Origin of the sequence: Bacillus sp. UNC69MF, from assembly GCF_000746035.1 — a bacterium.
Classification (GTDB): Bacteria; Bacillota; Bacilli; order Bacillales; family Bacillaceae; genus Bacillus; species Bacillus velezensis.
Genome location: NZ_JQKM01000003.1, coordinates 346030 through 461372 on the forward strand (window position 1 = coordinate 346030; position 115343 = coordinate 461372).

At 47.1% G+C, this 115343-nt stretch carries 127 protein-coding genes and 1 pseudogene (2 of these 128 only partly in view); 85 read left to right on the top strand and 43 right to left on the bottom strand.

Translation table 11 applies throughout. The features are described from left to right. On the top strand, nt 1-951 hold the 3' portion of the coding sequence (malS, locus tag BR62_RS0101695; protein ID WP_007407609.1) for an oxaloacetate-decarboxylating malate dehydrogenase. Its footprint begins 747 nt before the window's first position; the window shows 951 of its 1698 coding nt (coding positions 748-1698); its start codon lies beyond the left edge, outside the window; it ends in the stop codon at nt 949-951. A gap of 86 nt (nt 952-1037) precedes the next feature. Further along, complete coding sequence (locus BR62_RS0101700) at nt 1038-1994, top strand: AEC family transporter (RefSeq protein WP_007407608.1); 957 nt, start codon at nt 1038-1040, stop codon at nt 1992-1994. A 33-nt stretch (nt 1995-2027) separates the two neighbouring features. On the opposite strand, the gene racA is transcribed toward BR62_RS0101700, so the two are convergent. After that, on the bottom strand, nt 2028-2591 hold the full coding sequence (gene racA / locus BR62_RS0101705) for a chromosome-anchoring protein RacA (protein ID WP_015418422.1): 564 nt from the start codon (nt 2589-2591) through the stop codon (nt 2028-2030). A 109-nt stretch (nt 2592-2700) separates the two neighbouring features. Further along, nucleotides 2701-3084 carry an SMU1112c/YaeR family gloxylase I-like metalloprotein gene (gloA2, locus tag BR62_RS0101710; RefSeq protein WP_003151138.1) on the bottom strand — a complete coding sequence of 128 codons (384 nt, stop codon included), beginning with the start codon at nt 3082-3084 and terminating at the stop codon, nt 2701-2703. Between the two features lie 111 nt (nt 3085-3195). Here gloA2 and prfA point away from each other — a divergent pair, with 111 nt between their 5' ends. From prfA to BR62_RS0101725, 3 genes are all read left to right on the top strand, one after another. Continuing rightward, entirely contained in the window at nt 3196-4266 is a 1071-nt protein-coding gene (gene prfA / locus BR62_RS0101715) for a peptide chain release factor 1 (protein ID WP_003151139.1), read from the top strand. 1 nt (nt 4267) lies between these two features. After that, nucleotides 4268-5128: a peptide chain release factor N(5)-glutamine methyltransferase gene (gene prmC / locus BR62_RS0101720; protein ID WP_020956471.1), complete on the top strand. Its 861-nt coding sequence runs from the start codon at nt 4268-4270 to the stop codon at nt 5126-5128. Nucleotides 5129-5198: 70 nt separating this feature from the next. After that, entirely contained in the window at nt 5199-5477 is a 279-nt protein-coding gene (locus BR62_RS0101725) for a DUF5316 family protein (RefSeq protein WP_007407605.1), read from the top strand. Here BR62_RS0101725 and BR62_RS0101730 read toward each other — a convergent pair. Beyond that, nucleotides 5464-5838 (bottom strand): UPF0715 family protein, encoded by a 375-nt coding sequence (locus BR62_RS0101730; RefSeq protein ID WP_032869468.1) that lies wholly within the window; start codon nt 5836-5838, stop codon nt 5464-5466. The genes BR62_RS0101725 and BR62_RS0101730 overlap by 14 nt on opposite strands. Before the next feature lie 160 nt (nt 5839-5998). Here BR62_RS0101730 and spoIIR point away from each other — a divergent pair, with 160 nt between their 5' ends. The 18 genes from spoIIR to BR62_RS0101820 all read left to right on the top strand — a co-directional run bounded on the left by spoIIR (nt 5999) and on the right by BR62_RS0101820 (nt 20178). Then, on the top strand, nt 5999-6679 hold the full coding sequence (gene spoIIR / locus BR62_RS0101735) for a stage II sporulation protein R (RefSeq protein WP_007407604.1): 681 nt from the start codon (nt 5999-6001) through the stop codon (nt 6677-6679). Between the two features lie 70 nt (nt 6680-6749). After that, nucleotides 6750-7193: a GNAT family N-acetyltransferase gene (locus BR62_RS0101740; protein ID WP_032869470.1), complete on the top strand. Its 444-nt coding sequence runs from the start codon at nt 6750-6752 to the stop codon at nt 7191-7193. Nucleotides 7194-7349: 156 nt separating this feature from the next. Continuing rightward, a complete protein-coding gene (locus BR62_RS0101745; protein ID WP_032869472.1) occupies nt 7350-8390 on the top strand; it encodes an L-threonylcarbamoyladenylate synthase in 1041 nt (346 codons plus the stop codon). Between the two features lie 68 nt (nt 8391-8458). Next, complete coding sequence (locus BR62_RS0101750) at nt 8459-9016, top strand: manganese efflux pump MntP (protein WP_021494810.1); 558 nt, start codon at nt 8459-8461, stop codon at nt 9014-9016. A gap of 73 nt (nt 9017-9089) precedes the next feature. Then, complete coding sequence (locus BR62_RS0101755; RefSeq protein WP_032869474.1) at nt 9090-9545, top strand: low molecular weight protein arginine phosphatase; 456 nt, start codon at nt 9090-9092, stop codon at nt 9543-9545. 133 nt (nt 9546-9678) lie between these two features. Next, nucleotides 9679-10128, top strand: a complete 450-nt coding sequence (rpiB, locus tag BR62_RS0101760) for a ribose 5-phosphate isomerase B (protein WP_003151149.1) — start codon at nt 9679-9681, stop codon at nt 10126-10128. Nucleotides 10129-10141: 13 nt separating this feature from the next. Then, on the top strand, nt 10142-10684 hold the full coding sequence (locus BR62_RS0101765) for a TIGR01440 family protein (RefSeq protein ID WP_007407598.1): 543 nt from the start codon (nt 10142-10144) through the stop codon (nt 10682-10684). A gap of 147 nt (nt 10685-10831) precedes the next feature. Then, nucleotides 10832-12079, top strand: coding sequence for a serine hydroxymethyltransferase (gene glyA / locus BR62_RS0101770; protein ID WP_032869475.1), 1248 nt, complete (start codon nt 10832-10834; stop codon nt 12077-12079). 134 nt (nt 12080-12213) lie between these two features. Beyond that, nucleotides 12214-12843 carry a uracil phosphoribosyltransferase gene (gene upp / locus BR62_RS0101775; RefSeq protein WP_003151154.1) on the top strand — a complete coding sequence of 210 codons (630 nt, stop codon included), beginning with the start codon at nt 12214-12216 and terminating at the stop codon, nt 12841-12843. 421 nt (nt 12844-13264) lie between these two features. Beyond that, nucleotides 13265-13648 carry an ATP synthase subunit I gene (gene atpI, locus BR62_RS0101780; RefSeq protein WP_003151155.1) on the top strand — a complete coding sequence of 128 codons (384 nt, stop codon included), beginning with the start codon at nt 13265-13267 and terminating at the stop codon, nt 13646-13648. 7 nt (nt 13649-13655) lie between these two features. Then, entirely contained in the window at nt 13656-14390 is a 735-nt protein-coding gene (gene atpB, locus BR62_RS0101785) for a F0F1 ATP synthase subunit A (RefSeq protein ID WP_029325729.1), read from the top strand. A 45-nt stretch (nt 14391-14435) separates the two neighbouring features. Continuing rightward, nucleotides 14436-14648, top strand: a complete 213-nt coding sequence (gene atpE / locus BR62_RS0101790) for a F0F1 ATP synthase subunit C (protein WP_003151167.1) — start codon at nt 14436-14438, stop codon at nt 14646-14648. 142 nt (nt 14649-14790) lie between these two features. After that, a complete protein-coding gene (gene atpF, locus BR62_RS0101795) occupies nt 14791-15303 on the top strand; it encodes a F0F1 ATP synthase subunit B (RefSeq protein WP_003151168.1) in 513 nt (170 codons plus the stop codon). Next, nucleotides 15300-15845 carry a F0F1 ATP synthase subunit delta gene (locus BR62_RS0101800; RefSeq protein ID WP_003151169.1) on the top strand — a complete coding sequence of 182 codons (546 nt, stop codon included), beginning with the start codon at nt 15300-15302 and terminating at the stop codon, nt 15843-15845. Before atpF ends, BR62_RS0101800 begins: the two co-directional genes overlap by 4 nt. A 16-nt stretch (nt 15846-15861) precedes the next feature. Beyond that, on the top strand, nt 15862-17370 hold the full coding sequence (gene atpA, locus BR62_RS0101805) for a F0F1 ATP synthase subunit alpha (protein ID WP_003151170.1): 1509 nt from the start codon (nt 15862-15864) through the stop codon (nt 17368-17370). Nucleotides 17371-17445: 75 nt separating this feature from the next. Beyond that, nucleotides 17446-18309, top strand: coding sequence for an ATP synthase F1 subunit gamma (atpG, locus tag BR62_RS0101810; RefSeq protein WP_003151172.1), 864 nt, complete (start codon nt 17446-17448; stop codon nt 18307-18309). Nucleotides 18310-18334: 25 nt separating this feature from the next. Then, on the top strand, nt 18335-19756 hold the full coding sequence (gene atpD / locus BR62_RS0101815; RefSeq protein WP_003151173.1) for a F0F1 ATP synthase subunit beta: 1422 nt from the start codon (nt 18335-18337) through the stop codon (nt 19754-19756). Between the two features lie 23 nt (nt 19757-19779). After that, on the top strand, nt 19780-20178 hold the full coding sequence (locus BR62_RS0101820) for a F0F1 ATP synthase subunit epsilon (RefSeq protein ID WP_003151176.1): 399 nt from the start codon (nt 19780-19782) through the stop codon (nt 20176-20178). A gap of 44 nt (nt 20179-20222) precedes the next feature. Here the strand turns inward: BR62_RS0101820 and BR62_RS0101825 are convergent, their stop codons facing one another. Beyond that, nucleotides 20223-20693, bottom strand: coding sequence for a hypothetical protein (locus BR62_RS0101825; RefSeq protein WP_007407595.1), 471 nt, complete (start codon nt 20691-20693; stop codon nt 20223-20225). A 172-nt stretch (nt 20694-20865) separates the two neighbouring features. On the opposite strand from BR62_RS0101825, the gene BR62_RS0101830 reads away from it, so the two are divergent. From BR62_RS0101830 to BR62_RS0101900, 16 genes are all read left to right on the top strand, one after another. After that, the gene (locus tag BR62_RS0101830) at nt 20866-21096 is read left to right on the top strand and encodes a DUF1146 family protein (protein ID WP_007614366.1); all 231 of its coding nucleotides are present in this window, start codon (nt 20866-20868) and stop codon (nt 21094-21096) included. Nucleotides 21097-21237: 141 nt separating this feature from the next. Then, nucleotides 21238-21978 (top strand): YwmB family TATA-box binding protein, encoded by a 741-nt coding sequence (locus BR62_RS0101835; RefSeq protein WP_007614364.1) that lies wholly within the window; start codon nt 21238-21240, stop codon nt 21976-21978. A 33-nt stretch (nt 21979-22011) separates the two neighbouring features. Then, entirely contained in the window at nt 22012-23322 is a 1311-nt protein-coding gene (gene murA / locus BR62_RS0101840; RefSeq protein WP_007407592.1) for a UDP-N-acetylglucosamine 1-carboxyvinyltransferase, read from the top strand. 199 nt (nt 23323-23521) lie between these two features. Then, on the top strand, nt 23522-24553 hold the full coding sequence (gene spoIID, locus BR62_RS0101845; RefSeq protein WP_007407591.1) for a stage II sporulation protein D: 1032 nt from the start codon (nt 23522-23524) through the stop codon (nt 24551-24553). A 265-nt stretch (nt 24554-24818) separates the two neighbouring features. After that, nucleotides 24819-25505, top strand: coding sequence for a VWA domain-containing protein (locus tag BR62_RS0101850; RefSeq protein ID WP_007407590.1), 687 nt, complete (start codon nt 24819-24821; stop codon nt 25503-25505). Between the two features lie 309 nt (nt 25506-25814). Next, nucleotides 25815-26495 carry a VWA domain-containing protein gene (locus tag BR62_RS0101855; protein ID WP_032869477.1) on the top strand — a complete coding sequence of 227 codons (681 nt, stop codon included), beginning with the start codon at nt 25815-25817 and terminating at the stop codon, nt 26493-26495. A gap of 85 nt (nt 26496-26580) precedes the next feature. After that, entirely contained in the window at nt 26581-26745 is a 165-nt protein-coding gene (locus BR62_RS19660) for a hypothetical protein (protein WP_007407587.1), read from the top strand. Nucleotides 26746-26839: 94 nt separating this feature from the next. Continuing rightward, nucleotides 26840-27628 (top strand): formate dehydrogenase accessory sulfurtransferase FdhD, encoded by a 789-nt coding sequence (gene fdhD / locus BR62_RS0101860; protein ID WP_007407586.1) that lies wholly within the window; start codon nt 26840-26842, stop codon nt 27626-27628. Nucleotides 27629-27645: 17 nt separating this feature from the next. Further along, complete coding sequence (gene moaA / locus BR62_RS0101865; RefSeq protein ID WP_012118655.1) at nt 27646-28671, top strand: GTP 3',8-cyclase MoaA; 1026 nt, start codon at nt 27646-27648, stop codon at nt 28669-28671. A gap of 190 nt (nt 28672-28861) precedes the next feature. Continuing rightward, the gene (locus BR62_RS0101870) at nt 28862-29992 is read left to right on the top strand and encodes a response regulator aspartate phosphatase (RefSeq protein WP_007407584.1); all 1131 of its coding nucleotides are present in this window, start codon (nt 28862-28864) and stop codon (nt 29990-29992) included. Between the two features lie 122 nt (nt 29993-30114). Continuing rightward, on the top strand, nt 30115-30594 hold the full coding sequence (locus tag BR62_RS0101875; protein WP_007407583.1) for a hypothetical protein: 480 nt from the start codon (nt 30115-30117) through the stop codon (nt 30592-30594). 74 nt (nt 30595-30668) lie between these two features. Continuing rightward, nucleotides 30669-30857 (top strand): CsbD family protein, encoded by a 189-nt coding sequence (locus tag BR62_RS0101880; RefSeq protein ID WP_012118653.1) that lies wholly within the window; start codon nt 30669-30671, stop codon nt 30855-30857. Between the two features lie 353 nt (nt 30858-31210). After that, nucleotides 31211-31528, top strand: a complete 318-nt coding sequence (gene ureA, locus BR62_RS0101885; protein WP_032869479.1) for an urease subunit gamma — start codon at nt 31211-31213, stop codon at nt 31526-31528. Further along, nucleotides 31525-31899: an urease subunit beta gene (ureB, locus tag BR62_RS0101890; protein ID WP_012118652.1), complete on the top strand. Its 375-nt coding sequence runs from the start codon at nt 31525-31527 to the stop codon at nt 31897-31899. The genes ureA and ureB overlap by 4 nt, the downstream gene beginning before the upstream one ends. Continuing rightward, on the top strand, nt 31896-33605 hold the full coding sequence (gene ureC, locus BR62_RS0101895) for an urease subunit alpha (RefSeq protein ID WP_032869481.1): 1710 nt from the start codon (nt 31896-31898) through the stop codon (nt 33603-33605). The genes ureB and ureC overlap by 4 nt, the downstream gene beginning before the upstream one ends. A 141-nt stretch (nt 33606-33746) precedes the next feature. Further along, complete coding sequence (locus tag BR62_RS0101900) at nt 33747-34151, top strand: Rrf2 family transcriptional regulator (RefSeq protein WP_003151203.1); 405 nt, start codon at nt 33747-33749, stop codon at nt 34149-34151. A 331-nt stretch (nt 34152-34482) separates the two neighbouring features. Here BR62_RS0101900 and xynA read toward each other — a convergent pair whose 3' ends face one another. The 3 genes from xynA to cls all read right to left on the bottom strand — a co-directional run bounded on the left by xynA (nt 34483) and on the right by cls (nt 37576). Continuing rightward, entirely contained in the window at nt 34483-35124 is a 642-nt protein-coding gene (xynA, locus tag BR62_RS0101905) for an endo-1,4-beta-xylanase XynA (RefSeq protein ID WP_020956463.1), read from the bottom strand. 481 nt (nt 35125-35605) lie between these two features. Further along, nucleotides 35606-35992, bottom strand: coding sequence for a DUF5362 family protein (locus BR62_RS0101915; protein WP_007407576.1), 387 nt, complete (start codon nt 35990-35992; stop codon nt 35606-35608). 135 nt (nt 35993-36127) lie between these two features. After that, nucleotides 36128-37576: a cardiolipin synthase gene (cls, locus tag BR62_RS0101920; RefSeq protein WP_003151210.1), complete on the bottom strand. Its 1449-nt coding sequence runs from the start codon at nt 37574-37576 to the stop codon at nt 36128-36130. Nucleotides 37577-37796: 220 nt separating this feature from the next. Between cls and BR62_RS0101925 the strand changes: the two genes are divergently transcribed. Beyond that, complete coding sequence (locus BR62_RS0101925; RefSeq protein WP_007407574.1) at nt 37797-38234, top strand: DUF5392 family protein; 438 nt, start codon at nt 37797-37799, stop codon at nt 38232-38234. Nucleotides 38235-38265: 31 nt separating this feature from the next. Here the strand turns inward: BR62_RS0101925 and BR62_RS0101930 are convergent, their stop codons facing one another. After that, complete coding sequence (locus BR62_RS0101930; protein ID WP_007407573.1) at nt 38266-38715, bottom strand: DUF5362 family protein; 450 nt, start codon at nt 38713-38715, stop codon at nt 38266-38268. Beyond that, a complete protein-coding gene (locus tag BR62_RS0101935) occupies nt 38712-39203 on the bottom strand; it encodes a GNAT family N-acetyltransferase (protein WP_089072492.1) in 492 nt (163 codons plus the stop codon). The genes BR62_RS0101930 and BR62_RS0101935 overlap by 4 nt, the downstream gene beginning before the upstream one ends. Nucleotides 39204-39341: 138 nt before the next feature. Between BR62_RS0101935 and BR62_RS0101940 the strand changes: the two genes are divergently transcribed. Continuing rightward, the gene (locus BR62_RS0101940) at nt 39342-40211 is read left to right on the top strand and encodes a stage II sporulation protein SpoIIQ (protein WP_007407571.1); all 870 of its coding nucleotides are present in this window, start codon (nt 39342-39344) and stop codon (nt 40209-40211) included. Between the two features lie 91 nt (nt 40212-40302). Further along, entirely contained in the window at nt 40303-40725 is a 423-nt protein-coding gene (locus BR62_RS0101945; protein WP_007407570.1) for a VanZ family protein, read from the top strand. Between the two features lie 16 nt (nt 40726-40741). Here BR62_RS0101945 and BR62_RS0101950 read toward each other — a convergent pair whose 3' ends face one another. Then, nucleotides 40742-41317 carry an undecaprenyl-diphosphatase gene (locus BR62_RS0101950; protein ID WP_007407569.1) on the bottom strand — a complete coding sequence of 192 codons (576 nt, stop codon included), beginning with the start codon at nt 41315-41317 and terminating at the stop codon, nt 40742-40744. Nucleotides 41318-41481: 164 nt separating this feature from the next. Between BR62_RS0101950 and ftsW the strand changes: the two genes are divergently transcribed. Then, on the top strand, nt 41482-42636 hold the full coding sequence (gene ftsW / locus BR62_RS0101955) for a putative lipid II flippase FtsW (protein WP_032869483.1): 1155 nt from the start codon (nt 41482-41484) through the stop codon (nt 42634-42636). Nucleotides 42637-42688: 52 nt separating this feature from the next. Here ftsW and BR62_RS0101960 read toward each other — a convergent pair whose 3' ends face one another. Both BR62_RS0101960 and BR62_RS0101965 read right to left on the bottom strand, forming a co-directional pair. Beyond that, on the bottom strand, nt 42689-43039 hold the full coding sequence (locus tag BR62_RS0101960) for a P-II family nitrogen regulator (protein WP_003151222.1): 351 nt from the start codon (nt 43037-43039) through the stop codon (nt 42689-42691). A 17-nt stretch (nt 43040-43056) separates the two neighbouring features. After that, nucleotides 43057-44268: an ammonium transporter gene (locus tag BR62_RS0101965; RefSeq protein ID WP_003151223.1), complete on the bottom strand. Its 1212-nt coding sequence runs from the start codon at nt 44266-44268 to the stop codon at nt 43057-43059. A 252-nt stretch (nt 44269-44520) separates the two neighbouring features. Here BR62_RS0101965 and BR62_RS0101970 point away from each other — a divergent pair, with 252 nt between their 5' ends. The 3 genes from BR62_RS0101970 (at nt 44521) to BR62_RS0101980 (ending at nt 48065) form a co-directional block, all read left to right on the top strand. Beyond that, nucleotides 44521-45087: an isochorismatase family protein gene (locus tag BR62_RS0101970; RefSeq protein ID WP_020956462.1), complete on the top strand. Its 567-nt coding sequence runs from the start codon at nt 44521-44523 to the stop codon at nt 45085-45087. Beyond that, nucleotides 45084-46448, top strand: a complete 1365-nt coding sequence (locus BR62_RS0101975) for an MFS transporter (protein WP_032869485.1) — start codon at nt 45084-45086, stop codon at nt 46446-46448. The genes BR62_RS0101970 and BR62_RS0101975 overlap by 4 nt, the downstream gene beginning before the upstream one ends. A 162-nt stretch (nt 46449-46610) precedes the next feature. Next, entirely contained in the window at nt 46611-48065 is a 1455-nt protein-coding gene (locus tag BR62_RS0101980) for an NCS1 family nucleobase:cation symporter-1 (protein ID WP_007407564.1), read from the top strand. 34 nt (nt 48066-48099) lie between these two features. Here BR62_RS0101980 and BR62_RS0101985 read toward each other — a convergent pair whose 3' ends face one another. Further along, nucleotides 48100-49296, bottom strand: coding sequence for an MFS transporter (locus tag BR62_RS0101985; RefSeq protein WP_007407563.1), 1197 nt, complete (start codon nt 49294-49296; stop codon nt 48100-48102). A 24-nt stretch (nt 49297-49320) separates the two neighbouring features. Then, on the bottom strand, nt 49321-49734 hold the full coding sequence (locus BR62_RS0101990; RefSeq protein ID WP_007407562.1) for a MarR family winged helix-turn-helix transcriptional regulator: 414 nt from the start codon (nt 49732-49734) through the stop codon (nt 49321-49323). Nucleotides 49735-50065: 331 nt separating this feature from the next. On the opposite strand from BR62_RS0101990, the gene spoIIID reads away from it, so the two are divergent. From spoIIID to BR62_RS0102010, 4 genes are all read left to right on the top strand, one after another. Further along, entirely contained in the window at nt 50066-50347 is a 282-nt protein-coding gene (gene spoIIID, locus BR62_RS0101995; protein WP_003151236.1) for a sporulation transcriptional regulator SpoIIID, read from the top strand. A gap of 180 nt (nt 50348-50527) precedes the next feature. Next, the gene (gene mbl / locus BR62_RS0102000; RefSeq protein WP_003151237.1) at nt 50528-51529 is read left to right on the top strand and encodes a cell shape-determining protein Mbl; all 1002 of its coding nucleotides are present in this window, start codon (nt 50528-50530) and stop codon (nt 51527-51529) included. A 158-nt stretch (nt 51530-51687) separates the two neighbouring features. Then, nucleotides 51688-52485: a flagellar hook-basal body protein gene (locus BR62_RS0102005; RefSeq protein ID WP_007614310.1), complete on the top strand. Its 798-nt coding sequence runs from the start codon at nt 51688-51690 to the stop codon at nt 52483-52485. Between the two features lie 24 nt (nt 52486-52509). After that, on the top strand, nt 52510-53331 hold the full coding sequence (locus BR62_RS0102010; RefSeq protein ID WP_032869859.1) for a flagellar hook-basal body protein: 822 nt from the start codon (nt 52510-52512) through the stop codon (nt 53329-53331). Nucleotides 53332-53348: 17 nt separating this feature from the next. Here BR62_RS0102010 and BR62_RS0102015 read toward each other — a convergent pair whose 3' ends face one another. After that, complete coding sequence (locus BR62_RS0102015) at nt 53349-54413, bottom strand: tetratricopeptide repeat protein (protein ID WP_007407559.1); 1065 nt, start codon at nt 54411-54413, stop codon at nt 53349-53351. 195 nt (nt 54414-54608) lie between these two features. Here BR62_RS0102015 and fabZ point away from each other — a divergent pair, with 195 nt between their 5' ends. Both fabZ and mscL read left to right on the top strand, forming a co-directional pair. Beyond that, a complete protein-coding gene (fabZ, locus tag BR62_RS0102020; protein ID WP_003151242.1) occupies nt 54609-55034 on the top strand; it encodes a 3-hydroxyacyl-ACP dehydratase FabZ in 426 nt (141 codons plus the stop codon). A 56-nt stretch (nt 55035-55090) separates the two neighbouring features. Continuing rightward, entirely contained in the window at nt 55091-55486 is a 396-nt protein-coding gene (mscL, locus tag BR62_RS0102025; RefSeq protein WP_003151243.1) for a large conductance mechanosensitive channel protein MscL, read from the top strand. A gap of 47 nt (nt 55487-55533) precedes the next feature. Here the strand turns inward: mscL and BR62_RS0102030 are convergent, their stop codons facing one another. Then, on the bottom strand, nt 55534-55944 hold the full coding sequence (locus tag BR62_RS0102030) for a YwpF-like family protein (RefSeq protein WP_012118638.1): 411 nt from the start codon (nt 55942-55944) through the stop codon (nt 55534-55536). 172 nt (nt 55945-56116) lie between these two features. Here BR62_RS0102030 and BR62_RS0102035 point away from each other — a divergent pair, with 172 nt between their 5' ends. The 4 genes from BR62_RS0102035 to BR62_RS0102050 all read left to right on the top strand — a co-directional run bounded on the left by BR62_RS0102035 (nt 56117) and on the right by BR62_RS0102050 (nt 58754). Then, the gene (locus BR62_RS0102035) at nt 56117-56470 is read left to right on the top strand and encodes a hypothetical protein (protein ID WP_003151247.1); all 354 of its coding nucleotides are present in this window, start codon (nt 56117-56119) and stop codon (nt 56468-56470) included. Between the two features lie 97 nt (nt 56471-56567). Further along, entirely contained in the window at nt 56568-56909 is a 342-nt protein-coding gene (locus BR62_RS0102040) for a single-stranded DNA-binding protein (RefSeq protein ID WP_007407557.1), read from the top strand. 208 nt (nt 56910-57117) lie between these two features. Beyond that, nucleotides 57118-57900, top strand: coding sequence for a DeoR/GlpR family DNA-binding transcription regulator (locus BR62_RS0102045; protein ID WP_015418394.1), 783 nt, complete (start codon nt 57118-57120; stop codon nt 57898-57900). Then, nucleotides 57897-58754 carry a Cof-type HAD-IIB family hydrolase gene (locus BR62_RS0102050; RefSeq protein ID WP_032867429.1) on the top strand — a complete coding sequence of 286 codons (858 nt, stop codon included), beginning with the start codon at nt 57897-57899 and terminating at the stop codon, nt 58752-58754. The genes BR62_RS0102045 and BR62_RS0102050 overlap by 4 nt, the downstream gene beginning before the upstream one ends. A gap of 112 nt (nt 58755-58866) precedes the next feature. Here BR62_RS0102050 and BR62_RS0102055 read toward each other — a convergent pair whose 3' ends face one another. Further along, nucleotides 58867-61641 carry a DEAD/DEAH box helicase gene (locus BR62_RS0102055; protein WP_032869487.1) on the bottom strand — a complete coding sequence of 925 codons (2775 nt, stop codon included), beginning with the start codon at nt 61639-61641 and terminating at the stop codon, nt 58867-58869. Further along, on the bottom strand, nt 61628-63238 hold the full coding sequence (locus BR62_RS0102060; protein ID WP_020956456.1) for an SWIM zinc finger family protein: 1611 nt from the start codon (nt 63236-63238) through the stop codon (nt 61628-61630). Before BR62_RS0102060 ends, BR62_RS0102055 begins: the two co-directional genes overlap by 14 nt. Before the next feature lie 203 nt (nt 63239-63441). Between BR62_RS0102060 and BR62_RS19445 the strand changes: the two genes are divergently transcribed. From BR62_RS19445 to BR62_RS0102110, 11 genes are all read left to right on the top strand, one after another. Then, the gene (locus tag BR62_RS19445; RefSeq protein WP_003151259.1) at nt 63442-63585 is read left to right on the top strand and encodes a YwzD family small protein; all 144 of its coding nucleotides are present in this window, start codon (nt 63442-63444) and stop codon (nt 63583-63585) included. Between the two features lie 215 nt (nt 63586-63800). Continuing rightward, a complete protein-coding gene (locus tag BR62_RS0102065) occupies nt 63801-64547 on the top strand; it encodes a protein-tyrosine kinase activator TkmA (protein WP_015418390.1) in 747 nt (248 codons plus the stop codon). After that, nucleotides 64534-65223, top strand: a complete 690-nt coding sequence (locus tag BR62_RS0102070; RefSeq protein WP_007407551.1) for a CpsD/CapB family tyrosine-protein kinase — start codon at nt 64534-64536, stop codon at nt 65221-65223. Before BR62_RS0102065 ends, BR62_RS0102070 begins: the two co-directional genes overlap by 14 nt. A gap of 45 nt (nt 65224-65268) precedes the next feature. Beyond that, nucleotides 65269-66033, top strand: a complete 765-nt coding sequence (locus tag BR62_RS0102075; protein ID WP_032869489.1) for a tyrosine-protein phosphatase — start codon at nt 65269-65271, stop codon at nt 66031-66033. 199 nt (nt 66034-66232) lie between these two features. Beyond that, entirely contained in the window at nt 66233-67558 is a 1326-nt protein-coding gene (locus tag BR62_RS0102080; RefSeq protein WP_032869491.1) for a UDP-glucose dehydrogenase family protein, read from the top strand. A 63-nt stretch (nt 67559-67621) separates the two neighbouring features. After that, nucleotides 67622-68410: a YwqG family protein gene (locus BR62_RS0102085; RefSeq protein WP_032869493.1), complete on the top strand. Its 789-nt coding sequence runs from the start codon at nt 67622-67624 to the stop codon at nt 68408-68410. Between the two features lie 280 nt (nt 68411-68690). Then, complete coding sequence (locus BR62_RS0102090; RefSeq protein WP_007407544.1) at nt 68691-69125, top strand: coiled-coil domain-containing protein; 435 nt, start codon at nt 68691-68693, stop codon at nt 69123-69125. Further along, nucleotides 69125-69385 (top strand): YwqI/YxiC family protein, encoded by a 261-nt coding sequence (locus BR62_RS0102095; protein WP_007407543.1) that lies wholly within the window; start codon nt 69125-69127, stop codon nt 69383-69385. The genes BR62_RS0102090 and BR62_RS0102095 overlap by 1 nt, the downstream gene beginning before the upstream one ends. Before the next feature lie 19 nt (nt 69386-69404). Continuing rightward, complete coding sequence (locus BR62_RS0102100) at nt 69405-71273, top strand: ribonuclease YeeF family protein (RefSeq protein WP_032869495.1); 1869 nt, start codon at nt 69405-69407, stop codon at nt 71271-71273. A 12-nt stretch (nt 71274-71285) separates the two neighbouring features. Next, complete coding sequence (locus BR62_RS0102105) at nt 71286-71639, top strand: hypothetical protein (RefSeq protein ID WP_017418767.1); 354 nt, start codon at nt 71286-71288, stop codon at nt 71637-71639. 131 nt (nt 71640-71770) lie between these two features. After that, on the top strand, nt 71771-72484 hold the full coding sequence (locus BR62_RS0102110) for an endonuclease V (protein ID WP_032869497.1): 714 nt from the start codon (nt 71771-71773) through the stop codon (nt 72482-72484). Nucleotides 72485-72572: 88 nt separating this feature from the next. On the opposite strand, the gene BR62_RS0102115 is transcribed toward BR62_RS0102110, so the two are convergent. Beyond that, entirely contained in the window at nt 72573-73454 is an 882-nt protein-coding gene (locus tag BR62_RS0102115) for a LysR family transcriptional regulator (RefSeq protein ID WP_032869499.1), read from the bottom strand. A 122-nt stretch (nt 73455-73576) separates the two neighbouring features. Between BR62_RS0102115 and BR62_RS0102120 the strand changes: the two genes are divergently transcribed. Together BR62_RS0102120 and BR62_RS0102125 are read left to right on the top strand one after the other, a co-directional pair. Next, nucleotides 73577-74122, top strand: a complete 546-nt coding sequence (locus tag BR62_RS0102120; protein WP_032869501.1) for a flavodoxin family protein — start codon at nt 73577-73579, stop codon at nt 74120-74122. Next, nucleotides 74119-74337, top strand: a complete 219-nt coding sequence (locus tag BR62_RS0102125) for a hypothetical protein (protein ID WP_032869503.1) — start codon at nt 74119-74121, stop codon at nt 74335-74337. The genes BR62_RS0102120 and BR62_RS0102125 overlap by 4 nt, the downstream gene beginning before the upstream one ends. Before the next feature lie 26 nt (nt 74338-74363). Here the strand turns inward: BR62_RS0102125 and chrA are convergent, their stop codons facing one another. From chrA to BR62_RS0102140, 3 genes are read right to left on the bottom strand one after another with little or no spacing between them, the layout of a single operon-like run. Next, entirely contained in the window at nt 74364-74900 is a 537-nt protein-coding gene (gene chrA / locus BR62_RS0102130) for a chromate resistance efflux protein ChrA (protein WP_015240730.1), read from the bottom strand. Continuing rightward, nucleotides 74897-75487, bottom strand: coding sequence for a chromate efflux transporter subunit ChrB (chrB, locus tag BR62_RS0102135; RefSeq protein ID WP_032869505.1), 591 nt, complete (start codon nt 75485-75487; stop codon nt 74897-74899). Before chrB ends, chrA begins: the two co-directional genes overlap by 4 nt. Before the next feature lie 13 nt (nt 75488-75500). Further along, entirely contained in the window at nt 75501-75977 is a 477-nt protein-coding gene (locus tag BR62_RS0102140; RefSeq protein ID WP_032869507.1) for a chromate efflux transcriptional regulator ChrS, read from the bottom strand. Between the two features lie 207 nt (nt 75978-76184). Between BR62_RS0102140 and ggt the strand changes: the two genes are divergently transcribed. Beyond that, nucleotides 76185-77762 carry a gamma-glutamyltransferase gene (gene ggt, locus BR62_RS0102145; RefSeq protein WP_032869509.1) on the top strand — a complete coding sequence of 526 codons (1578 nt, stop codon included), beginning with the start codon at nt 76185-76187 and terminating at the stop codon, nt 77760-77762. A 10-nt stretch (nt 77763-77772) separates the two neighbouring features. Here the strand turns inward: ggt and BR62_RS19990 are convergent. The 3 genes and pseudogenes from BR62_RS19990 to cotG form a co-directional block, all read right to left on the bottom strand. Next, nucleotides 77773-78066, bottom strand: a pseudogene (locus BR62_RS19990) (hypothetical protein); the annotation flags it as partial. Between the two features lie 165 nt (nt 78067-78231). Then, on the bottom strand, nt 78232-78852 hold the full coding sequence (locus BR62_RS0102155; RefSeq protein ID WP_007407534.1) for a flavin reductase family protein: 621 nt from the start codon (nt 78850-78852) through the stop codon (nt 78232-78234). 156 nt (nt 78853-79008) lie between these two features. After that, nucleotides 79009-79539 (bottom strand): CotG/ExsB N-terminal domain-containing protein, encoded by a 531-nt coding sequence (cotG, locus tag BR62_RS0102160; protein ID WP_032869511.1) that lies wholly within the window; start codon nt 79537-79539, stop codon nt 79009-79011. A 140-nt stretch (nt 79540-79679) separates the two neighbouring features. Between cotG and BR62_RS0102165 the strand changes: the two genes are divergently transcribed. The 3 genes from BR62_RS0102165 to BR62_RS0102175 all read left to right on the top strand — a co-directional run bounded on the left by BR62_RS0102165 (nt 79680) and on the right by BR62_RS0102175 (nt 82506). Beyond that, on the top strand, nt 79680-80774 hold the full coding sequence (locus tag BR62_RS0102165; protein WP_015240725.1) for a CotH kinase family protein: 1095 nt from the start codon (nt 79680-79682) through the stop codon (nt 80772-80774). A 122-nt stretch (nt 80775-80896) separates the two neighbouring features. Then, complete coding sequence (locus tag BR62_RS0102170; protein ID WP_007407531.1) at nt 80897-81790, top strand: hypothetical protein; 894 nt, start codon at nt 80897-80899, stop codon at nt 81788-81790. Nucleotides 81791-81831: 41 nt separating this feature from the next. Then, nucleotides 81832-82506, top strand: coding sequence for a hypothetical protein (locus BR62_RS0102175; protein ID WP_007407530.1), 675 nt, complete (start codon nt 81832-81834; stop codon nt 82504-82506). 48 nt (nt 82507-82554) lie between these two features. Here BR62_RS0102175 and BR62_RS0102180 read toward each other — a convergent pair whose 3' ends face one another. Together BR62_RS0102180 and alsR are read right to left on the bottom strand one after the other, a co-directional pair. After that, nucleotides 82555-83886: an arsenic transporter gene (locus tag BR62_RS0102180; protein ID WP_012118610.1), complete on the bottom strand. Its 1332-nt coding sequence runs from the start codon at nt 83884-83886 to the stop codon at nt 82555-82557. Between the two features lie 195 nt (nt 83887-84081). Beyond that, nucleotides 84082-84990: an acetoin biosynthesis transcriptional regulator AlsR gene (gene alsR, locus BR62_RS0102185; RefSeq protein ID WP_007407528.1), complete on the bottom strand. Its 909-nt coding sequence runs from the start codon at nt 84988-84990 to the stop codon at nt 84082-84084. Between the two features lie 156 nt (nt 84991-85146). On the opposite strand from alsR, the gene alsS reads away from it, so the two are divergent. The 3 genes from alsS to BR62_RS0102200 all read left to right on the top strand — a co-directional run bounded on the left by alsS (nt 85147) and on the right by BR62_RS0102200 (nt 88314). Then, on the top strand, nt 85147-86859 hold the full coding sequence (alsS, locus tag BR62_RS0102190) for an acetolactate synthase AlsS (protein ID WP_007407527.1): 1713 nt from the start codon (nt 85147-85149) through the stop codon (nt 86857-86859). Nucleotides 86860-86919: 60 nt separating this feature from the next. After that, a complete protein-coding gene (budA, locus tag BR62_RS0102195) occupies nt 86920-87687 on the top strand; it encodes an acetolactate decarboxylase (protein ID WP_003151318.1) in 768 nt (255 codons plus the stop codon). Nucleotides 87688-87789: 102 nt separating this feature from the next. Then, nucleotides 87790-88314: an NAD(P)H-dependent oxidoreductase gene (locus BR62_RS0102200; protein WP_007407526.1), complete on the top strand. Its 525-nt coding sequence runs from the start codon at nt 87790-87792 to the stop codon at nt 88312-88314. Nucleotides 88315-88438: 124 nt separating this feature from the next. Here BR62_RS0102200 and BR62_RS0102205 read toward each other — a convergent pair whose 3' ends face one another. The 10 genes from BR62_RS0102205 to BR62_RS0102250 form a co-directional block, all read right to left on the bottom strand. Further along, entirely contained in the window at nt 88439-88972 is a 534-nt protein-coding gene (locus BR62_RS0102205; RefSeq protein WP_007407525.1) for an SH3 domain-containing protein, read from the bottom strand. Nucleotides 88973-89032: 60 nt separating this feature from the next. Continuing rightward, nucleotides 89033-89950, bottom strand: a complete 918-nt coding sequence (gene rbsB / locus BR62_RS0102210; protein ID WP_032869513.1) for a ribose ABC transporter substrate-binding protein RbsB — start codon at nt 89948-89950, stop codon at nt 89033-89035. Nucleotides 89951-89963: 13 nt separating this feature from the next. Beyond that, nucleotides 89964-90935: a ribose ABC transporter permease RbsC gene (gene rbsC / locus BR62_RS0102215; RefSeq protein WP_015240722.1), complete on the bottom strand. Its 972-nt coding sequence runs from the start codon at nt 90933-90935 to the stop codon at nt 89964-89966. Then, nucleotides 90925-92418, bottom strand: a complete 1494-nt coding sequence (locus BR62_RS0102220; RefSeq protein ID WP_032869515.1) for a sugar ABC transporter ATP-binding protein — start codon at nt 92416-92418, stop codon at nt 90925-90927. The genes rbsC and BR62_RS0102220 overlap by 11 nt, the downstream gene beginning before the upstream one ends. Before the next feature lie 16 nt (nt 92419-92434). Then, nucleotides 92435-92830: a D-ribose pyranase gene (rbsD, locus tag BR62_RS0102225; protein ID WP_032869517.1), complete on the bottom strand. Its 396-nt coding sequence runs from the start codon at nt 92828-92830 to the stop codon at nt 92435-92437. Beyond that, the gene (gene rbsK / locus BR62_RS0102230; RefSeq protein WP_032869519.1) at nt 92827-93708 is read right to left on the bottom strand and encodes a ribokinase; all 882 of its coding nucleotides are present in this window, start codon (nt 93706-93708) and stop codon (nt 92827-92829) included. Before rbsK ends, rbsD begins: the two co-directional genes overlap by 4 nt. Next, nucleotides 93701-94690: a LacI family DNA-binding transcriptional regulator gene (locus BR62_RS0102235; RefSeq protein ID WP_032869522.1), complete on the bottom strand. Its 990-nt coding sequence runs from the start codon at nt 94688-94690 to the stop codon at nt 93701-93703. Before BR62_RS0102235 ends, rbsK begins: the two co-directional genes overlap by 8 nt. Before the next feature lie 93 nt (nt 94691-94783). Then, nucleotides 94784-95917, bottom strand: coding sequence for a Ger(x)C family spore germination protein (locus BR62_RS0102240; protein WP_032869524.1), 1134 nt, complete (start codon nt 95915-95917; stop codon nt 94784-94786). Next, nucleotides 95907-96998, bottom strand: a complete 1092-nt coding sequence (locus tag BR62_RS0102245; RefSeq protein WP_032869526.1) for a GerAB/ArcD/ProY family transporter — start codon at nt 96996-96998, stop codon at nt 95907-95909. The genes BR62_RS0102240 and BR62_RS0102245 overlap by 11 nt, the downstream gene beginning before the upstream one ends. Next, nucleotides 96988-98457, bottom strand: a complete 1470-nt coding sequence (locus BR62_RS0102250; protein WP_015240716.1) for a spore germination protein — start codon at nt 98455-98457, stop codon at nt 96988-96990. The genes BR62_RS0102245 and BR62_RS0102250 overlap by 11 nt, the downstream gene beginning before the upstream one ends. A 731-nt stretch (nt 98458-99188) precedes the next feature. On the opposite strand from BR62_RS0102250, the gene pgsB reads away from it, so the two are divergent. The 5 genes from pgsB to BR62_RS0102275 all read left to right on the top strand — a co-directional run bounded on the left by pgsB (nt 99189) and on the right by BR62_RS0102275 (nt 103556). Next, nucleotides 99189-100370, top strand: a complete 1182-nt coding sequence (gene pgsB, locus BR62_RS0102260) for a poly-gamma-glutamate synthase PgsB (RefSeq protein WP_003151337.1) — start codon at nt 99189-99191, stop codon at nt 100368-100370. 14 nt (nt 100371-100384) lie between these two features. Continuing rightward, the gene (gene pgsC, locus BR62_RS0102265; protein ID WP_003151340.1) at nt 100385-100834 is read left to right on the top strand and encodes a poly-gamma-glutamate biosynthesis protein PgsC; all 450 of its coding nucleotides are present in this window, start codon (nt 100385-100387) and stop codon (nt 100832-100834) included. A gap of 18 nt (nt 100835-100852) precedes the next feature. Next, nucleotides 100853-102001 (top strand): CapA family protein, encoded by a 1149-nt coding sequence (locus tag BR62_RS0102270; RefSeq protein WP_017418784.1) that lies wholly within the window; start codon nt 100853-100855, stop codon nt 101999-102001. A gap of 7 nt (nt 102002-102008) precedes the next feature. Further along, nucleotides 102009-102170, top strand: a complete 162-nt coding sequence (locus BR62_RS19450; protein WP_003151344.1) for an extrachromosomal elements maintenance protein EdmS — start codon at nt 102009-102011, stop codon at nt 102168-102170. A 150-nt stretch (nt 102171-102320) separates the two neighbouring features. Continuing rightward, nucleotides 102321-103556, top strand: coding sequence for a C40 family peptidase (locus BR62_RS0102275; protein ID WP_032867475.1), 1236 nt, complete (start codon nt 102321-102323; stop codon nt 103554-103556). Between the two features lie 38 nt (nt 103557-103594). On the opposite strand, the gene BR62_RS0102280 is transcribed toward BR62_RS0102275, so the two are convergent. The 3 genes from BR62_RS0102280 to BR62_RS0102290 form a co-directional block, all read right to left on the bottom strand. Next, nucleotides 103595-104320 (bottom strand): sunset domain-containing protein, encoded by a 726-nt coding sequence (locus BR62_RS0102280; RefSeq protein ID WP_032867477.1) that lies wholly within the window; start codon nt 104318-104320, stop codon nt 103595-103597. Between the two features lie 105 nt (nt 104321-104425). After that, nucleotides 104426-105283, bottom strand: coding sequence for a Cof-type HAD-IIB family hydrolase (locus tag BR62_RS0102285; protein ID WP_032867479.1), 858 nt, complete (start codon nt 105281-105283; stop codon nt 104426-104428). A gap of 155 nt (nt 105284-105438) precedes the next feature. Beyond that, nucleotides 105439-106425 carry an LCP family protein gene (locus tag BR62_RS0102290; protein ID WP_032867481.1) on the bottom strand — a complete coding sequence of 329 codons (987 nt, stop codon included), beginning with the start codon at nt 106423-106425 and terminating at the stop codon, nt 105439-105441. A gap of 304 nt (nt 106426-106729) precedes the next feature. Between BR62_RS0102290 and BR62_RS0102295 the strand changes: the two genes are divergently transcribed. Further along, on the top strand, nt 106730-108106 hold the full coding sequence (locus BR62_RS0102295) for a sugar porter family MFS transporter (RefSeq protein WP_007407509.1): 1377 nt from the start codon (nt 106730-106732) through the stop codon (nt 108104-108106). Between the two features lie 92 nt (nt 108107-108198). Beyond that, nucleotides 108199-109611, top strand: coding sequence for a bifunctional glycosyltransferase family 2 protein/class I SAM-dependent methyltransferase (locus BR62_RS0102300; protein ID WP_080760386.1), 1413 nt, complete (start codon nt 108199-108201; stop codon nt 109609-109611). 3 nt (nt 109612-109614) lie between these two features. On the opposite strand, the gene BR62_RS0102305 is transcribed toward BR62_RS0102300, so the two are convergent. From BR62_RS0102305 to BR62_RS0102315, 3 genes are read right to left on the bottom strand one after another with little or no spacing between them, the layout of a single operon-like run. Beyond that, nucleotides 109615-110745, bottom strand: coding sequence for a Ger(x)C family spore germination protein (locus tag BR62_RS0102305; RefSeq protein ID WP_032867485.1), 1131 nt, complete (start codon nt 110743-110745; stop codon nt 109615-109617). Next, nucleotides 110742-111848: a GerAB/ArcD/ProY family transporter gene (locus tag BR62_RS0102310; protein WP_015240707.1), complete on the bottom strand. Its 1107-nt coding sequence runs from the start codon at nt 111846-111848 to the stop codon at nt 110742-110744. The genes BR62_RS0102305 and BR62_RS0102310 overlap by 4 nt, the downstream gene beginning before the upstream one ends. Nucleotides 111849-111853: 5 nt before the next feature. Continuing rightward, nucleotides 111854-113305, bottom strand: a complete 1452-nt coding sequence (locus tag BR62_RS0102315; RefSeq protein ID WP_032869530.1) for a spore germination protein GerBA — start codon at nt 113303-113305, stop codon at nt 111854-111856. A 217-nt stretch (nt 113306-113522) separates the two neighbouring features. Between BR62_RS0102315 and manA the strand changes: the two genes are divergently transcribed. Next, entirely contained in the window at nt 113523-114473 is a 951-nt protein-coding gene (gene manA, locus BR62_RS0102320) for a mannose-6-phosphate isomerase, class I (RefSeq protein WP_007407504.1), read from the top strand. A gap of 140 nt (nt 114474-114613) precedes the next feature. After that, a protein-coding gene (locus tag BR62_RS0102325) for an N-acetylglucosaminidase (protein WP_007407503.1) crosses the window boundary here: on the top strand, nt 114614-115343 show its 5' end (the start). 1916 nt of this gene lie beyond the right edge of the window; only the first 730 of its 2646 coding nucleotides appear in the window; the start codon lies at nt 114614-114616; its stop codon lies beyond the right edge, outside the window.

A 115343-nucleotide genomic window follows, 5' to 3' on the forward strand; every position in this document is an offset into this window, starting at 1 on the left:
GACCTTGGAAACAAAAACGCGCGCAATATCATGAAGAAATACAACCATGAAATTCTTACATTCAACGATGACATTCAAGGAACAGGCGCGATTACGCTTGCAGGTGTGCTTGCGGCTATGAAGAAAACAGGCGCGTCTATTAAAGACCAGCGTGTGGTTGTCTTCGGTGCGGGATCTGCCGGAATCGGAATCGCTGACCAAATCCGCGACACTATGGTGCTTGCCGGTCTTTCTGAAGAAGAAGCCAACAAAGCGTTCTACACAATGGACTACAGAGGCTTGTTAATTGAAGGTATGGAAAACATTCTTGATTTCCAAGAGCCGTACCTGCGCACAGCTGAAGAAATTAAAGATTGGAAACGCGATGAAAACGGACAAATTCCTTTCATTGAAGTGATCCGTCAAGCGAAACCGACAATCTTAATCGGTACATCAGGCCAAAGCGGCGCGTTCAGTGAAGAAATCGTCAAAGAAATGGCAAAACACGTTGAGCGTCCGGTCATCATGCCGATGTCTAACCCGACACCGCTTGCTGAAGCCGTTCCTAGCGATCTTTTCAAATGGACTGACGGCAAAGTGCTTGTGGCGACAGGAAGCCCGTTTGACAATGTAGAGTACAATGGCGTTTCTCATGAAATCGGACAATCTAACAACGCATTCGCGTTCCCTGGACTTGGTCTCGGTTCAATCGTTGTAGAAGCGAAAGTGATTACTCCTGCAATGTTTGCGGCAACTGCTGACGCAATCGCAGAAAGCGTTGATTTTGAAACACCGGGTGCAGGCCTTCTGCCGAGCATGAGCGACTTACAAGAAGTTTCAATTAAAGTTGCGATCGCCGTAGCGGAAACTGCCATTAAAGAAGGCGTGGCAAACCGCATTCCTGAAAATGTAGAACAAGCCGTTCTTGATGCAATGTGGAAACCGCAATATAAACAAGTTGTCGCTAAATAATTTTTACGATTAATTTTACAGTCCGAGGGAAAGCTTTTATGTAAAGGCTAAAGTATACGGACATTAAGGATTTGGAGGAGAACATTTTGAGCTTCTTAGATATTTTAATCCTCCTGGCGCCGATCTTTTTCGTGATCGTGCTGGGATGGTTCGCAGGTCGCTTCGGAAGTTATGACGCGAAGTCAGCAAAAGGGGTAAGCACCTTAGTTACGAAGTACGCGCTTCCGGCGCATTTTATCGCAAGTATTTTAACCACTTCAAGAAGTGCGTTTTTATCACAGGTTCCTTTGATGGTCGCTTTGATCATTGGGATTGTCGGATTCTTTATCGTCATTCTGTTGGTTTGCAAATTTATCTTCAAGTATGATTTAACGAATTCATCTGTATTTTCTTTAAACTCTGCACAACCGACATTTGCTTTTATGGGTATTCCCGTACTAGGAAGCTTATTCGGAGCAAGCGAAGTAGCGATTCCTATCGCCGTTACGGGTATCGTGGTTAACGCCATCCTTGACCCGCTTGCGATCATTATCGCTACTGTCGGTGAGTCATCTAAGAAAAAAGACACTGAAAACGAGAACTTCTGGAAAATGACTGGTAAGTCTATTCTTCACGGTCTTTCCGAACCGCTTGCGGCTGCACCGCTTATCAGTATCATTCTGGTACTCTGCGGTGTAACACTCCCTGGCTTGGGAGAAAAAATGCTTGATCAGCTCGGAAGCACAACATCAGGTGTTGCGCTCTTCGCCGTCGGTGTAACTGTCGGTATCCGCAACATTAAGCTCAGTCTGCCGGCTTTCGGTATCGCTTTGTTAAAAGTTGCCGTTCAGCCTGCGCTGATGTACTTGATCGCTCTTGCAGTCGGACTTCCGGCTGACCAGATCACTAAAGCGGTATTGCTCGTTGCATTCCCTGGATCTGCGGTAGCGGCGATGATTGCCACACGTTTCGAAAAACAAGAGGAAGAAACTGCGTCCGCGTTCGTGATCAGTGCGATTTTATCTCTCATCTCACTGCCGATCATCATTGCGCTGACTGCATAATGAAAAGCTCCCTGTTTCAGGGAGCTTTTTTGATTAGAATTGAAATTTAAAAGGCGAAAATCTCGTTTTTTTTCTGGGTTTCTTATGTTCTGAAGAAGCGGCTGTTTCTGAGAGGGGAGCTGTCTGGGCAAGTTCCTGGATGCGGGAGGCCAATGTCTGCAATTCGGTATTGAGGTCGTCAATTTCCCGTCTGTGCTGAAGAAGCTGATAAGACACCCCTTCATCCGCCTTTTGTTTCAGCTGGCGTTCAAGCTCCTCTATCCTTGAAAGCAGATGGTTCTCACCTTGTTTCTCTTTCGTGAGAATGTCCAGTTTGCGCTCCAGCTCTGCCAATCTTTGTTCAGCGCCGCCATTGATTTTCGGACGCTGCAAAATGAAGCCCGTCCGTTTTTTCGGCTGCCGGGGCACTTGAACGTCCAGAAGGGCAGTGCCTTCAGAAATTTGCCGTTTGACCGATTTCAGCACATCAAGATCCTCAGGTGTAAAGGAATAATGTCCGAGCTCATTCCGTTCAGCCGGAAGATTCAGCTGTTTGACCCACCTTTGCACCGTTTTTGCGGAGACGCCGAGCTCTTTCGCGGCCATGTTTGTATTCATGATCACATACCTCCTTTTTGCTAGGTATTCGACCATGAGGCGGCGTTCCCTTCATGTTAGACAAAACAAGAAGGAATTCGCCAAAGAAAGCGGCATTTCTTCAAAAAACTTACGCTTCATACAATTCAAGCGGAAGCTTGTCGGGATCAAAGAAAAAGGTAAACCGTTTCCCCGTCAGCGGATCGGTTCTGATTGGTTCTGTGCCGACGCCCTTTTCCTTTAACTCTCTGACGGCTGCTTCAAGATCGTTTACGGTGAAAGCGAGATGCCGGAGACCCGCGGCTTCCGGTCTGGTCGGCCGTTCGGGCGGATCGGGAAAGGAAAACAATTCAATCGCGTACGCGCCGTCCAGCGCAAGATCAAGTTTATAAGATTCCCGTTCCTTTCGGTATGTTTCTTTTATAATGCCGAAGCCGAGAATCTCGGTGTAAAAAGCTTTCGACTTTTCATAATCAGAGCATATGATTGCTATATGGTGGATGGATTTCAGCATATCCGCTCCTCCTTTTTTGCTTCAGTATAACAGAGGCGAATTGCTTTTGACTGGCGATAAGCCCTATACTATAATGAGAATGTTACGCACAGGAAAACAGAGGTGAAGACCGTGTTAGACCGTTTACAGTCAATTGAACAACGATACGAAAAATTAAATGAGCTTTTAAGTGATCCGGAAGTGGTCAACGATCCGAAAAAGCTTAGAGAATATTCGAAAGAGCAATCTGATATACAAGAAACCGTTGAAGTCTATAGACAATACAGAGACGCATCAGAACAGCTTGCCGATGCGAAAGCGATGCTTGAGGAAAAGCTTGATGCCGATATGAGAGAAATGGTGAAGGAAGAAATCTCCGAACTGCAGGGAGAGACGGAAACCTTATCAGAGCGTTTGAAAGTGCTCCTCATCCCGAAAGACCCGAACGATGATAAAAACGTAATCATGGAGATCCGCGGAGCAGCGGGAGGAGAAGAAGCCGCGCTGTTTGCGGGAAATCTCTACAGAATGTACTCCCGTTACGCCGAAATCCAAGGCTGGAAGACTGAAGTCATGGAAGCAAACGTGACCGGAACGGGCGGTTATAAAGAAATCATCTTTATGATTACGGGAAAAGGCGCATACTCCAAGCTGAAGTATGAAAATGGCGCGCACCGCGTACAGCGTGTTCCGGAAACGGAATCAGGCGGCCGTATTCATACATCCACGGCGACGGTGGCGTGTCTTCCTGAAGCGGAAGAAGTAGAAGTGGACATTCACGAAAAAGACATCCGCGTCGATACATTCGCATCAAGCGGACCGGGCGGACAAAGCGTAAACACGACGATGTCGGCCGTACGCCTGACGCATTTACCGACCGGTGTCGTCGTTTCCTGTCAGGATGAAAAATCTCAGATTAAAAACAAAGAAAAAGCGATGAAGGTGCTCCGCGCCAGAATCTATGACAAATTCCAGCAGGAAGCTCAGGCTGAATATGATCAGACCCGTAAATCAGCCGTCGGTTCAGGCGACCGTTCCGAGCGTATCCGCACATACAATTTCCCGCAAAACCGTGTGACGGATCACCGCATCGGCCTGACGATTCAAAAGCTGGATCAAATCCTGGAAGGCAAGCTTGACGAAGTGGTTGAAGCGTTAATCGTAGAAGACCAGTCAAGCAAGCTCCAGCAGGCGGAAAATTAAGATGAAGACCGTTTTTGAAGCCCTAAGCTGGGCTTCTTCTTATTTAACCGAAGCGGGAAGAGAAAAAAACGCGGCCGAGCTGCTGTTGTTAAATGATACCGGAATGGACCGGAGCAAGCTTCTCGCAAGTCTGCAGGAGGCCGTCGGCGAGGACGAGCTTTATCGATTCAGGCGGCACGTGGAGATGCATAAAGAAGGTATTCCGATTCAATATATTATCGGGAAAGAACAGTTTTACGGCAGGGAATTTTTTGTGAATGACGATGTTCTCATTCCGCGTCCGGAAACGGAAGAAGTCGTCTTTCATTTGCTGGACAGACAAAAGCGGGTATTTTCCGAGGCAGAACGACTGAACGTCATTGATATCGGTACGGGGAGCGGTGCCATTGCGGTGACGCTCGCCCTTGAATGCGGACATTTTTCAGTATCGGCTTCGGATATTTCAAAAGAAGCGCTGCAGGTGGCGGAAAGAAATGCGCAAAACCTCGGAGCGGACGTCTGTTTTTTGCAGGGAGATCTGTTAACTCCTTTTATTTCATCAGGGAAAAAAGCGGATATTATTGTTTCCAATCCGCCGTATATTTCTGAAGAAGAAATGGCGGATTTGTCGGATATCGTCCGTTTCCATGAGCCGCTTCATGCTCTTACGGACGGCGGTGACGGTTTGAAATTCTACAAGCGGTTTATGGAGGAGCTGCCTCTTGTCATGAAAGATAAAGCGCTTGTCGTCTTTGAAATCGGATATAATCAGGGGAAAGCCGTGAAAGACCTGTTCCGTCATTCCTTTCCGAATGCGGAAGTGGAAGTCGTACAGGACATCAACGGAAAAGACAGAACCGTATCCGCGGTCATCACATCATGAAAAAAGCCCGCCGGTGACGCACACGGCGGGCTTTTGTTACAATGGAAAGAAAATGAAAGGGGCATCCGCCTTGAAAAAAGCGTTCGCCTTCGGATGTATACTCGCTGCCGCAGCTTATGCGGCGGGGGTTGTTCTGCCGTTTGGCGTTGACATCATTTTCGGCGCCGTTACGGCTGTTCTTATCGTCACAGCGATTATCGTTTCCGGGTTGGCCGTAAGCGGAGCGGAGCAGCGGGCCAATTATCATTCTGAAACAGAAGAAGGACGGCACGCCCGTTTAAAGATGGCCGCCGTTTTCTTTTGCGCCGCTCTCCCTTCAGCCGGCTGTCTGCTGATTACGCTTCTGTAGCCGGATTTTGTCTTTGCAGCAATACGGAATCCCATACCCAATAGACGACGGCTGTTAAAACCGCAAAGATATAAAAGGCTGAATTAGAAAACAGAGATTGGCCTGACGGCTGCAAAAGACCGAAGATGATCCCGTTTGCAATGAATGACACCCCTAAATAATAAAGAAGATACAGCGGATGAAATCTCTTCGGCTTTTTATTCAGAAAGTATTGAAGCGGCAGCGCAAAAATCAAATAAGGAAACAAAAAATAAAACGCCATCGAAATGAAAGCCGCGATAATGAATTGATGAACATACAAAATAGAATAAATGACAGACATACATGCCGCCGACAGCAGCACGGTGTAATTATATTTCATCTGAAAACCTCCTATCAAAATAATATCGTACCATATTTTGAATCTGTCAATGCAGATTATCAGCTTGCTAGATTTTTTTCTTCCCGCTGGTTTAAACCTTTTCCGTCATGTCCATAATGGGACTAGATAAAAAAAGCACGGAGAGGAACGGTGGGGACCGATGAAACAGACAATGATGATCTGCATATATATTTTTCTTTTATTATCAGGAGCGCTTGCGGGTTTGACAAAAGAAGAAACGGCGCGGGCATCAGCCGATGAGCCCGTCGTCATACCGGATGAAGCGATCCGGCTCAGAATTTTGGCCAACAGTGATAACGATGAGGATCAAAAGCTCAAGCGCCAGATCAGAGATGCTGTAAACAAGCAAATTACGGACTGGGTGAAAGATATCACTTCCATTGAAGAAGCGCGGCGGCTCATTCGTTCGAAGCTTCCTGAAATTAAAGAAATCGCCAAACAGACGATGAAAGAAAAGGGTGCGCATCAATCCGTTTCAGTTCAATTCAATAAAATCTCGTTTCCGACAAAGCTCTACGGCAATATGGTCTATCCGGCCGGAAAATATGAAGCGATTTTAATTACACTCGGCAATGGCGAGGGCGCCAACTGGTGGTGCGTCTTGTTTCCGCCGCTGTGCTTCCTTGATTTCTCAAACGGCGAAGCGGTGAAAGATCAGGAAGACGGCGGACAGAAGCAGGAAGAAACGCAGAAACAGACTAAAAAAGTGCTGGATGACGTAAAAGCAAAGGCTGATAAAGCGAAGAAAGAAAATAAAGATGACGATGATACCGAAGTGAAGTTTTTCCTCGTCGATTGGATTTCAGATCTATTTTCCTGAAGTAAAAGGCATAAATCCGGATTCGATTCATAGATTGGAAGAAAGAGTTGATCGAAACGGAGGGAAATATATGTTTTATCAGCTGAGAGTGGCAAGAGATCAAGATGCGGAGGCGCTGGAGGCCTTTTTGAAAAAGGCTGATACGGCACATGCGGAAATCGATCAGCAGATCAGCCGGTTTATCGTACTGGAAGACAGCGAAAAAATGATTGCCGCCTGTCTCGGGATCGAAAAATTCAGCGGCGGAAAAGGGCTTCTCCGTTCACTCGTCATGTCGGACAGGCTGAATCAAAGCCATATCGTTACACTGTTTCAAAGTATGGATGTGCTGTGCAAAAAACATGAGATTCAAGATGTCTACTTAGTCGCCAATCAGCCCTCATCTGCTGAGTTTCTGAATGTGATGGGATTTGAAGCGTGCGCCGATGCGCCTGATGAACTGTATACGTCCGAACATTTCCGCAACTCGTTATGCACAGAAGGTTCGTTTTTAATGGTGAAAACCTCTGCCTGATCTAACTTATACACAAGGTTATCCACTTATTAAAAAGTGTTGTCCACAGTTTGTGGATAACACTTGTTTTATTAAAGGACATCTTTTATACTTTCAAAAGGAATACACGAGAGAAAATAAAGTTTTACCGCTTTAAAATAAGGAGTTTGGTTCTACATGAAAACAAGAAGATGGTTTGTGGATTGTTCCGCAGAATTATCCACAACCGATCCCCAGATTACACAAGCCGCGGAATTGCTGCGGCAGAATGAGGTTGTGGCTTTTCCGACAGAAACCGTTTACGGACTGGGCGCTAACGCTGAAAATACGGAAGCCGTAACGAAAATATATGAGGCGAAAGGAAGGCCGAGCGATAACCCGCTGATTGTGCATATATCCCATATCAGCCAGCTTGATCGTTTTATCAGCCATATTCCTGAGACGGCGAAAAAGCTTATGGAGCTATTCTGGCCGGGGGCGCTGACCCTTGTCCTGCCGTGTAAGCCCGGCGTGCTGTCACCCCGTGTCACCGCGGGACTTGAGACGGTAGCGGTCAGAATGCCTGATCATCCGGTGGCATTAGCCCTCATCAGCTCGGCCGGACTGCCGATCGCCGCGCCGAGCGCCAATTTATCAGGAAAACCGAGCCCGACGAAGGCCGAGCATGTAGCTCATGATTTAAACGGCCGCATTGCCGGTATTGTGGACGGCGGCGCGACGGGAATCGGAGTGGAATCAACCGTTTTGTCCTGTACGGGGAAACAGCCCGTGCTGCTTCGTCCGGGCGGCGTGACAAAAGAGCAGATTGAATCTGCCGCCGGTCCGGTTCTTGTGGATAAAGGGCTGACCGAAGAAGATGAGGTTCCTATTTCTCCGGGTATGAAATATACACATTACGCGCCTTCTGCGCCGATGGCTATTGCCGACGGCGGCGCCCGGAGAATTCAAGAACTGGCAGACGTATATAAAAGCCGGGGAAAACGAATCGGCATTTTGACAACAGAAGAGAACGCCGATAGTTACCAGGCTGATTATATCAAGGTCTGCGGCAGACGCTCCGACCTTGAAACAGTGGCATCCGCCTTATACGATGCGCTCCGCAGCTTTGATGAAGCGGAAGTGGACATGATTATTTCTGAGTCCTTTCCGGATACCGGAGTGGGGCTCGCCGTGATGAACAGGCTGATGAAAGCCGCAGGCGGCACCGTTATCCATTAACTTGTTCTACCCCTTATCGGACATGCATAAGCTAAACATGCGGGCACGTCCAAGGGGGTTTTTATTTCATGTCGAATCTATTCATCGGGGAACTTGTCTCCTTAAGCATCATGGCATTTGCTTTGGGGACGGATGCCTTTTCCGTCGGACTCGGAATGGGAATGATTCAGCTGAAGAAAAAACAGATTTTTCATATAGGGGTTGTCATCGGGCTGTTTCATGTCATGATGCCGCTTGTGGGAATGGCGGCCGGGCATCTGCTGTCCGGTTTTTTGGGGATGCTCGCCGTTTACATCGGCGGATCTCTTCTTTTCATTTTAGGGGTGCAGATGATCATCGCCGCGTTTAAACAATCAGACGGGCCGCTCATATCTCCGGCAGGCTCGGGACTGTTGCTGTTTGCGGTCGGTGTCAGTCTGGACAGCTTTTCTGTCGGGCTCAGTCTCGGGATGAACGGCTCCAATCCGTTTTTGGCCGTTACGCTGTTCGGGGTCTTCAGCACCGTTTTAACATGGGCGGGCCTTTTGGCGGGAAGAAAGGTGCAGTCGTGGCTCGGCTCCTACAGCGAAGCGCTTGGCGGAGCCATTTTGATCGGATTCGGGCTGAAACTGCTTTTACCGATATAAGATACGTAAAAAAAGAAACGAAGATGCCGTTTCTTTTTTCTTCATTTATAATAGGCAGTAAGAGGTGACGGACATGAAAATAATCTTTGTATGTACAGGCAATACGTGCCGCAGTCCCATGGCTGAGGCTCTTTTTAAATCCATTGCAGAAACGAAAGGGCTGGATGTCAGCGTAAGCTCGGCCGGCGTATTCGCGACTCCGCACGGAAAAGCGTCGGTCCATGCCGTAGAAGCGCTGTTTGAAAAACGGATCGCTCTCAATCACAGTTCATCTCCCTTATCGGAAGAACATATCGAGACGGCTGATCTGGTGCTGGCGATGACGGAACAGCACAAACAGCTGATTGAAGGCCGATATCAAAACAGTCAGGGCAAAGTCTTTACCATTAAAGAATACGTAACGGGGGAAAATGGCGATATCTCTGACCCGTTCGGCGGTCCGCTTGATGTTTATAAACAGACGCGGGACGAACTGGAGGAGCTGCTGACCCTTTTGGCTGATCAATTGCTTGACGGAAAAAGCAAGTAATCTGTCAGAAAATCTGCAAACAGGTCATTTGCAAAACGAATGTGAAAGAGTAGAATGAAATCAACGGATTTCGTAATAAAAAGGACAAGCACACTGGGCTGTCTTCGCCCAGCCACACCTAGGAGGTAAATGAATGAAAGTAGCTATTGCGTCAGATCACGGCGGCGTCCATATCCGCGAAGAAATAAAAAGTCTTTTGGATGAATTGCAGATTGAATACATTGATATGGGCTGTGAATGCGGCGCCGGCTCTGTCGATTATTCAGACTACGCTTTTCCGGTAGCGGAAAAAGTGGTGAACGGCGAAGCTGACAGGGGAATTTTAATTTGCGGCACAGGCATCGGCATGAGCATCTCCGCAAATAAGGTAAAGGGCATACGCTGTGCGCTTGCCCATGACACCTTCAGCGCAAAAGCGACGCGTGAACACAATGACACGAATGTTCTTGCGATGGGCGAACGCGTCATCGGCCCGGGGCTGGCGCGCGAAATCGCAAAAGTCTGGCTGACGACTGAATTTACGGGCGGCCGCCACGAACGGCGGATCGGCAAAATCGCAGATTACGAAGAAAAAAATCTGTAAGAGGTGCTGGACAATGGAAGAGATGAAGCAAAAATGGACGGACATGCTGACTGAGTTTCAAGAACAGGCAGGACTGACGGACGGCAGTCTGCTGGTGATCGGGTGCAGTACAAGTGAAGCCGCCGGAAGCCGGATCGGCACCGCCGGAAGCGGGGATTGGGCTGAATTGATATACGGCGGACTTAACCGGTTTAAGGAAAAAACGGGTGTGCATCTTGCTTTTCAATGCTGCGAGCATTTAAACAGGGCGCTTGTCATTGAAGCGGAAACGGCCGAGCGGTTCAGGCTCCCCATTGTTTCAGCCGTCCCCGTCCCGAAAGCGGGCGGAGCGATGGCCTCTTATGCATACCGGCAGATGCGTTCTCCCGTGCTCGCCGAATCGATTCAGGCTGACGCCGGGATTGACATCGGTGATACGTTCATCGGCATGCATCTGAAACCCGTTGCCGTCCCTGTCCGGATATCAAGCCGTGAGCTTGGAGAAGCACATGTGACGATGGCCCGGACAAGACCGAAGCTGATAGGCGGAATTCGCGCTGTTTATGAATGCGAATGATGAAAATACTTTTCCTGTATAATGTTCGTGTTTTCTAATTAAATTTTGTGATTTTTTTAAATAAGCTGTTACATTCACCTGAAAAACCATGTACAATAAGGGTGGTAAAAATAAAGAACAGGAAACGGATAGGAGAGGATCTCGCTGATGAAACATTTACCTGTACAAGACAAACAAGTGTTTAACGCCATCAAAGATGAGCGTAAGCGTCAACAGACTAAGATCGAATTAATTGCTTCTGAAAACTTCGTGACGGAAGCGGTAATGGAAGCACAAGGCTCTGTTTTAACAAACAAATATGCTGAAGGCTACCCCGGCAAACGCTACTACGGCGGCTGTGAGCATGTTGATGTCGTCGAGGACATCGCCCGCGACCGCGCGAAAGAGATTTTCGGAGCTGAGCATGTAAACGTTCAGCCGCACTCAGGCGCTCAAGCGAACATGGCTGTTTACTTCACGATTTTAGAGCACGGCGACACGGTGCTCGGGATGAACCTCTCCCACGGCGGCCACTTAACACACGGAAGCCCGGTTAATTTCAGCGGCGTTCAATACAACTTTGTAGAATACGGTGTCGATAAAGACACGCAATATATAGATTATGAAGATGTGCGTGAAAAAGCGCTGGCGCATAAGCCGAAACTCATCGTTGCCGGAGCGAGCGCGTACCCCCGCACGATCGACTTTAAAAAATTCCGCGAAATCGCTGATGAAGTCGGCGCTTACTTCATGGTAGACATGGCGCATATCGCGGGTCTTGTCGCAGCCGGTCTTCATCCGAATCCGGTTCCTTACGCTGACTTTGTAACGACAACGACTCACAAAACACTTCGCGGACCCCGCGGAGGAATGATCCTTTGCCGTGAAGAGTTCGGCAAAAAGATTGATAAATCCATTTTCCCGGGAATCCAAGGCGGACCGCTTATGCATGTCATCGCGGCCAAAGCCGTTTCTTTCGGAGAAGTGCTTGAAGATGATTTCAAAACATATGCGCAAAACGTCATCTCGAACGCGAAGCGCCTGGCTGAGTCTCTGAACAAAGAGGGCATTCAGCTCGTATCAGGCGGAACGGATAACCACCTTGTGCTTGTTGACCTCCGTTCTCTCGGTCTGACCGGAAAAGTCGCTGAACACGTTCTTGATGAAATCGGCATTACATCTAATAAAAACGCGATCCCTTACGATCCGGAAAAACCGTTCGTCACAAGCGGAATCCGTCTTGGTACGGCAGCTGTGACAAGCCGCGGCTTTGACGGTGACGCGCTTGAAGAAGTCGGCGCCATCATCGGCCTCGCACTGAAAAATCATGAAGACGAAGCAAAACTTGAAGAAGCGAGACAGCGCGTATCTGCCTTGACTGAAAAGTTTCCTTTATATAAAGAACTAGGCTATTAATAAGGAAGAAACCCGCCGGAACCTTAATCCGGCGGGTTTTTTTATGATTTTCTTGAAACTGTTTGTCTTTTTCTGTAGAATCAATAGAAGTGTGAAAAAGTCACTCGGACAACAAAAAAGGAGCTGAACACAGTATGGGAAAGGTTTACGTATTTGATCATCCTTTAATCCAGCATAAGCTGACATATATTCGGAATGAAAATACAGGCACAAAGGATTTCAGAGACCTTGTGGACGAAGTCGCGTCACTGATGGCGTTTGAAATTACACGTGATCTTCCTCTTAAAGAAGTGGAAGTGAAAACACCTGTTCAAACAGCGACATCCAAAGTGATTTCAGGGAAGAAACTCGGTATCGTGCCGATCCTGAGAGCGGGTCTCGGAATGGTTGACGGCATGCTGAAATTAATCCCGGCCGCTAAAGTGGGACATGTCGGATTATACCGTGATCCGGAAACCTTAAAACCGGTGGAATACTATGTCAAGCTTCCTTCTGATGTAGAAGAACGCGAATTTATTGTCGTGGATCCGATGCTTGCTACGGGGGGGTCTGCGGTGGAAGCGATAAACAGCCTGAAAAAGCGCGGCGCGAGAAACATTCGTTTTATGTGTCTTGTAGCGGCTCCGGAAGGCGTGGAAGAGCTGCAGAAACATCACTCTGACGTTGATATTTATATCGCCGCCCTTGATGAAAAACTGAATGAAAAAGGCTATATCGTTCCGGGCCTCGGTGACGCGGGTGACAGACTGTACGGAACCAAATAAATCGGAAAACCTCATTCAGGGGGTTTTCTTTTTTTATCCAGATATTTGCTGAATGGGCAGACTTCATACATTTATAGGTGAATTTGTGAACATTCTGTGTATGCTTTCGGTATAAAAAGTTTTTTAACTTTAAACAGATTGACACATGTTAGGGGCTATTGTATGCTAAACGAGGGTATTATGAGAAGGTTTTCATTCCTTTCATTTCTAGTATCCATCCTCATTTTAAATCCTCCAAAAAACCCGTTATATGAGGATTTATCTAAGCGAATGAAACAGCATCCCGTGGCATCAGGAGGATGAGTGGTTTTTTCGAACAGGCCGTTTTGCGGGACAAAAAAAGGCCTTCTGCAAAGGGTTAACCGCATGTTTTGCCGTATCCAGGAATTATATTACATTTTCATCAGGAGACAGATAGTTGATGGACGATCCCAATCTTACATTCAGCAGACAACGGAGATATGTATTTGTGATCTTAGCAATCTATTTGCTGGGATATGGTCTTACGGCGTATAAAACTGTTTTTCTAGGCCTCTTTTTGGGAACTGTTTTCAGTTTGTTTAATTTGTGGCTCTTGACCAGAAGAATGAATGCTTTTGACAAGGCCGTGGCGAAAGGAAAGTCCATACGATCACTCGGGAGCGCAGCGCGTTGGTGCAATGCGATACTTGCGATGGCTGTCGCCTTTAAATATCCCGATAAAGTCAGTGTGGCAAGTGTGATTATTGGATTAATGACAATTTATCCCGTCATTATGATAGATTCCATTATTCAGCTCAAACGTTCATCAATGGAAGAGAGGTGAAAACCCATTGAATCACGATTACAGAACTATGGATTTGTTTGGTCTTACTTTTAATCTGACAAACATTCTGATGATTACTGTGGCAAGTGTGATTGTGCTGCTGATTGCGATTCTCACTACGAGAACGCTGTCCATCCGTCCAGGAAAAGCCCAGAACTTCATGGAATGGATTGTTGATTTTGTCCGCAATATTATAGGCAGTACAATGGATTTAAAAACAGGGGCTAACTTCTTGGCGCTTGGTGTAACCTTGCTGATGTACATATTTGTATCAAATATGCTGGGGCTGCCGTTTTCTGTAACGGTCGGACACGAGCTTTGGTGGAAATCACCGACGGCCGATCCGGCTATTACTCTGACTCTAGCCGTTATGGTTGTGTCGTTAACGCACTATTACGGCGTGAAGATGAAAGGTTTGAAGGAATACTCTAAGGATTACCTCAGACCGGTTCCGCTTATGTTCCCGATGAAGATCATTGAGGAGTTTGCGAATACGCTGACACTCGGACTTCGTCTTTACGGTAACATTTTCGCCGGGGAAATTCTCCTTGGCCTGCTTGCGAATCTGGCGACGAATTTCTACTCAAACAGCTTCTTTCTCGGTTTGGTCGGCACAGTCGGAGCCATTCTTCCGATGCTTGCATGGCAGGCGTTCAGCTTGTTCATCGGTACCATCCAGGCATTTATCTTTACGATGCTGACGATGGTGTACATGTCACACAAAATCAGTCATGATCATTAAAATCATATATCCATTCGGATAACATTTTAAAGGAGGAACTTTTTCATGAATTTAATAGCAGCTGCAATTGCAATCGGTTTAGGTGCACTTGGTGCAGGTATTGGTAACGGTCTGATCGTTTCACGTACGGTAGAGGGAATCGCCCGTCAGCCGGAAGCAGGAAAAGAACTTAGAACTCTTATGTTCATGGGTATCGCATTGGTTGAGGCCCTTCCGATTATCGCTGTCGTTATCGCGTTCTTAGCGTTCTTTGGCTAAGCAAAAAAGCCTTATATGAACTAAAAATGGCGAAGATCACTCTAAGAGAACCTTCGCCATTGCTTTATGTCTGATAAGCAGGCCGTCCCAAAACGGCTTTTTATCAGCAGAGAAAACCTGCAGAAGGGAGTTGCCGTAGTAGATGTCTCAATTACCTCTTGAATTAGGACTGTCGTTTAACGGCGGAGATATCCTATTCCAATTGTTAGCTATGCTAGTTTTATTAGCGCTTCTCAAGAAATTCGCTCTTGGACCGCTATTAAATATAATGAAACAGCGTGAAGATCATATCGCCGGCGAAATTACGTCCGCTGAAGAAAGAAATAAAGAAGCGCAGAAGCTGATTGAAGAGCAGCGCGTTCTTTTAAAAGAAGCGAAACAGGAATCACAATCACTCATTGAAAATGCGAAAAAACTGGGTGAAAAGCAGAAGGAAGACATTATCCAGGCTGCACGCGCCGAGTCTGAAAGATTGAAAGAAGCGGCGAGAACCGAAATTGTCAAAGAAAAAGAACAAGCGGTTTCCGCACTTCGCGAGCAAGTCGCATCACTTTCTGTCTTAATCGCATCGAAAGTGATTGAAAAAGAGCTTGATGAACAAGCCCAGGAACAACTGATTCAGGACTATCTTAAAGAGGTAGGAGAAAGCCGATGAGTGGATCTGCTGTCTCTAAACGATACGCGTCAGCGCTTTTCGACATTGCCGTTGAGACTTCTCAAATCAATGAAATCGAAGAAGAGCTTACCGTACTAAAAGAAGTGTTCCGGAACGAAGCCGGATTACAGGAAGTGTTAAGCCATCCGAAGGTATCGGCCGCTAAGAAAAAAGAGCTGATTCAGCAATCGTTCGGCGCACTGTCTGAGTCTGTGCTGCATACGATTTTTCTTCTGATTGACCGCCGCCGGTCTTCGATTGTGCCTGATCTCACAGACGAGTTTATCAAACTTGCCAATCAGGCCCGTCAGACAGAGGACGCGGTTGTTTATTCAGTAAAACCGCTGTCAGAAGCGGAAATGTTATCATTGTCTCAAGTGTTTGCAAAAAAAGCCGGAATCGCTTCGCTCAGAATCAGAAATGAAGTGCAGACGGATTTAATAGGCGGCATTAAAGTCCGCATTGGAAACCGGATTTATGACGGAAGCGTAAGCGGAAAGCTTGAGCGCATGGAACGTCAACTTGCCGGAGGAAATCGATAGAAGGGGTGAAACCTAAGTGAGCATCAAAGCTGAAGAGATTAGCACGCTGATAAAGCAGCAAATTCAAAATTACCAATCTGAAATTGAAGTTCATGACGTAGGTACAGTCATCCAAGTCGGAGACGGTATTGCGCGTGTGCACGGCCTTGACAATTGTATGGCCGGTGAACTTGTTGAGTTTTCAAACGGCGTTTTGGGTATGGCTCAAAACCTTGAAGAATCCAACGTAGGTATCGTTATCTTAGGACCTTACAGAGATATCCGTGAAGGTGATGAGGTCAAAAGAACGGGCCGCATCATGGAAGTTCCTGTAGGTGAAGAATTAATCGGACGTATCGTCAACCCGCTCGGACAGCCGGTAGACGGACTGGGTCCGATTCTGACAAGCAAAACACGTCCGATCGAAAGCCAGGCTCCAGGCGTAATGGACCGTAAATCGGTACATGAGCCGCTGCAAACGGGTATCAAAGCGATCGACGCGTTAATTCCGATCGGCCGCGGACAGCGTGAGCTGATTATCGGTGACCGTCAGACAGGTAAAACATCTGTTGCGATTGATACAATCTTAAACCAAAAAGATCAAGACATGATCTGTGTGTACGTAGCGATCGGTCAAAAAGAATCTACAGTGCGCGGCGTGGTGGAAACACTTCGTAAGCATGGCGCGCTTGATTACACGATTGTCGTGACAGCGTCCGCTTCACAGCCGGCTCCGCTTCTGTACCTTGCACCGTATGCAGGGGTGACAATGGGTGAAGAATTCATGTACAACGGCAAGCACGTTCTCGTCGTATATGATGATTTATCCAAACAAGCGGCCGCTTACCGTGAGCTGTCATTGCTTCTTCGCCGTCCGCCGGGCCGTGAAGCATTCCCCGGGGATGTATTCTATCTTCACTCCCGTCTGCTTGAGCGCGCAGCCAAGCTGAGTGACGCAAAAGGCGCAGGATCAATTACGGCGCTGCCGTTCGTCGAAACACAAGCAGGAGATATCTCCGCTTATATCCCGACAAACGTCATTTCCATTACTGACGGACAGATTTTCCTTCAATCCGACCTATTCTTCTCAGGCGTGCGTCCTGCGATCAATGCCGGATTATCCGTATCCCGTGTCGGCGGATCAGCCCAAATCAAAGCGATGAAAAAGGTAGCGGGAACATTGCGTCTTGACCTGGCTTCATACCGTGAACTTGAAGCGTTCGCCCAATTCGGATCTGATCTTGACCAGGCGACTCAGGCGAAACTGAACCGCGGTGCGCGTACAGTTGAAGTGCTGAAGCAAGACTTGAATAAACCGCTTCCGGTTGAAAAACAGGTAGCCATTCTTTATGCGCTGACAAAAGGATATCTTGATGATATTCCGGTTGCGGATATCAGACGTTTTGAAGAAGAGTACTACATGTACCTTGATCAAAACCATAAAGATCTGCTTGACGGCATTGCGAAAACAGGAAACCTTCCTGCTGATGAAGACTTCAAAGCTGCAATCGAAGGTTTCAAACGCACATTTGCACCAAGCAACTAACCCTTAGAAGATGAGAGAAAAAGGTTCTCTTTTTCTCTCTTTTTACGCAAATGAAGAATAAAGGTGGTGAAATCTTTGGCCTCATTACGCGATATTAAGTCAAGGATCACGTCAACGAAAAAAACAAGCCAGATTACAAAAGCCATGCAGATGGTATCCGCTGCGAAGCTGAACCGTGCGGAAACCAACGCGAAGTCATTTGCTCCGTATATGGATAAGATCCAGGAGGTTGTGTTTAACGTCGGAAAAGGCGCGAAAAACGCGAAACACCCGATGCTTGTCTCAAGAGAAGTGAAAAAGACGGCGTATCTCGTCATTACGTCTGACCGCGGGCTTGCGGGTGCGTTTAACAGTTCGGTTTTGCGAAACGCTTACCGCACCATTCAAGAACGCCATCAGTCTAAAGATGAATACACGGTGATTGCAATCGGCAGAGTCGGCCGCGATTTCTTCAAAAAACGGGAAATGCCGATTTTGTCTGAGTTAGTGGGGCTTGGCGACGAGGTCACTTTTGCTCAGATTAAAGATTTGACCCGTCAGACGGTACAAATGTTTATCGACGGCGCTTTTGATGAACTGCATTTGGTGTATAACCATTTCGTCAGTGCGATTTCACAGGAAGTGACGGAGAAAAAAGTGCTGCCTTTAACGGATTTCGGAACGAGCGGCGGGAAGCGCACGGCTTCATACGAGTTCGAACCGGATGAAGAAGAGGTGCTCGAAGTGCTGCTTCCTCAATATGCGGAAAGCTTAATTTACGGCGCGCTTCTTGACAGTAAAGCAAGTGAACACGCTGCGAGAATGACAGCAATGAAAAATGCGACTGATAATGCGAAAGAACTCATTGATTCACTTTCGCTTTCATATAACCGCGCGCGTCAAGCGGCGATTACACAAGAAATTACCGAAATTGTCGGCGGTGCAGCCGCTTTAGAATAGAAAGATTTTGTCAGGAGGGATAGCGATGAAGAAAGGACGCGTAAGTCAGGTGCTTGGACCGGTTGTCGACGTACGTTTCGAGGACGGCCACTTGCCTGCGATTTATAATGCGATTAAAGTTTCACAGCCAGCTACAGGCGAAAATGAAGTAGGCATCGACCTAACGCTAGAGGTTGCTCTTCATTTAGGCGATGATACAGTCCGTACAATTGCCATGGCATCTACGGACGGAATTCAGCGCGGAATGGAAGCTGTTGATACAGGTGCGCCAATTTCCGTTCCTGTCGGTGATGTGACTCTCGGACGCGTATTTAACGTACTGGGAGATAAAATTGATTTAAATGAACCGCTGCCTGCGGATGCTCAAAAGGACCCGATCCACAGATCAGCTCCTTCATTCGATGAGCTTTCAACTGAGGTTGAAATTCTTGAAACGGGAATTAAGGTTGTTGACCTGCTCGCTCCTTACATCAAGGGCGGTAAAATCGGATTGTTCGGCGGCGCCGGCGTAGGTAAAACCGTATTAATCCAGGAATTAATCAACAACATCGCGCAAGAGCACGGCGGTATTTCCGTATTCGCCGGTGTAGGAGAGCGTACTCGTGAAGGGAACGACCTTTTCTACGAAATGAGCGATTCAGGCGTTATCAAGAAAACAGCCATGGTTTTCGGACAAATGAACGAGCCGCCGGGCGCACGTATGCGTGTAGCATTGACGGGTCTTACAATGGCTGAGCATTTCCGTGATAAACAAGGACAGGACGTACTGTTCTTTATCGATAACATTTTCCGTTTCACACAAGCGGGTTCAGAGGTTTCCGCGCTTCTCGGCCGTATGCCTTCTGCGGTTGGTTATCAGCCGACGCTTGCGACAGAAATGGGTCAGCTTCAAGAGCGTATTACGTCTACAAACGTTGGTTCAGTTACATCTATCCAGGCGATCTACGTGCCTGCCGATGACTATACTGACCCGGCTCCGGCGACAACGTTCGCTCACTTGGATGCGACGACTAACCTTGAGCGTAAATTAACTGAAATGGGTATCTACCCTGCGGTTGATCCGCTGGCTTCCACTTCCCGCGCGCTTGCTCCGGAAATTGTCGGAGAAGAGCATTATGCGGTGGCGCGTGAAGTCCAGTCAACGCTTCAGCGTTACAAAGAACTTCAGGATATTATCGCGATTCTCGGTATGGACGAATTAGGTGAAGAAGACAAGCTTGTCGTTCACCGCGCACGCCGTATCCAGTTCTTCCTTTCTCAAAACTTCCACGTAGCTGAGCAGTTTACGGGACAAAAGGGTTCTTACGTGCCTGTTAAAGAAACGGTACGAGGCTTTAAAGAAATCCTTTCCGGTAAATATGACCATCTTCCGGAAGATGCATTCCGTCTTGTGGGACGCATTGAAGAAGTCATTGAGAATGCAAAAGAGATGGGTGTAGAAGTTTAATCTGGTCCTAGGAGGGTAAAAGCATGAAGACCGTTAAAGTCAATATCGTTACTCCCGACGGCCCAGTATATGATGCTGATATTGAAATGGTAAGTGTAAGAGCCGAGAGCGGTGATCTCGGTATCTTGCCTGGCCATATTCCGACCGTGGCTCCGCTTAAAATCGGCGCTGTCCGCCTTAAAAAAGACGGGCAGACCGAATTGGCGGCTGTCAGCGGCGGATTTTTAGAAGTCCGTCCTGATCAGGTCACTATCCTTGCACAAGCCGCTGAAACAGCGGAAAGCATTGATAAAGAGCGCGCCCTTGCTGCGAAAAAGCGGGCGGAAGACCGTTTGAACAAACGATCAGATGATACTGACATTCGTCGGGCTGAGCTTGCGCTACAGCGGGCTGTAAACAGATTGGATGTTGCAGGAAACTAAAAAAGAATCCTTCTCGGCTGTCTGAGAAGGATTCTTTTTCTATATTAACGCATAAGAGATTCATAGACGCCGATAAGCGGATGATCCTCTTCTTTTTGCAGATATAAATGTTCGCAGCAGTTGTCGGTGTGCCACGTTTTGTTTCCTCTCCGCACACCCGTCGTATAGGCGCCGTCCGTATACGGATAAGGTTTGACGACCCATTCGGCATCGTCATGGTGTCTGATGGCGCAATCGATGACATACACACTGAGCATTTTCTCAAATTCGTCAATCGGCAGGTTCCAATCCGCCAAAAGCAGCTCTTGTATGCTGCGGAAGTAAAGAGCTTCCACTTCCAGCAGGCTGCCGCGTGAATAATCAAGAGAAATGTTGAAAAACTGACATAATTCTTTCAGTTCCTCTGTTTGAGACTGTCTATAATCATAGTAGAATGCTATCGCTTCCCACTCGTGGTCAAATACGGGAAGTGTTTCTCCATACTGCTTTTCCGGATGAAAAAAGGAATGATTCATATTCCCATCTCCTTTCCAAAAAAGTATATCATGCCGGAGAACGGACATTTAAGCGGGGATTGCCCCTAATTTTGGATAAAAATTCTGATGTAAAAATGATCATCTTTCTCTCTTCTTCTTATATAATAAGAGAGGATATGAGGGGCGGAAAAAATGAAAGGAGATGGGATTTGTGAATGTATTGGGGCAGCAGGCCGCAATCAGCATCCTGGTTCACCTGGTATGCATTGCGGTGACATGGTGGGCGCTTCAGGCCGTCAACTTTGATCCGCTGATCCGAAAAGGAAAAATAGTGCAGGCGAGGCTGCTGATCATTCTTCTTACCATTGCGATCGGTACGGCAGTCGCTGACTTCTTTTTAGATTATCTTACCTATTCGAAACAGCTTCCATACTTATTTTAAGATGTTTCGTCTGTTGAAATGAAGGGAATCGCTGGGTGAGAAACCAATTTTTCTTCACCCGCTTGGCGAGTTTTGACGAAGTTTTCCATGTATTGCTTTCCCCGGCTCCGGCAAAAATGGGAGTAAGGGGGAGAGATCGATATGAAGAAAAAAAGAGCAGGCCGCATCATCTTATTTTTTGTTTTTTTAAGCGCCTTAATAGCGGTATTTCATTCCATTCATGCAAGTGAGCTGTCTCCGCTTGCCCAGATTGCCGAAGGAATGGAGCGGCAGCAGGTCACTGTAGATGAATGGACGCTTCATGCGAAAAAAAATCTGAACCTGTCACTGAGTGAATTTGATGACAAGGTAAAAGAACTGAAGACGCAGTATCCGCAATATCATTGGGAATCCGCGCGGGAAGATAAAATCGTAAAGGCCGTCGGCACGTATTCTGACAAAAAAAATCACACAACTTTTAAACTGCAGCTCGTCACTACCCTCAAAAACCAGAACCCAACTTCGTATTTATTATATGAGCAAATGAGCCCGGAGCAACCGGAAAACTGGAATGATACATATGAACAGTTTGAACGGCAGGCACATGACATATTTCAAAATAAAGTATTTATTTTTACTTGTCTTAAGGGTCATTTAAATGATAATATGAGTATTGTTTTGCAAAAAAAAGCAGAACAGCTCATGAAAGAATTTGAAGCAAGTCCAGTTGAACATGTAGTTGAGCCTCATTTCGTTTCTGTTTCTGCATTTACATATAAGTGGACAGATTACATCATGACATCGAAACATAAGATGAATGTGCAAGTTGCGCTTAGAAGTGCGGGAATGGGCGAAAAACATACCGTTACGGTTGGCACACCAATCGTGACGACTGAATATTAATATAGAGAATATAGGGACGCGGAGGGGAATACCTTGGAAAAAATCATCGTCCGCGGCGGTCAGAAGTTAAACGGCACAGTGAAAGTTGAAGGAGCAAAAAATGCCGTTTTACCAGTTATCGCTGCATCTTTATTAGCAAGTGAAGAAAAAAGCGTAATATGTGATGTACCTACGCTCTCCGATGTATATACAATTAATGAAGTGTTGCGTCATTTAGGAGCAGATGTGCATTTTGAGAATAATGAAGTTACCGTAAACGCTTCTTACGCTTTAGAAACAGAAGCACCTTTTGAATATGTGCGCAAAATGCGCGCGTCAGTGCTTGTTATGGGCCCTCTGTTAGCCCGTACGGGTCATTCAAGAGTAGCGCTTCCGGGCGGCTGCGCAATCGGCTCAAGACCGATTGATCAGCATTTAAAAGGCTTTGAAGCAATGGGTGCAAAAATCAAAGTAGGCAACGGCTTTATTGAAGCAGAAGTAGAAGGCCGTCTGCAGGGCGCAAAAATCTATTTAGATTTCCCAAGTGTGGGTGCGACAGAAAACTTGATTATGGCAGCTGCTTTAGCTGAAGGAACAACAACGCTTGAAAACGTGGCAAAAGAGCCTGAAATCGTTGACTTAGCGAACTATATCAATGCGATGGGCGGAAAAATCCGCGGAGCCGGCACAGGCACCATTAAAATTGAAGGTGTCGAGAAGCTTCACGGCGTAAGACACAACATCATTCCTGACCGTATTGAAGCGGGTACTTTCATGGTGGCTGCGGCTATCACGGAAGGAAATGTATTAGTCAAAGGTGCGGTTCCTGAGCATCTTACGTCTTTAATTGCGAAGATGGAAGAAATGGGAGTCAAAATTACGGATGAAGGAGAAGGCCTTCGTGTCATCGGTCCTGCCCAGCTGAAGCCGATCGACATTAAAACGATGCCTCACCCAGGATTCCCGACTGATATGCAGTCGCAAATGATGGCGCTGCTTCTCCGTGCGAGCGGAACAAGCATGATTACTGAAACTGTGTTTGAAAACCGTTTTATGCATGCTGAAGAATTCCGCCGGATGAATGGCGACATTAAAATTGAAGGACGTTCTGTGATCATTAACGGTCCTGTACAGCTGCAAGGCGCAGAAGTTGCCGCTACGGACCTGCGTGCGGGCGCGGCGCTGATTCTTGCGGGATTAGTGGCTGAAGGTCATACACGCGTCACGGAACTGAAGCACTTGGATCGCGGTTATGTGAATTTCCATAAAAAACTTGCGGCTCTCGGCGCTGACATCGAGCGTGTCGTTGATGAAACGGCCGCTGAACAAGAAAGCAAAGAAGTCGTAACTGACCTAAACGCATAATGGCTGTAAAAACAGTATGTCAATCTGGCATACTGTTTTTTTATGGTTTATCATCATTATTATGCTCTGATTTCCAAAAAAGAATACGTTTTTCGCGTGAAAAATGGAATAAAGATTCTGTCCAAAAGGAAGTCATATTAGCTTGTCCCTGCCCATAAGATGAAGTAGAGTCGAATCCCAAGCAGGAGGCAGCTGATATATGAAACCGATTGTATTTCTACTATCCGGGCTGTGTATACTTATTCTTCTAGTCCCCACCATTCTCGTCCTTCCGTTTCAGGCAGAAAAAGGAGCAGCCGTAAACAGAGAGCCCGGACACAAAACAGCACACACCACACGAGAAACAAAAGGAGCAGAAACATTGAAAGAATCACCTGTATCCATTCCGGTTTATCGGACATCCAATCATTCTGTAGAAAACATTCCGCTTGAAGAGTACGTGATCGGTGTCGTGGCTTCCGAAATGCCCGCAGATTTTAAACCGGAGGCCTTAAAAGCCCAGGCGCTCGCCGCCCGGACATTCATCGTCAGACTGATGGTCGCTGACTCAGCCGTCCAGGCGCCGAAAGGATCACTGGTGGATGATACGCAAATGTTCCAAGTCTATCAAAGCAAAAGCCAGCTGAAAAAAGAATGGGGTTCTAAGTACGCACACAACCTCAAGAAAATCACAAACGCGGTGGCCGGCACGCAAGGAAAGATTTTAACGTACGATAACAAGCCGATTGAGGCATCTTTCTTCTCTACGAGTAACGGGTATACGGAAAATGCGGAAGCCTATTGGACAAGCGCCATTCCTTATTTAAAAAGCGTGAAAAGTCCGTGGGATAAGCAATCGCCGAAATATCTTGCCACCCAGACCTTCAGTGTGCCGGAGTTTCAGCAAAAGCTCGGCGTACAGCTCTCAGGACAAAACACGGTGGGACAGATTACAGCCAGAACGCCGGGCCATCAAGTGGCAACGGCCGTCATCAACGGCAAAAAGCTGAAGGGAAGAGACATCCGGGAAAAACTCGGACTCCGTTCTGCCGACTTTGAATGGAAACGAAACGGCAGCAGCATCACCATTACGACAAAAGGATTCGGCCACGGCGTCGGCATGAGCCAGTACGGGGCCAATTACATGGCGGAGCAGGGAAAATCAGTGGCGGACATCGTCAAGCATTATTATCAGGGAGTGGACATTTCCGAAGCAGATTCATTTTTAAACAAATATATGGCGAAAAAATAGACGCTTTCATGAGCGTCTGTTTTTTTTGAAAACTATTCCATAAACGGTAAAGCAACCAACAGACTCATATAACGAAAGCCTAAAGGCTGACAAATGTCGATTGAAGGCTGAGCGCCGGGTGTAAATCACTGATAAAAATGCCGCTTCTATGTGAATATACGCAAAAATAATGAGGAACGCCGTCCTATTTATTTCCCTTTTCATCTCATTTACGATAAATATTGTTCGGCGTTGAACGTAAATCTATTGAAAAGGGGAAAAAGCAATGAAAAAAACATTTTCACTCATACTCATGCTCGGATTGATGCTGACTGCTGCATCTCCTGCTTTTGCTGCCGAGAATGCAAACGAGAAGACTCTTTCATTTAAAAACAATACCGCCATTTTACTTGATGCGAGCGGCAGTATGGCAAAACGGATTGACGGTGTTTCTAAATACAACATGGCAAAAGAAGAAATTGTCCGTTTTGCGGATCAAATTAAATCTAAATCACAGGTCAGAATGACAGTTTTCGGTTCGGAAGGCAATAATAAAAACTCCGGAAAGGTTCAATCTTGTGAATCCATTCGCGGTGTGTACGGATTCCAAAGGTTTGACAGACAGAGCTTCCTTAACTCTCTTAACGGAATCGGGCCTACGGGCTGGACACCGATTGCAAAAGCATTAGAGGATGCGAAGGCTTCCTTTACCGGTTTGCACAAACTTGGCAGTAAATCCGTTTTCCTGTTGACGGACGGCGAGGAGACATGCGGAGGAGATCCTGTTAAGACAGCGAAAGAACTTCGCAAACAGCATATTAAAGTCAACGTGATCGGCTTTGACTTTAAGGAAGGCTTCAACGGCCAGCTTCACGAGATTGCCAAAGCGGGCGGAGGAAAATATTACGAAGCTCACAGCCAAAAGGATATGAACCGCATCTTTACAATGGCAGCGAGTTCATTAGCGGAATAAGAAAAGGTGCCGTTTATCGGCCCTTTTTTTTATTTTTATTTAACAAAAATTTCAAGAAAAGATGAAGAGAAAACTGTAAAAAGAATCAGATTCCGGACTTATATTACAAAAAGGGCGAAAAAGGCATTAAATCTGTCATCATTTATCCAATCTTTTTAGGATGATGCGCATAATTCTGTTCATTTTTAACGGCGTACAGCCGCTTATACAAAAGGAATCCCGCCCTATATCTTTTTGCATACACGTCATCTAGCATAGAGAAGAGCCGGGGGCCCATCGGCCAAAAACAAACGGAGAGGAATGAAGGAAATGAAAAAAATGTTCACTGCGGGGATTGTCGGACTTTTGACGCTTTCACTCGGATCACCTGTTTTTGCAGCTGAGAAAAAGCACGAAGAAACAAACATTGCTGTGCTGTTTGATGCAAGCGGAAGCATGATACAAAAAACAGGGGGAGAGCGTAAAATAGATGTTGCGAAAGAGTCTGTCACTTCTTTTGCGGAAGTTCTTCCTGAAGACACGAATCTGATGCTTCGGGTATTCGGGCATAAGGGCAATAATAAAAACTCAGGCAAAGCCGTATCATGTAATGCGACAGAAACGTTATACGGCCTTCAGCCGTACGCCGTGACTCCATTTGAGCAATCACTCAGCAAGATTAAACCGACCGGCTGGACACCGATTGCGAAAGCGCTTTCTGATACGCGTGAAGAATTTGAGCGGGCCGGCGCCACAGGGAAAAACGTCGTATATCTGATCACAGACGGTGAAGAAACATGCGGCGGTAATCCTCAGGCCGAAATTCAAAAGCTCCGTAAAGCGAACGTCAACACGATCGTCAATATCATCGGCTTCAACTTCGGCATGAAAGGAAGCGAAAGCCTTGAAAAAGCGGCGGAAGCGGGAGGCGGCACATATGTCTCAGCTGACAATGCGGCCGAGTTCAAACAGGCTTGGGAAGACGCTGCAAAGGATTTAGCAAAAGAATAGGTTAAAAAAGGACGCCCGCGCGGCGTCTTTTTTGTTTAGAAAACGGAACCGCGGGAATGATACGGATAAAAGGAGATGAACGCTGTTGTTAAAAGGAGCAGGCATTATATTAGTGCTGGCGGCAGTCGTTTTTGTTCTGATGGGAATTTTTCTGAAGCTTGCCGCCTTCATATTCGTCAGTATATTGGCCATTATCGCCGCAGTTATTTTATTCACCATTCTGAGCAGACATCATCGCAATGAAACATAGAGTCCTAAGAGGGCTCTTTTTTTAAACCGCAAATTCGACAAAATACAGGGATTGTGGAAGAATAAAAGAGAAGGATACTGCGGAGGGGAAAACAGTGGATGAAAAAACAACAGCGGTTAGAGACATATACCGCTATGAAAAAGGGGTATTAACAAAGACGGCAGATCGGATGGTTTCAGAGTATCCGCTGACCGTCATGGTGAACGGACAGGAATTTGTTACGCTCGTCTGCACGCCTGACCATTTAGAGGAACTCGTCATCGGATTTCTCGCATCAGAAGGCGTCATTCGTTTTGAAAAAGAAATCAAAAGCTTTACTATAGATGAAAGTCTCGGGTTTGCATATGTTGAACTGACGAATCCCGGAGTGCTTGAGCAAAAAGACTATACGAAGAGGGTCATCGGTTCATGCTGCGGGAAAGGCCGCCATTTTTACTTTCAGCAGGATGTGAAAACGGCCAAAACCGCCGTCAGCCGTATCACTATAACTCCTGAGACGTGCCTTCGCCTGATGAAGGAGATGCAAAGAGGAAGCGGCACCTTCCAGGAAACGGGCGGCGTCCATAATGCGGCGCTGTGCGATACGGAAAAGCTGCTCTTTATGAGGACGGATATCGGGCGCCACAACGCGCTGGATAAGCTGTACGGCTGCTGTTTGAAAAACGGAATGCCGGTCCGTGACAAGCTGATCGTCTTCAGCGGCCGGATTTCCTCGGAGGTTTTATTAAAAGCCGCAAAAATCGGCGTGTCGATTGTCATTTCAAAATCGGCGCCGACGGAGCTCGCGCTGCAAATGGCGGAAGAGCTGAACATAACCGCGATAGGTTTTGTCAGAAACGGATCATTTAACGTATACACACATCCTGAACGGGTTGAACAATAGAAAGGGGTCTTGGGCTTATGAATACAGAAACGCGCCGGGTGACAGACAAAAGGGAAAGGCCGCTCAGGGATCTTCGTATCTCTGTAACCGACCGCTGCAACTTCAGATGCACGTACTGTATGCCAGCCGAATTATTCGGACCGGATTATCCATTTTTACAAAAGACGGAATTGCTCTCCTTCGAGGAGCTTGAGCGGCTTGCGAAGCTGTTTGTCGGCCGCTTCGGCGTTGAAAAAATCAGGCTGACGGGCGGAGAGCCGCTCATGAGAAAAGATATGCCTGAATTGATCAAAAAACTTGCGCGCATCCCCGGACTTAAAGATATCGCGATGACGACAAACGGCTCTCTGCTTCCCGTGTATGCGGAAAAACTGAAGCAGGCGGGGCTGCATCGCGTGACAGTCAGCCTCGATTCTTTAGAGGATGAGCGGTTTAAGGCCATTAACGGCCGCGGGGTTTCGGTGAACAAGGTGCTTGAGGGCATTGAGGCGGCAAAAGCGGCCGGACTCGGTGTGAAAATCAATATGGTTGTTCAAAAGGGTGTCAATGAAAAAGATATCCTGCCGATGGCCCGCTATTTTAAAGAAAAGGGTCATATTCTCCGGTTTATTGAATTTATGGATGTAGGCAATACGAATCAATGGAATAAAAAAGACGTGATCACGAAGGCAGAGATTATTGATCTGATCAACCAGCACATGCCGACGGAGCCGATAGAAGCGAATTATAAAGGAGAGGTCGCTTCCAGGTTCCGCTATCTTGACGGTTCCGGCGAAATCGGCGTGATTTCCTCCGTCTCGGATGCATTCTGCGCCTCCTGCAACAGAGCGCGCCTGTCGGCGAGAGGCGAGCTGTTTACGTGCCTGTTTGCGTCAAGCGGCTATGATGTTCGGAAACTCGTGCGCGGCGGTCTGACCGATGATGAATTGACGGAATCCATCGCTTCTGTCTGGAGAAATCGCACGGATCAGTATTCAATTGACCGCGCGCTTTCTAAAACGGATGGGAAAAAGAAAGTGGAAATGTCTTATATAGGCGGATGAAGAAAAGCTTGCCCGGACAAGGGCAGGCTTTTTTATTCACAATATGAGAGCGGTCTGTTCAAAAAATACCGATGACAGCCGAAATATATGATAGGAATTTTGATGCAGGACAATCAAGTTATGCAATTCCAAAGCCATACAATATGTTAAAATATAACCAATAGAAATTAGAAAAGGTTGTGAAAGGGGCATGACCGCATACGAGATTCCGTCATCTCAAGTTGGAGTCAAGATCAACAAATGGTACAAGCACATTTTAGCGTTTCAAGCGGCTGATGCCATAAAGCTGAAAGAGGAAATTGATGAGGATATACAACGTATGGAGGAAGACCAGCTGCTGCTGTTATATTATCAGCTGATCAGCTACCGCCATCATATTATGCTTGATTACGTCAAGCCGGAATGCACCGAACAATCACAGATTCAGTACAGCGAGCTGCAAAAGACGATCGAAAGCACGGACAGCATATCGGGACTGTCTGAGTATTATTTCCATTTGTTCAGAGGGATGTATGAATTCGATCACAATAACTATGTTGCGGCTATTTCTTTTTACCGGAAAGCGGAAAAACTCCTTTCATTTGTCGAGGATGATATAGAGAGGGCGGAATTCCATTTCAAGATGTCTGAAGTGTTTTATGTCATGAAGCAGACTCATTTTTCCATGAATCACGGGATTCAGGCGCTGGATACGTATATGAAACACGATTTCTACAGAGTGCGGAGAATTCAATGCCATTTCGTCATCTCAGGAAACTACATCGACTGCAAAAACTACGACAAAGCGCTTGAGCATTTAGACGAAGCCCTCCGCCTTTCTTTGCTTGAAGGACAGCCCCGCCTGATCGGGTCTTCGCTTTACAATCTGGGGAATTGTTATTCTGAAAAGCGAGATCTGGATGAAGCGGCCCGGTACTTTAGAAAAGCGGTTCCCGTTTTTGAAGAGCATCAGCTTGAACAGCTTCCGAAGGCGCTGTTCAGCTTAACGCACACCCTTTTCAGGCTGCATGATGACCAAGCGGCCCTTACCTATTATGAAAGAGGGGTCATGATTGCGAAAGAACGGGGCGATCGATTCAGTTTAGAGAAGTATAAGTTTTTACAAGCGCTTTATTTGGAGTCACTCAATATGGATTTAATCCATGAAGTGTTTGACTATATGAATGAAAAATCGCTGTATGTGTATATTGAAGATTTCGCCTTGGAGGCCGCCGTTTACACAAGCGCACATGAGCAATATAAAGAAGCGGCGTATTTTTATGAAAAAGCGATTCGCATGAGAGAAAACATTCAAAAAGAACAATGTTTATACGATATATAATTTTCTTAACCATCTGATCAGCAGATGGTTATTTTTTTTATGCACATTATAACGTTTGACCATAGAAAAAAACGGAAAAATCGCAAAAGAGAGAAAAAAGTATGATGGGAAGGAGGGATTTGTTGTTCGGATTCAATGATATGATAAAGTTTTTCGTATCATTTCTCATCATTCTGCCGATGGTGTCTGTCATTCATGTGTCGGGACACAGCTTTATGGCCATGCTGTTCGGAGGCAAGGCATCATTGGATATCGGAATGGGGAAACGTCTTTTAAAAGTAGGGCCGATTCAGGTTCGGCGTATCTACTTCATAGATTCTTTCTGCAAGTTCGGCGAATTGCGGATAGATAACCGTCTGACGAGCGCGCTCGTCTATTCCGGAGGCTGTCTGTTTAATCTCGCTTCTATCTTTTTAATAAATCTGCTGATCATAAAAGATGTCCTCGAGCCAAACTTATTTTTTTACCAATTTGTCTATTTTTCAACTTATTATGTTTTCTTTGCCCTTCTGCCGGTGCAATACGGGGATAATAAGCTGTCAGACGGATTGGCTGTTTACAAAGTGCTCCGCTACGGGGAACGCTGTGAAATCAATAATTGAGAGTTGAAATGTTTGCTATCAGGCTGAAAGGGAAGAAAACAAGTACACAGAACAAAAAAGGAGCTGAAGAGATCATGAGTCAAGATAACGGTTTAAAAGACAAAGTAAAAGGCGGCATGAACAAAATGAAAGGGGAAGCAAAGGACAAAGCAGGCGACATGGCAAACAAGTCCGACTTAAAAGCGGAAGGTAAAAAAGACAAAGCGAAAGGCAGCCTGCAAAAGGGTGTCGGCAAAACGAAAGATAAACTCAGTGATGATTAATTTGATAGTGAAACACAGCAAAAGCCCAAAATATTTTGGGCTTTTTGTTATGAGAAATGACAAAAATTCCAGTTCATTTGGTTAATATTCACTAAATTTTTAAATATTCTATAAATTCCCCGGCGATTTCTTTATAATATTCACATAGAATGTAACCTTTCTTCACATTTGATTAAACGTTTGTTGAAGAAAAAAATGAGAAATCGGTAATTTCTGCAAAAGGAATCGGGCCGTTCACCGTCGAATAACTTTTATCACTTAACATTTCATGAGGTGAAGGGGGTGACGGCCGCCTGCATCGTTTCGGTATGACCATGCGGATTGTGTTTGACTATCACTAAGGGGGAATACAGATGAAACTGACACCGGTTGAACAAGAAAAATTGCTTATTTTTACGGCGGGAGAGCTCGCTAAGCAGCGGAAGGCGCGCGGCGTTCTGCTGAATTATCCCGAAGCCGCCGCATATTTGACCTGTTATCTGATGGAAGGCGCGAGAGACGGAAAAAGCGTTGCTGAGCTGATGGAATCCGGCCGCAATGTATTGACGGAAAAAGACGTTATGGAAGGCGTTCCGGAAATGCTGGACAGCATTCAGGTGGAAGCGACGTTCCCGGACGGGGTTAAGCTTGTCACCGTTCATCAGCCGATCAAAACGGAGGTGAAGTCATGAAGCCGGGAGCGATTCAAGTCGCAAAGGGGATCATCACCATTAACGAAGGCCGGAAGACGCTGGAGGTGTCAGTCACCAATAACGGAACACGGTCAGTGCAGGTAGGATCGCATTTTCATTTTGCCGAAGCCAACGGCGCCCTTTCCTTCAATCGGGACAAAGCAATCGGCATGCGCCTTGATATCCCGTCAGGCACATCTGTCCGTTTTGAACCGGGAGAAGAGAAAACCGTTACGCTCGTGGAAATCGGAGGGCGAAAAACGGTCAGAGGCCTCAACGGCATGGCCGATACGTATATGGATGAGCGGGGAAAAGAGAAGACTCTGTCAAATCTTAAAAAAGCCGGATGGATGGAGGAGGCGATCCGATGAAAATGTCACGTGAGCAATACGCAGAACTGTTCGGACCGACAACGGGAGACAAAGTCAGACTCGGAGATACGGATTTATGGATTGAAGTCGAAAAAGATTTCACGAATTACGGTGAAGAAATGATTTTCGGCGGAGGGAAAACAATCCGGGACGGCATGGGGCAGAACGGGCGTATCACCGGGAAAGACGGAGCGCTTGATCTGGTCATTACAAACGCGGTTATCCTGGATTATACCGGAATCGTCAAGGCGGATATCGGGGTGAAGGACGGCCGGATTGTCGGCGTCGGAAAAAGCGGCAACCCTGATATTATGGATGGGGTGGACCCGCACATGATTATCGGTGCCGGAACAGAAGTTATTTCCGGCGAAGGGAAAATCGTAACGGCCGGCGGGGTGGATACGCATATCCACTTTATCTGCCCGCAGCAGATGGGAGTCGCGCTTTCTTCAGGCGTGACCACGCTTCTCGGCGGCGGAACGGGTCCTGCGACGGGAAGTAAAGCGACGACTTGTACATCCGGTGCATGGTACATGTCGAGAATGCTGGAAGCGGCCGAGGAGTTTCCGATCAACGTCGGTTTCTTAGGAAAAGGGAATGCATCCGATAAAGCGCCGCTGATCGAGCAGGTGGAAGCAGGCGCGATCGGCCTGAAGCTGCATGAAGATTGGGGATCAACGCCAAGCGCCATTAAAGCTTGCATGGAAGCGGCGGATGAGGCGGACATTCAGGTGGCAATCCATACAGACACGATAAATGAAGCGGGCTTTTTAGAAAATACGCTTGATGCGATCGGCGACCGGGTTATCCATACATATCACATAGAGGGAGCCGGCGGAGGCCACGCACCGGATATTATGAAACTCGCATCTTACGCCAATATCCTGCCGTCCTCTACGACGCCGACGATCCCGTATACCGTCAACACGATGGACGAGCATCTTGATATGATGATGGTCTGCCATCATTTAGATTCAAAAGTGCCTGAAGACGTGGCGTTCAGTCATTCACGCATCAGAGCGGCCACCATTGCGGCGGAGGATATTCTGCACGATATCGGCGCGATCAGCATGACGTCATCTGACTCGCAGGCGATGGGCAGGGTGGGAGAAGTGATTATCCGGACATGGCAGGTGGCCGATAAAATGAAAAAACAGCGCGGCGCTCTATCAGGAGAAAACGGCAATGACAATGTGCGCGCCAAACGCTATATCGCCAAATACACGATCAACCCGGCCGTCACTCACGGCCTGAGCCATGAAGTCGGTTCCGTTGAAAAAGGAAAGCTCGCCGACCTTGTACTATGGGACCCGGTTTTCTTCGGCGTCAAACCTGAACTTGTGCTCAAAGGCGGCATGATCGCCCGCGCCCAGATGGGAGATCCGAATGCTTCCATTCCGACGCCTGAGCCCGTGTTTATGCGGCAGATGTACGCATCATACGGTAAAGCAAACCGAAATACCTCTATTACATTTATGTCCCAGGCCGGTATCGCAAACGGTGTGCCGGAAAAGCTCGGCCTTGAAAAAATGATTTCTCCCGTACGGAATATCCGTAAGCTGAGTAAGCTCGACATGAAGCTGAATGACGCGATGCCGAATATACAAGTCGATCCGAAAACCTATCAGGTGTTCGCCGACGGAGAAGAGCTGGCATGCCAGCCCGTCAGCTATGTTCCGCTCGGACAGCGTTATTTCTTATTTTAATCCCTCTTCGGCCGGTTTCCCGCCGGCCTGTTTACACCTCTATTGCCAACTTGATTTCATCCTGCCGCCCGTTTTAGTGTATATTAGTAGTTGACAAACAAATGAAATGTAACTATTGCGGTTACAACGGTGGTGAAAAACATGATTAACAGCCGTCTTGCTGTGGCCATTCACATTCTATCGCTGATCTCAACGGATGAACGGGCGTCATCGGATATGATTGCGGGCAGCGTAAACACTAATCCCGTCGTCGTGCGGAGAACGATCAGCCAGCTGAAAAAAGCGGGTATTCTGACATCCCGAGCGGGTGTTCCGGGAGCCAGCCTGAAAAAAGATCCGTCGGAGATCACCCTCTTAGAGGTTTACAGGGCGGTGCAGAATAAGGAAGAGCTTTTTGCGGTTCACGACAATCCGAACCCCGACTGTCCGGTCGGCAAAAATATTCAGCGCGCGCTCGATGAGACGTTCGGAAGCGTACAGCGGGCAATGGAGAATGAACTTGCGAGCAAGTCCCTTTATGATGTAATGAATCATCTCTTTTGTTAAAAAGAGATTGGTTCATGCCGCTAGCGGTGTAACAAAAATGGTTACAAGGGATAATGAGGAAATCACGGTTTTGACCCCATATTCAGACAAGCCTGGATGCGGGATTGCGATCTGTTTAATGAAGAAATCCTCCGAAACTAAAGGAGGTGGTTACCGGGATATTTTTATTTTGCTTAAGATTTATGTGAAGGTGTCAGCTGTGAGCTAGTTAAACAAAAAATGATACCCTGCCTCCAGCAATGCCAAAACCGTTCGCCTCTTAACAATCATTGTAAAATTTCTCTAGGAACGATCAGCAGCCCGTTAGCTGCCCCTAATTAAAGATGAGCTGTTACCACACTGTTACATTAGAACTTCCGCTGCTTTTATATCCTTCTGTCGCTAAGACTTGATAAGCCCAATTACTGCCCAGATTCATTCCATGGCTCTTCCATGCGTTAACATGATTGCTGAAAGTGATTGCAGCGTTGCTTCCGGTCGGTCTCTTCGACTGGCGAACACTCCAGTACTGCGTAAAAGTAGTGTTATCGCCATCAATGGAAGGTGCGTTATAACGTGTCGTTGTATATATGTCATATGTACCTCCATCACTGTTTACAGTACCTTTATACGTTCCGGTAGGTCTGTAAGTACCCCATGAATCCACTACATAATATTCGATGAGAGGTGCTCTCGTCCAGCCATATAAAGTCAAATATCCATTGCCATTCGGCGCCCAGACTCCGGCATTATAGTTTATTGTTCTAAATGGCGAGCCTGTAGTCCAGCCTTTACCAACAACGAAATTTCCGGTATTAGACCAATTAACACTGTAATTCCCGCCAGATCCATTGACTGCGTTTACTGTTCCGCCCCCATCAGTCCAATTTTGCCAGTAATCTGTACCAGCTGCAGAGGCGGTTGCCGAAAACATGCTGATACTCATGAAAGCTGCCGTTAATCCAACTAAGAATTTCTTTTTAAACTTAAACATATGTTACCTCCTATACTATTTTTTCTGACTTTGACATGAGGCAGCACTCGTAAATATTTAACGAACGCCAACGCTTTTGATCGTTCCTTTCAATATAATAGCATGAATACATGAGTGAATATTAAGAACAATTGTAATTTAATTACAAAGACCCAAAAAACTGTATGATAAGTGGTCTTGTTCCATCAGGGCCTTTATCCTTATTTTGCAGAATCACAATTCTTGCTTCTAAACCTGATCAGGAACAGTCGAACAATTGAGTGATTTCAGTTGAAACTCTGAGGAAAAGCTTTATTTGAATAAACTTTTTTGAGCTGAAGCCGGAATGTCTGAAAGAATATTTGCAGACAGCTGCATCAGCTGCATCAGCTGCGCCATTATGCCATCGTCGTATTGGAAAATCCAAAACAGAAAAACTTTCCCGTTATCGAAGAAGCGGAATAAGAAAAAATCCCGGGCGGATGCGCCGGGATTTTCCTTTTTAATATGTATTGGCATCAATATTATTAAACACGCCGTCCACGATGCCGAGCGTCATGAGGACAATGAAGAGAACGATACCGAGAACGGACAAGCCGACCGTCACAATCAGGTAGATCCCCTGCATTTTCACGAACTTTGCATAATTCTCCAGCATATGTTCCTCTGTCAGTTCATTGAACTGCTCCGCCATCTGTCCCGCTTCATTTGCCGAGCGCATCAGAAAAATGCCGGCAATGATCTGCAGAACGCCGGGAATGGCTCCGATTAAAAAGAAAAACGCGCCCGACAGCGCCGCAAACGCACCCACGATAATAAATAAAATACCTGTCGCTTTTCCCCATTTCGAAATAGAAATAAGCGAACGATTCACTGATTCAGGTTTCAAACTATGGCACTCCTTTACAAAAAAATACTCACTTTTCATTTATACACTATTCGGTCATTCTTTTGAATATAAAATGTGTTTTTTCGTGCCGTGTTCGTTTTTGTATCAGAAAATTCCCGAGAAACACCCCGGGAATTACAAAATCGGCGAAAGAAGTCTTGAAATCGATTCTTTAATGCGGATCCGCAGCGAACGCTCCTGATATTCTTCATACGTATATTTTCTGGAGACGAGCAGATCTTCTTTAAATGAGGAAATGAGTTTTTTCGCAATGGTGACGTCATAAATAAAGGCGTTGACTTCAAAATTAAGTCTGAAGCTTCTGACGTCGATATTCGCCGTACCGACTGAAGCCGTCTCATCATCGACGACAATCGTTTTTGCATGAATAAAGCCGTTATCGTAAATGTAGACTGAGGCTCCGGCTTTCAAAAGATCGCCGATGTAAGATAAAGTCGCCCAGTAAACGAAAGCGTGATCCGGCTTGTTCGGAATCATGATTTTGACGTCGATGCCTGACAGACAGGCGATCCTGAGGGCATCTAAAAGACTTGAGTCAGGAATAAAGTAAGGCGTCTGAATCAGGATTGACCGTTTGGCCGTTGAGATCATCTTGATATAGCCGTTTTTAATTTGTTCCCATTCTGAGTCCGGTCCGCTCGTGACAATCTGCATCCCGACATTGCCCTTCGGCTCGCATTCCGGAAAATGATTCGGAACGTATGTGAGCGTATGATGATGGGAGGCTTGGTTCCAATCGAGGATAAACCGTGTCTGAATGGCGTGTACCGCCGTGCCTTGAAGCCTGAGGTGCGTATCGCGCCAGTAGCCGAATTTCGGATTCAGGCCGAGATATTCATCTCCGACGTTAAAGCCGCCGACATAGCCGGTTTCGCCGTCAATGATGACGAGCTTGCGGTGATTCCGATAATTGAGCCGCAAATTAATCGGACGAAGCCTGGAAGGAAAAAAGACTTCCACATGGCCGCCGGCGTCCCGCAGCGGTTTGAAGAATTTTTTTCTGAGTGATCTTGAACCGAGTTCATCATATAACACTCTGACTTTTACGCCTTCGCGTGCTTTTTTCACTAAGGCATCGCGCAATTTTTTTCCCAGTTCATCACCTTTATAAATATAGTATTGAAGGTGAATGTGATCTTTTGCGTTGGAAATGTCCTTCATTAAGCGTTTGAACTTATCGCGCCCGTCCGTCAATATCTCCACCGAATTATCCTCTGTAAAGACTGCGTGGTTGTTCATGACAAGCATATAGATGAGGTCTTTATTATCCACAGTCGCCCTGTTGTTAAATTGGAATTGCCTCGACTTCAGATCTTTCAGCTGAAACTTCAGCAGCTTTTCTATCCCGATTTTTTTACGGTCTTCCCACTGAAACAGATGCTTGCGTCTCAGGTTATGGCCGAATAACAGGTATAAAATAAACCCTAAAATGGGAATAAAAAAAAGAACCAAGAGCCAAGCCCATGAAGCGCTGGCATCGCGTCTTTCTTTGAAAATCATGATGACGGCCAAAAGTATATTTAAAACGAAAAAAAATCCGAATAAAATAAATGAAATGCTCACTTTGCAACCCCGCTATATCATATTTATCAAGACTGTGCCCATTAGTATTCCGACAAGTGCAGCAATCTGATTCCCATTTCAAATTATAACATTGACATTTTGAAAGAATAAAGAGCCGGAATCAAAGATGAATGCAGTTTTCTTTCAAAGAAAGTTCCGAGTGCGGTAAAATATGCATATATGAAAAAGAAGACAAAAATGACAGCAAAGGGGAGAGGGCATGAAGCTGGAGCATGCGGAACAATTGCCGGGATTCATAAAAAAAGAAATTCAGAAAATACAAATCGCCATCGCGCCGCTGATGAAAAAAAGCATCATTTACCGTTTTCTTGCTTTCCCGCTCGCCGCTTTTAGTCTGTTTCATCTGGCATCGCTTTTGATTCAGGCCCCTTCCGGGAGAGGAGCTCTCGTATCGGCCGGCATTTTTGCCCTCCTTGCGGCTCTGGGTCTTGCGTTTTTTAAGGAAGCCGGCCATCAGCGGAAACAGGTGCAAAAAACGATCCGCCTTTATATGCTGAACAGAATCAGAAAAAGCGACATTCTGTCCGAGGAACGGAAAAGCGCCTATACCCGGCTGATTGCCGAGGAGCCGTCTGCGATGAAGAGCTTTATTGAATTTTTAACGGAAGAAGACCGGAAAAAAGAAATGCTTTATTAAAAAAGAGCTGACGCGCGATCAGCTCTTTTTGTCATTCAAACACCGGGTCGTTCTCATAGTAATATGAATCAGGCGTGTCATACGTATCAGTGCTGTGATAAGCGATAATTCCGATGACAGCGAAGATGACGACTAAAATAAAAGCGAGAATACCCAATACCACACTGGATGCCGCGTAAAAAAACTGCATTTTGATAAATGACGCGTAATGTGCAAGCATATTTTCTTCCGCGTTTTCTTCTAGTCCTTCCTGAAGGGCGGCAGCCGCTTTTGCCGAGCGCATCAGCATGACGCCGGAAATGATGAGCAGAACCCCCGGAATGGCTCCGAGCAGCGTCACAATGGCTGACAGAGCGGAAAGAGAGCCCGTGATGATCAGAAACACGGCGGTGATCTTTCCCCATTTGGCGATGTCGGCAAGGGAACGGGCTTTTTTATTGAGCGGCTGGTTTTCGTCTTTGTCTTTATCGATGGTGATCATGACAGTTCTCTCCCTAAAATGTTCAAGTCATATCGTTTTCCGTCCATTTCGGCGATACCCGGGAATACGCCCCATTCGGTAAAACCGAATTTTTCAAACAGCTTAATGCTCGGCACATTATGTCCGAAGATAAAAGCCATCAGGCTGCGGATGCCGATTGCCGGAGCGAGTGCCAGGGCTTCTTTCAGCAAAAAGCTTCCTGCTCCTTTGCCGCGGCAATCCTGATGCAGATAGATGCTGATCTCCGCCGTTTTGTCATAGGCCGGACGGCCGTAAAACGTTTCAAAGCTGATCCAGGCCGCCACTTTGCCGGTCTCATCTTCCGCGACCATCAGCGGGCGCCGGTCCGTGTGCCGCAAAAACCAATCCATCCGGTCTTCGGGCGTCACTTCTTCCGTATCAGCCGTTACCATCCGTGAGGCAATCGTCGAGTTGTATATGGCCACCACCGCATCTAAATCCTCCAATACGGCTTTGCGCAGGGTCAAATTCATATTCCGGGATCTCCCTTCACATTTCATTACATAATCAAGTGCAATCTGCACATACTATTTCCAAAAAAGTTTTTTATGGATGTGTATATATCTTCAGAAAAGTGTTCAGAATGTTGCTGAGGTGATGAACAAATGAGAGAGGAAGAAAAGAAAACTTCTCAAGTCAAAAAACTTCAGCGGTTTTTTCGCAAACGCTGGATATTCCCTGCAATCTACTTAGTCAGTGCGGCCGTCATTTTAACAGCTGTCCTTTGGTATCAATCCGTTTCGAATGATGTGAAGGACAATCTGACGAACAACGGCGGAAACTCCGCGTATGACAGCGGCAAAGACGATGCCGTCGAAGTAGGCAAGTCAATGGAAAACGTCGCAATGCCGGCTGCTCATTCTGAAAATGTTTCTGTTGTGAAAAAGTTTTATGAAACTGATGCCGCAAAAAAAGAGAAAGAAGCAGCACTTGTTAACTATAATAACACGTACAGCCTCAGTAAAGGAATTGACTTAGCTGAGAAAGACGGAAAATCATTTGATGTTTCTGCTTCTCTGAGCGGTACGGTTGTTAAAGCTGCTAAAGACCCGGTACTGGGATATGTGGTTGAAATTGAACACTCAGACGGCCTGTCTACTGTCTATCAGTCTTTATCTGAAGTCAGCGTGGATCAGGGCGACAAAGTAAAGCAGAACCAGGTCATCGGTAAATCCGGAAAAAACCTTTACAGTGAAGAAAGCGGAAATCACGTGCACTTTGAAATCCGCAAGGACGGCGTAGCGATGAACCCGCTCAATTTTATGGACAAGCCGGTAACATCTATTGAAAAAGCGGCGGCTGAAGAGAAAAACGCTGTGACAGAAGAAACGGAAGGGTCAATTCAGCAGTCTTCCGAGAAAAAAGATGTGACGCCTAAAAAAGAAACCGAAGAAAAACCAGGTGACAAAGAGGACGGCACAAAAGACAAGACAGATGGTAAAGATGACGGCTCAATGAAAGATTCGGGCAAGTAATCTTGATCCCAAAGCGCCTATCAGCTCAGATAGGCGCTTTTCATATTGCCGCATGTGCCTTTATACTAGTAGAAAACGAAGGAGATGCTGAATGAATAAATGTCTGGCGGCCGGGTGGCTCGTCTTTGTTTTCGTTTCTGCTTTGACGGAAAGCTTTCACGATATGATTGTGTCGCAGACGGTGTCCTTCCGTTTCACGCCGCATCCGGATGTGTCCGGTTTCTTTGTGTTCGATATGGCGGAGCTCGCCATACCGGAAGCGGCGATTCAAAAGCTCGGGCACGCGTTTTCATTTTTTGTGCTCGCCTATTTGTTTTTCAGGGAGCGCAGGCGCATGAAGAGGGCGGTGCTGTATGCATTGGCCGCCGCTTTCCTGACAGAAATCGTCCAGCTCTTTTTCGGCAGAAACGGATGCCTCCGCGATGTGCTGATTGACAGTCTCGGCATTGCCGCATTCTGTGCTTTACAAAGGAAAAAGCATACAGCCAAACATACAAAAACCGGCAGTCTGTGACAGACGCCGGCTTTTTTTATATATTATGGTTTGTCGATTTGCTTTTATGAACGATACTTTCATAGATTCGCACGATCAGATCGACAATCGGACGAAGCACATTTGAAAATCTGAACAGCAGGAATCCGACAATGAGGGAAACGATAATGCTTCCGAGCACATCGATCGGATAATGGTGGCCGACCCAAATTCTTGAGAAGCCGGTCAAAAGGCCGAAAATCACAAGCGGCCAGCCGAGTTTTTTGTTGCGGAACAGAATCGCAATTGAAATCGCCAAAGCGCCTGTCGTATGGTCACTCGGAAATGAAGCATCCGCGGCATGAGGGATCAGCGTATGAACCGTATGTTCGACAAAGGGGCGCGGCTCGACATAGACTTTCGTGATGAGGTAGTTGACGATAAGCGCTGCAACACCCGTGAAGCCCGCGTACAGGGCGTTTTGTCTGCCTTTTGTGCTTCCGAACAGCCACATGGCAAGCAGGAAAAGGGCGTAGGCGTAAATGGCGTATTCCGTAATAAATACCATGATAGAGTCGAGAATGGCACTATGGTGCGACAAACCATTGATCGCTTTAAATAGTTCGTAATTCACAAATATCACCTTTTATCTTTATTTTATATGAACAGTGTAATGCTTTTTTCTATGAGACACAATTGGTATTAAAAATAATCATAAAAAAGTAAACAGAATGAAACGTGACTGTATTACTGTGCGTCAAGTATGCGGGAAAAGAATAGCCGAAGGAGTTTTGTCCGTTGTTGAAACGTTTGAAAAACGCCGATCTGCTGCTTGTGTTTGTCATTATGCTGCTTTGCGGATTCGGCTTGTTAATGGTGTACAGCGCCAGTGATGTGATGGGGTCTCAGCGGTACGGAGATCCATCCTATTTCTTCCATAAGCAGAGTGCCTCTTTACTGATCGGATTATGCTTATTTCTATTTGCCGCCTGTCTGCCGTATAAGCGGTATGCGCGGCTTGTACCGCTGTTTGTGGTCGGTTCGCTGGTATTGCTGCTGCTCGTATTGATACCGGGAATCGGGCTGGAGCGGAATTTTTCCCGCAGGTGGCTGGGAGCGGGCCCGCTTGTCGTACAGCCGTCTGAATTGGCGAAGATCGCGATGATTTTGTATTTCGCTTCGATTTATACGAAAAAGCAGCCGTACATTCATCAATTTGTGAAAGGGGTTCTGCCGCCTTTAGTGATTTTGGGAACTGCTTTTCTGCTGACATTGGCGGAGCCTGATTTAGGGACGGCTTCCTTAATCCTGGCGGCGTGCGGGTCGATTTTATTATGTGCCGGCTTGAAAAAGCGCCATCTGTTCGTGCTCGGCGCGACGGCGGTGTCGGGGGTTGTTTATCTCGCATTTTCCGCTTCCTATCGTGTGAAGCGCCTCGTTTCCTTTACCAATCCGTTTGGTGACGCGAATGGGGACGGCTATCAGCTGATTCAATCCTATTTTGCTATTTCCGGAGGCGGGTTTTTCGGAAGAGGGCTTGGAAACAGTGTTGAAAAAATGAACTATCTGCCTGAGGCGCATACCGATTTCATTATGGCCGTGATCAGCGAAGAGCTGGGGATATTCGGTGTTCTGATCGTTTTGGGATTATATTTTGCGTTAATGCTTCTCGGCGTAAAAACGGCCGTGCGGGCTGATGACCCGTTCGGGAAGCTTCTTGCCATCGGAATTACGTTTCAATTAATGTTTCAGGTTGTATTGAATTTGGGAGCGATGAGCGGACTTCTCCCGGTTACGGGTGTGCCGCTTCCGTTTATCAGCTACGGCGGTTCTTCATTAATTATGACGCTGTTTTTGTGCGGCATACTGGTCAATATCAGTACATATGCGAAAAAACAACCCGTACGGCATAAGCGGCCTGTCCCGCATGAAAAAAAGGTTTCTTCTTTTTAATGAAGCTGGAAAAAACGCCCGGGACATTTCTGTCTCCGGGCGTTCTGCCTGTTTATAAAGCTCCTGGTCCTTCTTCTCCGGTGCGGATATTAATCGTGTTTCCGATTTCATAGACGAATATTTTTCCGTCTCCGGGCTCTCCCGTTTTCAGCACTTTTTTCGCCGTTTCCACGACTTGATCAACGGGGACCTTGCTGACAACGATTTCCACTTTCAGCCGTTCATACACATTGCTTTCAATTTTGACTCCGCGGTACAGTTCGGTGTGGGCTTTTTGAAGGCCGCAGCCGTGTACGTTGGAGAAGGTCAGCGATGTGACTCCGATTTTACCGAGTTCCTGTTTCAATGTTTCAAACTTAGCCGGACGCGTAACGATTTCTACCTTGAACATTTGACCGCTCATCTAAGCCACTCCTCACTTTATAAGTCCTGATATGCTTTTTCCCCGTGCATCGTTAAATCAAGCCCAAGTGACTCTTCTTCTTCACTGGCGCGCAGGGGAATGAACAGACCTACAATTTTAATGATAACGAAAGTGACAATAAATACAAATACATAGGTTGCCGCAATGGCCGCAATCTGCTTCCAGAGCAGTCCCGGATCGCCGTAAAACAGCCCGTTTGCCCCGCCGTCATTGACGGAAGTGGTGGCGAATAAACCGGTCGCGATGCCGCCCCATGTCCCGCCGATCCCATGCAGGCCGAAAGCGTCAAGCGCATCATCATAACCGAAAGTCTTTTTGAGCCAATAAACGCCCCAAAAGCAGACAAGCCCGCCGATGAAACCGATTACGATGGAAGAGAACGGCGTAACGAACCCGGCAGCCGGCGTAATGGCGACAAGCCCTGCGATTGCGCCCGATACAGCACCCAGCATGGTCGGTTTTTTATTCAGCATCCATTCGATTAAAATCCAGCCGATAATTCCGGCTGCAGCCGCGGTGTTTGTGTTAATGAAGGCAAACATCGCGATACTGTCAAGCGTGAGGGCGCTGCCGACATTGAAGCCGAACCATCCGAACCAGATGAGCGCTCCGCCCAAGAACGTGTAAATTAAGTTGTGAGGCGAAGCCGCCGTGCCGTCCTTGCGTTTCCCGAGCACAATCGCCAGCACAAGCCCGGCGACTCCGGAAGAAATGTGGACGACGTTTCCGCCTGCGAAGTCAAGAGCGCCCATTTGGCCGATCCAGCCGCCGCCCCATACCCAGTGCGCAACGGGCGTATATACGAGGGAAGCCCATAAAAAGGAAAATACAAGAAAAGCACTGAATCTCATGCGTTCAGCAAATGCTCCGGAAATAATGGCCGTCGTCAGTACGGCAAACGTCATTTGGAACATCATGAACAAGGAATGCGGGATCGTATCACTGTAACTTCCGGGTTCAAAGCCGACCCCCTTCAGCCCGGCCCATTCAATCCCGCCAAGCCATGTATTGCCGGGGGCAAAAGCAAGTGAATATCCGTACAAAACCCAAACGACGGATACGATGGCGAGAGAAGAAAAACTATGCATCGCCGTGCTGAGCACGTTTTTGCTTTTTACCATTCCGCCGTAAAACAAAGCCAGCCCGGGGGTCATCAGCCACACGAGTAAAGCGCAAAAGAACATAAATACTGTATCGCCCATCTGCATGTTGTATTCCTCCGTCTCATTCAGAATGTAATTGTGATTAATTCATTATTATAGAGAAAAAAGAACGATAAAACATTTTCGTGTAAGGTTATCTGACATGGTTTTTTGCATTCATAATGCTGCTTTTTCAAATGGGTGTCGTGCGACTTTATATCCATAAAAAGAGCGCCGGAGCACGGCGGAAGAAATCCTGTCCGGGAAAGAGTAAAATAAACGGGGTGAGAAACACTAACTGCATCAGGAGGAATCATTATGACAACATCATTAAATCTGCAATTTGAAAAAACGGCTTTGGTCCTTATTGATTTACAAAAAGGCATTGTGCCGATGGATAAAAGCGGTACCGTTGTGCCGAACGCGAAAAAATTAATTGAGGTGTTCCGGGAAAAAGGCGGATTTATCAGCTTTGTGAACGTGGATTTTCATGACGGAGCGGATGCGCTGAAGCCGCTGACGGATGAAGAGGCGGCGGGCCATTCGGCTCCGCCGGCGGACTGGGCTGAATTTGTGCCTGACATCGGAGTGAAAGAAAATGATTATACGGTAACAAAACGGCAGTGGGGCGCGTTTTTCGGCACGGACCTGGACCTTCAGCTCAGGAGACGGGGAATCGACACAATTGTGTTATGCGGGATTGCGACAAACATCGGTGTGGAAAGCACGGCGCGAGAAGCTTTTCAGCTCGGGTATCAGCAAGTTTTCGTAACTGACGCGATGGCGACATTCAGCGATGAACAGCACGAAGCGACACTCAAGTTTATCTTCCCGAAAATCGGCAGAAGCCGGACGACGGAAGAATTTATCGCACAGACAAAATGACAATCTCCAAAAAAAGCCGCGTCCTGTTCTTGACGGCCGTGGCTTCGGGGACGATGCTGAACCCATTGAACTCGTCGATGATTTCTCTTGCGCTTCACAGTATTCAGCATGAATTTCACCTGTCGTTTACAACAGTGTCCTGGCTGATATCGTCCTTTTATCTGGCCAGCGCGGTGGCGCAGCCTGTTACCGGGAAGCTCGGTGATATGCTCGGCAGGAAGAAGCTGTTTTTGATCGGGCTTCTGCTTGTTGCTGTCTCGGCGGTCGGCGCGCCGTTTGCGCCGACTTTTATGACTTTGTTAATTATGAGATTGTTTCAGTCGATCGGAAGCAGCGCGATATATCCGTCCGGCGTCGGATTGATCCGTTCAAATATACGGGAGAAGCAGGCTTCAGCGCTGGCCGTCCTGTCAATCTTTGCATCAGCCATGACGGCGCTCGGTCCGACTCTCGGCGGTTTTCTGATCGTTTGGGGAGGGTGGCCGGCAATCTTTTTCGTCAATCTGCCGTTTATCATTCTCAGCTTTTTTCTCGGAATGTATATGTTTCCGAAAGATGAAAAACGCGAGATCGGCGGCTTGAAAGGCGTGCTCCGCCAGCTTGATACGATCGGGATACTTCTGTTTGCCGGAGCGATTATCCTTCTCCTGTCGTTTTTATTGTCCTTCAGTACGAAGCCTCACTATACAGAAGGCGTATTCGGGCTTTTGTTTGTCGGGCTGTTTATCTGGCGCGAGCTGAAAACGGAGAAGCCGTTTATTGATGTCAGGCTGTTTAAAACGCATCGGAAACTATCGTCGGTGTATATTCAATTTATTTTGCTGAATATATTCTTTTACTGCATCTTTTTCGGGCTTCCGAGCTATTTTCAGGATGAAATGCATTTGTCCGTTCAGACAAGCGGGTTGATTATGCTGTTTATGTCGGGCATGAGTATTCTGGTGTCGCCTCTGACCGGAAAATGGATAGATAAGAAAGGGCTTCTTCAGCCGATTGTTGCCGGAACCTGCCTGACTGTGATCGGGGCGGTGCTGTTAACGTTTTTCTTTCTTCAGGCGCCCATGATAGGAAAAGGGCTGATCCTGTCCGTGCTGGGTGTCGGCTACGGCTTCGGAAATGTCACGTTTCAGGCGGCCATGCTGAAAACGAGTCCCGCCGACATGGTCGGAACAACGTCCGGCCTGTTTCAGACCTGCCGGTATCTCGGTTCGATTTTGTCTTCTGTCATTTTGGGCATTCTTTTCGGAAAAGAAATTACCGCCGGCCATTTTCATATGCTTGGGACGATTCTTATCGTTGTCGGCGCTGTAAGCCTTTTGATGGCGTTCCGGTTTTCGGTTCTCCTCAAAAAAGCCTCTTAACAGGCGCAAAAAAAGAGACGGGCTCTCCCCGTCTCTTTTTTTGTGTAATGTGCTCAAAAATCAAAACGATTATTGTCGACAGCGACCAATGTTATTTACGGAATTTTCAGTTATATTTTTTCACATGTGATGTAAGGAAAACGTACATGTGGGAGGGAGAAAATGAAAAAAACAACGAGTGATCGGCTAAGCAATAAAGATTTACTGCCTTTAGAAGACGGCGAACGGACATGGAAAGCGGTGAATTTTGCATCCATCTGGATGGGTTGTATTCATAATATCCCGACCTACGCGACTGTGGGCGGGCTCATTGCGATCGGCCTTTCTCCGTGGCAGGTGCTCGCCATTATCGTGACGGCGTCACTGATTTTGTTCGCCGCTTTGGCCTTGAACGGCCATGCCGGAACGAAATACGGCCTGCCGTTTCCGGTCATTATCAGGGCTTCTTACGGAATATACGGGGCTAACATTCCGGCGCTTCTCAGGGCGTTTACAGCCATCATGTGGCTCGGAATTCAAACATTTGCCGGGAGCACGGCTTTGCACATTCTGCTTTTGAACATATGGCCGGGCTGGGGGAGTCTCGGCGGAGATTGGAATATACTCGGGCTTCATCTGCCGGGTTTTCTGTCGTTCATTTTCTTTTGGGGCATTCATCTGCTTGTACTGCGGCACGGCATGGAATCGATCAAAAAATTTGAAGTGTGGGCGGGCCCGCTTGTTTATCTCGTCTTCGGCGGCATGGTCTGGTGGGCGATAGATATTGCCGGCGGGCTCGGACCGATTTACTCACAGCCGGGAAAGTTCCACACCTTTTCTGAAACGTTTTGGCCGTTTGCCGCCGGAGTGACGGGCATTATCGGAATATGGGCGACGCTGATCCTGAATATCCCTGACTTCACCCGGTTCGCCGCGTCGCAAAAAGAACAGATTCGCGGCCAGTTTTACGGGCTGCCGGGAACGTTTGCGCTGTTCGCGTTTGCAAGCATCACGGTGACATCAGGATCACAAGTAGCATTCGGAGAACCGATTTGGGATGTGGTGGAGATTTTGGCCCGGTTTGATAATCCTTTTGTTATCGCTCTTTCGGTCATCACACTTTGCATCGCCGCCGTCTCGGTTAACGTGGCGGCAAACATCGTGTCACCGGCCTATGACTTGGCGAATGTCCTGCCGAAGTATATTACATTCAGGAGGGGTGGGTATTTGACCGCCGTTTTGGCTCTGTTCACAATACCGTGGAAGCTGATGGAGAGCGCCACGAATGTTTATGCGTTTCTCGGACTCATCGGCGGGATGCTCGGACCGGTGGCCGGGGTGATGATGGCTGATTATTTTATCATCAGAAAAAGGCGGCTCTCAGTTGAAGACCTTTATTCGGAAACCGGACAGTACACTTATTACAAAGGCTATAATTACCGGGCCTTTGCCGCGACCTTTCTCGGCGCGTTTATTTCTTTAATCGGGATGTACGTCCCGGCGTTCGCCGGCATCTATGATATCTCCTGGTTTGCGGGTGTCATTTTGTCATGTCTCGGTTATACGGCGCTTATGTATATTCATCCTCCTTATGTAAAAGCGGCAAGACGAATCGCGCGGGAAAGAGCGGCCGAATAAAAAAAGCCGGGGCTGCCCCCGGCTTTTTGTCATATCATTCTGCGATTGAAACGTTTCCGTCCGCTTGAAGCGGCGTTCTTTTTTTCTGGCTCCAGCCATACAGGAGTAAAGCAATCAGGACGAACAGCCCTGCTGCCAGATAAATCGAATGGAATCCGGCCGAAGCGACGAAGAGGCCGAATACATAGGACCCGCCGGCAATCCCGCTGTCAAAGAAAGTGAAGAAGGTAGCCGTCGCAAAGCCTGAACGGTGTCCGGGCGAGTTCTGAATCGCCAGCGTCTGCATACACGGTACGATAGAGCCGTATCCGAGACCGATTACGGCACCGGATAAGAGAAGCATGAGGGCGCTGTTTGTCATCGCCAGCATGCAAAGCCCCGCGGAGAACACGATAATCGACGGATAGATGACGATTCCCGGCCCCACTCTGTCAAACAGCTTTCCTGTGAAAGGACGGGCGGCCATCATCGTCACGGCGAAACAGACGAAGAAATAGCCGCTGACATCCAACAGGTGGATCGTCTTTGCATAAACGGATAAATATGAAGTCACACTTGAATAACAGAAAGAAATGGACAACCCGACAATCGCGATTTTAAGCGCGCCTTTTTCAAACATGTCGGAGAAAGAAAAACGGAAGACAGTCGTTCCGCTGTTATTTTGATCCGGCACACGAATCATAAAAGCAATCAGCAAGCCTAAAGAAACAAATACGGCAAAAATCGTAAAGAAAACCGGGAACGAAATGACTTTCACAAGACTCAGCCCGAGAAAAGGACCGATCGCCATGGCAAGGTTCATAGACATCGCAAAATAACCGAGCCCCTCGCCGCGCCGCTTGGCGGGAATAATGTCAGCGGCAATTGCGCCCGTGACCGTCGTTAAAATGCTGAACCAGATGCCTTGGAAAAAACGCAGTCCGAGCAGCAGATAGAAATTGTGTAGCGGCAAATACAGATAAGAAGACAGGGCGAACAGCGCCAAGGATACAATCGTCATTCTTTTCTTGCCGAACCTTTCAATAATCGCCCCTGAAAAAGGACGGGTGATAATAGCAGATAACAGGAACAGGCTGATCAAAAGCCCTCCTTGCGATTCACTGCCGCCAAGCTCCTGAATCATATAGATAGGCAGAACGGCCAAAAATGTATAAAAGAACACAAAGACAAATAAATTCACGAGTACGACCATAATAAAATCTTTGGTCCAGATCGAGTCAGATTTACTCAAAAGTACAGCACTTCCCTTTCTTTTCTATTTCGTTAAAAACACATTCAGAAACTCAGAAAAAGCTTCCTTATCTCCATCTTGGAAATCCGCAAGCATGTCTTCCTCGAACTTCAGCATCTCTTGATTGATGCTGTCGTATTTCAATTCAGCTTCCTTCGTCAGGACGACGAGCTTTTCCCGCTTGTCTTCTCCCTGTTCCCGCTGAATCCAGCCGTTTTCTTCAAGGCGTTTGATCGTTCTGGTAACGGTCGGCGCCTCTACGTTCAGATAGGACCAGATTTCTTTTTGGGTCATCGGTCCGATCGTTTTTAAGCAATATAGGATTGACCATTGAGAGGAGTACAGGCCGAATGGTTCCAGCCGTTCATTGGCTTTCTTCGTAATCAGGCGGGCGCATTGATTGATTTGGTGAATGAGGCGTCTGTTGACGTGGATCATTTCCGTTCTCCTTTTCAAAAAACTTACCTAAGTAACTAATTGTGCTGTTTCATTCTACAGCAGGATCGCGCGGATGTAAACCCCCCGATCAAAAAGCAGAAAATTATGACCCGCCCCTTGTCCTTATTGAGTTTTTAGCATATTCCCAATTCATTGCTAATACACTGTTACAAACCTATCAAAGAGAGTGTTTGAGGTGAGGGATCGTGGGCATATTTCTAAAACCTTCTTATATAATCGGACAACGAAGAAGCTGCATCATCAGTGAATCTGTTACAGAATACGGATCTCATTTCACACTTCTCACATCCAACTGGGGAGGTCGAGTGGTGTGCACGATTACATCAAAGAGCGAACAATCAAGATTGGTAAGTATATCGTGGAGACGAAAAAAACCGTTCGTGTCATTGCGAAAGAGTTTGGTGTTTCCAAAAGTACCGTACACAAAGATCTGACAGAGCGCCTGCCTGAAATCAATCCTGACTTGGCGAATGAAGTAAAAGAAATACTCGATTATCATAAATCCATCAGACATTTAAGAGGGGGAGAGGCGACGAAACTAAAGTACAAGAAGGATGAAATTCTTGAAGGGGAGCCCGTTCAGCAGCCGTAGCGCCTGACGTCTGCCGGGCCCTTTTTTCTCCTCCCGGGCGGTTTCGCGAATATCCGCAAAATTTTGTCAAGAACTTATATCGTTCAGCAGCTTTTTTTTGATAAATTATGATAATATATATAATTAGGGCACAATGTGGATATTTTACTGTGAAACAGATATCAAGGAGGATATAAATAGATGTTTGCAAGGGATATTGGAATTGACCTCGGTACTGCAAATGTACTGATCCATGTAAAAGGAAAAGGAATTGTTCTGAATGAGCCTTCCGTTGTGGCACTTGATAAAAACAGCGGCAAAGTGCTGGCTGTCGGTGAAGAAGCCAGACGAATGGTTGGACGTACACCTGGGAATATTGTTGCGATCCGTCCGCTGAAAGACGGCGTAATCGCAGACTTCGAAGTAACAGAAGCCATGCTGAAACATTTCATTAATAAGCTGAATGTAAAAGGACTTTTCTCAAAACCGCGCATGCTGATCTGCTGCCCGACGAATATTACATCCGTTGAGCAAAAAGCGATTAAAGAAGCAGCTGAAAAAAGCGGCGGAAAGCATGTGTACCTTGAAGAAGAACCGAAAGTTGCCGCTATCGGCGCGGGTATGGAAATCTTCCAGCCGAGCGGTAACATGGTTGTTGACATCGGAGGCGGTACGACAGATATCGCAGTTATTTCTATGGGCGATATTGTCACCTCCTCTTCTATTAAGATGGCTGGGGACAAGTTTGACATGGAAATCTTAAATTATATCAAACGCGAGTATAAGCTGCTGATCGGTGAACGTACCGCTGAAGATATTAAGGTGAAGGTCGCAACGGTTTTCCCAGACGCACGTCATGAAGAAATCACCATCCGCGGCCGTGACATGGTTTCCGGTCTGCCGAGAACGATTACAGTAAACAGCAAAGAAGTAGAAGAAGCCCTTCGTGAATCAGTTGCCGTCATTGTGCAGGCCGCCAAGCAGGTTCTTGAAAGAACACCGCCTGAATTGTCCGCTGACATCATCGACCGCGGCGTTATCATTACCGGCGGGGGAGCGCTGTTAAACGGGCTTGACCAGCTTCTTGCCGAAGAGCTGAGGGTGCCTGTTCTTGTTGCTGAGAACCCGATGGATTGTGTTGCGGTCGGAACCGGCGTCATGCTGGATAACATGGACAAGCTTCCAAAACGCAAACTGAGCTGATGATAAAACCTCATTCTGAAAAAGAATGGGGTTTTTTTCTGTCAAACCCTTCACGAACGGGAATGTAAATCCGATAATAAGAAAAATGCTGATTTTCATTATAGAACAAATGTTCCGGTGAGGCAACTGGAAATAATGCTATTTCAGAGGTGGAAGACTTGTTAAAAGGATTATATACCGCAACGTCCGCAATGATTACACAGCAGAGAAGAACGGAAATGCTGTCAAATAACATCGCAAACGCGAATACATCAGGGTACAAAGAGGATCAAGGTTCAATCCGCGCCTTTCCCGAGATGCTTCTGAGCCGAATAGAAGGCGACAAAAAAACGAAAATCGGCTCCGTCAACACAGGCGTATACATGCAGGAGCTGAAACCGTTGTTTACGCAGGGAAGCCTGAAAACGACCGATCAGCCGACGGATATCGCGCTTATGGAGAATCAGGTTCCCAAGAATGCCGAAACGAATGAAAACGCCGAGCTGTTTTATCCCGTGCAGACCGCAGGCGGCGTCCGCTATTCAAAAAGCAGCACTTTCTCATTAAATGAAAACAATCAGCTTACGATAAACGGAAACCTTGTGTTATCAACAAACGGACAGCCGATTACAGTCGACAATGAAAAATTCACCGTATCAGAAAACGGAACGGTCACGACAAACGGCCGGCCGGCGGGGCAGATTGATATCAGAATGGAAGAAGACGTGCGCAATCTGAAACGGGACGGCAATGACCTATACAGCACGGCCGACGGCTCTGAACTGCCGAGCGCGGCGGCGAATCCCCAAGTCTCGTATTCATTAAAGCAAGGCGTCTCGGAGCTTTCAAACGTGGACGTGACGAGCACGTATACAGAAATGACGGAAGCATACAGATCATTTGAAGCCAATCAGAAAGTCATTCAGGCTTACGATAAAAGCATGGATAAAGCCGCAAATGAAATCGGCAAAGTGTAACAAAATGGGGGACATTCAATTATGATGCTCAGATCAATGCTGACGGCTTCAACAGCCTTACATCAGCTTCAGCAGCAGATGGATACAGTCAGCAGCAACCTTTCAAACAGTGATACGACAGGCTATAAAGCGAGGGACTCCCGCTTTTCCGAGCTGATCAGACAGCAGTATGACCACATAGATGATAAAAAGGAAAATTCGCCGAACATGCGGAAAACGCCGCCCGGCCTGCGTCTCGGCGCCGGAACGGTGATGACTCCGCAGCTGGACTCAGGGCAGGGAAGCATCAAAAAAACCGACCGTGACCTTGATATCGCGTTCACATCACCTTATCAATATCTTCAGGCAGAAGCGGACGGACGGCGGGTGTATACAAGGGACGGCTCACTTTCCCTCAAGCCGGCCGGCGGAAATGACCGGCTGCTTCAGCTGATGACAGCGGGAGGCAATCCCATTCTCGATGAGAACGGTCAGCCCATACAAATTGACAGTTCGCTGACTCAGCTGAAAATCAGCAAAACCGGAACGCTGACTGCTTCGGACCAGGCGGGAACCCGTTCGCAGACGTTTAATCTCGGCATCGTCAATGTCAATAATCCTCAGGCGCTTCATGCGGAAGGGGATAATCTGTTTTCCGTAAACGGCGCGGGGGCTTCAGCGATTGAAGAGCTTACCGGCGCAAACCGGCAGGCAATCGGTATGGAGCAGGGCGCGCTTGAAAGTTCAAATGTCGATATGTCAAAAGAAATGACCGACTTAATCGTGTCTCAGCGTTCCTATCAGCTGAACAGCCGCACGATTACATTGGGAGACCAAATGCTGGGCTTAATCAACTCAGTCAGATAAAAGAAGGGGCGTTTTGATCAGCCGCGCATGATAAAAAATGCGGCTTTCTCAAAATCGCCCTTTTTTTTGTAGTAATCAGTAATATCCTGAAGCAGCACTTCCAAATCCACCCACGCTTCAATTTTCTGCAGCTCCAGCACAAGCTTCTGCAATCGGTCGTACGGGTCCTCCTGAGCGGTGTACAGTATGTTGAGCGCGGTCAGCTTCAATTTCATAATCTTGTTCTGCACTTTTTCAGATATGTATAAACCTTTCTGCAGCACGGTTTGTCCTTCGGCGGCAGATCCGGTTTTAAAAAGTGCTCTGACCGCTTCGTATACACAATGCAGGTAGGAAACGGGAGACTCTTTCTCGAAACGCTGATTGCCCAATACCTTTTTGTAAAAAGGGAGGGCCTCTTTATCTTTTTTCTGGGCGGTCTTTAAAAAACCAAAATTATAATAGGCGTGGCACAGCAGGTTATTGTCATTGATCCGGTCCGTTATCTTTATGGATTCATTGAAGAGCTGTTCTGCGTCGTCATAGCGTGCCTCGTCTATATAATTCACGGCGAGAAGCAGCCGGCAGCTGAGCGTTTTTTTGATGTAGCCGGCTTCATCTTGATAGATTTCCAGCGCTTTATTGACATATTGAATGGAGAGCGCAGGCGACTTCATCATGTAATATGCACCCGCTGTTTTATAATAAAATTCAGCGGCTTCGAAACGGTCCTGAATGGCCGGCAGGTACTGTTCAGCTTCTTTAAAGCGGCAGACAGCACGGTTCGGAGCGCCATTCACCATATGGAATAACCCTTTGAAAAAATAGAAATAATAAGTTAATTCATGATCCATCTCATCTTTGCGCCGCTTCAGCTCGCAGAACAGCTTATTCAGACCGTCTTTTTTCTCAAACAGCAGCTGAAACCGTGCGAAAAACAGCTGATATCTGAGTTTGAGCTTTGCATTCTTTTGTAATTTGGGGAGATGCTGATTGATTTGTTCGTGAAGGGAACGGGCTAGATCGAATTGGCGTTTTCCCATGGCGTCATACCACTCATTCAGCATCACCAGCGTACGTTTTTCAGTAAACTTAGCAATCATCTTCCAACCTCTTTGCATAGGGTAAAAATCTTTATTTATCATAACACATTAATGGACGAGGCTCATTGCCAGCTGGTTACAGTTTACAGCGCGGTTGAAAAAGAAATTGATTCATAATATACTTCCAAATGTACAGATTGGTTGCCACATATGCCTTCTATACATACTATTGTCGATGAAGGAGATGTCAAGAGAATGCTTGATACTCAGCAAATTAAAGAAATTATTCCCCATCGCTATCCGTTTCTTCTGGTAGACAGAATTACGGAAGTCGAAGAAGGAAAACGGGCGGCGGGATATAAAAATGTGACGGCGAATGAAGATTTTTTCAACGGCCATTTTCCTGAATACCCTGTTATGCCGGGCGTATTAATCGTAGAGGCTTTGGCGCAGGTCGGAGCGGTTGCGATGCTGATTAAAGAAGAAAACCGGGGCAGACTCGCATTTTTTGCGGGGATTGATAACTGCCGTTTCAAAAAGCAGGTAAAACCGGGTGACAAGCTGGAGCTTGAGGTTGATATTACCCGCGCGCGCGGTACGATCGGACGCGGCAAAGGCGTTGCCAAAGTTGACGGCGAGCTCGTGTGTGAAGCTGAATTAACCTTTGCGCTCGGAGAATAAAAGCAAACAAATGGGCTTATAAAAAAGCCCATTTTGTATAGAAAGGGGTGAATGTGATGTGGTCAGAATTTAAAAGCTTTGCGATGCGGGGCAATATCATGGATCTGGCTATCGGTGTCGTCATCGGCGGCGCTTTCGGCAAAATCGTGACGTCGCTCGTTGAAGACATCATCATGCCGCTGGTCGGACTGCTTCTTGGCGGTCTTGACTTTTCAGGGCTGGCCGTGACATTCGGCGATGCTCATATCAAGTACGGAAGCTTCATTCAAACGATTGTGAACTTCTTTATTATTTCATTTTCTATTTTTATCGTGATTCGCACAATAGGCAAGCTGAGACGTAAAAAAGAAGCAGAAGAAGAGGCTGAAGAAGCCGAGGAAACAGATCAGCAGACAGAACTGCTGACTGAAATCAGAGATCTGCTGAAACAGCGGGCTCCTCACAATGACTAGTGCACAAAAAAAGGCTGGATGATTAACGTCCGGCCTTTTTCATATGATTATAATTTTTGTTTAAACGCTTCAATCAGCCGGCTGCCCGAGTAGCCTTCTTTCACGAGCGACTCCAGAATGCTTTCTGATCCGGGGTGATTTCTTGACACCATTTGACCGTAAATTAAAACTTGTATACTTCTTTCCAGCTCGACGATATTTTTGATGCTTCCCGTCAGCTGGGCGGGGCGGTTGCTTTTTTTCGTAATCGTTACAAACACCTTCGCTTCTTTCTGGCTTTTCATCAGCATGTCAAAAAAAGACAAGTGTTCGGCCGGGACCAGTGCTTCAATTAACCAATGATTTTCTCCGTCCTCTTTATTGATAATCAATCCGTCTAAAAGGGGAAACTGCTCAATCGGCTGATCGTCTTTATCTAAACGTTCCACATTCAGATCAACCAGTTTAAAGGTTTTCATCTCTTATTTTCACCCCTGTTGTCCATGTTTTTCGTTCATTTATTATAACACATATCATTTTTCCCGGGAAAATGCTGTAAGACATGCTTCATCATTTTTGTAGGCGGTCAACATTTAATCATTTCTATTTTTTCATTATAATGTAAAAGAATACGGTCATGGAGAGATGCTTATGAATCAATTGCGCCTGAAGGAAATTTATATAGAAGACGGTTCAAGGCGAAAAGACGATCATTCCTACTTGGTATGCAAAAAGGAAGATTGTGAGGTGCATCTTAACAGAAGGGGAAATGTCGTCTTTTTATATGAAACAAAAGACCGCATGGAACAGTATAAAATTCAGCTTTCACTGACTGATAAAAAGCTGAGTTTTTACTGGTTCGCATGGGACGGCGGAAAGTTTGTCCGCATGTTTGAGAAAGACTGGCTCAAAACGAAACTTTTCTCGCGGCTGCTCAAAAATACATATTACATAAGCGGTCAAAAACAAAAGTTTTTTTTATCAGAAAGAAAAACGAAAACATAAGAGCAGCCTGAACGAATAACGGCTTTATCCGCTTTTTGCTTTCACGAGCCCTTGTACTACAATGAAGCCAGCCTCGAAAAAGAGAGGAGGATACGGCTTGTTTAACCACGTTATGCTTGTCGGCCGGCTGACGAAAGACCCGGAGCTCCGTTTTACAGCAGCGGGCATTCCCGTCGCGCATATTACGTTGGCGGTAAACCGCAATTTTAAAAGCGCGTCGGGTGAAACCGGAACCGACTTCGTCAACTGCACCATCTGGAGAAAAAACGCTGAAAATACGGCATTGTACTGCCAAAAAGGGTCAATGGTCGGTGTAAGCGGCAGAATCCAGACGAGAAGCTATGAAAAGACAGACGGCGTAAAAGTTTATGTGACCGAGGTCATGGCTGATACCGTTCGGTTTATGGATCAAAAACGGAAAGAGCCGCTGGCTGAATAGCATTCTTTTTTCCTCGATTTCCCGCCTTTCAGCGGGCCCCGCAATACCTCCTTCCCACTCGCCAGTCGAAAGACTGGTTTTTTTGTGAGGGAGCTAAAAAATGGTTAAAAAGAAGTGATTTCGCTTATGAATGCTTAAAAACATTGAATATATTGGGATAAAAACTTATAATTACTTACAGATAAGTGACGAAAAAGGGAATGAGGACGTGTATCAAGAAGAAAGACTGATTGCGATAATGGAATATTTGAAACAGCATCGGCGAATCACCGCTGAACAGATATGTTCGCTGCTTCATATTTCAAGAGATACCGCAAGAAGGGACCTTGTAAAGCTGAAAGAGCGCGGGGCCATTATCAGAACACGGGGCGGCGCGATTCTGCCGTCGGTGAATCAGGAAGTTCCTGGCTATTCGGGCCGGCTGAAAACTGTTTCTGAAGAGAAAAACAAAATCGGCAAGCTGGCCGCATCCCTGATCCATAAAGGAGACCGGATCATCCTGGACACTTCGACAACCGTGCAGGCCTGCGCGGAGCATTTAAATGTCACCGGCTGCACTGTTATTACAAATTCGATCAATCAGGCCGATATCCTTTCCGCAAAAGAGGGAATTGATATTCACCTGCTCGGCGGAAAGCTCCAGAAGGAACATCGGTTTTTATACGGGGCTTCCGTTGTAGAAAAACTGGGGGATTATCACGCCGATAAGGTGCTGATCGGCGTTGTCGGCATCTCGGAAAACGGCCTGACGATTCCGCATGAAGAAGACGGCATGGTAAAGCGTAAAATGATCCGACAGGCTGAACAGGTGATTGCGCTGAGCGATCACTCCAAGCTTGGCCGTACGAGTTTTTATCAGTATGCAGACCTGCACGAGGTTGACCTGCTGATTACCGATCAGCTGCCTGATCAGGATTTTTGCGATCTGCTCGACCGGCACGGCGTAGAATTGCTTGTAACTGAATCTGAAGAAGAGGATGAGGACATGTGAAACTGATTGCCATAGATCTGGACGGCACACTGCTGAACAGCAGTCATCAAGTAAGCGATGAAAATGAGCGGGCTTTAAGGGAAGCCCGGCAAGCGGGAATTGAAATCGTGGTTTCCACGGGACGCGCGCATTTTGACGTGCACTCCATATTCGAACCGCTCGGCATAAAAACGTGGGTCATCAGCGCAAACGGAGCCGCCATTTATGCTCCTGACGGCAGCCTGTACCACTGTGATGCGATTGAAGAAACAAGAGCCCGCGGCATTTTGTCCTGGCTTGAAGAGAATCAATATTACTATGAGGTGTTTACAAACAAAGCCATCTATACGCCTGAAACCGGCAGGCAGCTGCTCGATATCGAAATGGACCGGGTGAAAAGCGCCAATCCGGAAACCGATCTTTCCGTTTTGGAACAGGCGGCTTCAGTGCAGTACAGCCAGTCCGGCTTTGCTTACATTCATTCATACCGTGAGCTCTTTGAGAAAGAAGAGCATCTGGATTTTTATAATATTCTCGGATTTTCGTTTGATGAGCGGAAGCTGAAAGCGGGCTGGGACCGATTCAGCGGTCAGAAAGATCTCACCCTTGTCAGCTCTGCCGATCACAACTTTGAACTGGCGTCTCGAAACGCCTCTAAAGGGCAGGCGCTCAAACGGCTGGCGCAAAAGCTCGGCATTCCGATGGCTGAAACCGCCGCGGTCGGTGACAGCTTAAATGACTATTCAATGCTTCAGGCGGCCGGAAAAGGCATAGCGATGGGGAATGCGAGAGAAGATATTAAAGAGATCGCTGATGCCGTTACATTGACAAATGATCAAAACGGCGTTGCGCATATGATCAGGAATTTACTGTGAAAGGTATGGCGATACTGTTCATGACTGGCGTGACGCATTCATGGCAAATGCGGCGTAACAGTAAGGACGACATAAAAGACCGGCTCTTCTGAGAGAGCCGGTCTTTTTGCGTTTAATGTGATTGCGCCGATGCGCTGAGGGTGAATAATTCTTCAAGCTCAGCGGATGACAGCTCGGTAATCCAATTTTCACTTTGGATAATCTGATCGTTCAGCGTTTGTTTCGTTTCGAGCATGGCATCAATTTTTTCTTCAATCGTTCCCGTCGTAATGAGTTTGTGAACGTGGACGAACCGTTCCTGGCCGATTCGGTAGGCGCGGTCGGTCGCCTGGTTTTCCACCGCCGGATTCCACCATCTGTCATAGTGAATGACATGATTGGCAGCCGTCAGGTTCAGGCCGGTTCCGCCCGCTTTCAGTGACAAAATCAGCGTCGGGTATTCTTTCTTCTGGAACCGTTCGACGAGAGAATCGCGTTCCTGCTTGGACAGGCTTCCGTTTAAAAACTGAACCGGTTCTCCGAATGTTTTTTCCAGGAGGCGCTTCATCATGTTGCCCATCTGAATGTATTGGGTGAAAATGAGGCAGCTTTCCCCTTGTCCGCGGATCACCGCCATTAAATCAAGCAGCTTTTCCAGTTTGACGGATCTCCCGTTTAACAGCTCTGTCTGTTCTTCCTTCAAATAGAGCGCAGGATGGTCGCAAATTTGCTTCAAGCGGCCGAGCATGCTCAGAATCAGCGCTTTCCGCTGCATCCCGGTCAGAGAAGCCATATGTTCAAATGTATCTTTGACAAGCTGTTCATAAAGGGATGCCTGTTCGGCTGAGAGCGGGATAAACTCTTTTTGTTCCAGCTTGTCAGGAAGATTAAGCGCCACTTCTTCATCCCGTTTTGTCCGGCGCAGTAAAAACGGCCGGATTAACTGCTGAAGCTGGTTGATTCTTTTTTCGTCACGGTCTTTTTCAATCGGCAGCACATAGCGTTTATGAAAGCCGGTCAGACTGCCGAGATAGCCTTTGTTCATAAAATCAAAGATCGACCAAAGCTCTGTCAGGCGGTTTTCCATCGGTGTTCCGCTCAGCGCGATATGATGGACGCCTTTCAGCTTTCTGATCGCGCGGGACTGCTTCGTATGCGCGTTTTTAATATTTTGCGCTTCATCAAGGCAGATGGTGCTCCATGTCACGGAAGAAAGCTCTTCCTGATCGGCGTGCGACAGGCCGTAAGAAGTAAGAACGACATCCGCGTCCTGATAGGCCGGGACAAATGCTTCCCCCTTCGGCCGGCGGGGGCCGTAATGAAGCATGGCCTTCAGCTGCGGCGCGAAGGTCTGGAGCTCACGCTGCCAGTTGCCGAGCACAGATGTCGGCGCAATGATTAAGGCAGGCGCTTTTTGCCGGCCGCTTTCCTTCACATGGAGAAAATAAGCGATCATCTGAATCGTCTTTCCAAGTCCCATGTCATCTGCGAGACAGGCGCCGAAGCCGTTTTCTCGTAAAAACAGAAGCCAGTTCATGCCATACATCTGATAAGGGCGGAGCTGGCCCTGAAACGCGGCGCTGACTTCATGTTCCGGCAGATCCCGGGCTTCCGTCAGTTTGCGGATCAGGCTTCTGAGCTGTTTTGATAATTCGATCTTGATCCCGGCAAATGCCGATGAGTCAATGATGTCCGTGTCCTCGGCTCCGTTTTCCCCGTGATCCATCAGTTCGCGCGCCAGCACGTCGGACATGTGGAGGCCCTCAGATTCCGCTTTTTCCATCAGTTTTTTCATCTGTTTAATAAATTGCGGATCAATTTTCACCCATTGGCCGCGGATGTTGACGAGACGTCTGTTGTTTGCGACGAGCTCATTGAATTCATCCTCTGTCAGCTCAATACCGTTTGTGGCGAATCTCCAGTTGAAATCAAGCAGGGCGTTCATGCCGACGAAGGACTCGCCCCGCGGCGAGGATGACACTTTCGCCTTGAGCATCATATTGCTGTCCCGGACAATCTGCCACCATGATGGGAGAAGAATCTCCACACCCATATCGACAAGCGTCTCACTCGCTTCAGATAAGAAGATCCAAGCCTCTTCTTCAGAAATCAGCGTCGTTCCTGAATCAAACGAAAGCCAGGGAACCGTTCTGCGGAAGCGGTCCTGTTCGCGCGCGATTTTTCCGCTGTATGCCTGCCACGCTTTTTTCAGTCCCTTCAGTCCGTCAAAAAAGGTGATGGAGCCGGTTTTTTTCTCACGTAAAAACATTTCGATTTTCCAGTCGTCACCGTCGAAATCAGGCTCGTTTAATCGGAGCCCGACGGTAAACGGCGTCAGATCGTCATGCCAGCCGATTCCCTCCAGAAAATCATCTTCATCCAAAAAGGAGCCTTTAAACGTATGAACGGCCGGTGAGCGGGTTTCGATCTGCCGCCATTTTTCCAGCAGGTCATCATTGTACTGAATGTAGTCCTGGACCGCGGCTGAGAACCAGTCTGCCGTAAAGCCTTCCAGCAAAAGCTCGCGGTCTTTGAAGCGCAGGACGCCATTTTGCCAAGCCTCATAATCTGGAAGAAAATCGCCGTCGGCAATAAATTCGTATATCGTCGAAGCCGCTTCGATTAACGGTTCCGTTTCCTTTGTCAGCTGCACGGTGCTGAATGAATTGAACGAGTTTTTTCCGAGCAGCTCGACGGTCATCCACGGGCTGAGCAGAACGGCCGGAGTGCCGATGAAGCTGACGTCTTCAAGAAACGTTCCGTAAAAGGTGGACTCATGCCATTGGAACAAATGAGTCTTCATCTGACTGAGAGTAAGCGGCTGCTCCTTCTCATCATGGCTTGACAGCGTAAATGTCCAATCTTCCATTTGTTCTACATGAATGAAAATTTCCTTAAGACTCGCCATCAATCAACTTTCCTTTCTGCAATTCTTCTTGAAGGGCGCGCAGTCTCTTGTAGCTTGCGCTCAGCCGGCTGATATACCGCTCCCATACCTGCTGTTTTTTTGCCTTTTTATAAAGCGTCCGCAGTTTTTTCAGATGGCGCGCAGCCTCTTTATAGGCGCTGCGGTTTTTTTGGTCGATAAAAAAGGCCGCCGCCCGGTGATAGGAGGGGATGAGCGCTTCCGGATCACTGGCGGCAATTTCCTTCAGGATGTCCTTTTCAATTTCCCAGACGGAAAAGCCGACGAGGCTGTGAATCTCCACCCATTCCGCGTACCGTCGTTTTTCGTACAGGTACTGGCTGTATTCGGTAAAGGTATAGGGAAGGCAGCCGGAAGCAAACCGTTCAAACAGCTGATCATCCCGTGAGTGCCGCGCATAATCCGCCAATAGCGCAAACAGCTCTCCGATAATGTCGCGCATTTCTTTAAACGGCTTATCAAGCTTCGTATAGTTGACGGCAAGCGGTTCGATCCGGCCATACCATGCTTTCAGCCGTTTCCAGTCTTTTTTCGCGGTGAGTTCACCGAGCCATTGAAAGGTATACGGCAGCGCTTCAGGAGGGAAGCGGGACATATCTTGGAAGACCGCTTCATCATCTTTTTGCAAAAAGGCCAGATGAAGCCGTCCGAACCGCACTTCCGGCGAAAAACGGCGCCCGCTTTCCTGTTCGAGAATCTCCTGTTCACGCGCAACCCATTTCGGCCGGTTCAAAAGCGCGCTCCACATTTCACCGAATACCCGGAGGCGTTCGTATTGAAAAAGCTCTTCTTTCACAAGCAGTCTGCGGAGCACCGGGGGCGTCCGGTCTAAAAAGGGATCGAGTGAAAAAGACAAAGCGTACGTTTTCAGTCTGTCAATGGAGGAATAAATCGTATCCATCAGCTGTTCCACGTATGGATTGATGCTGTAATAATCTTTTTCGGCATCCAATCTGCCTGACTCAATCAAAGTGAACATGTGAAGCCAGACGGCAAGCGCCGAATGAATCTGATATAAGCTTTTAAGCTCGGGTTTTTTCGGAGCGTGTTTTTTGAGCGCTGACAGATAGCCGTAATAAAGGCCCTGCATCGTCTGGCTTCCGGCCGGCGTCCGCGCCTCCCACAGCGAGAATTCCGAATCAAAAAAAGCGAGCCAGCTTGACAGCGACTCTTCATTCGGCAGCACTTTTTCCTGAAACTGCCGGCGGACAAGCTCCCTGCTTTCCTCAAGCTTTTCTCTTTCCAGCCAATGTTCGGTAAAGGTACCGACCCGCTCGAATTGGGCATATACGTAAAGAAAAACGGCCAGCACGTGGCGGCAGATCGCCTCAGACGGGCATGCGCAGCCGCTTTTCACCATGAAAAATAAGTTCAGCGTGACCCTTACAGGCACAACATCCTGCACATATGCGGAAATCTCTGTCGGGGTTTGAACCTGTATACGATAGACGGAATCCTGCCGATATAAAATGAGTGCTTTCTTCATCAGCTGAACATTGTCTTCATTGTAAGGAAGAAGTTCTTTAAGCTGTTCAGCCGCTGCGAGCACATCTTCTTTAGCAATCATATCCTGAAGCATGATTATCGCTCCTAACGAGTCACAAAATAAAAAGATTCCAATTCCTCTATTATATCGCAACACATGGCCCGGAAAAAGTTTTTCCTAAAAAAGGACATAAAAACCCGAATGTGTCGAATGATGTATTAGAGATTGCAAAACAGCACCCGACAGCATATAATAATCTTGTTTTCAATTTAATGGAAGCCGAAAGGAAACGAATGATGAAGAAAACGAAGTTAGATCAAGAGGAGTTTCTGAAGATTTTAATGCATGCGCACGACATTGGTGAGCAGTCCTCTGAGATGACCACAAAAGAAATGCTTGAGAATTTGATTTCTTATATTAAAAATGGATATGCAACATAAAATCCCGCAGGCTCTTGGCCGCGGGATTTTTTTATCTTCCTGTGACACCAGTATTTAAAGCGCTTACAAAATTAAAACAGATTGAAGTGATTGTCTATTTTTGTCGAATTTTGTCATTTGAAAAGGTTAGAAATGACAGTTTAAAACTGTATAATCGTAATTGGAAAAGATCATTGGAGGGAATGGGAATACGCGGAAAGTGATATGGAGGTTATATGGGAGAATCTACAAGCATAAAGGAAATATTCGCAATACTGAGAAAGCGTCTGCTGTTTATACTTATTATTACCGCGGCGGCAACTGCCGCAGGCGGACTCATCAGTTTCTTCGCTCTTACGCCGGTCTATGAAAACTCAACTCAAATTTTGGTCAGCCAATCCAAAAACAATCAAAAAGAAGTCCAATTCAATGATGTTCAAACCAACCTCCAATTAATCAACACGTATAATGTCATCATCAAAAGTCCGGTCATCCTCGATGAGGTGATTAAACAGCTGCATCTGTCCATGACTTCGAAAGAACTGGAATCGAAAATCACGGTGTCCAGCGAGCAGGATTCACAAGTCGTGACGATCGCCGTGCGGGATACGGATGCTAAGCGGGCGGCCGTTATGGCAAATGCGGTTGCAGCCGTTTTTCAGGACAAGATCACCGCCATCATGAACGTGGATAATGTCAGCATCCTTTCAAAGGCCGAAGCGGCGGACAGCCAGTCACCGGCAGAGCCTAACCGTAAGCTGAACATCGCGATTGCGTTTGCCGCCGGACTTTTGGGCGGAATCGGTCTCGCCTTTTTGCTGGAACATCTGGATAATACGATCAAATCGGAAGAACAGCTGGAATCGCTGCTCGGCATCCCGATCCTGGGAACGGTTACTTCAATCAGTACTAAAGACAGCGTTGCCAAAAACTTGAGGATGGCGGAAACCAAACAAGCGGGGGGCGGACATGTTGACGCGTAAAAAAGACAAACCCGGAAAACGAAGCGTGATTGCGATGTCTGAGCCGAAATCCATCAACTCAGAACAATATCGCACGATCCGCACAAACATTGAATTTTCTTCCGTTGATACGGAGGTGAAGTCCCTTTTGATCACATCCGCCGGTCCGGAAGAAGGAAAATCGACAACCGCGGCCAACCTTGCCGTCGTATTTGCACAGCAGGGGAAAAAAGTGCTTTTAATTGATGCGGATCTGCGCAAACCGACGGTTCATTTCACCTTCAAATTGGATAACGGAACCGGATTAACGTCGCTGCTGTTAAAACAGATGCCGTTTCAGAAAGCCGTCCTGCCGGCTGATGAAGCAAACCTGGATATTTTAACGAGCGGGCCGATCCCGCCCAATCCGGCGGAGCTTTTATCGACGGGTGCCATGAAAGATCTTCTGTCAGAAGCCGCCGAAGTTTATGATAAGGTGATTTTGGATACGCCTCCCGTTTTGGCCGTAGCCGATACGAAAATATTAGGCAGCTACACTGACGGGGCCATTATGGTGATCTCAAGCGGGAAAACGGACAAGGAACAAGCGGCCAAGGCAAAAGAAGCGCTCGATTACTGCCCGTGCAAGCTCCTTGGGGCCGTGATGAACGGGAAGAAACAAACGAAACACTCGGACTACGCCTATTACGGACAATAATGTCATAATGGGCGCGGTCCATTCTTTTTAAGGAGGGATTGAAATATGATAGATATCCATTGTCACATCCTTCCTTCCATAGACGACGGCGCGGCGGATGATACAGAAAGCCTGAAGATGGCGAGAGAAGCGGTCAAACAGGGGATTGATACGATCATCGCGACGCCGCATCATGTGAAATACCGCTATAACACGGACCGGCATACGGTCAACGAAGCGGTCAGCCTGTTAAACAAACGTTTGAACAAGGAAGGCATTCCGCTGACTGTTCTGCCCGGACAGGAAATCAGAATAGACGGAGATCTGCTGGCAGGTCTTCAAAGCGGCACGCTTGTCCCGCTCCATAATACAAAGTATGTGCTGGCGGAATTTCCGGCGGATCATGTCCCGGCCTACGCTGAAAGGCTGTTTTATGAACTGCAGCTGAACGGATATGTCCCCGTCATCGCCCATCCGGAGCGGAACAGAGAAATTCGCGAAAACCCTTCCGTCCTATACAGTCTTGTGAAGAAAGGGGCGGCCGCCCAAGTGACGGCCGGCTGCATTGCCGGAGCATTCGGGCGGAAAGCGAAATCCTTTTCGCTGCAGCTGATTGAAGCGAATTTGATCCACTTTCTCGCATCTGACGCCCATAATCTCGGACCGAGAAATTTTTATTATCAGGAGGCGCTCGGCGTTCTGAAAAAAGAAGCAGGGGCTGAGCTGATTTACATGCTCGCGGAAAATGCGGCGCTTCTCGCTGAAAACAAAGCCGTTTATAAGGAACCTCCGCTGCCTGTGGCCCGCCGTAAGCGCTGGGGTCTTTTTTAATCGTCGTCTCCATCCCGTTTAAATGAAGCGTAAGCGGCTGTTTTGCAAGATGATTCTTTTATGCTTATGCTATTATCAGCGGCCGGCGCCGTTTTTTCCTATCATGACCTCAGGCTTCCGGCATTCAGCCGGCGCCGGAATCATATGATAATAACGGTAAGCTGCCCAGCAGCAATTTCTAAACGGTTGGGGGAACACGATGAAAATAACAGTGATCGGAACAGGCTACGTCGGTCTTGTGACAGGAGTGTCTCTTTCAGAAATCGGCCATGACGTAACATGCATAGATATTGACGAACGTAAGGTTGAGCAGATGAGAAAGGGCTTGTCCCCTATCTTTGAACCGGGACTTGAAGATATGATGAAACGAAATATCGGCCGGCATCGGCTGGCATTTGAAACGAGCTACGAAAAAGGGCTTGCGGAAGCGGACGTTATTTTTATAGCGGTCGGAACACCGCAAAAAGAAGACGGGCACGCAAACCTTACTTATATTGAAAATGTCGCCGAACGGATTGCCGAACATATTTGTAAAGATGCGATCGTCGTGACAAAAAGCACGGTTCCCGTGGGAACGAATGACAGGATCAGCGAAGTTATTCATTCACGGCTGAAAGCGGACGTGAACATTTCAATCGCCTCGAACCCGGAATTTCTCCGTGAAGGTTCGGCAATTCACGATACCTTTCACGGCGACCGCATCGTGATCGGGGCTGAAGACCGGCAGACGCGGGAAACGCTTGACCGGGTTTTCGCGCCGCTTGCGATTCCGGTATATCATACGGACATCAGAAGCGCTGAGATGATCAAATATGCGTCAAACGCATTTTTAGCGGCGAAAATCAGTTTTATTAATGAAATTTCTCATATATGTGAAAAAGTCGGTGCGGATGTGGAATCAGTCGCACACGGAATGGGATTGGATAAACGGATCGGCAATCAATTCTTAAGAGCCGGCATCGGTTACGGCGGTTCCTGTTTTCCGAAGGATACAAACGCCCTCGTGCAGATCGGGGGACATGTGGAGCATGATTTTGAATTGCTGAAGTCCGTCATTAAAGTCAACAATAACCAGCAGTCCATGCTGGTTGATAAAGTGCTGAACAGGCTCGGCGGTGTGACGGGGAAGACCATCGCGTTATTAGGGCTGTCTTTTAAGCCGAATACAGATGATATGCGGGATGCGCCGTCCATTGTCATTGCGGATCGTCTGGCGGCCCTTGACGCCCGGATGACAGCGTACGATCCGATCGCTTCATTCCGGGCTTCCGGACTGCTTCCGGCTGCGGTTTCCTATCGGGAGTCCATAGAAGAAGCCGTCAGGGGAGCGGATGCCGTCCTGATTCTGACAGATTGGGAACAAATTAAACACTTCCCGCTTGAAGCGTACAAAGAGCTGATGGAAACCCCGGTTATTTTCGACGGGAGAAACTGCCACTCGCTTGAGGAAGCGGAACAGGCGGGCGTGGAATATATCTCAATCGGAAGAAGAGCCGTCGTGCCTCAGACTGATTCTGTCACTTGAAAGGCCGGCGGACCGCGCCGGCCTTTTATCATACAATCTTTAGAGACGAAGGAGATATTTATCGTGGAAAACACATGGAAATTGCCGAAGCAAATGGAATCATCCCGCGGTCTGCTGGAAACGTCAGCACGGCCTTTTATCAAACTGCACGTCAAAAAAGATGAAACGGGACGGTATGACAGTAAAATTGCAGGAGACCCCTATTTTCCGAAACATGAACCATATCCTAAAGATGAAAGCGGCAGGCCGATGAAGCTTCTCGCTCAAATCAATTTTGCGAATATGCCCGGACTTCCTGATTTTCCGGACATCGGCATTCTTCAGTTTTACATATCGGTCAGTGATGACGTATACGGTCTGAATTTTGACGACGGGTGCGCGCAAACGGGTTTCTGCGTCAAATATTTTGAACATGTGACAGCAGAAGAAGCGGAGCTCATGGATGATTTTTCTTTCGTTCATGTTGAAGAGGAGTACGATTTTCCGATTCAATCAGAAGCGCTGATCACCCCTGAGCTGTCTGCTGAATGGGTGCTCCCGTCTGATTTTCAATTCAGGCAGTATGCCGGGATGGATGCCTTTGACTATTTCGAGCAGTTTGACGATGAGGTGTATGACGAATATACGGCGAACGCATTCGGCCATAAAATCGGCGGCTATGCGTCCTTCACCCAGGAAGATCCGCGGTCTTATTCTCATCAAAACCATACGATTCTGCTTTTGCAAATTGATTCAGATGATGACATTGATTCGATGTGGGGAGATGTGGGAATCGCCAATTTCTTTATCAGACCGGAAGATTTGAAGAAAAAAGATTTCTCAAACGTTTTGTACAACTGGGACTGCAGTTAACGACAGTATGATGATCATGATACAAGGCAAAGGAGACGGTTAATCACTGTCTCCTTTTTTTTAGGAAATTTATCATGGATACATAGAGGAGATCGATGAATGGATATGCCGTTTATGTGAGTCTTTTGGCGTTAATGATGAGCATCTCGGCTGTTGAAAATAAGCCATTTAACCTATTTAAGCTGCTTTCTGTCTATTTTAAAATATAATATATGGAAATATAGTATGGGAAAGTCTGTGCTTTTTGTACGACTTTTTGCGTAAGACGAGGTGAAAACAGATGAGCCATTCAAGCACATTAAGCCATATTAACAGCACGATCAGCCATAAACTGGGCGAGGTTGAACACCAAATTGATAAATTAAAAGAAGCGAAAAGAGAGATAGAATCTCTGCAGGAAGAGGGCGTATCTGAAATCAGGGACATCCTCAGGCCGCACCTGGACCATCATTGGACCGGCACTTTTGCTGAAGAATTTGATGACCGGCGCGATCAGGCCCATACAGAAGCATACAGAATCGTCACAGACAAATACGACGGTTATATTTACCGAATCGGCTTAAAGATGACACAGCTTGAAATTGAAAAAGGAGGGCTCCTTGCCGCCAGAAGCATCGCGAGAGAGGCAGAGCACCTGCTGACGCTGGGAGAAGAAGCCCTTGACACGGTCGGAGAAAAAATACAATCAATCAAAAGAAGCTGGAGTTGGTTTTAATGGCAGAAATAAAACTCAAATACGGAACCGTCATGAAGCAGCTTGAATCCGTCAGCAGCGCTTTGGAGGCTGTTTCGATCGGGAACGCCGGTTCAAACGGAAAAAACAAGCTCGACTATACCTCCAAGTACCAATCCCGCGAGGCAAAGCTTGTATCGATGATCAGCGAATACAAGCAGGCCGTTCATAAGAATATCGCGGACGTTAAAGACAACGTAGATTCTTTGAAAGAACAGGACGAGGCGATCGCCGTAAAATAACGAAAGAAAGGACTTGCCGATGAGCAAAGTGTTTGAATCACAATCGTTAACGGACGAAGCAGATAAGAGAAAGAAACAATACGAAGCCCTTGAAGAGCAGCTGCGTGCGCTCAAACAAGCCTTTCAAGGCGTGGCCGATCTGGGTGATGCTTTGAAAGGGAAAGGCGCAGACAATATAAAAGATTTTTTTCAGGGACAAGCGGAAATCGCCGACAGCTGGCTGACGCTTGTCTCTGCTCAAATTGCGTTTTTAAATGGCATTTCAGGTGACATTAAAGATCAAGAACTCAGCGATACATATGTGGAGACTTCATTTTTGGAGCATGAGCTGCCCAACGCGGATTTGAAAGCTTCAGAGATTGTCTCCGCTCATAAAGCAGAAATCGATTCAATTTTGTCAGGCATCAGCGATATTATTCATCTCGACACATATACGCTGGATGATTACGCTGATAAAATGGGCGATGCCCAGAAAACCAGACGTGACACGATCACGGCAGTCGATACGCTTGATGAATCCCTGACTGCTGAATATCAAAACTTAGAATCTCTGGACAACGCCGTGCTCAGCAAATATTCTGTTCTCATGCAGGCCACCAGCAACGGGAAAAGCGCATCCCCTATGTACTATGACAAAAAAGCCTTCCACAGCAATGAAATCTACAAAAGCGTCACGGCGACAGAAAAACAGGGAACGGACTATATTGACGCAAAAGCCCAGCAGGCCGAAGCAAGACGGCTTCAGGAAAAGGCTGAAGAAGAAGCCAATAAACCATGGTACGAAAAAACATGGGACGGCATCTGCAACTTTACCGGCGAAGTCACCGGCTATTATGATTATAAAAGAGCAGCCGAAGGTGTTGATCCGGTGACCGGAGAAAAGCTCTCCACCGCAGAACGCGTCACAGCAGGAGCGATGGCCGCCGCCGGATTCATACCGGTCGTCGGCTGGGCGGGCCGCGCTTTCAAAGGCGGAAAAGCCATTTACAAAACCGGAAAAACCGTCATTGCCGCAGAACATGCTTTAGATGCCTATAAAACCGGAAAATCCTTAGACATTCTCAAAATGACAGAAATGGGCGCATACGGCCTTGTCGCCTCAAACGGATTCACAGAAGCCGTCACAGGCAGAGATATGTTCGGAAACAAAGTGTCCGAGGAGAAGCGGAAGCAAGGGGCACTGGAAGCTGCGCTGAGTTTGGTTGGAGCCGGTGCATTGGCGAAGCATGTAAACAAAGGCATACCGCTTGCAAAATCGCCACAAGCATCAAAAGTTGAAAAAGGGAAAAAGATTCTAGACCAAGTAAAAGAATTCAAAGTCCCAACGAATGTGAAAATTCGTGTCCACAAGACTGTCACACCGGATGGCGCAACTTTCCCAATCATTCATGCTGATGTGAAAACGACTGCTGTGAAAGATCTTGGGATTGTGAAGATGGTTAGTGATGGCGTCCGTAAGGGAAAATCTCATAGTCCTAACATTTCTAAAAATCACGATAAAGTAGCGCATGATGGATATTATGGTCGTAAAGAATTTAGAACGATGCTTAATAATGCTTCGTTTACTCCGCATGGACATAAACATGTTAAGGCTAAAACACTTGAAGAAGCAAAACGTTTTAGTATGACAGGTAAAAAAGCTGCTCAGTACTTACCAAATGTGAATAACAAAGCTTTAGAGAAAGAGGCGCTTCTAAAAGGTCATATTATTGATAATGGAAATAACAACTATTATTTTATTTATGATGCAGGAAAAACAGTCGGTTATGATCTAGGTACACCAACAAGCTGGATTAGAGCGGAGTTTTCTGGTGGTGAATATCATGGTCATCCGATTGCTGGCAGTCGATTGGATAAGTATTTAAAACAACTTGGTATTGATAAGTAATAGGAGGCTTTTATGAGAAAGATAAAAAAAATGCCAGAAGTAAGTTTACAATCCTTAAGGATTCCAAAAGGGTGGACCATAAATCAAAACAGTTTTAGAGAAATTGATCCGAAAAATCTAGATCCAGACGATGAAAAGTGGTTATTTTTTTCACAAGATTTATTGCAATTAACATACTCTCGTAAAAATTATTTACTTGATTTAGGGTGGTATCCAGATGCGGATGCTAATGGATTTTATCAACTAGTTTTGATACAAAATGAGGATTGGGATCAACCTGTGTATGAATTTCAGTCAAATAGCCATATTGAAATAGTTGAAAATATAGAATCTTTATTAAACAAAGTTACGAATAATGAAATGTAGTTAAACATTCATTTAAACTATTAAAAAAAGCTTGCAGGGCCTGAAGTTGCAAGTTTTCAAACTAGAATTTTTAAAGTGAAAATAAATACAAAAAAAGACACTAGTTAACAAGAGGTAGGGTTGATTTTTAGATGCATGTTAAACAAATACATCTTTTCAAACTAAGCAAAGAAGAATTTGTTCAAACACAACAATCCCTAATACATAAAATCAACCTATCCCCCGTCATCCATCCAGACTCCGTCAACACATGCGCAGGCGTCGACCTCGCTTATTGGGAGCAGGACGGGGAACCGTATGGCGTATGCAGTATCATCGTGATTGACGCTGATACAAAAGAAGTGATTGAAAAAGTGCACAGCATGGGGAAAATCAGCGTGCCGTATGTTTCCGGTTTTCTTGCGTTTCGCGAGCTGCCGCTGATCATTGAAGCGGCCAAAAAGCTGGAGGCAGAGCCGGATGTATTTTTGTTTGATGGCAATGGGTATCTGCATTACAATCATATGGGCGTTGCCACCCATGCGGCTTTTTTTCTGGGTAAGCCTACAATTGGGATTGCGAAAACCTATCTCAAAATCAAAGGCTGCGATTTCGAGATGCCTGAAAATGAAGTCGGCGCCTGCACCGATATTCTCATTGACGGCGAGGTATATGGCCGGGCGCTGCGAACACGGCGGGACGTGAAGCCTATCTTCTTGTCTTGCGGACATAACATTGATTTAGAAAGCAGCTATCAGATCACAATGAAAATGATCAATCGAGAAAGCAGGCTGCCGATCCCTGTCCGTCTGGCTGACCTTGAAACGCATGTTTTGCGAACGTTTTATCGGAAAAATCACGTGTAACACTTGGGGCTCTAAGCCACCAAGTGTTTTTTTTTGTATGCCTGGTGTCTGCTTTGTTAAAAACTTTGTCGTCCTTGCAGATAGGTTTTTATTTGAATGTTTTTCGCGTCAAATCGATAAAAGCCTTTAATGGCGCAGACATCCACTTGTCCTTATGCCATGCTAGTTGAGTAAAAACAGGGCATTCATTCTGCCAATTGAGTTCTTTCATCCGTCCTTCGGCAATATCGTCTTTTACTGTCATTTCAGGCAATAGTCCAATGCCAAGTCCGGCCATCACGCATTGTTTGATGGCTTCTATGCTGACGAATTCTAATTTGTTAGGGTAGACTCCGGCGTCATGTAAAGTGTTCTCAAAGAGCGAGCGGTATGAACAGCCGTCCTCTGTCAGCAGAAGGGTTTCATTTTGAAGATCCTTCAATGTTGCTGGTGAGTCTGCTGGAAAAGGATGGTCATTGGCGGCTACTATTTTGATTTCATCCTGAATCAAAGATTCAACGTGCAGTGCGTCTTCCGTCCGATTCACATCCAAAATGAAAGTGATATCAAGCTGGCCCTGTAAGAGCTGTTCTTTCGCTTGTTCGTTGGAAACATACGGTTTGAATATGAGCTTTACTTGAGGAAAAGCCTGTTTGAATTCTTTTATGATAGGCGGAAGGCGGTATGTGCACTGGCTTTCCGTCGCGCCGATTTTCAAGGTTCCGGTTGTTTCTCTTACTTGATTTGCGGCCATTTTTGCTTCTTCTGTTAACGCAATGATCTTCTCCGCATAGGATTTGAACGTTTTACCGGCTTCTGTCAGGATGAGCCGCTTGCCGAGCCGTTCAAATAAAGGAGTCCCGATTTCTTCTTCAAGTGATTTGATCTGAGAGGTAACGCTTGATTGTGCATAGTTAAGCATCTTGGCGGTTAGGGTGAAGTTTACATGTTCTGCTGCGGTAATAAAGGTGATCAGCTGCTTCAATTCCATTTGTTCTCGCCCTTTCTAAATCGGTTTTATCGATTGAAATAATCGAAATAATCATCTGTATTGATTGATGAATCCATTATATGATGAAGAAAATCATTCGTAAACAAAGGAGCAGATGCATCATGAAAATTGCGGTTATTCATGGCGGAACGAGGTCTGGCGGAAATACAGATATTCTTGCGGAGAAGGCTGTTCAAGGATTCGATGCGGAGCACATTCATTTGCGGAAATATCAGCTTCAGCCAATTGAAGATCTGCGTCACGCTCAAGGCGGCTTTCGTCCTGTTCAAGATGACTGCGATTCTATTATTGAGCGGATATTGCCGTGCGATATTCTTGTATTCGCCACCCCAATTTATTGGTTTGGCATGTCAGGGACATTAAAGCTGTTTATTGATCGCTGGTCACAGACGCTGAGAGATCCGAGGTTTCCTGATTTTAAACAGCAAATGTCAGCGAAGCAGGCATATGTAACAGCAGTGGGAGGAGACAATCCTAAACTAAAAGGGCTGCCGCTGATTCAGCAATTTGAACATATTTTTCATTTTATGGGGATGTCCTTTAAAGGCTATGTGCTGGGAGAAGGCAATCGTCCCGGTGATATTCTTCACGATCATCAGGCGCTGAGCGCGGCGAGCAGCTTATTGAAAAGAAGTGATGCTCTATGAAGCTGCTGCTGGTTATCTCTGGTATGTTGATTCTTGCACTCTTTTTAGCTTGGAAAGCGCCGACTTCTGTTTGGATACAGGCTGAAACCAATTCGCCTCAGGTTCAGCAATTTGTGAGAATGGCAGGCGCAACGCTGCAAGTTAAGCAAATCATCAAGAGTGATGCAGGCGAAGAAACAGTTGTCATATCAAATGATATTTCCGGGCCAAAATAAAAAAGCACCTGTCCAGGTGCTTTTCTTTATAAATGAGGAACCACAAGCCCTCCATACAAAAACGCCGCGATAATCAGGAAGGCCGGATGCATCTTGAATTTTGTCAAGGCAAGAAGGGAAATCCCCGCAATCACTATCGCTTGAACCCAGCCGATCGCTTTGATGCCGTCTGCGCCGATTTGCCAGGTAAGAATGAGCATCATGACGGCGATGACAGGCTGGACGGACAGCGTCATACCTTTGATGACGGGAGATTGGCGGAAGCGCTGAATGATGCGCAAGAGGACGATCAATGCGAGCGCCGACGGTACGACGGTGGCGATCAGCGCAATCAGGAACCCGGGCCACCCGCCTGCGCTGTAGCCGACATACGCCGCGATTTTGGTGGCGATCGGGCCTGGCAATGCGTTCGCAAGCGCGAGCATATTTGAGAATTGATCGTTTGAGAGCCAGCTGTATCTGTTGACGACTTCTTCAAACATCAGCGGGATTGACGCCGGTCCGCCTCCATATCCGAGTGCGTTTGCGACAAAAAACGCCATAAATACATAAATCATGATCATGAGGCCGACATTCCTTTATCTTTTGAACGTTTATTTGTGATTTTGTCTTTCAATTTAAAATGAAACGCGCCGTATGCTAAGAAAATAATAATGACAAAGCCGGGATTGATCTGTAACGTTTGCAGGCCGATAAAAGCGATGATAAAAAACAGAATGCCGGTGACCCAGCCGAAACCTTTAAGCGCTTTTTGGCCAAACTCGTACGCCATAATGCCGAGCATGACGGCGATTACCGGTGTTACGGCGCCAATCATGCCGGCAACAATTGCTGAGTGGCTTAAGACATTGACAGCCGCAAACAAGCCCGCCATAGCAAGGCATGTAGGCAGAATATGTGCAAGGGTTGCCACGATTGCGCCTAACGTGCCTTTCAGCTTAAAGCCCAGATACGCGGCCATTTTTGTGGCAATCGGTCCGGGAAGCGCATTAGCGATCGCTAATATTTCTCCGAATTCATCATCATCTATCCATTTGTATTTATCGACGGCTTCATGGCGGATGAGCGGGATCACCGACGGGCCGCCCCCGAATCCGAGAATGCCCGTTCGGACCATCGCCGCCGTAATGTCCCAATAGGGATGTTTCATGGCTATGTCCTCCTTACAGCTTCATGCCCGTTCTGCTTTTATACCGTTTAATCAGCATTTGGCAGTCGACGCTGACGACGCCTTTTTGCGTATAGAGCCGTTTTGTCAAAAACTCTTCCATCTCCTGATCATTTGCGAAAATGCCGTGCATATGCAGCTTGCTCGGTCCGGTCATATGATAAAGGCTTGTCACGGCCGGCTCCTTTTCAAGCTTTAATGCGGTTTCCTCCAAATACTGCGGCTCCACCTCCACATTAAAAAACACGGACACATGGCGGCCGATTTTCGCCGGGTTGATGACAGCGGTGAATTTTTCAATCACACCGGCATCCAGTAAATGCTGAATGCGGTGCTGAACCGCCACTCGCGACAGGTTAACCCGCTTTCCTATGTCTGTATAGGAAATCCTCCCTTCCTCGTGCAAAATCGAAAGAATCTGTTTATCCGTTTCATCAAGGACAAGATTCGGAATGCTGTATTCATGTTCCAACCCGCTTCACCTTCCTTCATTTGGTAGACATTATTGTATCATGAAACATTACGGTATGAAGGGATAAATTTTTTATTGTTTTCGATACGTAATGACTTAGAATTATTTCTTATCGAAAAGTAAATAGTGTGTGAGATTTTCTTTCAGGAATGTGGATGGCCGCGAAGCCGCTTTTTATACTTGAGAAAATTTGTAAAGGGGCTTGCCATGAATACTTCAACCATCGGAACGAAACAAATGGTCGTCAGTCCGCATTATCTCGCTTCTCAGGCGGGGGCCGGCATTCTGGAAAAGGGCGGAAACGCGTTTGACGCGGCAGTGGCGGTCAGCGCCTGTCTGGCAGTCGTGTATCCGCATATGACGGGCCTTGGCGGGGATTCATTTTGGCTCACTTACCATAAAGAAACGGGACGAATCAAAGCTTATAACGGGAGCGGACGTTCAGGGAAGCATGTGACGAGAGACTTGTATCGGGGCAGAGAAGCGATCCCTCTGCGCGGGACAGAAAGCGCCATTACCGTTCCGGGCATGGCGGACAGCTGGGATGCCGTGCTTTCGGCGTACGGGCGTCTTTCTCTCGCTGAGGTGCTGAAGCCAGCTCTTGATTATGCGGCAAACGGATTTCCGGTGTCCGCCGACCAGTGCGTCCACACAGAACGCAATCTCGCTCTTTTAGCCTCGACGCCTTACACCTCGGCCATTTTTACGAGAAACAAAAAAGCGCCCATGCCCGGTGAACGGTTTGTCCAGAAGGATCTGGCGGCCAGCTTGGAGCAGCTTGCCGAGAAAGGCAGAAGCGCTTTTTATGAAGGAGATCTCGCTCAACGCATCATATCCTTTCTGCAAAACAACGGCAGCCGTCTGACACTTGATGACTTTAAAGCCCACCGCGGCGAGTGGACGAACCCGGTATCCTCCGATTACCGCGGGTGCAAAATCTATCAGGCTCCGCCGAATTCACAGGGCTTTACAGGCTTAATGACGCTCAATATATTGGAAAACTATGATTTTTCTCAGATCGAACACGGTTCCTTTGACTATTATCATCTGCTGATCGAGGCGCTGAAGAAGAGTTTTCAGCACCGGAATGAAGTGCTGACTGATCCGGCATTTTCTCATATTCCGCTGGATCGGCTGCTTGATAAACGGTATGCAAAGCAGCTTGCGGAAGAAATCGGTAACGTGGCTGCGCCGGCGGTAAGCCGGCCGGTCGGAAGCGACACAGCTTATGCCGCCGTCGCCGATGCGGAAGGAAATGCCGTTTCCTTTATTCAGAGCCTCTATTTCGAGTTCGGATCTGCCGTTACAGCCGGGGAGACGGGCATTCTGCTGCAAAACCGCGGGTCATTTTTTTCGCTGGACGAATCCCATGTCAATACACTTGAACCCTGCAAGCGGACGTTCCACACCCTCATGCCGGCGATGGCCTGTAAAGAAGGAAAGCCTCACATCCTGTACGGAACCCAGGGAGGAGAAGGCCAGCCGCAAACTCAGACAGCGATGATTACGCGCATCATTGATTACAAAATGGACCCCCAGCAGGCGATCAATGAGCCGCGCTGGGTCTGGGGACGGACATGGGGAGAGGAGTATGAAGGGCTGAGGGTTGAAAGCAGAATCAGCCCTGAGACGAGAGAAGCTCTAAGGCAGAGCGGCCACCGCGTCGAGACCGTTGGTGATTTTGACGGGCTTATGGGCCATGCGGCAGCGATCGTCATTGATGAAGTAGGCTTTCTCAAAGGCGGGGCCGACCCGCGCGGCGACGGAGCGGCCGCAGGAGTATAGAGCTACGCTGACTGATGAAAAAAATAAGCACGCCAAGCGCGGCAGAAAGACCCGCGTAAAACGAATCGTACACATATTGCTTTTCCTCCCGCCGGTGCCGCCATTCCATTATGCCGCTGCAGCAAAATAGAAACAACTCCCGCAAATACGTACATTTCATTGAAAAAAGTCACCGCTGCGATGCCCGTAATAAGCAGTGTGAATTCGATTAATCGATATTGAGAACTTTGACGGCAAATACTTGAAACATAAGGCTGAGCAAAATAAATACGGCTGAAAAAACCAGTAACTGAATGAAATCCATCGTCTGCCTCCTAAAAATGTGTCACTCGTTTCATACGGGTGAGGGCCTTGTAAGTTTCGGCATTCTATAAGACATTAGGCTGAGTTACATGGTAAAAGACTCAAAAAAGACCCCTTACGAAAGGGGTCTTTTTGACTAGTTTCTTCTATTATAATGGTTCCTGCTTCAGGTCGGGCGTACAAGTGTATATGTCTTCCCGAGTCTGGCGTATTCGTTCCCCGCGAGCCTTGCCGCAGGCTTCAGCTCATCTGTCCGTATGTAGCCTTTATCGGCGTCATATACTTGGTCATTCAAATGAAAACAAACGACTCTGCCGATGATGAGGTCTGTCGTCGTTTCTCCGCTGTCATTTTGGAACGGAAGATGGCGTTCGAGTATACATTCAAACCTCACTTTTGCTTCTTTTATACCGGGAACGCTGATGCAAGCGCTGTCTGTCACAGAAAAGTCTGTCATGCCAAGTTCACTGACATCAGGATCAAGCCTTGCCGCCGTTTTGTTAATGTCTTCAATAATGGACTCATCACTGACGTGCACCACGAATTCCCGATGAGCGATTGCGTTTCTCGCGGTGTCTTTCTGCCGACCGTCCGCGCGGCTGACTGAGATGGCCAGAAGCGGCGGTTCTGCGGAGACAACGTTATAGAAACTGAAGGGCGCCGCGTTTACGGCGCCGTTGATGGATGACCGCGTAGTGACAAATGCGATCGGCCGGGGAACAACTGTGCCCGAAAGCAATTTGTAAGTGTCTTTTGCGTTCAGTTCGTCTGCTCGTAAGATATGCATGATTTCGGCCGCCTTTCTTTATCGTATGACCTGATTATACAGAAAGAAAATTCGGAAACACAACAAAAGAAAACCGGCTGCATATCTTATCACGTGGCATATATCTGATTGAGGAAAAAGGCTTCCGTTTAGCCGGCAGCCTATTTACGAATGGTGTTACTTGTAGTTTTTCTTTACAACCCAGATGTTCCCGTCTTTCCAGTACTCTGTTTTGCTGCAGTAATCGTCTTTTTTGCAAGGGTCTTTTTTATGAGGACGATAAGGTTTTTTCTGCGTGCGTTTTTTCTTGCGGCGGCATGATTTCTTGTGGCTGCGAGATTTTTTGTGAGACCGGCATGATTTTTTACGGCTGCGAGATTTTTTGTGAGAGCGGCGCGATTTTTTATGGCTGCGAGATTTTTTGTGAGAACGGGATTTTTTATGGCTGCGAGATTTTTTGTGAGAACGGGATTTTTTATGACTGCGAGATTTTTTGTGAGAACGGGATTTTTTATGGCTGCGAGATTTTTTGTGAGAGCGGCACGATTTTTTATGGCTGCGAGATTTTTTGTGAGAACGGGATTTTTTATGCTTGCGAGATTTTCTCTTCTTACTGCTTTTTGGTTCTTGGTACAAATAATCTTCCAATCCCTCGGTGCTTGCGGACTTTACTGCTTCTTCGATATCAGAATGGGAATAGTGGCCCATTTTGAAACCTCCTCATGATATATGTTTTAAGGATGCGATCCTTACTACCACATAGTACGCATGAATGAAAAAAGTGTATGTGTGATTCGCTGAGTTTTATATAAAAAGCACAGCCTAAATTAATACAGGGAGGTTTACCGATGAAAGACCAATCAACATTGCCTCTATACCAGCTGTTTATTCACCCGAAAGACTTAATGGAGCTGAAAAAAGACATTTGGGATGATGATCCGGTGCCCGCGGTGCTGAGAGTGAATCAAAAACGGCTTGACATTGATCTGGCGTACCGCGGCTCTCATATAAGAGATTTTAAGAAAAAATCGTATCATATCGCTTTTTATTCGCCGAAAACATTTCGCAGGGCGAAAGAGATACATTTAAACGCTGAATACAAAGATCCGTCGATGATGCGGAATAAGCTGTCTCTCGATTTCTTCGCGGAGCTTGGGACGCTGTCACCAAAGGCGAATTTCGTAACCCTGCAAATCAATGGCAGACATGAGGGGGTGTATCTTGAGCTGGAGTCAGTGGATGAATATTTTCTGGCGAAACGGAATTTGGCGGACGGCGCTGTTTTTTACGCGGTTGATGACGACGCCAATTTCTCCCTCGTCAGTGATCTGGAGCGGGATACGAAAACATCGCTCGAACTTGGTTATGAAAAGAAAACGGGAACGAAAGAAGACGATTTATACTTGCAGGATATGATCTATAAAATTAATACCGTGCCGAAGTCAGAGTTCAAGGGGGAGATCGTCAAACACTTGGACGCCGATAAGTATTTGAGGTGGCTTGCGGGCATCGTGTTTACCTCAAACTACGATGGATTTGTTCATAATTACGCTTTGTACCGGAATCATGAAACGGGACTTTTTGAAGTCATTCCGTGGGATTACGATGCGACGTGGGGAAGAGACATTCATGGTGATCGGATGGAGGCCGATTATGTCAGAATACAAGGGTTTAATACCTTGACTGCAAGGCTTCTGGATGAACCGTATTTCCGCAAAGCGTACAAACGGCTTTTGGAAGAGACGCTTCAGACCCGGTTTACTATTGAACATATGAAGCCGAAGGTCATGTCACTGTATGAGCAGATCAGGCCGCATGTCGCGAAGGATCCATATAAGAAAGAAGAGATTGATTGCTTTGACCGGGAGCCTGAAGTGATTTGCGAATACATTAAGGAGCGGTCAGCCTTCATCAGCAGTGAGTTAGAGCGGTGGAATATCTGATTTGGAAATGAAGAAAGATTTTTTACAAATAGGCTGGTGAATCAGTTCCCGAAAATAATCGTGATACGTATATATGCATTATGCTTTTTACATTATGAGAAAAATGACTAGGAGGACAATAGATGAAACGCAATACGAAGCGGCAGCGGTCTGATGACAACTTTTTGCATGCAATGGAAGGAAAAGTGATTACTGTCTACCGGGGAGGCCCGGAGTCCAAGACAGGGAGATTAGCAGACATTCAATCGGATTATATCGCTCTTCAGGTTGATAATAAAATCGTTTATTATCAATGGAAACACGTGAAAAGTGTGACGGAAAATACGAGTGAAACCGTATCGCCGGCCGAAGCGGCAGAATGTGAAAAAGCTGATGATTTTCAAGACCTGATCAGCCGGATGACCAATCGCACGGTGCAATTGAATCAGGGAGGTCCGGAATCGAAAAGAGGAAAGCTTCACGAAACAGGGGATGATTTTCTCGTGCTGGAAACAGAAGATGACGGAATTGTATATTTTAACGCCGACCATGTCAAAAGCATCAGCGCGGAACAAGAAGAGGACGGCCAAGAGGAGGAGCGCCCGGAATTTGAAATGGCTGATGATTTTCACGGCATATTTAAACGCCTGATCCACAAATGGGTATCCATCAACCGCGGAGGTCCTGAAGCAGTTGAAGGTATACTTGTGGATAATTCCGACGGCCACTACACTCTTGTGAAAGATAAAGAAGTGCTGCGGATCTATCCTTTTCATATCAAGAGCATCAGCGAAGGGGCAAAAGGAGCAGCTAAAAAAGAGGAGAATAAAGACGACGAGAATAAAGGTGAGAAAGAGAGCGCCGAAGAAGAAAAGCCGCATGAAGAAGAATCACGCGAAGAGCAGCGTACTTCCTCTAAAAAGTCGAAAAGATCATCAAGATCCGTTCGATCTTCAAAACGGGAGGAAGAGAACTCTTATAGCTACGCCACTGTATTAAGGACAATAGATTATCGGTGGAAACGCGGCCGTAAATGATTGGAAAGATTGTCCGTAAACGCGGGAGAGGGGGGAATGAAATGGCTGGATTAAGCAGATTTCTGGATAAACAAGTCGATATTGAGATATCGGGGAATACGACATTTTCAGGAACTCTTTTGGATATCGGTCAGGATATCATTGTGATTCATGACGGCCGGACGTTTCTTTATATTCCGCTGCTGCACCTTCAGCGGATGACATTGACGCTCCCGGACGAAGAGAATAAAGAACCGTACGCAAGAAAAAAAAGTCCGCATCCCGAAAAACAGGAACATTCCTTTTCTTACCGGAATACCCTCCAGCATATAAAAGGCAGATTCACAGAAATATTTGTTACGGGAGACCGTTCCATTCATGGGTATGTGACAAGTGTTTTAAATGATTATTTTGTTTTCTTCTCTCCGGTTTATAAGACTCTTTTCATCTCGATGCATCATTTGAAATGGCTGACACCCTATTCCGATGAGCAGACGCCGTATACATTAAACAGTTCAGAGCTGCCGGTTGTTCCCGCTAATGTGCCCCTTGTCCGGAATTTTGAGGAACAATTAAAAAGATATATCGGGAAGCTGATTATTCTGGATTTAGGAGATATACCGAATAAAGTGGGGCTGTTGCAGGATGTCTCAGATAATATTCTTGAATTGACCAATGCAGACGGCGATACTGTTTTTTGGAAATTGAATCATTTAAAAACCATGCACCTGCCATAAATGATAAAACTGCCTCTCTTATACAGCAGGCAGTTTTTTTCATGGGAGCTAAAGGTAAATCCAACTGATCCAAACATATAAAACGGTAATGGTAAACACGACAGTGAGAGGGACAACGATAATGGTCGTTTTGATATATTCTGACCAAGAAACTTTTTCGCCGTGCTGTCTGATGATATGCATCCAGATCAGCGTGGCTAATGTCCCGATCGGCAGAAGCAATGATCCGATATCACTGCCGATAATATTAGCCAGATAAATGATTTTTACGGTTAATGGGTCGATGGACATTTCAGTTAAGGTCAAAGTGCTGATCATTAAGGCGGGATGGTTATTGAACAAATTAGAGAGGACGGATGTAGCAATGCCCATAATAGATGCAGCGTGGGCAATGCTTTGTGAGACATAAGGCTCAATAGACTGAACAAGCAGCGCCGTCAGTCCGATATTATGCAGTCCGTAGATGATAATGTACATCGTGAAGGCAAAAATAAAGATATGCCAAGGCGCTTTCCTTAATAAATCTGCCGGTCCGATTTTTAAATAAAACCATCTCCAGCCAAGCAGGATGACTGAACTGATGACAGCCACGAGCGAAACGGATATGCCGTTGTAAGAAGCTGCAAACAGACTGATCCGGACGAACAATACAAATGCCAAAACACAAAACATGATGTTCGTACGGCTGTTTTGGGTCGGGTCTGGCGGAGGCTGAAGCGGATGATATCGTTTGTGTTCCAGCGAGTCAAAATGAACCGGAATATCGGGGAGCTGTTTCGGCAAACGGCGGTAAAAAACGGCAAACAGCAGAAAGGCCATAAACACCAGTCCCAGCGTGCCGGGGATAAACATCATATTGGTGTACAAATAAAGGTCCATGCCTATCATTTTGAGAGAAATTAAATTGACGATATTACTGACGCCGATCGGGGTGCTTGCGGCTGTCGCAATTAATACGCCGCTTATTAAATACGGTGTTTTCTGATGTCTTTTAAGTCCGAGATATTGTAAGACCAATAGTAAAATAGGAGTGGTGATTAAGACGCTGCCGTCATTATTCAGAAAAAGCGTCATTGAAAAACAGAGCAGGTTGGTCAGCCAAAAAAGCCGAATGCCCGATCCCTTGGCGCGGTGAAGCAGTTTGGCCGCCGCCCAGTTAAAAAAACCGAAGCTTTCCAGCGCGATTGCCATAATCATTGTGGAGATAATGGTTATTGATGCTCCGGTGACTTTTGACCCTATATCCCCCAAATCATGAAAGGAAACGGTTCCGCATAACAAAACGAGAATGGCGCCCAGCGACGCCGGAACGGCTTCATTTAATCCCCCGGGTCTCCAAAATATAAAAATAATGGTCACAAAGAAAGAAATCAGGGTCAAAATGACGGTAATATGTGTAATGTGTTCTGCCTCCTTTTAGATGGGTCATTGCCGCCCCGTTATTTTTATCCCTCCTGATCAGTTGTACTGTATGTATACGGGTACAGGTCGTAAGGTGTACTGAGCGTTTCTACCAATTTAGTAAAAATCCATAAAAGCACAAAAAAAAGAGGCTGCTTTCGGCGGCCCTCTTTTTTATGCATTTTCCTTATCCGCCTGCAATAAAGCCTGGCGTTTATTCATAATATCCAGAAAATGTTTCAGAATCGGATTTTGATTATCCTTGCGGTAGGCAATGACCCATTCGGCCGTGAGCTGCACCTGATTAATGCCGCGGTAGGCGACTTCGAGATTAAACAGCTTTTTAGCAGAAGAAGGCACGAAGGTTACACCGATGCCGGCACTAACCAATCCGATCACCATTTGATACTCCGTCGCTTCCTGAACGATTTTCGGTTTGAAGCCCGCCTGCTCGCAGTAGTTTACAAACTCTAGGTATAAAGTCGGCCATGTTTCTTTCGACAGTGTGATAATCGGTTCATTTTTTAAATCCTGAATGTCGATTGTCTGTTTAGCGGTAAGCGGGTGCTGCTTCGGCAAAGCCAGAATGCACGGGCTGCTCTGCACCTTTTCCATATGTAACGCGGAATGCTGTAAAGGCGGATGAAGGATGCCGATATCAATGTTCCCCTTCAGAAGTTCTTCCTGCTGTCTGAAAGAAGAAATTTCACGCAGATCAAGCTTGACGGAGGGGAATTTTTCGCGGAATTCCCGAATGATCGGCGGCAGAAATTCATATGTGGCCGAGCCGACAAAACCGACGACAAGGCGGCCGAGCTCTCCCCGCGCCGTTCTCTGCGCCATTTCAATCGCTTTGTCTATTTCTTCGATCGCGTTTCTGCTGTGTTTTAAAAAACTTTCTCCGGCAGCTGAAAGCTCTACAACCCGTTTCGTGCGCTTTAATAAGGTCACGCCGACTTCCTTCTCAAGCTGTTTGATCTGCTGGCTGAGAGGCGGCTGTGTCATATTTAACCGAAGCGCAGCTTTGCCGAAATGAAGTTCTTCGGCAACGGCAATAAAGTATTGAAGATGGCGAAGCTCCATCCTTATCCATTCCTTTCTCTTTGTTAATTATTCGTGAAACATATTAATCATACGGCGAATTGATATTGGAGGTCAATTTCCAAAGAGTGTATAGTGAATAATATCACAAATTACTTAAAATTTTATATTTAATATGCATAATAAGGAGTGAGGGTGTTGGCAAAAGCAACAAATGAACTAAAAACCTCTGGAAAAAATCGGGGGGCGGAGCTTGTTGTTGATTGCTTAGTGGAGCAAGGTGTCACACATGTTTTTGGCATTCCGGGTGCAAAAATTGATGCAGTATTTGATGCGTTAAAAGATAAAGGACCTGAACTGGTTTTATGCCGTCACGAACAGAACGCTGCATTTATGGCTGCGGCTGTCGGAAGACTGACTGGAAAACCAGGCGTTTGTCTCGTTACTTCAGGCCCGGGGGCATCCAACTTGGCGACCGGCTTGTTAACGGCTAATACAGAAGGTGATCCGGTAGTGGCGCTGGCGGGTAACGTAATTCGCGCAGACCGGTTAAAACGGACACACCAATCATTGGACAATGCGGCGCTATTTCAGCCGATTACAAAATACAGTGTAGAAGTACAGGAAACAGGGAATATACCAGAAGCGGTAACAAACGCCTTCAGGGCAGCGTCAGCAGGTCAGGCAGGCGCGGCTTTCGTGAGCTTTCCGCAGGATGTTGTGAATGAAATCACAAATGTGAAAAACGTACGCAGCGTGCCGGCGCCGAAACAAGGCCCTGCACCGGAAGAAGCGGTCAGCGCGGCTATCGCGAAAATCCAGACGGCAAAACTTCCCGTTCTGTTAGTCGGCATGAAAGGCGGAAGACCGGAGGCGGTAAAACAAATCCGCAAACTGCTTGCCAAAACAAAACTGCCTTTCGTAGAAACGTACCAAGGGGCCGGCACATTGTCCAGAGAGCTGGAAGACCAATATTTCGGCCGGATCGGACTGTTCCGCAACCAGCCGGGCGATCTTCTGCTTGAACAGGCGGATGTCGTATTAACGATCGGTTATGATCCGATTGAATACGATCCGAAGTTCTGGAACGTAAACGGTGACCGTGCTATTATCCATCTTGACGAAATCCAGGCCGATATCGATCATGCCTATCAGCCGGAATTAGAATTATTAGGCGATATCGCCGCTACGGTTAAACAAATTGAACACGACGCTGTGACATTTGATATGGGCAGCCGTGAACAAGAAGTGCTGAGCGAATTAAAACAGATGCTCACAGACAGCGAGAAGGCGCCAAGCGACCATAAATCCGACAGAGTGCATCCTCTGCAAATCGTCCAAGAACTGCGCAATGCAATTGATGACGACGTAACCGTCACTTGCGATATCGGTTCTCACGCGATCTGGATGTCCCGCTACTTCCGCGCTTATGAGCCGCTGAAACTGTTGATCAGCAACGGCATGCAGACATTGGGCGTAGCGCTTCCTTGGGCGATTGCCGCCACATTGGTGAATCCGGGTGAAAAAGTCGTATCCGTTTCAGGAGACGGAGGATTCCTGTTCTCTGCAATGGAATTGGAAACGGCAGTCCGCTTAAAAGCGCCGATCGTTCACCTTGTATGGAATGACAGCACATATGATATGGTCGCATTCCAGCAAATGAAAAAATATAACCGTACATCATGCGTAGATTTCGGAAACATTGACATCGTAAAATATGCAGAAAGCTTCGGCGCCACCGGCTTGCGCGTTGAGTCACCGGAACAGCTGGCAGACGTGCTGCAAAAAGGCTTGAACACAGAAGGCCCTGTCATCATTGACATTCCTGTCGATTACAGTGACAATGTCCATTTATCAAGCGACATGCTTCCGAAGCAATTCAAAGAAAAAATGAAAGCAAAAGCTCTCTAGCACTCTGCGCACCATGACCTGTTTTCTAAAACAGCCCAATTTAAAAGGAGTGAAGGGAATATGAAAAACGCAAGCGACATCCATATGATGAGCCGCGGAGAAAAAGGCTCACCTGAGGATCAGATCTATCAAGTCTCAACAATGACATCTCTGCTGGACGGAGTATATGACGGAGATTTTGATATGGCTGACATTCCGAAGTTCGGTGATTTCGGAATCGGCACGTTCAACAAACTGGACGGCGAATTAATCGGATTTGACGGAGAATTTTACCGTCTGCGCGGCGACGGAACGGCTACGCCTGTTAAAGGCGGAGACCTGTCACCATTCTGCTCATTCACATTTTTCACGCCTGATATGACGCATACGATCGACGGCGAAATGACCCGTGAAGAATTCGAGCAGGAAATCGCCAGCCTTCTGCCTAGTAAAAACTTATTTTATGCGATCCGTTTGGACGGCGTATTTAAAAAGGTGCAGACAAGAACGGTAGAACGCCAGGAGAAACCGTACGTTCCGATGATCGAAGCGGTAAAAACACAGCCTGTGTTCAACTTTGACGACATTCAGGGTACAATCGCCGGCTTCTGGACGCCGGGTTACGCAAACGGCATTGCTGTTTCCGGATATCACCTGCACTTCATTGATGAAGGACGCAATTCCGGCGGACACGTGTTTGACTATGTCATTAAAGATTGTAAAGTGACCATTTCTCAAAAAATGAATATGAACCTCAAGCTTCCGAATACGGCGGACTTTTTCAACGCAAATTTAGATAATCCGAATTTTGCGAAGGATATCGAAACAACCGAAGGAAGCCCGGAATAAATTAAAAAAGAAAGCCTTATTTTTCTCGGGGGCTTTCTTTTTATTTGGCTGAACCGGCAAAGATTAGGTAAAATACAGTCAAAAGGGAAAGGTGTGGTAGCTGTGAAAGTATTGGTATTAGCGGTTCATCCTGACATGGACAACTCAGCGGTCAATAAGGCGTGGACAGAAGAATTAAAAAATCATGATGAAATCACGGTCCGTGAGCTTTATAAAGAATATCCGGACGGGAAAATAGATGCGGAAAAGGAACGGCAGCTGTGTGAACAGTATGACCGGATCGTATTTCAATTCCCGCTGTACTGGTACAGTGCGCCTCCGCTTTTAAAAACATGGATGGATCATGTGCTGGCGTATGGCTGGGCTTACGGCTCCAAAGGAAAGGCGCTGCACGGCAAAGAATTGCTGCTGGCTGTTTCCGTAGGTGCCGGAGAGGATGCATATCAGGCAGGCGGGTCTAACCATTTTTCACTGAGCGAGCTCTTAAGGCCGTTTCAGGCAATGGCTAATTTTACGGGTATGACCTATTTGCCGGCTTTCGCGATGTACGGGGTTAGCAGCGCCGATGCTGCGGCTATCCGTGACAATGCCAAACGCCTGGCGGATTACATAAAGAAGCCATTTTAGAGTCGTATGCATTCATCTTCATCCGACAATATTTCCTGAGAAATATTTCGAACCTTAGACGTTTCTGACTGCTCAAGAAAGAAAAAACGGATTTCGCGCTGAATTTGCGAAATCCGTTTTGATATTATGTCAGTTTTTGCAGATCTTTTGTGCTGATATATCCCGTTGCGCCCCCGTAATCGACAAGCGCCCAGCCGAAGTCAATGCCGCCGCCGGCTGTCTTTTTCCATCCGAGGAAAGAAACGCTCGTGTTTTTAGCAAGGGAAGCTTTGACCGCTTGTTTGTCTGTATATACTTTTGTTTTTGCCGTTGTTTTTACGGTTGTTGCTTCTTTAACAATATAATGAGTAGATACAAATCCTGTTTTTCCGTTTTTATAATGTACTTTTGCCCAGTCAGCGTTCTGGAATGAAACGATCTTTAAGCTGTCGCCTAAATGAAGGGTATCAGCTCTCGGACTGGCTGCTGATGCTTTTGTTCTGACGTTCAATGCTTCCGCGGAAACGAGATAAGAGTCAAGCGGGTAGCTGTACAGATCGTCAATTTTGACCGCTTCTTGCGCGTGTGTCTCGGGAAGAGGCGTTATTCCGGCAGCTGAAGCCGCTGTTATTCCCGCTGCAAGGGTCAGAATGGATGCCGCTTTGGCTGTTTTCTTCATCTGTATCTCTCCTTTTACTTCATCCTTTCACGTTTTACCGGAAGTCTAAACATCGGCCGGTTATTTTTGTGTTTGAAGTTTCAATGGAGCGGAAATGGTTTTTTTGACTTTTTCTCCTTTGAGCACCTGCTCCGCCGCTTCGGCCGCCAGTTTTCCGATCAGCTCCGGCTGCTGGGCGACCGTGGCTGTCAGCTTTCCGTTTTTAATGGAAGAAATCGCATCTTTATTTCCGTCGAAACCGACGACCAGAATGTGTTTGCCTGAGCTGTTAATCGCTTCGAGCGCGCCGAGTGCCATTTCATCATTATGGGCGAACACGGCTTTAATATCCGGATGTCCCTGCAGCAGGTTTTCCATGACGGTCAATCCTTTTGTACGGTCAAAATCCGCCGCTTGCTTTGTTACGACATCCAGCTTTTTGTCGGCAATATGATGAAAGCCCGTTCCGCGTTCCCGTGTCGCGGATGCGCCCGGCACCCCTTGCAATTCCGCCACTTTGGCGCCTTTTCCGAGCTGATCGGCGAGGTAGTCAGCCGCCATTTCTCCTCCTTTGACATTGTCAGAGGCGACAAGCGTTTCGACTTTGCCGTGTTCGGCTGAACGATCAAGCGCAATGACGGGAATGCCGAGGGAATTTGCCGATTCGACGGCTGTTGAAATCGCTGATGAATCGGTCGGGTTGATCAGCAGCGCATCGACTCCCTGCTGGATCAAATCTTCTACGTCATTTGACTGTTTAGATGAATCATTTTGAGCATCGACAATAATGACCTGCATGCCCCGTTTTTTGGCTTCCTTTACAACGCCTTCTTTTAATGAAACGAAGAACGGATTGTTCAATGTGGAGACGGAGAGCCCGATAGTGAATTCTTTTTTATGTTTTGTGTTTGACGGTTTTGCCCATTGTGGCGGTTCAAGTGAACAGGCGGACAGCAAAAACAGTGATAATGCCGCGATCGTGATGATGGCTTTCTTCATAATGGTCCTCCTACTATGCCGATTTTTTGCGGTCCAGCAGCACCGCGATTAAAATGACGATTCCTTTGACGACGAGCTGATAAAAAGATGATACGCCGAGAAGGTTCAAGCCGTTGTTCAGCGTACCGATAATCAAAACCCCGATCAGCGTACCGATGATGCGCCCTCGACCGCCGGACAGGCTCGTTCCGCCGAGAACGACCGCTGCGATGGCGTCCAGCTCATATGATTCCCCGGCCGTCGGCTGTGCGGAATTTAAGCGTGATGTCAGAATCGCTCCCGCCAGCGCCGATAATAAACCTGTCAGAGAATAGATCATGATCTTGATGCGGGGCACTTTGATTCCCGATATCAGCGCCGCTTTCTCATTGCCGCCGATGGCGTATGTCCGGCGGCCGAACGGTGTTTTGTGCAGAAGAACCCACAGGGCCGCAAATGCAATCAGCATCGTAATGGCAGGTACGGGAATGCCGAGAAAATAACCGCGCCCGAATAATTGAAATGCGTAACTTGAACCGAGCCCCGTAATCGGATTTCCGTCCGTATAGACGAGGGTCAGTCCGCGAAAGACGGTCATTGTCGCCAAAGTGGCGATGAACGGCGCCATTTTTCCTTTTGTGATTAATAATCCGTTTATCATGCCGAGTACGGCGCCGATTACGCAGCCGATGATGACGGCTAAGATCGGATCGATGCCTGAGACCATCATACCTGCGACCAATGCGCTCGATAAGGCGAGGATCGCTCCGACAGAGAGATCAATGCCTCCCGTTAAAATGACAAACGTCATTCCGAATGCAATCAGAGCGTTAATCGCAACCTGCCGAAGAAGGTTGAGAATATTGAGGGGTTCAAGAAAACTCGGGTTTAAAACGGAAACGATCAGCACAAGAATCAGTAAGCCGAGAAACGGACCGAGTTTTTGTGTGAAGGTGTGAATGGAAAATCGCTTTTGTTCAGTTGATGTCATTGGTTCAGTTTTCATACTGCTGCCCTCCCGTGGCAAGTGTCATGATGTGTTCTTGTGTTGCGCCGGCCGCATTGATTTCTCCGCTGATGCGCCCTTCGTGGACGACGATGATTCTGTCACTCATGCCGAGAACTTCCGGCAGCTCGGAAGACACCATGATGATGGCGACTCCGCGATCGGTCAGTTCATTCATTAATGAATAGATTTCCCTTTTCGCGCCTACGTCGACGCCTCTTGTCGGTTCATCAAGGATGAGAACTTTCGGGCCGATTCCGATCCATTTGGCGATGACGACTTTTTGCTGATTTCCTCCTGATAAATGCCGGGCGGCGGTTTCCGGAGATGCGGTCTTAATGGTCAGACGCTTGATGAGCAGCTCAACGAACTCCGCCTCGCGTTTTCGGTCAATGATGCCTTTCGGAGAGAAGCTGGTCAGGTTCGGCAATGAGATATTTTCACGAATGGACGTATCCAGCAGCAGCCCTTCATCTTTGCGGTTCTCCGTAATCAGGCCGAGTCCCTTACGGATGGCATCGTACGGACCCCGAATGCCGGTTTTTCGGCCGGAAATCCAGATCTCTCCGGAATCGAGCCTGTCAATTCCGAACAGCGCCCTCATGATTTCTGTCCGTCCGGCACCCATTAAGCCGGAAACGCCGAGGATTTCTCCGGCGCTCACATGGAAACTGATCTGTGAAAAGCTTCCTTTTTTTGAGGCGTTTTTCACTTCGAGCACCTTATCGCCGAGTGACGGCGTGCGAGTCGGATACCGATCGGTCAGCTCCCGCCCGACCATTTTTTTGACCACTTCATCAAAATTAGTGTCTTTAATATGCGCCGTATCGACAGTGAGGCCGTCCCGCATAATGGTGATCCGGTCGCAAATCGAAAATATCTCTTCCATTCGGTGCGAAATATAGACGATGGATACGCCGTCCCGCTTTAACGCCGTCATCACGTCAAACAGTTTGCTGATTTCCCGTTCGGTCAGCGCCGCGGTCGGTTCGTCCATAATAATGACTTCGGCGTTTGTCATCAGCGCTTTGGCAATCTCAATCATCTGCTGCTGTCCGACGGAACATTGTCCGGCTTCCCGGTTAAGAGGAAGAGAGACTCCCAGTTTTTCAAGCTGTGATTTTGCTAGCGCTTTCATTTTCTTCGTTTCCAAAACGCCGAACGCCGTCGTCAGCTCTTTGCCGATAAAAAGGTTTTCAAGCACCGTCATGTCCGGCCATATATTCAGTTCCTGATGGATAAAGGCGATTCCGTGCTTTTCGGCTTCCTTTGGATTGGAGAAGCTCATATTTGTTCCGTTTATCGTAATGTTTCCCTTGTCGAGCCGGTAGAGCCCGGTGAGCAGATTCATTAACGTCGATTTGCCCGCTCCGTTTTCTCCCATTAAAGCGTGGATTTCTCCCGGCAGAAGCTCAAATGAGACGCCGGAGAGCACTTGGTTTTTGCCGAATGCTTTATGAATGTCTGTCATGCCGATGTGCATGCTGGATCCCTTCTTTCTAGAAAATCACACCCGCCTGCAGGATGCAGTTGGCGTATGGTGTCATTTCACCCGTTCGGATGACGGCTTTTGCTTTCTGTGTGAGCCGTTTGAATTCCTCATGGGACATGTACTCGATCGTCTGCGCTGAGAAATGGCTTTCTATGAAACTTGCATTCTCAGGATTTGCGTCTTTGATCTCGGAAGCGGCGATCACCTTTTCGACTGCCATCTCCCCGGCTACCAGGCTGGTCACGTCCCGAAAGGTGGGAACGCCCGCCGTTAAGGACAAATCAATTTTAGGGACGCCGTCAGGGACGGGGAGACCCGCATCGGCGATTGCGATGAGGTCTGTATGCCCGAGATCGGCTAATACTTTGGCAATGTGGCTGTTTAACATTCCGTGTTTTTTCATGACAGCAGCTCCTCAACTTCTTTTCTGGCCGGCATGCCGCCTTGGGCGCCGAAGTGCTGCACGGACAGGGAGGCGGCGCGGTTGGCAAACAGGAGCGCTTGCTCAATGTCCCGTCCTTCCGCGAGTGCGACGGCAAGTGCCGCATTAAAGGTATCGCCGGCTCCCGTCGTGTCGACCGCTTCTGCAGGGAAGGCGGGAACAAGCCGTTCCGCGGTGCCGTCTGAGTAGCGCACGCCTTGTTTTCCTTCGGTAATGAACAGTTTGCCGGGATAGCCGGCGAGCGCTTCTTCTTTCGTCCGGTCAGGAAATAAAATGGACGCTTCATGTTCGTTCGGCGTAAGATATGCGGCATCCTCAATCGTCGATTGTTTCAGCGGCCGGGCCGGCGCGGGATTCAGGATAACCGGAATTTGCTGCGCGCGGCAGTAGCTGCACACTTCTTCAACGGTTTCTTCAGGAATCTCCTGCTGGATCAGCACGATATCAATGCCGGGAAGTTTTGCCAGCGCACTTTTGGCATAATCGGGGGAGATGTCATCGTTTGCGCCTTTTACGACGACGATGCTGTTGTCTCCTTCTGCGAGCACAATATGAGCCGTTCCGCTTTTTTTATGTGTAACCGTTTCCATGTAGTCCGTATTGACACCGTTTGCCTTCAGGTTTTCAATAATCGCTTTTCCGTAGCTGTCACTTCCAGCTTTTCCTACCATATATACGTTTGCGCCAAGGCGGGAAGCGGCTACGGCCTGGTTTGCGCCTTTTCCTCCGGGCACGGTTTGAAAGTCTGTGCCCAGTACGGTTTCTCCGGCTTTCGGACGCCGTTCGGATGTGACGACCAGATCCATAGAACAGCTTCCGATAACACAAATTTCACTCATGGTGATCATCCTTTCTCGTCGTTTGTCTTCGTATGTAAGTCACGGGCAGTTGAATGGCCGTCTCTTTCGGCGGCTCTTTCTTTATCAATTGCAGCAGCAGGTTTGCCGCTTGTTTTCCCATCTCATATGCAGGCTGGCGGATGGTTGAAAGAGGCGGAAACAAAAGCCTGCTCTGCGGAATATCGTCGTATCCGATGATCTGAATCTCCTCCGGAACTTTTTTGCCGAGCCGCAGCGCCTCATGGAGGACGGCAGCCGCCGCAATATCGTTGCTGGCAATGACTCCGTCGGTTTCCGGGTATACTGCAAACAATTCTTCTGCTAAAATGGCGGCATCCTTGATGGAAAATGAAGCGGCGGAGATGACATTGAACTGAACGCCCGCTTTTTGCAGCACGTTAAGTGCGCCGTTAAAACGTTCCTGAGCGGTCGGAAGGTGGGCTGGGCCTTTGACAAGCGTGATGCTTGTGCTTTTGCCGCGAAGCATTTCCTCAGCCGCCCGTTTTCCGCCTGCCCGCCCGTCACTGAATACGGATGGGGCGCCTTCTTTTGTCCGGTCCAGAAATACGACCGGGTAAAGGCTGCCGCTGTATTCGGGAAGGTCGGGGTAATGGGTGGCCGCCAAAATACCGGCAACTTGATTTTGTTTAAATGTTTGCAGGTAGTCGAGTTCTTTTTCCAATTCTTCATCGCTGTTGCCGATGATCAGCCGGTATCCTTCCCGCTGCAACTCGTCTTCAGCGCCGCGGGCAAGCTGAGGGAAAAAGGGATTCGTAATATCCGGAAGCAAAAGCCCGACCAGTCTGGATTCTCTTTTATAAAGAGAGCGGGCAACTTCATTCGGATAATAATTCAGCTTCTCCATGGCAAGCATGACCTTCGTTCGTGTATCTTCATGCACGTAGCCGTTGTCATTGAGGACACGTGAAACCGTGGCAACAGAGACGCCGGCAGCGCCTGCGACATCTTTAATCGTTGCCAACAAACACTCCTCCTTCAACTATGTAACCGTTTACATAGAAAGAGTAACACGAATCATTTCGGTTGGCAACAAAAAAAGAGACCGGGGTCTCTTTTAGTTCACGATGCCGATTTGTGAGATATTCACTTTGATATCAGGGACGATCTCGATGGAAGGATAGACCTCACGCCAATTGAGCCGCTTGCCCCGCTCATAATAATGGGTTTGATATTTCCGGCCGATGCCGAGGATATCCGAGTTGTGCTCCTGAATATGGCTGATCACCGATCTGGCCTGGCTGTTCAAATTTGCTGAGGCTTGTTTGTTTATTTGGTCGATTGCCGTATAAGAATTCAGCTTGTCCTTTGGATATTCCAAGACGCGTGCATTCAGCTTTAAACGGATTTTCACTTTTATATGCTGCGGATCTGTATCTATAAATACAATCTTTCGCGTGGCATCCGTGATGCCGAGAGAAAGATAATTTTCAATATCCATTTTGTATTTGTCCCACAGCTTCAGATTAATATTAGCCGATTTATTAAATTGCCCGCTTAAAAGGGTCAGGAGGGTCGAATCCTGACCGAGCACCTCAGTCACTTTCCGCTGGCCGCTGAACAGGGCAGAACCCTCTACCTTTATCGTCTGTCCGTTAATCGATAAATAAGGAAGGGCGAAATCCTTATCAGCCGTCAGCATGCTTGAACGGATGGATTGCAAATTTTCCATGCTGATATTTGATTCCGCATTAGCGCTTGTTAATAAATTCGTTAAATACTTGCTGACGATCAATTTCTGCCGGACGATCAGCTTCAGCACTTCAATCGCCTCGCCGTCTTTTACAACCGCCGGATGAGCGAGAAGCGGGCTTTTCGGATCTCTGTAAAAGACATCGAGATAAGGAAAAAGCGGTTTTTCCGCCATTTTCTCACCGATTAATAAGACTCTTTGCTTGGACGTGTCAATGCGCTGATCGACAAGCTTATCCAATTGAAACCGCGCTTCACGGATGGTGTGCCCGGAAGCGCTGAGCACCGTCGTAATGAATGAGCCGCCCGTTTCCTGTTCCGCCTGGGAGGACTGAACCTTCCGATAGGTGATGCCGATTTTATTTTTACCGTCATGATCAACATCAAGGCTTGCGGTCAGCACGAGAGAAATATCTTTCAGCAAATTTTGATCCCAGCAGCCCGCAAGTGTCAGGCTTGCGCACATGAGACTGATAAGAACCGCTTTTTTAATGCGCATGGCGGACACCCTTTTTGCGTACATGGACAATCAATACCATAAACAACGGAAACAAATACACAAACACAATATCGGAAAAGCGGAAAAACTGATCCAGCTGCTGTATCGTTTTATCTGTGCTTGTGGCCCAAATAGACAGAAGGAAGACGAGCAGGGCCAGCGGATAAACAAACCGGCTGTGATCTTTTTGATTGAACAGCTTGGCAATGCCGGTGCTTGCCAAGTAAAACACGTTGGCCAGCGTTGAAAAGACGGTCACGAACCAAAACGTCAAAAAGAGCAGATCCGTCCGTTCGATAATTCTGAATGAAACGGTTTTTAACAGGTACAGCACAGGCTCCGGGATCATTTTTATTTCTTCGGGGCTGATTGTGACAAAGCAAGTAAGGGTGATATACAGGTAATAAAGGATAATCAAGATGTTTGAAATCGTCAGTATTTTGTAGCGCTGGCTGACGGTGCAGTTGATTAGGGGCCCGATCACGAGCGCCGCCTGAAAGCCGGTAATGCTGACAAGTGTTTGCTGCACCCCGGTAAGCATGTCTTTTGCGGTTCCGTGAAAAATCGGCATAATGTATGTGATATCGGCTTTTCCCAGCGTGTATAAAAGCGGCAGAGAGATCAGCAGCAAAAACGGCGTTAAAATAAAGCTGAACCTGGCGATCGCATTCAGCGGAGCCTGTGCGATATAGACAGAACCGAGGATCAGCATTAAGCTGATCACCCAATTCGGAGTCTGCGGGAGCACCCAGATATCCAATATCCGTGTAAATACAGAAAGAATGAGCGTGCAGAGAAACGCGAAATATAAAATATACAGCACCTGCACCCCTTTGCCGGCAAGTGTTCCGAACACCTCCTCCAGCATTTCGTACAGGTTCAGCTTCGGAAACCGGTGAAATAATATCATATACAGGCTGAATGTAAGCTGGACGAGCAATCCGGTAAGCAGAATGGAAATCCATCCGCTGCTTCCCGATCTCATCATCAGTAAATGGGGCAGCGCCAAAATGCCGATGCTGATCTGCGTCTGATTAATGAAAAACACGCCTTGAAGCCGGCTTATTTTTTTAGGCTTCATCTTTTCTCCACCCCCGAACATGTTTCATCTGCTTTGAGTCTTGCGGTCTCAAATAAAAAGGCCTTCTTTTAATAAACCAAGCCGGCAGCCGGATAAATGCATCCTTCAAGTCACTGAAATGAAACGGCGTCAGCGATGATAAATAAGGAACGCCGAGTGATTCAAGCTTGCACAGGTTCATCAGAATAAGCCCGAAGCCGAGTGCGATGCCGATAAAACCGAACGAGGATGCCAGAAACATAAGCGGAAATCTGAGCGTTCGGATGGACGTGCTCATTTCATATGAAGGAAGCACAAAAGAAGATACGGCCGTAACGGCTACGACGATAATCATCATATTAGAAATGAGTCCCGCCTGAACGACTGCGTCACCGATCACGAGCCCGCCGACAATGCCGATCGTCTGACTGATCGGTCTCGGCAGCCTGATACCGGCTTCGCGGATCAGTTCAATCGTAATTTCCATAATCATGGCTTCTATCAGCGGGGGAAAGGGAATATCAACAATCGAATTTTTCATGGTGATAATCAGATCGTTGGGAATGACTTCAAAATGAAACGCAATCAGCGCGATATAAAAAGCGGGCAGCGTAATCGCGATCATAAAGGCGAAAAATCTCAGCACTCTTAAAAAACTGGCAGAAATCCACCTCGTGCTGTAGTCATCCGGAGATTGAAAAAAAGAAAAGAATGTGATCGGCGCAATCAAAGCCGACGGACTCCCGTCCATCATGATCAGTACACAGCCTTCCATTACGCATGCTTTTGCTTTATCCGGCCGTTCCGTATGAATGATCTGCGGAAAAATGGAAAACGAATTATCTTCTATTGATTCCTCGATAATCCCGGGCGCAAGCACGCTGTCTATACGCAAGTATGACAGGCGCCGCTTCACTTCCTCGACAATCTCCGGATTGGCGATATTCTCAACAAAGATAACCGCAACCTTTGATTTGGCTCTTTCCCCGATATCCATATAATGAACGGAGAGATGGCGGTCCTGTATGTGAAACCGCAGCTGATGAATGTTCGTTTCCAAACTTTCCACAAACCCGTCATGGGCGCCGCGGACGATACTTTCAGATTCGGGTTCCATAATGGAACGCAGCGGATTCTGGCCGACGGAAAACAGCTTCGCTTTCCTCGATGCATCGCTGAGAAAAACAACCTGTCCTGCCAAAATCCCGTCAATGAGTTTTCTGATTTCATCCGTTTCCGCACTGCTGACGGCATTCATCGTTTCCTCAAGCGGGCCGTTCTGCAGGGTGTCGCTTAACAGAAACTCATTCAGCTTCTGTTCTTCTATCATTTGTTCAATATAAAAGAAAGCGGTATGACGGTCCTGCAGTTTGATCCTTCGTATTTTAAAATCACCGCAAACACACATCAGCTCCTGCATTTCCCGTACAGCCGATTCAAAATCGCCGGGAATCCGTTTGTTTTGTTTATCCGCAGACATCAGACCGCCTCCTTCCCCGGTTATCTGTAGTTTTCAGCGGGTATTCCTTTTTTATGCATTTTATAAAATAGAGGAGTTCCTCGATGTTTTACCAAGAACTTCACAATTATGGATGAATATTTCTTGAACGAATATAAAGATTTATTAAAATTATTTCAAAAGAGTGATAAACGTCCTGTAAATGGTTTAAAAGGAGAAAGGCTTTCCGCATATAAAATGTGTATTTCTTGTAAACACTCCGGACCCGTCTTTTTCTGTCATGTATCAGTCATTCCGCTAGTTATTTTGGAATGGGACTGAAAGCAGGATACGGGGGAAAAATGAATGACTTTAAGACCTTATCCTTAACAAAACAGGCAGTCTGCACACAGCGGACAGAGAGTCCCAAAACGTATGCGCAGTGCGAAAACCGCTGATACAAACGGGCTGGAAAAGATGGATTATCATTACATCTTTTTCTTCCGGAACGCGAATAGTTCCATTGGTCCAAATGAATTTCTGCGCGAAAATGTAAACGCATTCATTTTTCTTTTGAAAAATTGAAGTAAGGTTGAAGTCCTGCCTATTCCCAAAAAAAGCAATTCGATAATAGGAAGAATAGCGTCACTAATAGAGAAGTTTGGCTCAGTGAAAGCGGGAAGATTATGTTACATAATGCCGATTGAGAATTCATAGTGAAGCTATATACTGATGAATGAATTTATCAATACAGAAGGAGATGTCAAAAATCAATGTGGTTACTCATTATAGCCTGTGCTGCCGTACTAATCATCGGAATCATTGAAAAAAGGCGGCATCAGAAGAATATCGATGCTCTGCCAGTACGCGTCAATATTAATGGTATCCGCGGAAAGTCAACCGTAACGAGGCTGACGACCGGAATACTGATGGAGGCGGGCTACAAAACAGTCGGAAAAACGACGGGAACAGATGCAAGGATGATCTATTGGGATACACCTGAGGAGAAACCGATCAAACGGAAACCGCAGGGCCCGAATATCGGCGAGCAAAAAGAAGTAATGAAGGAAACCGTAGAACGGGGCGCCAATGCCATTGTCAGTGAATGTATGGCGGTAAACCCGGATTATCAGATTATCTTTCAGGAAGAACTCCTTCAAGCCAACATCGGCGTCATCGTGAATGTGCTTGAAGACCATATGGACGTCATGGGGCCGACGCTTGATGAAATCGCTGAAGCATTTACCGCGACGATACCGTATAACGGTCACCTTGTCATTACAGACAGTGAATACACAGACTTCTTTAAAGAAAAAGCCGCAGAGCGGAATACCGAGGTCATTATTGCGGATAACTCTAAAATTACAGATGAATACCTTCGAAAATTTGAATATATGGTCTTTCCTGATAACGCTTCCCTTGCGCTCGGCGTTGCCCAGGCTCTTGGGATAGATGAAGAAACGGCGTTTAAAGGAATGCTGAATGCGCCGCCTGATCCTGGCGCCATGAGAATCCTGCCGCTGCTCAGCACGAAGGAGCCCGGTCATTTCGTAAACGGCTTTGCCGCAAATGATGCATCTTCTACTTTAAATATATGGAAACGTGTAAAGGAAATCGGCTACCCGACAGATGAACCGATCGTTATCATGAACTGCCGCGCCGACCGTGTGGACAGAACGATTCAGTTCGCAAACGACGTGCTTCCGTACATTAAAACGAAGGAACTCATACTCATCGGCGAGACGACAGAACCGATCGTCAGAGCTTATGAAGAAGGCAAGATTCCTGCCGATACATTGCACGACCTGGAATATAAATCAACAGACGAAATCATGGACGTGCTGAAAACAAGAATGCAAAACCGTGTCATATATGGCGTCGGCAATATCCACGGTTCAGCGGAACCATTAATTGAAAAAATTCAAGAGTATAAGGTGAAACAGCTCGTTAGCTAGGAGGAAAAGGATAAATGTTCGGATCAGATTTATATATCTCACTTATTTTAGGCGTGTTAATCAGTTTAATTTTCGCGGAAAAAACAGGTATCGTACCTGCCGGTTTAGTCGTGCCGGGTTATTTAGGGCTCGTTTTTAACCAGCCGGTCTTTATTTTACTCGTATTGTTAGTGAGTCTTCTTACATACGTGATCGTCAAATACGGTTTATCCAGATTTATGATTTTGTACGGACGCAGAAAATTCGCAGCTATGCTGATAACGGGAATCTGCTTAAAAATCGCCCTTGATTTCCTTTACCCGATCGTACCGTTTGAGATATCAGAATTCCGAGGAATCGGTATCATCGTACCGGGTCTGATCGCCAATACCATTCAGAAACAGGGATTAACGATTACATTTGCCAGCACGCTGTTCTTAAGCGGCGCAACTTTTGCCATTATGTTTGCTTACTACTTAATCTAATGTAAGGTGTGTCAAACGATGAAAAAACAATTAAGCTTTCAAGAAAAACTGCTGAAGCTGACCAAACAGCAGAAAAAGAAGACCAATCTTCACGTTTTTATCGCGCTGCCGATCGTCTTTTGCCTGATGTTCGTCTGCATCCTGACCGGGAAGGCGGAAACGCCGAGTGTGAAAAGAAATGCCGATGACCTTGTATCAGCCTCATTCGTCGGAGATATTATGATGGGCCGGAATGTCGAGAAAGTGACAAAGCATAAAGGCACGGAGAGTGTCTTCCGTTACGCAAAGCCATTCTTCGAAGCATCCGACTATGTGTCGGGGAACTTTGAAAACCCGGTTACATATAAAAAGAACTACAAAGAAGCAGAAAAAAATATCCACCTTCAGTCAAACAAAGATGCCGTAAAAGTATTGAAGGACATGAATTTCACCGTTCTCACGGCAGCCAACAACCATGCGATGGATTACGGCCCGCAGGGAATGCGGGATACGGTTGAAGAGTTTTCAAAGCAAAATCTTGAACTTGTCGGCGCCGGCCTCACGCTGAAGGAAGCCGAGCAGAACATTTCTTATCAAGATGTAAACGGAATCAAAATCGCAACACTGGGTTTCACTGATGTTTCCGGAAAAGGCTTTGCAGCTAAACGAAATGCGCCGGGTGTGCTTCCGGCCGATCCAGAGCTGTTTATTCCGATGATTTCTAAAGCCAAAAAGAAAGCCGATCTTGTCATTGTTCAAACACACTGGGGACAGGAATACGATAATGATCCGAATGACAGACAGCGCCAATTGGCAAGAGCAATGTCAGATGCCGGAGCGGATATTATCGTCGGACACCATCCGCACGTGCTGGAACCGATCGAAATGTACCACGGCACTGTTATTTTCTACAGCCTGGGCAACTTCGTATTCGACCAGGGGTGGACAAGAACGAGAGACACGGCGCTTGTTCAATATCATCTGCAGAAAAACGGCACGGGACGCTTTGAAGTCACGCCGATGAATATTCATGAAGCAACGCCTGCACCGGTTAAAAAAGGCAGCATCAATCATAAAACAATCGTACGTGAACTGACGAAAGAATCGAATTTCAAGTGGAGCGTCAAGGATGGAAAATTAACGTTTGATGTGGATCACAGCGATATCTTAAAAAAGAAAGCGGAGTGAAAAACAAATGAAAATCATTAAAGCGGGATGGCCGTTTGCCGCGATCATTATGGTATTTATGTTTATGTCAGCGTTTAAATACAATGATCAGCTCACAGATCAGGAAAAACAAAAAATTGACACGGAAATGCAAAAAATTCAGCAAGAGGACACAGCGGGCGCAAAATAAGCGCATGATTCCGCTTGCCGGCATATTGTTTGTTCCGAATCCAGTAAAGAATGCCCATAACGGGCATTCTTTTTTTGTGTGCTCTCCTAAACATTTGTTAAAAGTTACCGATGTAAAAACTACTAAAAATGAGGAGAGTGAATAGAAAACATGCTCACAAGCTGGAGGAAGTACATCCTTGCCGGCCTTATGATTTGTCTTGTGGCACCCGCAGTAACGAGAACGGAAATTGCTGAAGCGGATTCTCAAGTTTCTGTCCTGATGGTTTCAGACGCGCAAAAACTTGTCGGAAATAAATATGTTTACGGAGGCGAAGAGCCTGAGGACGGTTTTGACCCGTCCGGATTGATGCATTATCTTTTCACCAGGCAGAACATCCATCTGCCGAGAACGGTCAGTGATCAATGGAAGATTGGAACCGCCGTCAAAGAAAATGACCTTTTACCGGGAGATCTTGTGTTTTTCAAAAAGTCGGATTCAACACAAAACGCGCCCGTCCATGACGGTCTTTATATCGGAAACGGAGAGATGATACACAGTTCTCCGTCAGAAGGCGTAACCGTCACACGCTTTCAAAAAAGCAGTTATTGGATGAATTTATATCTTGGCGCAAAGCGGATGACAAAAGATCCGGAACTGGCTGATGACCCGATCGTTCAGGAGGCAGCCCGTTACCTCGACATTCCGTATGTATTCGGCGGAAGCACGCCCGAGGCGGGATTCGACTGTTCGGGGCTGGTCCAATATGTTTTTGAAAACAAGCTTCACATTTACCTGCCGAGATCAGCGGAACAGCAGTGGCTGGTCGGTGAGAAAATCAAACTGAGCGATATAAAGCCCGGGGACGTGATTTATTTCAGCGACACGTATAAAAAAGGAATTTCCCATGCGGGCATTTATGCGGGAGAAGGAAGGTTCATCCAAGCAAGCCGCTCCGCAAAAGTCACCATTTCTTACTTGTCGGAAGATTACTGGAAAAAACATTTTACGGGGGTGCGCCGATTCAGCAATTTAGCCATTTCTAAAGAAAATCCCGTTGTGTCCGCAGCTGCCGATCATATCGGAATTTCTTATCTGAAAGGCGGCGTTTCACCGGAAACCGGCTTTGATACGGCGGGATTTGTTCAATACATCTATCAAAAAGCGAAAGGAATCAGCCTGCCGCGTTATGCGGACAAGCAGATGCAGGCGGGCGTTCCGGTCGATAAACAAGATCTGAAGCCCGGCGATCTGGTCTTCTTTAAAGCGGAAAGCCTGAATCCGGCCATTTATATCGGGAACGGACAAGTGATTCATGTCACCGTGTCCGCAGGCGTTACCATAACAAATATGAACACAAGCGCTTATTGGAAGGACAAATATGCGGGCGGCATCCGGCTTCCGTAAAAAAAGACGTCAGAGAGTGTCTCTGACGTCTTTTTCTCTTACCGTTTCGGCGCTCTGTATCCGGCCGCTACCGCATCCTCTACGGAACAGAACATTTCCGCGGGATCTGTCGTCCGGTCGTAGTATGTACTTCCCGGCGTGTGATAAATGCCGTTCCGGCTGCCTTTAATGTCGCATCCCTGTGAGGTGCCGGCTGCTTTCGTTTCGGCATGTCCGCCGGAGGAAGGGGCGTTGTTTTGCGCCGTTTCCGCGTTTTCGGATGTTTTTGTTTCTGCTTTCTGCCGCTTTAAAGTTTTATTTTTTGACTGAAGCGTTTCAGCGGTCTTTTCGAGCTTCTTTTGTGAATTTTTTAATTTCTCATTGTCTTGTTTGAGTGATTTGTTTGTTTTTTTCAGCTCGCTTATCTCTTGGCTGAGTTTGCTGAGTTTTTCTTCATTGCCGGCTTCGGCTTCGGATTTCTCCTTTTCTGCCGCGGCACTGATGCTTTCATATTTTTTCTCAAGCGCCTGGTGTTCCTTCGTCAATTTTTGATAAGCGGTATCAAGGGTGCTGTATTTCTCCTCTGCCTTCACGGCCGAGGCGTCCGGCTCTGCGAGGGAGGCGCCGGTCAGAAGCAGGATAAATCCGCCGATGAGAAGGGGCCAAAACAGCTTTTTTGAAAAACGTTTTTCTTTTTTGGCAGCTTTGCATATGAGATGGAAAATTCCGTATCCGACTGCGCAGAGAAAAGCTAAACATCCTATAATAGCGATTGCATTCGACATCATGAAACTCCTTTTTTCTTTATCTTACAATTTATTTTCATTTTTGGGAATTTGTTTTTTGGGAAACGTGAAAAGCCAGGCCGTGAAAGACCTGGCTTTTTCCTTTTATTGATCGTTGTCGAGAAGCCGGTTGATGAAATATGCGACGCCGTTTTCATCGTTGCTTTTTGTAATATACGTGCTTTTTTCCTTCAGTTCATCAATCGCATTGCCCATGGCGATGCGGTTTCCCGCCGCTTCAAACATGGAGAAATCATTCGGGCTGTCGCCGATGGCGTAAATATCCTGTTTTTCAATTCCGTACAGTGAGGCAAGCTCCGTCAGAGCACGTCCCTTTCCGGAACCGGCAGGGAGGATTTCGATAATGTGTTTTCCGGAAGATGTCTGGGATAATTTCGTATGATGTGTAATTTCTTCTTTGGCGTTTCTCAGTTTTTCCATATCAAAAGAGAAACAAAGAAGCTTGTAAACATGTTCGTCTCCGTTAAAAATCGCCTGTATATCCTGTACGGGTTTAATGCCGAATTGTTTGAACTGCGTCTTTGCGCCCTCCCATAATGTCTGAATATCTTCCTTAGGATTGGCGCTTTTCAGAATATCCAGTTCTGCCTGCAGTTTGGACTCGCCGTCAAATGGGGACAGCAGATGATCATCTGTATAGACCTCAAAGTAAATGTCTTTGTCCGTTAAATAAGCGGCTATATCCTTCCCGGCCTGCTGATCCATTAAGAGCCGGCTGACGAGGCGGTATCCTTTGTCATGGACTGTCCCGCCGTTTGCCGCAATGATCGGAATATCCAAATCCTTCAAGAGCGCTTTTACATCAAACGTGGCTCTGCCCGTGCAGATGGCCACGAGAATGCCCGCTTCATCCGCTCTTTGTAAAGCCGCTCTGTTTTCCGGAGAAATCACACTGTCCGAGTTCAGTAATGTGCCGTCTAAGTCAATGGCTATCAATTTCATATGTATGGATGCCCTCCTTAAAAATAAAGCTGCTTCATGTAGTATGTTCAGCTTTGTGCGAAATCAGCAGAAAGCCTTCAGTTAAAAGGCTATACCTTCATGTCCTTTTTTTCAACAGAAAAACGGCGGGGTTTCTAAAACCCCGCCGTGACATCTTACGCGTCTAAATCATTTTTTAATTTTGTTTTTACTTCTTGAAGGTTTTCCTCATTCAGCTTGAAGTAATAAATATTTTTGCCGTACTGAGGAGTGTAAATATAGCTGTCTGAACCTGTCAGCTGCAAAGAATCCACCGATTTCAGCGATGTGATAAACGGGAACAGACCGATGGCGTCATTAAGAGATAAGTTCATTTTTAAGTTTTTCCCTAAGCTGTCGACGATATCATCATAAGATGGGATCGAGCTTAACGATTTAGATTTTTTAATAATGGCGCTCAGCACTTCCATCTGTCTTTGTCCGCGCATCAGATCGGTGTCCGCTTTGCGTGTTCTTACATAAGCCAGCGCCTGCTCACCGTCAAGCGTCTGGACGCCCGGCTTCAGCACGACTTTTCCTTTTGTATCGACTTTAATACGATCGGCAATTTTCTGGTTTTTCACATTTACCGTAACGCCGTTCAACTCATTGACGACATCGCGGAACGCGTCGAAGTTGCTCTCAACCACATAATCTACCGGAATATCAAGCATGTTTTCTACTGTTTTATAAGTTAAATTATAACCGCCGTAAGCATGTGCGTGCGCGAATTTGTCATAGCCGTGTCCCGGGATGTTGACATAGGAATCCCGCGGAATGCTGAGCATCGTCGCTGTTTTCTTTTTCCGGTTGAAGGTGACCAGCACGTTGGCGTCACTTCTTGCGTCATCTACTGATTCGCCCTTATTGTCACGGGCGTCTATTCCTAAAAGCAATACGGTGAAAGAATCCTTCTTCGGGTCAAATTCTTTGATCCGTTTTACGGACTGGTCGCCGCGGTCAAGGCTGACGTGCGCTTCTTTGGTCGCATTATTCAATTTCACAAATGCGTAGGTGCCGACGGAACCGGCGATCACCAATAAGAAAGCGGCGAATACCAGTACAAATTTCACCCATTTTCTGAGGCGTCTTTTCTTTTTTCTGCGTTGAGATCGTTCTTCCATATCATTACCTCTCGTTTCTATTCTTTGTGAAGCGTACCATAATTGTTGACTTGGAGCAACTCTGCAAATGAGAAAATTCCAAATCTTTCTCTCTATTTCGACAACATCTACTGTTATTTTTGCATCAGGTTCACATTATATTGGACGGCAGGAAGCGGGAAATGTTTCGTCGCTTTGTAAAAAATAATTAGTAAAATAATGGATATTAACGGTGCGGAAGGTTTGAAACGGACGGAAACAGGTAAAAGAAGCAGTAGAACAATTCCGCGCGGATACAGCGTTGGATGAAGGGAGTCTACATAACATGAAAAGCATACACTCGAATAAATGGCTCTATTTTTTCGGCGCACTCGGCGGCGCGTTATACGGATATGATACCGGAGTCATTTCCGGAGCTATTTTATTTATGAAAAAAGAACTGGGACTGAACGCCTTTACAGAAGGCCTCGTCGTCAGTTCGTTATTGGCGGGGGCGATTCTCGGATCGGGATTCGCCGGCAAACTGACCGACCGGTTCGGCAGGCGGAAGGCCATCATGGGAGCGGCGCTGCTGTTTTGTATAGGCGGTTTAGGAGTCGCTTTTGCCCCGAATACAGAGGTGATGGTTCTTTTCCGGATCATTCTCGGACTGGCTGTCGGAACATCTACAACGATCGTTCCGCTCTATTTATCGGAGCTGGCTCCGAAACATAAACGGGGGGCGCTTTCTTCGCTGAATCAGCTGATGATTACGGTCGGAATCCTCGTTTCTTATATCGTGAACTATATATTTGCCGATGCAGGCGCTTGGCGCTGGATGCTTGGACTTGCGGTTGTGCCGTCAGTCATTCTGCTGATCGGAATCTTATTTATGCCGGAAAGCCCGCGCTGGCTGTTTACGATCGGCAAAGAAGAGAAAGCAAGAGAAATCCTTTCATCATTGCGGGGAACGAAGAATATTGATGATGAGATTGATCAGATGAAAGAAGCGGAAAAGGAAAACGAAGGCGGCTTGAAAGAATTGTTTGAGCCGTGGGTGAGACCCGCGCTGATTGCCGGCCTCGGACTTGCCTTTTTGCAGCAATTCATCGGGACAAATACAATTATTTATTACGCCCCTAAAACATTTACCAGTGTGGGGTTCGGCAATTCCGCGTCTATATTGGGAACGGTCGGAATCGGCGCCGTCAATGTCATCATGACGCTTGCGGCTATTAAAGTCATTGATAAAATTGGCCGGAAGCCGCTGCTGCTGGCCGGAAATGCGGGCATGGTCATCAGTCTGCTCGTATTGGCCGCGGTCAATCTTTTCTTTGAACATTCAGCAGCCGCATCATGGACAACGGTGATTTGTTTAGGCCTGTTTATCATTGTATTTGCGGTCAGCTGGGGGCCTGCTGTGTGGGTCATGCTTCCTGAATTATTCCCGCTGCATGTCCGGGGTATCGGGACGGGTGTCTCCACTTTAATGCTGCATGCCGGAACATTGATTGTCTCATTAACCTATCCGATGTTAATGGAAGCAGTCGGCATCAGCTATTTATTTCTCATTTATGCCGCGATCGGGATACTGGCATTCCTGTTCGTCCGGTTTAAAGTGACCGAGACGAAGGGGAAAAGCCTTGAAGAAATTGAGCAGGATCTGAAAAGCCGTAACGGAGGCTCGGGATCAGAATCAAATCGGCGGACAGTTCATCCGTAATATTCAGTTTTAGGGGGCGGTTATTCACCGGCCCCTCAAAACGGATGCCGTGCGGGCGCCCGGTCACATAAATGACGGGGATATGTCATACGTTGTATAAAGTCACGATAAAGGCGGGGATGCCGGTGAAAACGAGTATTATTATCCTTACATATAATGAACTTGAGCTGACGAAAAAATGTCTGGCCAGCATTGAACGATACACCGACAAAGATAAGATTGAACTGATTATAGTTGACAACGGTTCCTCAGACGGAACGAGAGAATACATATCAAATCTGCCTGACGTCAAAGTCATCCTAAATGAAAAAAACCTCGGGTTCGCCAAGGGGTGCAACCAGGGTATCGAAGCGGCAGGGGGAGAAAATCTGCTGTTTCTGAACAACGATACGATGGTCACGAAAAATTGGCTCACCTCCATGCTGAGGGTGCTGTATCAATCTGAAAAAACCGGTATGGTCGGGCCCGTCAGCAACTATGTCAGCGGTGCGCAAATGATCCATAACGCATATCAATCGCTTGATGAGCTGGAGTCATTCGCGGAGGCGTATTGCGCACGGGAAAAGCATCATACAAAGCGGGTGCTGCGCCTTGTCGGTTTCTGTCTTCTGGTGAAAAAAAGCGTCATTGAAGACATCGGCCCGTTCGATGAGCAATTCGGATACGGTTCTTTTGAAGATGATGACCTATGTCTGCGCGCCCTCCAAAAAGGCTACAGCCTGCACATCGCCCTCGATGCCTTTGTGCATCACCACGGGCATGCGACGTTTACGGCTAATCAGGATATCAATATCAATCAGTTATATTCGGAGAACCGCCAGCGTTTTACGGAAAAATGGGGCACTGATTTTACGTACTTTACTCATCCGAGACCGGAAATTGCGGAGCTCGTTCCCCGGGAGGCGAAACGGATACTTGATGTCGGCTGCGGCGCGGGGGCTACGGGGCTGGAACTTCAAAACAGACAGCCTTGCGAACTGTACGGAATAGAACTGCACCCGCTGGCGGCGCAAGCGGCAAAAGGACACTATGAAGCGGTGCTGCAGGAAGATGTCGAAGAAGTGAAGCTGCCTTATCCGGAAGGCTTTTTTGATTGCATCATTTTCGCGGACATCCTCGAGCACTTAAAAGACCCGTGGCGCGTCATTGAAACGTACTCATCCTATTTGTCGCCTGCCGGATCAATCGTTTGCAGCATTCCGAATATTTCCCACGCCGAAGCGCTGTTCCCGCTTCTGCTCGGTGACTGGACATACAGAGACGCCGGTATTCTCGACCGCACCCACTTGCGGTTTTTTACGCCGCAGACGGTGCGCACGCTCTTTCCGGAAGAGACATTTGACGTGAAAAAGCAGTCCTATACGTATGTTCACGTGGATGAGCGGGTGCAGCTGTTTTTACAGGAAATCACACGAATGGCGCAATCGATGCAATTTCCGGTGACACAGCTGCCCGAACAAAGCCGGATTTATCAGATTCTCCTCCGTGTCGAAAAAAAACGCTGAAGGCTACCGTCCCATCGTTCCGAAGTTGGTAATCTGAATGGAAACATCATAGTCAAAGGCCGCTTCGGAGAAGGTCTCATCCCAATGATGCTTTACTTTCTTCCAATAGTCGGGATATTGAATGCGGACTCTGTCAGAAAAGAATACAGGGTCCGTTTCATATTGATTCTGCAGCTTATCGATGACTTCTTTCACATCGCTTTTCAGTTTTTTTTCGAAAATCTTTTCCAGCCCGTTTAAATAGTGCTGATCGAATGAATCTTCTCCGGCATATTGGTCCTCTGACAAAAGTCCTTTTGTTTTTACCGCTACATGAAATGACAGCTTCCCGTTTTTCAGCCTGGGAGTGATGGCGGATGTTGATTTTTTGATCTCGAAGGTAATCGGGTGCCCCCCTTTATCCAAAGCGGGCAGCACGCCGCCCCGTATCGTCCCCATCAGCCAATTCAGGCTCTGTATTTCGTATGATGACAGAAAGCCCGCCAATCTGTTTTGTTTTGCGTTTTTGATAATGGCCGCTCCGTCATACACCGTTTTTCCTTTTTGATTGCTGACGGCCTGAATGAGAAAACTGAGTTTATTATGGCAGTAAATCGAAGCTCTCCCGATTCGGAGCGGTTTTAAAATCTTCCCGTTGTAGCCGCCGTTGTTCGTAAGGTCGATCAGCTTTTCCGCGGCCATGGGCTGCTGCTGATTCGGCGTCGGCTCCGTCAGAATATCGGACGCTTTTCCTCTTGCCGCGAAGAGATAGCTGCTCCGCCGTAATTCATCATCGCGGATAAAATGATTCATCATCTGCAGTATATTTTGGTCGGCCAGCAATTTGTCGCTGAATATCAGCACTTTTAAGTGATCGCTGTAAACAGGCGGATCTTTTAAAGCGACTTCACTGACGGCTTCAAGAATGGTATCCCCCCGCGTCGTCACATTGACAAACACGGGCCGGCCGGAAGCCTGGCTGTTTTCGCTTTGGGGCAGCAGGTTTTGATAGGTTAATTTATATCGGCGGTCACTCGTCTCGTCTATCGCCAGCCCCCGGGCGAAAGACAGCTTTTCGACTTCCTTCGCGTCCCAGCATCCTGAAAGCGTCATCAGTATGAAAAGCGCCGCCGCCCATTTTATGAAAAGTGTCATGACGTCTTTTTCCTCCCGGCTATTTTTTTCATCCAGCTGACAAACCAGATGAGAAAAGGAATCATAATGACGGCAAAAAACGCATATCCGAGAATATTCGCGAATGCAAACACACTGTTGATATCATCGGGGTACATTGAAAGGCCGAATGTCACTGCCAATAAGCCTCCCAGCAGCCAGGCATTGTTTTTATTTTTCAGTTTGAAAATGGTGTTTAATCCGAGATGCGCCCCTTTAAAAGAACCGAGCATACAGGTGAACTGCTGGCATGTCCACGTAATTAAAAGAAAGATATCAAACCGCTCTATGAAAATGCCCCGGATTTCCAAGGCATGAATCAGGGAAATGGTCGGATACGTCACCGTTTTGGCTTCAGCGACCGACATACAGCCGATGACGACAAGCAGCGTAAAGCTGTAAAAAATGCTCGCGCCTGCGATGCCGAAGACAGCCGCCTTTTTCGCCTGCTTCGGGTTTTTCATAAACGGCACCAGATAAAGAATCACCTCAAGTCCCGAAAAATACAGAAGGGTCCGCGGAAACAGCTCAAAAAAGCTTTTGTAGCCTCCTTCCATGACCGGGCGGACGAAATCCAGCTTAAAAAGTCTCAAACTGAATATGAGCAGCGTAATCAGAATGACGATCGCAATCGGAAACAGATAGGCATAAAGCTTTGAAATGGGATAGACCCCGCCGGTCACATGGTAAATGCCGACCGCCAGAAAGATGAATATGACGACACCCATCGGCGTATTTTTCAGTAAAAAGTAATTGATGACTTCACCGAGAAAACGGGCTTGAAAACAGACGGTGACGACAAAATAACAGCTGATGAATAAATTCAGAAGAGAACCGATAGCGCGGCCCATGATGCTTTGATTCAGCTCATAAATGGTTTCCCCGCTGTTTTTCTGCAAAAACGGCATAAAGAGCAGGACGATGCCGATAAACACGACACTCTGCACAAGAATAATGATCCATCCGCTCGGACTGTCCGCTGTTGCGGCGGAGCGCGGCAGTGTTAACACGCCCGCTCCGATCATTGTTCCGCTTACCATGAGAAGTGTCTGCATAAACGACAGCTTGTCTTCCGGTTTTTTCATGGGGATCACCTTTGCTTGATTTTATCTTTCGTCTCTTTTCTGGTCGGCCGTTTTTTCAAAAGAGGCGTCGGCAGTCTGACGATCGTATCTTTTAAGTCTTGGCCAGGCTGCGCCATGATCGGAATAAGATAGTCCTGACCGAAGCTTTTCAGGCGCATCAGATGGCCGATGACAAGCAGATAGCACATGATCAGTCCGTATAAACCTAATATCGCCGACAGAATCATTGAAAAAATACGGATGAGCCTCAGCGGAAAATTGAACGCATAGGAGGGCGCCGTAAAAGAAGCCAACGCCGTAACGGATACGACAATGACCATCATCGCGCTGACAATATTCGCCTGAACGGCGGCCTGTCCGATCACCACGCCCCCGATCAGGCCGATCGTCTGTCCGATCGGCTTCGGCAGCCTGAGTCCGGCTTCTCTGATCATCTCGATCGTAAAAATCATGATGAACGCTTCAACAAAAGGAGGGAACGGGACATTCAATCTGCTTCCGGCAATCGTAACCGCCATTCTCGTCGGTAAGAGCCCCGTGTGAAACGTAACGAGCGATATGTAAAGGCCGGGTAAATAAATCGTGATTAAAATGCATGTATACCGAAGCAGCCTGAGAAAGGTAACCGGAACCCACCGCTGATTATAATCGTCAGGGGAGTGGATAAATTCATCAACGGTAGCCGGCACCAAAAGGGTAAAAGGCGTTCCATCTACAAGAATGGAAACCCTTCCTTCCAAAAGAGCGCCCATAACCCGGTCGGGCCGTTCGGTCGTCAAGACGGTCGGGAAAATAGAATACGTGTTATCTTCAATAAGCTGCTCGATCGCTCCTGATTCGGGAATGTCGTCAATGGTGATGGACTCCAGTCTTTTCATCACTTCTTTTACAACATCATCAGGGGCAATATCCCGAATGTAGGCAACGGCGATCCGCTTTTTTGTCCGTTCGCCGAGTGTGATCTCTTTGATCTGGAGGTTGGGATCACCGGACTGCTCGCGCAAAAGCGCCGTGTTCGTCCGAAGCTTTTCGACAAAACCTATCCTCGGCCCCCGTTCAAGCACTTCTGAAGACGGTTCTTCAATATCACGCATTTTAAATGTTTCCGTCTCAAACGAAAGAGCTTCCTCCCACCCCTCCGCCAGCAAAACCGATTTGCCGGAGAAAATGTCTGCCTCCGCGTCCTTAAGTGAAGAAAGCCGGGTATGACGATAGCCGAAAGAGATGGATGACGGCGGTGTTTCAGCCGGTTCCTCTTGATGCCGGGCGGCCGCCTGCACGGGCGAAATAATATATTCTGCAAGCAATTGATTGTCGGTCAGTCCGTCTATATAGATAAGACAGGCGTCACATTTGCCGTTTCCGTACGTAAACGAATAAAACATCATGTCATCGCTTTGGCCGAACCGTTTTTTCAGCGCTTCAAGGTTTTTGCCGAGCTCCGCATGTATCGTCACAATGTTCCCCCCTTTCCATCAGTTATTTTAATTTGCGACAAACAAGGCATTTTATTCTGGAATAGGAAATGGCTGAGCATTCCGCCCCATCCGAATGGTATAATGAGCAGGTCAGCCATTTTATACATATTGTTTTTAACCGCGGCTCCCTCCGTGTTTTAAAAAAGACACAGGGGGAATGGGATATGAGCCGCTTTTTAAGGGGAGGGGAACGAACATGACGCAAGAGCCGATTTTTTTACAGCCTGTATGTAAAGAAAAACTATGGGGCGGCACGCTATTACGCGAACGATTCGGATATGACATACCTTCAGAAACAACCGGCGAATGCTGGGCGATATCAGCCCATCCGCACGGAATGAGCACGGTCAAAAGCGGTCCGTATCAAGGGAAAACCTTGATGGAACTGTGGGATCAGCATAGAGAATTATTCGGCGGAACGGAAGGGGACCGGTTTCCGCTGCTGACGAAAATACTGGACGTCAAACATCATCAGTCTGTTAAAGTCCATCCTGACGATTATGACGCCGAGGAGCATGGACAGGGTGAAACGGGGAAGTCTGAGTGCTGGTACATTATCGACTGTAAAGAAAATGCGGAAATCATATACGGTCACACGGCCCGTTCGAAAGCGGAACTTGTCACCATGATTAACAGCGGTGACTGGGAAGGCCTGCTGCGCCGTGTGAAAATCAAACCCGGCGATTTTTATTATGTGCCGAGCGGAACCATCCATGCCATTTGCGCGGGGGCGCTCGTGCTTGAAACACAGCAGAATTCAGAGGCCGCCTACCGGATATATGATTACGGGCGTACAGATCAAAACGGCCAGGCGCGTGAGCTGCATATCCGCGATGCCGTCAACGCCGCCACCGTTCCTCATGTGGACGGATTTTTAGATGAATCAACTGAAACGAGAAAAGGCGTCACCATCAAAACCTTTGTGCAGGGAGAATATTTTTCTGTATACAAATGGGATATCAGCGGGACGGCGGAAATGACCCAGGACGCTCCGTTTATGCTGTGCAGCGTCACAGAAGGAAGCGGCTCCATCCTCTGTGAAGGCAAGTCCGCCAAGCTTGAAAAAGGCGCGCATTTCATACTGCCGGATCAGATGCCTGACTTTACGATAAACGGAGATTGCACGATCATCGTTTCTCATATATAAAACCAAACTTAATCCCAGCTCTGGGATTAAGTTTTTTTTATTTGGAAAATTGGGTGATTTCTCTCTGTAAAAATGAAGAAGGCCGGCCGATAAATAAACTAGTTTGATAGAAACCAATTGAATCAGAAAGAGGAGAAGGAATGAAAAAGAGATTCGTTGCACCTATGTTATTGTCCGCCGTTTTCCTTGTCTTTTGCACCCTTACACAGCCCGCAGAGGCCGCATACAGCGACTACTCCGTTTACGAGCTGGAAACGAAGCAGCAATTTGCTTCTGAGAACGAGGCGCTTCAAGCGGCAGCGAAATTGAAAAAGGATACGGGGTGGCAGGCTGACGCAAAGAAAGCCGGAAATACGCCGCTCACTTATCAAATCTCAGCTTCAGGATTACACGATGAAACGGATGCGAAAACCGTGCTGAAAGATTTTACGAAGCAGACGGGCGTGGCCGGCACTTACAGCGCAAGCGGAAGCAAACTGCCGTACGTGACCGTCACATCAGGCGTTCTATCAGACGAGCGGCAGACGAAAAATCTTCTTGCCGAACTGACGAAAAAAACGGGCGTGACCGGCGCCGTCAAGCCGGCGGGGACAAAACAGCCGTACATGCAGGTCGTGACTGCTGAGATGGCGGCCGAAGCGGACGCAAAAGCGCTCTCGCAAGCGTTGACGAAGCAGACGGGCGTGAAAGCGTCATACCGTCAGATCAAACGGGAAACAGCCCGGTTTCAGATCCAATCAGGAACAATCTCCGGCGATCAAAAAGCCGCTCAAATCCAAACTGATTTTCAAAAGGAAACAGGATTGCAGGCGTCGCTGAAAGTCACGGCAAAGGCCAGTCCGAATATCACCGTGACAGCCTCTGACATTT

Bases quoted from the DNA above. Each gene is read 5' to 3' on its own strand.
- racA (WP_015418422.1), bottom strand. From the start codon at position 2,591: ATGAATACAAACATGGCCGCGAAAGAGCTCGGCGTCTCCGCAAAAACG.
- gloA2 (WP_003151138.1), bottom strand. From the start codon at position 3,084: ATGCTGAAATCCATCCACCATATAGCAATCATATGCTCTGATTATGAA.
- prmC (WP_020956471.1), top strand. From the start codon at position 4,268: ATGAAGACCGTTTTTGAAGCCCTAAGCTGGGCTTCTTCTTATTTAACC.
- BR62_RS0101730 (WP_032869468.1), bottom strand. From the start codon at position 5,838: ATGAAATATAATTACACCGTGCTGCTGTCGGCGGCATGTATGTCTGTC.
- spoIIR (WP_007407604.1), top strand. From the start codon at position 5,999: ATGAAACAGACAATGATGATCTGCATATATATTTTTCTTTTATTATCA.
- BR62_RS0101740 (WP_032869470.1), top strand. From the start codon at position 6,750: ATGTTTTATCAGCTGAGAGTGGCAAGAGATCAAGATGCGGAGGCGCTG.
- BR62_RS0101745 (WP_032869472.1), top strand. From the start codon at position 7,350: ATGAAAACAAGAAGATGGTTTGTGGATTGTTCCGCAGAATTATCCACA.
- BR62_RS0101750 (WP_021494810.1), top strand. From the start codon at position 8,459: ATGTCGAATCTATTCATCGGGGAACTTGTCTCCTTAAGCATCATGGCA.
- BR62_RS0101755 (WP_032869474.1), top strand. From the start codon at position 9,090: ATGAAAATAATCTTTGTATGTACAGGCAATACGTGCCGCAGTCCCATG.
- rpiB (WP_003151149.1), top strand. From the start codon at position 9,679: ATGAAAGTAGCTATTGCGTCAGATCACGGCGGCGTCCATATCCGCGAA.
- BR62_RS0101765 (WP_007407598.1), top strand. From the start codon at position 10,142: ATGGAAGAGATGAAGCAAAAATGGACGGACATGCTGACTGAGTTTCAA.
- glyA (WP_032869475.1), top strand. From the start codon at position 10,832: ATGAAACATTTACCTGTACAAGACAAACAAGTGTTTAACGCCATCAAA.
- upp (WP_003151154.1), top strand. From the start codon at position 12,214: ATGGGAAAGGTTTACGTATTTGATCATCCTTTAATCCAGCATAAGCTG.
- atpI (WP_003151155.1), top strand. From the start codon at position 13,265: ATGGACGATCCCAATCTTACATTCAGCAGACAACGGAGATATGTATTT.
- atpE (WP_003151167.1), top strand. From the start codon at position 14,436: ATGAATTTAATAGCAGCTGCAATTGCAATCGGTTTAGGTGCACTTGGT.
- atpF (WP_003151168.1), top strand. From the start codon at position 14,791: ATGTCTCAATTACCTCTTGAATTAGGACTGTCGTTTAACGGCGGAGAT.
- BR62_RS0101800 (WP_003151169.1), top strand. From the start codon at position 15,300: ATGAGTGGATCTGCTGTCTCTAAACGATACGCGTCAGCGCTTTTCGAC.
- atpD (WP_003151173.1), top strand. From the start codon at position 18,335: ATGAAGAAAGGACGCGTAAGTCAGGTGCTTGGACCGGTTGTCGACGTA.
- BR62_RS0101820 (WP_003151176.1), top strand. From the start codon at position 19,780: ATGAAGACCGTTAAAGTCAATATCGTTACTCCCGACGGCCCAGTATAT.
- BR62_RS0101825 (WP_007407595.1), bottom strand. From the start codon at position 20,693: ATGAATCATTCCTTTTTTCATCCGGAAAAGCAGTATGGAGAAACACTT.
- BR62_RS0101835 (WP_007614364.1), top strand. From the start codon at position 21,238: ATGAAGAAAAAAAGAGCAGGCCGCATCATCTTATTTTTTGTTTTTTTA.
- spoIID (WP_007407591.1), top strand. From the start codon at position 23,522: ATGAAACCGATTGTATTTCTACTATCCGGGCTGTGTATACTTATTCTT.
- BR62_RS0101850 (WP_007407590.1), top strand. From the start codon at position 24,819: ATGAAAAAAACATTTTCACTCATACTCATGCTCGGATTGATGCTGACT.
- BR62_RS0101855 (WP_032869477.1), top strand. From the start codon at position 25,815: ATGAAAAAAATGTTCACTGCGGGGATTGTCGGACTTTTGACGCTTTCA.
- moaA (WP_012118655.1), top strand. From the start codon at position 27,646: ATGAATACAGAAACGCGCCGGGTGACAGACAAAAGGGAAAGGCCGCTC.
- BR62_RS0101870 (WP_007407584.1), top strand. From the start codon at position 28,862: ATGACCGCATACGAGATTCCGTCATCTCAAGTTGGAGTCAAGATCAAC.
- BR62_RS0101880 (WP_012118653.1), top strand. From the start codon at position 30,669: ATGAGTCAAGATAACGGTTTAAAAGACAAAGTAAAAGGCGGCATGAAC.
- ureA (WP_032869479.1), top strand. From the start codon at position 31,211: ATGAAACTGACACCGGTTGAACAAGAAAAATTGCTTATTTTTACGGCG.
- ureB (WP_012118652.1), top strand. From the start codon at position 31,525: ATGAAGCCGGGAGCGATTCAAGTCGCAAAGGGGATCATCACCATTAAC.
- ureC (WP_032869481.1), top strand. From the start codon at position 31,896: ATGAAAATGTCACGTGAGCAATACGCAGAACTGTTCGGACCGACAACG.
- BR62_RS0101900 (WP_003151203.1), top strand. From the start codon at position 33,747: ATGATTAACAGCCGTCTTGCTGTGGCCATTCACATTCTATCGCTGATC.
- xynA (WP_020956463.1), bottom strand. From the start codon at position 35,124: ATGTTTAAGTTTAAAAAGAAATTCTTAGTTGGATTAACGGCAGCTTTC.
- BR62_RS0101925 (WP_007407574.1), top strand. From the start codon at position 37,797: ATGAAGCTGGAGCATGCGGAACAATTGCCGGGATTCATAAAAAAAGAA.
- BR62_RS0101930 (WP_007407573.1), bottom strand. From the start codon at position 38,715: ATGATCACCATCGATAAAGACAAAGACGAAAACCAGCCGCTCAATAAA.
- BR62_RS0101940 (WP_007407571.1), top strand. From the start codon at position 39,342: ATGAGAGAGGAAGAAAAGAAAACTTCTCAAGTCAAAAAACTTCAGCGG.
- BR62_RS0101945 (WP_007407570.1), top strand. From the start codon at position 40,303: ATGAATAAATGTCTGGCGGCCGGGTGGCTCGTCTTTGTTTTCGTTTCT.
- BR62_RS0101960 (WP_003151222.1), bottom strand. From the start codon at position 43,039: ATGAGCGGTCAAATGTTCAAGGTAGAAATCGTTACGCGTCCGGCTAAG.
- BR62_RS0101965 (WP_003151223.1), bottom strand. From the start codon at position 44,268: ATGCAGATGGGCGATACAGTATTTATGTTCTTTTGCGCTTTACTCGTG.
- BR62_RS0101970 (WP_020956462.1), top strand. From the start codon at position 44,521: ATGACAACATCATTAAATCTGCAATTTGAAAAAACGGCTTTGGTCCTT.
- BR62_RS0101975 (WP_032869485.1), top strand. From the start codon at position 45,084: ATGACAATCTCCAAAAAAAGCCGCGTCCTGTTCTTGACGGCCGTGGCT.
- BR62_RS0101980 (WP_007407564.1), top strand. From the start codon at position 46,611: ATGAAAAAAACAACGAGTGATCGGCTAAGCAATAAAGATTTACTGCCT.
- BR62_RS0101990 (WP_007407562.1), bottom strand. From the start codon at position 49,734: ATGATCCACGTCAACAGACGCCTCATTCACCAAATCAATCAATGCGCC.
- mbl (WP_003151237.1), top strand. From the start codon at position 50,528: ATGTTTGCAAGGGATATTGGAATTGACCTCGGTACTGCAAATGTACTG.
- BR62_RS0102010 (WP_032869859.1), top strand. From the start codon at position 52,510: ATGCTCAGATCAATGCTGACGGCTTCAACAGCCTTACATCAGCTTCAG.
- BR62_RS0102015 (WP_007407559.1), bottom strand. From the start codon at position 54,413: ATGATTGCTAAGTTTACTGAAAAACGTACGCTGGTGATGCTGAATGAG.
- fabZ (WP_003151242.1), top strand. From the start codon at position 54,609: ATGCTTGATACTCAGCAAATTAAAGAAATTATTCCCCATCGCTATCCG.
- mscL (WP_003151243.1), top strand. From the start codon at position 55,091: ATGTGGTCAGAATTTAAAAGCTTTGCGATGCGGGGCAATATCATGGAT.
- BR62_RS0102030 (WP_012118638.1), bottom strand. From the start codon at position 55,944: ATGAAAACCTTTAAACTGGTTGATCTGAATGTGGAACGTTTAGATAAA.
- BR62_RS0102035 (WP_003151247.1), top strand. From the start codon at position 56,117: ATGAATCAATTGCGCCTGAAGGAAATTTATATAGAAGACGGTTCAAGG.
- BR62_RS0102055 (WP_032869487.1), bottom strand. From the start codon at position 61,641: ATGGCGAGTCTTAAGGAAATTTTCATTCATGTAGAACAAATGGAAGAT.
- BR62_RS0102060 (WP_020956456.1), bottom strand. From the start codon at position 63,238: ATGCTTCAGGATATGATTGCTAAAGAAGATGTGCTCGCAGCGGCTGAA.
- BR62_RS19445 (WP_003151259.1), top strand. From the start codon at position 63,442: ATGAAGAAAACGAAGTTAGATCAAGAGGAGTTTCTGAAGATTTTAATG.
- BR62_RS0102065 (WP_015418390.1), top strand. From the start codon at position 63,801: ATGGGAGAATCTACAAGCATAAAGGAAATATTCGCAATACTGAGAAAG.
- BR62_RS0102070 (WP_007407551.1), top strand. From the start codon at position 64,534: ATGTTGACGCGTAAAAAAGACAAACCCGGAAAACGAAGCGTGATTGCG.
- BR62_RS0102075 (WP_032869489.1), top strand. From the start codon at position 65,269: ATGATAGATATCCATTGTCACATCCTTCCTTCCATAGACGACGGCGCG.
- BR62_RS0102080 (WP_032869491.1), top strand. From the start codon at position 66,233: ATGAAAATAACAGTGATCGGAACAGGCTACGTCGGTCTTGTGACAGGA.
- BR62_RS0102090 (WP_007407544.1), top strand. From the start codon at position 68,691: ATGAGCCATTCAAGCACATTAAGCCATATTAACAGCACGATCAGCCAT.
- BR62_RS0102095 (WP_007407543.1), top strand. From the start codon at position 69,125: ATGGCAGAAATAAAACTCAAATACGGAACCGTCATGAAGCAGCTTGAA.
- BR62_RS0102100 (WP_032869495.1), top strand. From the start codon at position 69,405: ATGAGCAAAGTGTTTGAATCACAATCGTTAACGGACGAAGCAGATAAG.
- BR62_RS0102105 (WP_017418767.1), top strand. From the start codon at position 71,286: ATGAGAAAGATAAAAAAAATGCCAGAAGTAAGTTTACAATCCTTAAGG.
- BR62_RS0102110 (WP_032869497.1), top strand. From the start codon at position 71,771: ATGCATGTTAAACAAATACATCTTTTCAAACTAAGCAAAGAAGAATTT.
- BR62_RS0102115 (WP_032869499.1), bottom strand. From the start codon at position 73,454: ATGGAATTGAAGCAGCTGATCACCTTTATTACCGCAGCAGAACATGTA.
- BR62_RS0102120 (WP_032869501.1), top strand. From the start codon at position 73,577: ATGAAAATTGCGGTTATTCATGGCGGAACGAGGTCTGGCGGAAATACA.
- BR62_RS0102125 (WP_032869503.1), top strand. From the start codon at position 74,119: ATGAAGCTGCTGCTGGTTATCTCTGGTATGTTGATTCTTGCACTCTTT.
- chrA (WP_015240730.1), bottom strand. From the start codon at position 74,900: ATGATCATGATTTATGTATTTATGGCGTTTTTTGTCGCAAACGCACTC.
- chrB (WP_032869505.1), bottom strand. From the start codon at position 75,487: ATGAAACATCCCTATTGGGACATTACGGCGGCGATGGTCCGAACGGGC.
- ggt (WP_032869509.1), top strand. From the start codon at position 76,185: ATGAATACTTCAACCATCGGAACGAAACAAATGGTCGTCAGTCCGCAT.
- BR62_RS0102155 (WP_007407534.1), bottom strand. From the start codon at position 78,852: ATGCATATCTTACGAGCAGACGAACTGAACGCAAAAGACACTTACAAA.
- cotG (WP_032869511.1), bottom strand. From the start codon at position 79,539: ATGGGCCACTATTCCCATTCTGATATCGAAGAAGCAGTAAAGTCCGCA.
- BR62_RS0102165 (WP_015240725.1), top strand. From the start codon at position 79,680: ATGAAAGACCAATCAACATTGCCTCTATACCAGCTGTTTATTCACCCG.
- BR62_RS0102170 (WP_007407531.1), top strand. From the start codon at position 80,897: ATGAAACGCAATACGAAGCGGCAGCGGTCTGATGACAACTTTTTGCAT.
- BR62_RS0102175 (WP_007407530.1), top strand. From the start codon at position 81,832: ATGGCTGGATTAAGCAGATTTCTGGATAAACAAGTCGATATTGAGATA.
- alsR (WP_007407528.1), bottom strand. From the start codon at position 84,990: ATGGAGCTTCGCCATCTTCAATACTTTATTGCCGTTGCCGAAGAACTT.
- budA (WP_003151318.1), top strand. From the start codon at position 86,920: ATGAAAAACGCAAGCGACATCCATATGATGAGCCGCGGAGAAAAAGGC.
- BR62_RS0102205 (WP_007407525.1), bottom strand. From the start codon at position 88,972: ATGAAGAAAACAGCCAAAGCGGCATCCATTCTGACCCTTGCAGCGGGA.
- rbsB (WP_032869513.1), bottom strand. From the start codon at position 89,950: ATGAAGAAAGCCATCATCACGATCGCGGCATTATCACTGTTTTTGCTG.
- rbsC (WP_015240722.1), bottom strand. From the start codon at position 90,935: ATGAAAACTGAACCAATGACATCAACTGAACAAAAGCGATTTTCCATT.
- BR62_RS0102220 (WP_032869515.1), bottom strand. From the start codon at position 92,418: ATGCACATCGGCATGACAGACATTCATAAAGCATTCGGCAAAAACCAA.
- rbsD (WP_032869517.1), bottom strand. From the start codon at position 92,830: ATGAAAAAACACGGAATGTTAAACAGCCACATTGCCAAAGTATTAGCC.
- rbsK (WP_032869519.1), bottom strand. From the start codon at position 93,708: ATGAGTGAAATTTGTGTTATCGGAAGCTGTTCTATGGATCTGGTCGTC.
- BR62_RS0102240 (WP_032869524.1), bottom strand. From the start codon at position 95,917: ATGCGCATTAAAAAAGCGGTTCTTATCAGTCTCATGTGCGCAAGCCTG.
- BR62_RS0102245 (WP_032869526.1), bottom strand. From the start codon at position 96,998: ATGAAGCCTAAAAAAATAAGCCGGCTTCAAGGCGTGTTTTTCATTAAT.
- BR62_RS0102250 (WP_015240716.1), bottom strand. From the start codon at position 98,457: ATGTCTGCGGATAAACAAAACAAACGGATTCCCGGCGATTTTGAATCG.
- pgsB (WP_003151337.1), top strand. From the start codon at position 99,189: ATGTGGTTACTCATTATAGCCTGTGCTGCCGTACTAATCATCGGAATC.
- pgsC (WP_003151340.1), top strand. From the start codon at position 100,385: ATGTTCGGATCAGATTTATATATCTCACTTATTTTAGGCGTGTTAATC.
- BR62_RS0102270 (WP_017418784.1), top strand. From the start codon at position 100,853: ATGAAAAAACAATTAAGCTTTCAAGAAAAACTGCTGAAGCTGACCAAA.
- BR62_RS19450 (WP_003151344.1), top strand. From the start codon at position 102,009: ATGAAAATCATTAAAGCGGGATGGCCGTTTGCCGCGATCATTATGGTA.
- BR62_RS0102275 (WP_032867475.1), top strand. From the start codon at position 102,321: ATGCTCACAAGCTGGAGGAAGTACATCCTTGCCGGCCTTATGATTTGT.
- BR62_RS0102280 (WP_032867477.1), bottom strand. From the start codon at position 104,320: ATGTCGAATGCAATCGCTATTATAGGATGTTTAGCTTTTCTCTGCGCA.
- BR62_RS0102285 (WP_032867479.1), bottom strand. From the start codon at position 105,283: ATGAAATTGATAGCCATTGACTTAGACGGCACATTACTGAACTCGGAC.
- BR62_RS0102290 (WP_032867481.1), bottom strand. From the start codon at position 106,425: ATGGAAGAACGATCTCAACGCAGAAAAAAGAAAAGACGCCTCAGAAAA.
- BR62_RS0102295 (WP_007407509.1), top strand. From the start codon at position 106,730: ATGAAAAGCATACACTCGAATAAATGGCTCTATTTTTTCGGCGCACTC.
- BR62_RS0102305 (WP_032867485.1), bottom strand. From the start codon at position 110,745: ATGACACTTTTCATAAAATGGGCGGCGGCGCTTTTCATACTGATGACG.
- BR62_RS0102310 (WP_015240707.1), bottom strand. From the start codon at position 111,848: ATGAAAAAACCGGAAGACAAGCTGTCGTTTATGCAGACACTTCTCATG.
- manA (WP_007407504.1), top strand. From the start codon at position 113,523: ATGACGCAAGAGCCGATTTTTTTACAGCCTGTATGTAAAGAAAAACTA.